112 protein-coding genes, 1 pseudogene and 1 riboswitch (1 of these 114 cut by a window edge) are annotated in these 112,875 nt (G+C 60.6%); of the genes and pseudogenes, 71 read left to right on the top strand and 42 right to left on the bottom strand.

Annotated elements, in window-relative coordinates; genetic code table 11:
* Positions 1–77 precede the first annotated feature (77 nt).
* From AC2GXZ_RS20570 to rnd, 4 genes are all read left to right on the top strand, one after another.
* A complete protein-coding gene (locus AC2GXZ_RS20570) occupies positions 78–449 on the top strand; it encodes a hypothetical protein (protein WP_483761070.1) in 372 nt (123 codons plus the stop codon).
* Positions 450–496: 47 nt separating this feature from the next.
* Positions 497–952: a DUF411 domain-containing protein gene (locus AC2GXZ_RS20575; protein ID WP_483761071.1), complete on the top strand. Its 456-nt coding sequence runs from the start codon at positions 497–499 to the stop codon at positions 950–952.
* A gap of 174 nt (positions 953–1,126) precedes the next feature.
* Positions 1,127–2,365 carry an MFS transporter gene (locus AC2GXZ_RS20580; RefSeq protein WP_483761072.1) on the top strand — a complete coding sequence of 413 codons (1,239 nt, stop codon included), beginning with the start codon at positions 1,127–1,129 and terminating at the stop codon, positions 2,363–2,365.
* Positions 2,366–2,445: 80 nt separating this feature from the next.
* Complete coding sequence (gene rnd / locus AC2GXZ_RS20585; protein ID WP_483761073.1) at positions 2,446–3,591, top strand: ribonuclease D; 1,146 nt, start codon at positions 2,446–2,448, stop codon at positions 3,589–3,591.
* Positions 3,592–3,619: 28 nt separating this feature from the next.
* Here rnd and AC2GXZ_RS20590 read toward each other — a convergent pair whose 3' ends face one another.
* Both AC2GXZ_RS20590 and AC2GXZ_RS20595 read right to left on the bottom strand, forming a co-directional pair.
* Entirely contained in the window at positions 3,620–3,778 is a 159-nt protein-coding gene (locus AC2GXZ_RS20590) for a PIN domain-containing protein (protein WP_483761074.1), read from the bottom strand.
* A 132-nt stretch (positions 3,779–3,910) separates the two neighbouring features.
* The gene (locus tag AC2GXZ_RS20595) at positions 3,911–4,189 is read right to left on the bottom strand and encodes a FitA-like ribbon-helix-helix domain-containing protein (protein ID WP_483761075.1); all 279 of its coding nucleotides are present in this window, start codon (positions 4,187–4,189) and stop codon (positions 3,911–3,913) included.
* A 72-nt stretch (positions 4,190–4,261) separates the two neighbouring features.
* Between AC2GXZ_RS20595 and AC2GXZ_RS20600 the strand changes: the two genes are divergently transcribed.
* The gene (locus tag AC2GXZ_RS20600; RefSeq protein WP_483761076.1) at positions 4,262–5,266 is read left to right on the top strand and encodes a DUF2891 domain-containing protein; all 1,005 of its coding nucleotides are present in this window, start codon (positions 4,262–4,264) and stop codon (positions 5,264–5,266) included.
* Between the two features lie 16 nt (positions 5,267–5,282).
* Here the strand turns inward: AC2GXZ_RS20600 and AC2GXZ_RS20605 are convergent, their stop codons facing one another.
* Positions 5,283–5,690, bottom strand: coding sequence for a DUF2000 family protein (locus AC2GXZ_RS20605; protein ID WP_483761077.1), 408 nt, complete (start codon positions 5,688–5,690; stop codon positions 5,283–5,285).
* Between AC2GXZ_RS20605 and AC2GXZ_RS20610 the strand changes: the two genes are divergently transcribed.
* The 4 genes from AC2GXZ_RS20610 to AC2GXZ_RS20625 all read left to right on the top strand — a co-directional run bounded on the left by AC2GXZ_RS20610 (position 5,689) and on the right by AC2GXZ_RS20625 (position 9,637).
* Positions 5,689–6,585: an AraC family transcriptional regulator gene (locus AC2GXZ_RS20610; protein WP_483761078.1), complete on the top strand. Its 897-nt coding sequence runs from the start codon at positions 5,689–5,691 to the stop codon at positions 6,583–6,585. The genes AC2GXZ_RS20605 and AC2GXZ_RS20610 overlap by 2 nt on opposite strands.
* Positions 6,586–6,722: 137 nt before the next feature.
* Positions 6,723–8,081: an esterase-like activity of phytase family protein gene (locus AC2GXZ_RS20615; RefSeq protein ID WP_483761079.1), complete on the top strand. Its 1,359-nt coding sequence runs from the start codon at positions 6,723–6,725 to the stop codon at positions 8,079–8,081.
* A 192-nt stretch (positions 8,082–8,273) separates the two neighbouring features.
* Positions 8,274–9,053, top strand: coding sequence for an HpcH/HpaI aldolase family protein (locus AC2GXZ_RS20620; RefSeq protein ID WP_483761080.1), 780 nt, complete (start codon positions 8,274–8,276; stop codon positions 9,051–9,053).
* 140 nt (positions 9,054–9,193) lie between these two features.
* Positions 9,194–9,637 carry an SRPBCC family protein gene (locus AC2GXZ_RS20625; protein ID WP_483761081.1) on the top strand — a complete coding sequence of 148 codons (444 nt, stop codon included), beginning with the start codon at positions 9,194–9,196 and terminating at the stop codon, positions 9,635–9,637.
* A gap of 144 nt (positions 9,638–9,781) precedes the next feature.
* Here the strand turns inward: AC2GXZ_RS20625 and ppx are convergent, their stop codons facing one another.
* From ppx to AC2GXZ_RS20645, 4 genes and pseudogenes are all read right to left on the bottom strand, one after another.
* Complete coding sequence (gene ppx / locus AC2GXZ_RS20630) at positions 9,782–11,302, bottom strand: exopolyphosphatase (protein WP_483761082.1); 1,521 nt, start codon at positions 11,300–11,302, stop codon at positions 9,782–9,784.
* A 5-nt stretch (positions 11,303–11,307) separates the two neighbouring features.
* The gene (locus AC2GXZ_RS20635; protein WP_483761083.1) at positions 11,308–13,500 is read right to left on the bottom strand and encodes an RNA degradosome polyphosphate kinase; all 2,193 of its coding nucleotides are present in this window, start codon (positions 13,498–13,500) and stop codon (positions 11,308–11,310) included.
* A 148-nt stretch (positions 13,501–13,648) separates the two neighbouring features.
* A pseudogene (hdaA, locus tag AC2GXZ_RS20640) lies at positions 13,649–14,344 on the bottom strand (DnaA regulatory inactivator HdaA); the annotation flags it as partial.
* 6 nt (positions 14,345–14,350) lie between these two features.
* Positions 14,351–15,532 (bottom strand): AI-2E family transporter, encoded by a 1,182-nt coding sequence (locus AC2GXZ_RS20645; RefSeq protein ID WP_483761084.1) that lies wholly within the window; start codon positions 15,530–15,532, stop codon positions 14,351–14,353.
* Positions 15,533–15,733: 201 nt separating this feature from the next.
* Between AC2GXZ_RS20645 and purM the strand changes: the two genes are divergently transcribed.
* The 4 genes from purM to AC2GXZ_RS20665 all read left to right on the top strand — a co-directional run bounded on the left by purM (position 15,734) and on the right by AC2GXZ_RS20665 (position 18,505).
* Positions 15,734–16,807, top strand: a complete 1,074-nt coding sequence (gene purM / locus AC2GXZ_RS20650) for a phosphoribosylformylglycinamidine cyclo-ligase (protein WP_483761085.1) — start codon at positions 15,734–15,736, stop codon at positions 16,805–16,807.
* Between the two features lie 74 nt (positions 16,808–16,881).
* Complete coding sequence (purN, locus tag AC2GXZ_RS20655; protein WP_483761086.1) at positions 16,882–17,541, top strand: phosphoribosylglycinamide formyltransferase; 660 nt, start codon at positions 16,882–16,884, stop codon at positions 17,539–17,541.
* A 77-nt stretch (positions 17,542–17,618) separates the two neighbouring features.
* Entirely contained in the window at positions 17,619–17,981 is a 363-nt protein-coding gene (locus AC2GXZ_RS20660) for an MbcA/ParS/Xre antitoxin family protein (protein ID WP_483761087.1), read from the top strand.
* Positions 17,978–18,505: an RES family NAD+ phosphorylase gene (locus AC2GXZ_RS20665; protein ID WP_483761088.1), complete on the top strand. Its 528-nt coding sequence runs from the start codon at positions 17,978–17,980 to the stop codon at positions 18,503–18,505. Before AC2GXZ_RS20660 ends, AC2GXZ_RS20665 begins: the two co-directional genes overlap by 4 nt.
* Here AC2GXZ_RS20665 and AC2GXZ_RS20670 read toward each other — a convergent pair.
* The 3 genes from AC2GXZ_RS20670 to AC2GXZ_RS20680 all read right to left on the bottom strand — a co-directional run bounded on the left by AC2GXZ_RS20670 (position 18,502) and on the right by AC2GXZ_RS20680 (position 22,568).
* Positions 18,502–19,671: an alpha-D-ribose 1-methylphosphonate 5-triphosphate diphosphatase gene (locus AC2GXZ_RS20670; RefSeq protein WP_483761089.1), complete on the bottom strand. Its 1,170-nt coding sequence runs from the start codon at positions 19,669–19,671 to the stop codon at positions 18,502–18,504. The genes AC2GXZ_RS20665 and AC2GXZ_RS20670 overlap by 4 nt on opposite strands.
* 110 nt (positions 19,672–19,781) lie before the next feature.
* Positions 19,782–20,396 carry an NUDIX domain-containing protein gene (locus AC2GXZ_RS20675; RefSeq protein WP_483761090.1) on the bottom strand — a complete coding sequence of 205 codons (615 nt, stop codon included), beginning with the start codon at positions 20,394–20,396 and terminating at the stop codon, positions 19,782–19,784.
* A gap of 39 nt (positions 20,397–20,435) precedes the next feature.
* On the bottom strand, positions 20,436–22,568 hold the full coding sequence (locus tag AC2GXZ_RS20680) for a molybdopterin-containing oxidoreductase family protein (protein ID WP_483761091.1): 2,133 nt from the start codon (positions 22,566–22,568) through the stop codon (positions 20,436–20,438).
* 83 nt (positions 22,569–22,651) lie between these two features.
* Between AC2GXZ_RS20680 and AC2GXZ_RS20685 the strand changes: the two genes are divergently transcribed.
* Positions 22,652–23,515, top strand: a complete 864-nt coding sequence (locus AC2GXZ_RS20685; protein ID WP_483761092.1) for a 23S rRNA (adenine(2030)-N(6))-methyltransferase RlmJ — start codon at positions 22,652–22,654, stop codon at positions 23,513–23,515.
* 6 nt (positions 23,516–23,521) lie between these two features.
* Here the strand turns inward: AC2GXZ_RS20685 and AC2GXZ_RS20690 are convergent, their stop codons facing one another.
* Positions 23,522–24,505 carry a lysylphosphatidylglycerol synthase transmembrane domain-containing protein gene (locus tag AC2GXZ_RS20690; RefSeq protein WP_483761093.1) on the bottom strand — a complete coding sequence of 328 codons (984 nt, stop codon included), beginning with the start codon at positions 24,503–24,505 and terminating at the stop codon, positions 23,522–23,524.
* 134 nt (positions 24,506–24,639) lie between these two features.
* On the opposite strand from AC2GXZ_RS20690, the gene AC2GXZ_RS20695 reads away from it, so the two are divergent.
* From AC2GXZ_RS20695 to AC2GXZ_RS20705, 3 genes are all read left to right on the top strand, one after another.
* Positions 24,640–25,326: a ribonuclease T2 family protein gene (locus tag AC2GXZ_RS20695; protein WP_483761094.1), complete on the top strand. Its 687-nt coding sequence runs from the start codon at positions 24,640–24,642 to the stop codon at positions 25,324–25,326.
* A 24-nt stretch (positions 25,327–25,350) separates the two neighbouring features.
* Positions 25,351–25,947 (top strand): glutathione S-transferase, encoded by a 597-nt coding sequence (locus AC2GXZ_RS20700; RefSeq protein WP_483761095.1) that lies wholly within the window; start codon positions 25,351–25,353, stop codon positions 25,945–25,947.
* 307 nt (positions 25,948–26,254) lie between these two features.
* Entirely contained in the window at positions 26,255–27,259 is a 1,005-nt protein-coding gene (locus AC2GXZ_RS20705; protein ID WP_483761096.1) for a Bug family tripartite tricarboxylate transporter substrate binding protein, read from the top strand.
* 101 nt (positions 27,260–27,360) lie between these two features.
* Here the strand turns inward: AC2GXZ_RS20705 and AC2GXZ_RS20710 are convergent, their stop codons facing one another.
* Positions 27,361–28,002 (bottom strand): outer membrane protein, encoded by a 642-nt coding sequence (locus AC2GXZ_RS20710; protein WP_483761097.1) that lies wholly within the window; start codon positions 28,000–28,002, stop codon positions 27,361–27,363.
* 554 nt (positions 28,003–28,556) lie between these two features.
* Between AC2GXZ_RS20710 and uvrC the strand changes: the two genes are divergently transcribed.
* The 4 genes from uvrC (at position 28,557) to AC2GXZ_RS20730 (ending at position 32,197) form a co-directional block, all read left to right on the top strand.
* On the top strand, positions 28,557–30,617 hold the full coding sequence (uvrC, locus tag AC2GXZ_RS20715) for an excinuclease ABC subunit UvrC (protein WP_483761098.1): 2,061 nt from the start codon (positions 28,557–28,559) through the stop codon (positions 30,615–30,617).
* Between the two features lie 118 nt (positions 30,618–30,735).
* Positions 30,736–31,323, top strand: coding sequence for a CDP-diacylglycerol--glycerol-3-phosphate 3-phosphatidyltransferase (gene pgsA / locus AC2GXZ_RS20720; protein ID WP_483761099.1), 588 nt, complete (start codon positions 30,736–30,738; stop codon positions 31,321–31,323).
* Positions 31,324–31,348: 25 nt separating this feature from the next.
* Positions 31,349–31,606, top strand: a complete 258-nt coding sequence (gene moaD / locus AC2GXZ_RS20725) for a molybdopterin converting factor subunit 1 (protein WP_483761100.1) — start codon at positions 31,349–31,351, stop codon at positions 31,604–31,606.
* A gap of 126 nt (positions 31,607–31,732) precedes the next feature.
* A complete protein-coding gene (locus AC2GXZ_RS20730; RefSeq protein ID WP_483761101.1) occupies positions 31,733–32,197 on the top strand; it encodes a molybdenum cofactor biosynthesis protein MoaE in 465 nt (154 codons plus the stop codon).
* Here the strand turns inward: AC2GXZ_RS20730 and AC2GXZ_RS20735 are convergent, their stop codons facing one another.
* A complete protein-coding gene (locus tag AC2GXZ_RS20735) occupies positions 32,198–33,094 on the bottom strand; it encodes a branched-chain amino acid ABC transporter permease (protein WP_483761102.1) in 897 nt (298 codons plus the stop codon).
* A gap of 66 nt (positions 33,095–33,160) precedes the next feature.
* Here AC2GXZ_RS20735 and AC2GXZ_RS20740 point away from each other — a divergent pair, with 66 nt between their 5' ends.
* Together AC2GXZ_RS20740 and AC2GXZ_RS20745 are read left to right on the top strand one after the other, a co-directional pair.
* Positions 33,161–33,706: a CGNR zinc finger domain-containing protein gene (locus tag AC2GXZ_RS20740; protein WP_483761103.1), complete on the top strand. Its 546-nt coding sequence runs from the start codon at positions 33,161–33,163 to the stop codon at positions 33,704–33,706.
* Positions 33,703–34,206: a hypothetical protein gene (locus AC2GXZ_RS20745; RefSeq protein WP_483761104.1), complete on the top strand. Its 504-nt coding sequence runs from the start codon at positions 33,703–33,705 to the stop codon at positions 34,204–34,206. The genes AC2GXZ_RS20740 and AC2GXZ_RS20745 overlap by 4 nt, the downstream gene beginning before the upstream one ends.
* 55 nt (positions 34,207–34,261) lie before the next feature.
* Here AC2GXZ_RS20745 and ndk read toward each other — a convergent pair whose 3' ends face one another.
* Together ndk and AC2GXZ_RS20755 are read right to left on the bottom strand one after the other, a co-directional pair.
* Positions 34,262–34,684 (bottom strand): nucleoside-diphosphate kinase, encoded by a 423-nt coding sequence (gene ndk, locus AC2GXZ_RS20750; protein ID WP_112457152.1) that lies wholly within the window; start codon positions 34,682–34,684, stop codon positions 34,262–34,264.
* Positions 34,685–34,787: 103 nt separating this feature from the next.
* Entirely contained in the window at positions 34,788–35,480 is a 693-nt protein-coding gene (locus AC2GXZ_RS20755; protein WP_483761105.1) for a glutathione S-transferase family protein, read from the bottom strand.
* Between the two features lie 155 nt (positions 35,481–35,635).
* On the opposite strand from AC2GXZ_RS20755, the gene AC2GXZ_RS20760 reads away from it, so the two are divergent.
* Both AC2GXZ_RS20760 and AC2GXZ_RS20765 read left to right on the top strand, forming a co-directional pair.
* The gene (locus tag AC2GXZ_RS20760) at positions 35,636–36,148 is read left to right on the top strand and encodes a DinB family protein (RefSeq protein ID WP_483761106.1); all 513 of its coding nucleotides are present in this window, start codon (positions 35,636–35,638) and stop codon (positions 36,146–36,148) included.
* A 125-nt stretch (positions 36,149–36,273) separates the two neighbouring features.
* The gene (locus AC2GXZ_RS20765) at positions 36,274–37,308 is read left to right on the top strand and encodes a GGDEF domain-containing protein (protein ID WP_483761107.1); all 1,035 of its coding nucleotides are present in this window, start codon (positions 36,274–36,276) and stop codon (positions 37,306–37,308) included.
* Positions 37,309–37,429: 121 nt separating this feature from the next.
* On the opposite strand, the gene AC2GXZ_RS20770 is transcribed toward AC2GXZ_RS20765, so the two are convergent.
* Entirely contained in the window at positions 37,430–39,043 is a 1,614-nt protein-coding gene (locus AC2GXZ_RS20770) for a methyl-accepting chemotaxis protein (RefSeq protein WP_483761108.1), read from the bottom strand.
* Entirely contained in the window at positions 39,040–39,345 is a 306-nt protein-coding gene (locus AC2GXZ_RS20775) for a hypothetical protein (RefSeq protein ID WP_483761109.1), read from the bottom strand. Before AC2GXZ_RS20775 ends, AC2GXZ_RS20770 begins: the two co-directional genes overlap by 4 nt.
* A gap of 223 nt (positions 39,346–39,568) precedes the next feature.
* On the opposite strand from AC2GXZ_RS20775, the gene AC2GXZ_RS20780 reads away from it, so the two are divergent.
* From AC2GXZ_RS20780 to AC2GXZ_RS20795, 4 genes are all read left to right on the top strand, one after another.
* A complete protein-coding gene (locus AC2GXZ_RS20780) occupies positions 39,569–41,452 on the top strand; it encodes an ABC-F family ATP-binding cassette domain-containing protein (RefSeq protein WP_483761110.1) in 1,884 nt (627 codons plus the stop codon).
* Positions 41,453–41,569: 117 nt separating this feature from the next.
* A complete protein-coding gene (locus AC2GXZ_RS20785) occupies positions 41,570–42,553 on the top strand; it encodes a hypothetical protein (protein ID WP_483761111.1) in 984 nt (327 codons plus the stop codon).
* 71 nt (positions 42,554–42,624) lie between these two features.
* Complete coding sequence (locus tag AC2GXZ_RS20790; RefSeq protein ID WP_483761112.1) at positions 42,625–44,667, top strand: prolyl oligopeptidase family serine peptidase; 2,043 nt, start codon at positions 42,625–42,627, stop codon at positions 44,665–44,667.
* Positions 44,668–45,033: 366 nt separating this feature from the next.
* The gene (locus AC2GXZ_RS20795) at positions 45,034–45,906 is read left to right on the top strand and encodes a polysaccharide deacetylase family protein (protein WP_483761113.1); all 873 of its coding nucleotides are present in this window, start codon (positions 45,034–45,036) and stop codon (positions 45,904–45,906) included.
* A 28-nt stretch (positions 45,907–45,934) separates the two neighbouring features.
* Here AC2GXZ_RS20795 and AC2GXZ_RS20800 read toward each other — a convergent pair whose 3' ends face one another.
* Together AC2GXZ_RS20800 and AC2GXZ_RS20805 are read right to left on the bottom strand one after the other, a co-directional pair.
* Positions 45,935–46,384, bottom strand: coding sequence for a DNA polymerase III subunit chi (locus tag AC2GXZ_RS20800; protein ID WP_483761114.1), 450 nt, complete (start codon positions 46,382–46,384; stop codon positions 45,935–45,937).
* Entirely contained in the window at positions 46,384–47,871 is a 1,488-nt protein-coding gene (locus AC2GXZ_RS20805; RefSeq protein ID WP_483761115.1) for a leucyl aminopeptidase, read from the bottom strand. Before AC2GXZ_RS20805 ends, AC2GXZ_RS20800 begins: the two co-directional genes overlap by 1 nt.
* Positions 47,872–48,120: 249 nt before the next feature.
* On the opposite strand from AC2GXZ_RS20805, the gene AC2GXZ_RS20810 reads away from it, so the two are divergent.
* The 6 genes from AC2GXZ_RS20810 (at position 48,121) to rsmA (ending at position 55,717) form a co-directional block, all read left to right on the top strand.
* Positions 48,121–49,296, top strand: a complete 1,176-nt coding sequence (locus AC2GXZ_RS20810; protein WP_483761116.1) for an LptF/LptG family permease — start codon at positions 48,121–48,123, stop codon at positions 49,294–49,296.
* Positions 49,293–50,381: an LPS export ABC transporter permease LptG gene (gene lptG / locus AC2GXZ_RS20815; RefSeq protein WP_483761117.1), complete on the top strand. Its 1,089-nt coding sequence runs from the start codon at positions 49,293–49,295 to the stop codon at positions 50,379–50,381. The genes AC2GXZ_RS20810 and lptG overlap by 4 nt, the downstream gene beginning before the upstream one ends.
* The gene (locus AC2GXZ_RS20820; protein WP_483761118.1) at positions 50,381–52,711 is read left to right on the top strand and encodes an LPS-assembly protein LptD; all 2,331 of its coding nucleotides are present in this window, start codon (positions 50,381–50,383) and stop codon (positions 52,709–52,711) included. Before lptG ends, AC2GXZ_RS20820 begins: the two co-directional genes overlap by 1 nt.
* 163 nt (positions 52,712–52,874) lie before the next feature.
* Positions 52,875–53,816, top strand: a complete 942-nt coding sequence (locus AC2GXZ_RS20825; protein WP_483761119.1) for a SurA N-terminal domain-containing protein — start codon at positions 52,875–52,877, stop codon at positions 53,814–53,816.
* A 27-nt stretch (positions 53,817–53,843) separates the two neighbouring features.
* Positions 53,844–54,872, top strand: a complete 1,029-nt coding sequence (gene pdxA / locus AC2GXZ_RS20830; RefSeq protein ID WP_483761120.1) for a 4-hydroxythreonine-4-phosphate dehydrogenase PdxA — start codon at positions 53,844–53,846, stop codon at positions 54,870–54,872.
* Positions 54,872–55,717 (top strand): 16S rRNA (adenine(1518)-N(6)/adenine(1519)-N(6))-dimethyltransferase RsmA, encoded by an 846-nt coding sequence (gene rsmA, locus AC2GXZ_RS20835; RefSeq protein ID WP_483761121.1) that lies wholly within the window; start codon positions 54,872–54,874, stop codon positions 55,715–55,717. Before pdxA ends, rsmA begins: the two co-directional genes overlap by 1 nt.
* 29 nt (positions 55,718–55,746) lie before the next feature.
* Here the strand turns inward: rsmA and zigA are convergent, their stop codons facing one another.
* Positions 55,747–56,952: a zinc metallochaperone GTPase ZigA gene (zigA, locus tag AC2GXZ_RS20840; protein WP_483761122.1), complete on the bottom strand. Its 1,206-nt coding sequence runs from the start codon at positions 56,950–56,952 to the stop codon at positions 55,747–55,749.
* A gap of 140 nt (positions 56,953–57,092) precedes the next feature.
* A riboswitch (cobalamin riboswitch) is annotated at positions 57,093–57,287 on the top strand.
* A gap of 140 nt (positions 57,288–57,427) precedes the next feature.
* Between zigA and AC2GXZ_RS20845 the strand changes: the two genes are divergently transcribed.
* From AC2GXZ_RS20845 to AC2GXZ_RS20860, 4 genes are all read left to right on the top strand, one after another.
* Entirely contained in the window at positions 57,428–58,447 is a 1,020-nt protein-coding gene (locus tag AC2GXZ_RS20845; protein WP_483761123.1) for an ABC transporter substrate-binding protein, read from the top strand.
* A complete protein-coding gene (locus tag AC2GXZ_RS20850) occupies positions 58,444–59,475 on the top strand; it encodes a FecCD family ABC transporter permease (RefSeq protein WP_483761124.1) in 1,032 nt (343 codons plus the stop codon). Before AC2GXZ_RS20845 ends, AC2GXZ_RS20850 begins: the two co-directional genes overlap by 4 nt.
* Complete coding sequence (locus tag AC2GXZ_RS20855) at positions 59,472–60,275, top strand: ABC transporter ATP-binding protein (RefSeq protein WP_483761125.1); 804 nt, start codon at positions 59,472–59,474, stop codon at positions 60,273–60,275. The genes AC2GXZ_RS20850 and AC2GXZ_RS20855 overlap by 4 nt, the downstream gene beginning before the upstream one ends.
* A 210-nt stretch (positions 60,276–60,485) precedes the next feature.
* A complete protein-coding gene (locus AC2GXZ_RS20860; protein WP_483761126.1) occupies positions 60,486–61,616 on the top strand; it encodes an acyltransferase family protein in 1,131 nt (376 codons plus the stop codon).
* Here AC2GXZ_RS20860 and gmk read toward each other — a convergent pair.
* The 7 genes from gmk to fabD form a co-directional block, all read right to left on the bottom strand.
* Entirely contained in the window at positions 61,613–62,290 is a 678-nt protein-coding gene (gmk, locus tag AC2GXZ_RS20865; protein WP_483761127.1) for a guanylate kinase, read from the bottom strand. The genes AC2GXZ_RS20860 and gmk overlap by 4 nt on opposite strands.
* A 3-nt stretch (positions 62,291–62,293) precedes the next feature.
* Entirely contained in the window at positions 62,294–63,181 is an 888-nt protein-coding gene (locus tag AC2GXZ_RS20870) for a YicC/YloC family endoribonuclease (protein ID WP_483761128.1), read from the bottom strand.
* A gap of 69 nt (positions 63,182–63,250) precedes the next feature.
* Positions 63,251–64,432 (bottom strand): endolytic transglycosylase MltG, encoded by a 1,182-nt coding sequence (mltG, locus tag AC2GXZ_RS20875; RefSeq protein WP_483761243.1) that lies wholly within the window; start codon positions 64,430–64,432, stop codon positions 63,251–63,253.
* A 234-nt stretch (positions 64,433–64,666) separates the two neighbouring features.
* Positions 64,667–65,929 (bottom strand): beta-ketoacyl-ACP synthase II, encoded by a 1,263-nt coding sequence (fabF, locus tag AC2GXZ_RS20880; RefSeq protein ID WP_483761129.1) that lies wholly within the window; start codon positions 65,927–65,929, stop codon positions 64,667–64,669.
* Between the two features lie 116 nt (positions 65,930–66,045).
* Positions 66,046–66,282 (bottom strand): acyl carrier protein, encoded by a 237-nt coding sequence (locus AC2GXZ_RS20885; RefSeq protein WP_003502080.1) that lies wholly within the window; start codon positions 66,280–66,282, stop codon positions 66,046–66,048.
* A gap of 283 nt (positions 66,283–66,565) precedes the next feature.
* The gene (gene fabG / locus AC2GXZ_RS20890) at positions 66,566–67,303 is read right to left on the bottom strand and encodes a 3-oxoacyl-[acyl-carrier-protein] reductase (protein ID WP_483761130.1); all 738 of its coding nucleotides are present in this window, start codon (positions 67,301–67,303) and stop codon (positions 66,566–66,568) included.
* A gap of 18 nt (positions 67,304–67,321) precedes the next feature.
* Positions 67,322–68,266 carry an ACP S-malonyltransferase gene (gene fabD / locus AC2GXZ_RS20895; protein ID WP_483761131.1) on the bottom strand — a complete coding sequence of 315 codons (945 nt, stop codon included), beginning with the start codon at positions 68,264–68,266 and terminating at the stop codon, positions 67,322–67,324.
* A gap of 227 nt (positions 68,267–68,493) precedes the next feature.
* Between fabD and AC2GXZ_RS20900 the strand changes: the two genes are divergently transcribed.
* Positions 68,494–69,537 carry an aldo/keto reductase gene (locus AC2GXZ_RS20900; protein WP_483761132.1) on the top strand — a complete coding sequence of 348 codons (1,044 nt, stop codon included), beginning with the start codon at positions 68,494–68,496 and terminating at the stop codon, positions 69,535–69,537.
* 81 nt (positions 69,538–69,618) lie between these two features.
* On the opposite strand, the gene AC2GXZ_RS20905 is transcribed toward AC2GXZ_RS20900, so the two are convergent.
* Positions 69,619–71,130, bottom strand: coding sequence for a Dyp-type peroxidase (locus tag AC2GXZ_RS20905; protein WP_483761133.1), 1,512 nt, complete (start codon positions 71,128–71,130; stop codon positions 69,619–69,621).
* 362 nt (positions 71,131–71,492) lie between these two features.
* Here AC2GXZ_RS20905 and rpsF point away from each other — a divergent pair, with 362 nt between their 5' ends.
* From rpsF to AC2GXZ_RS20935, 6 genes are all read left to right on the top strand, one after another.
* Entirely contained in the window at positions 71,493–71,951 is a 459-nt protein-coding gene (gene rpsF, locus AC2GXZ_RS20910) for a 30S ribosomal protein S6 (RefSeq protein ID WP_483761134.1), read from the top strand.
* Positions 71,952–71,974: 23 nt separating this feature from the next.
* Positions 71,975–72,223 carry a 30S ribosomal protein S18 gene (rpsR, locus tag AC2GXZ_RS20915; protein WP_483761135.1) on the top strand — a complete coding sequence of 83 codons (249 nt, stop codon included), beginning with the start codon at positions 71,975–71,977 and terminating at the stop codon, positions 72,221–72,223.
* A 213-nt stretch (positions 72,224–72,436) separates the two neighbouring features.
* Positions 72,437–73,420 carry a DUF2232 domain-containing protein gene (locus AC2GXZ_RS20920; RefSeq protein WP_483761136.1) on the top strand — a complete coding sequence of 328 codons (984 nt, stop codon included), beginning with the start codon at positions 72,437–72,439 and terminating at the stop codon, positions 73,418–73,420.
* Positions 73,421–73,441: 21 nt separating this feature from the next.
* A complete protein-coding gene (gene rplI / locus AC2GXZ_RS20925; protein ID WP_483761137.1) occupies positions 73,442–74,020 on the top strand; it encodes a 50S ribosomal protein L9 in 579 nt (192 codons plus the stop codon).
* A gap of 294 nt (positions 74,021–74,314) precedes the next feature.
* Complete coding sequence (locus tag AC2GXZ_RS20930; protein ID WP_483761138.1) at positions 74,315–75,814, top strand: replicative DNA helicase; 1,500 nt, start codon at positions 74,315–74,317, stop codon at positions 75,812–75,814.
* Positions 75,811–76,110, top strand: a complete 300-nt coding sequence (locus AC2GXZ_RS20935) for a hypothetical protein (RefSeq protein WP_483761139.1) — start codon at positions 75,811–75,813, stop codon at positions 76,108–76,110. The genes AC2GXZ_RS20930 and AC2GXZ_RS20935 overlap by 4 nt, the downstream gene beginning before the upstream one ends.
* Positions 76,111–76,125: 15 nt before the next feature.
* On the opposite strand, the gene AC2GXZ_RS20940 is transcribed toward AC2GXZ_RS20935, so the two are convergent.
* Positions 76,126–76,572: a MarR family winged helix-turn-helix transcriptional regulator gene (locus AC2GXZ_RS20940; protein ID WP_483761140.1), complete on the bottom strand. Its 447-nt coding sequence runs from the start codon at positions 76,570–76,572 to the stop codon at positions 76,126–76,128.
* 309 nt (positions 76,573–76,881) lie between these two features.
* Here AC2GXZ_RS20940 and AC2GXZ_RS20945 point away from each other — a divergent pair, with 309 nt between their 5' ends.
* The 9 genes from AC2GXZ_RS20945 (at position 76,882) to purF (ending at position 86,351) form a co-directional block, all read left to right on the top strand.
* Positions 76,882–77,430, top strand: coding sequence for a sugar dehydrogenase complex small subunit (locus AC2GXZ_RS20945; RefSeq protein WP_483761141.1), 549 nt, complete (start codon positions 76,882–76,884; stop codon positions 77,428–77,430).
* Between the two features lie 29 nt (positions 77,431–77,459).
* Complete coding sequence (locus AC2GXZ_RS20950; protein ID WP_483761142.1) at positions 77,460–79,091, top strand: GMC family oxidoreductase; 1,632 nt, start codon at positions 77,460–77,462, stop codon at positions 79,089–79,091.
* A 2-nt stretch (positions 79,092–79,093) separates the two neighbouring features.
* Positions 79,094–80,533: a c-type cytochrome gene (locus tag AC2GXZ_RS20955; protein WP_483761143.1), complete on the top strand. Its 1,440-nt coding sequence runs from the start codon at positions 79,094–79,096 to the stop codon at positions 80,531–80,533.
* A gap of 213 nt (positions 80,534–80,746) precedes the next feature.
* Positions 80,747–81,919 carry an alanine racemase gene (gene alr / locus AC2GXZ_RS20960; protein ID WP_483761144.1) on the top strand — a complete coding sequence of 391 codons (1,173 nt, stop codon included), beginning with the start codon at positions 80,747–80,749 and terminating at the stop codon, positions 81,917–81,919.
* 88 nt (positions 81,920–82,007) lie between these two features.
* On the top strand, positions 82,008–82,322 hold the full coding sequence (locus tag AC2GXZ_RS20965; RefSeq protein WP_483761145.1) for a type II toxin-antitoxin system ParD family antitoxin: 315 nt from the start codon (positions 82,008–82,010) through the stop codon (positions 82,320–82,322).
* On the top strand, positions 82,261–82,584 hold the full coding sequence (locus AC2GXZ_RS20970) for a type II toxin-antitoxin system RelE/ParE family toxin (protein ID WP_483761146.1): 324 nt from the start codon (positions 82,261–82,263) through the stop codon (positions 82,582–82,584). Before AC2GXZ_RS20965 ends, AC2GXZ_RS20970 begins: the two co-directional genes overlap by 62 nt.
* Before the next feature lie 9 nt (positions 82,585–82,593).
* The gene (gene radA / locus AC2GXZ_RS20975; RefSeq protein WP_483761147.1) at positions 82,594–84,009 is read left to right on the top strand and encodes a DNA repair protein RadA; all 1,416 of its coding nucleotides are present in this window, start codon (positions 82,594–82,596) and stop codon (positions 84,007–84,009) included.
* A gap of 115 nt (positions 84,010–84,124) precedes the next feature.
* Positions 84,125–84,712 (top strand): CvpA family protein, encoded by a 588-nt coding sequence (locus AC2GXZ_RS20980; RefSeq protein ID WP_483761148.1) that lies wholly within the window; start codon positions 84,125–84,127, stop codon positions 84,710–84,712.
* 136 nt (positions 84,713–84,848) lie between these two features.
* Positions 84,849–86,351 (top strand): amidophosphoribosyltransferase, encoded by a 1,503-nt coding sequence (gene purF / locus AC2GXZ_RS20985; protein ID WP_483761149.1) that lies wholly within the window; start codon positions 84,849–84,851, stop codon positions 86,349–86,351.
* Positions 86,352–86,411: 60 nt separating this feature from the next.
* On the opposite strand, the gene AC2GXZ_RS20990 is transcribed toward purF, so the two are convergent.
* The 7 genes from AC2GXZ_RS20990 to AC2GXZ_RS21020 form a co-directional block, all read right to left on the bottom strand.
* The gene (locus AC2GXZ_RS20990; RefSeq protein ID WP_483761150.1) at positions 86,412–87,599 is read right to left on the bottom strand and encodes an arabinose transporter; all 1,188 of its coding nucleotides are present in this window, start codon (positions 87,597–87,599) and stop codon (positions 86,412–86,414) included.
* A gap of 353 nt (positions 87,600–87,952) precedes the next feature.
* Positions 87,953–89,332 (bottom strand): transposase, encoded by a 1,380-nt coding sequence (locus AC2GXZ_RS20995; RefSeq protein ID WP_483761151.1) that lies wholly within the window; start codon positions 89,330–89,332, stop codon positions 87,953–87,955.
* Between the two features lie 73 nt (positions 89,333–89,405).
* Complete coding sequence (locus AC2GXZ_RS21000) at positions 89,406–89,843, bottom strand: DUF6678 family protein (RefSeq protein WP_483761152.1); 438 nt, start codon at positions 89,841–89,843, stop codon at positions 89,406–89,408.
* Positions 89,844–89,984: 141 nt separating this feature from the next.
* A complete protein-coding gene (locus tag AC2GXZ_RS21005) occupies positions 89,985–90,404 on the bottom strand; it encodes a hypothetical protein (RefSeq protein WP_483761153.1) in 420 nt (139 codons plus the stop codon).
* 213 nt (positions 90,405–90,617) lie between these two features.
* A complete protein-coding gene (locus tag AC2GXZ_RS21010) occupies positions 90,618–91,046 on the bottom strand; it encodes a hypothetical protein (RefSeq protein ID WP_483761154.1) in 429 nt (142 codons plus the stop codon).
* An 84-nt stretch (positions 91,047–91,130) separates the two neighbouring features.
* Positions 91,131–91,481 carry an HNH endonuclease gene (locus AC2GXZ_RS21015; protein WP_483761155.1) on the bottom strand — a complete coding sequence of 117 codons (351 nt, stop codon included), beginning with the start codon at positions 91,479–91,481 and terminating at the stop codon, positions 91,131–91,133.
* Between the two features lie 364 nt (positions 91,482–91,845).
* A complete protein-coding gene (locus tag AC2GXZ_RS21020; protein ID WP_483761156.1) occupies positions 91,846–92,742 on the bottom strand; it encodes a DMT family transporter in 897 nt (298 codons plus the stop codon).
* Between the two features lie 161 nt (positions 92,743–92,903).
* On the opposite strand from AC2GXZ_RS21020, the gene AC2GXZ_RS21025 reads away from it, so the two are divergent.
* Positions 92,904–93,791 carry a LysR family transcriptional regulator gene (locus AC2GXZ_RS21025; RefSeq protein WP_483761157.1) on the top strand — a complete coding sequence of 296 codons (888 nt, stop codon included), beginning with the start codon at positions 92,904–92,906 and terminating at the stop codon, positions 93,789–93,791.
* Positions 93,792–93,877: 86 nt separating this feature from the next.
* Here the strand turns inward: AC2GXZ_RS21025 and AC2GXZ_RS21030 are convergent, their stop codons facing one another.
* A complete protein-coding gene (locus AC2GXZ_RS21030) occupies positions 93,878–94,726 on the bottom strand; it encodes an oxidoreductase (protein WP_483761158.1) in 849 nt (282 codons plus the stop codon).
* 174 nt (positions 94,727–94,900) lie between these two features.
* On the opposite strand from AC2GXZ_RS21030, the gene AC2GXZ_RS21035 reads away from it, so the two are divergent.
* The 3 genes from AC2GXZ_RS21035 (at position 94,901) to AC2GXZ_RS21045 (ending at position 97,417) form a co-directional block, all read left to right on the top strand.
* Positions 94,901–95,890, top strand: a complete 990-nt coding sequence (locus AC2GXZ_RS21035) for an AraC family transcriptional regulator (protein WP_483761159.1) — start codon at positions 94,901–94,903, stop codon at positions 95,888–95,890.
* Positions 95,891–95,939: 49 nt separating this feature from the next.
* Positions 95,940–96,680 (top strand): SDR family NAD(P)-dependent oxidoreductase, encoded by a 741-nt coding sequence (locus AC2GXZ_RS21040; RefSeq protein WP_483761244.1) that lies wholly within the window; start codon positions 95,940–95,942, stop codon positions 96,678–96,680.
* Positions 96,681–96,841: 161 nt separating this feature from the next.
* Positions 96,842–97,417, top strand: a complete 576-nt coding sequence (locus AC2GXZ_RS21045) for a DedA family protein (RefSeq protein WP_483761245.1) — start codon at positions 96,842–96,844, stop codon at positions 97,415–97,417.
* Positions 97,418–97,493: 76 nt separating this feature from the next.
* On the opposite strand, the gene AC2GXZ_RS21050 is transcribed toward AC2GXZ_RS21045, so the two are convergent.
* A complete protein-coding gene (locus AC2GXZ_RS21050; RefSeq protein ID WP_483761160.1) occupies positions 97,494–98,108 on the bottom strand; it encodes a TetR/AcrR family transcriptional regulator in 615 nt (204 codons plus the stop codon).
* Positions 98,109–98,267: 159 nt separating this feature from the next.
* Here AC2GXZ_RS21050 and AC2GXZ_RS21055 point away from each other — a divergent pair, with 159 nt between their 5' ends.
* The 8 genes from AC2GXZ_RS21055 to cimA all read left to right on the top strand — a co-directional run bounded on the left by AC2GXZ_RS21055 (position 98,268) and on the right by cimA (position 105,673).
* Positions 98,268–98,825, top strand: a complete 558-nt coding sequence (locus AC2GXZ_RS21055) for a hydrolase (RefSeq protein WP_483761161.1) — start codon at positions 98,268–98,270, stop codon at positions 98,823–98,825.
* A complete protein-coding gene (locus tag AC2GXZ_RS21060; RefSeq protein ID WP_483761162.1) occupies positions 98,818–99,942 on the top strand; it encodes an AbrB family transcriptional regulator in 1,125 nt (374 codons plus the stop codon). Before AC2GXZ_RS21055 ends, AC2GXZ_RS21060 begins: the two co-directional genes overlap by 8 nt.
* 182 nt (positions 99,943–100,124) lie before the next feature.
* Positions 100,125–101,510, top strand: coding sequence for a cysteine--tRNA ligase (gene cysS, locus AC2GXZ_RS21065; RefSeq protein ID WP_483761163.1), 1,386 nt, complete (start codon positions 100,125–100,127; stop codon positions 101,508–101,510).
* 73 nt (positions 101,511–101,583) lie between these two features.
* On the top strand, positions 101,584–102,099 hold the full coding sequence (locus tag AC2GXZ_RS21070) for a GFA family protein (protein WP_483761164.1): 516 nt from the start codon (positions 101,584–101,586) through the stop codon (positions 102,097–102,099).
* A complete protein-coding gene (locus tag AC2GXZ_RS21075; protein ID WP_483761165.1) occupies positions 102,096–102,587 on the top strand; it encodes a GFA family protein in 492 nt (163 codons plus the stop codon). The genes AC2GXZ_RS21070 and AC2GXZ_RS21075 overlap by 4 nt, the downstream gene beginning before the upstream one ends.
* A complete protein-coding gene (gene pip, locus AC2GXZ_RS21080; RefSeq protein WP_483761166.1) occupies positions 102,584–103,543 on the top strand; it encodes a prolyl aminopeptidase in 960 nt (319 codons plus the stop codon). Before AC2GXZ_RS21075 ends, pip begins: the two co-directional genes overlap by 4 nt.
* A gap of 34 nt (positions 103,544–103,577) precedes the next feature.
* Positions 103,578–104,045 (top strand): GFA family protein, encoded by a 468-nt coding sequence (locus AC2GXZ_RS21085; protein WP_483761167.1) that lies wholly within the window; start codon positions 103,578–103,580, stop codon positions 104,043–104,045.
* An 11-nt stretch (positions 104,046–104,056) separates the two neighbouring features.
* On the top strand, positions 104,057–105,673 hold the full coding sequence (gene cimA / locus AC2GXZ_RS21090; RefSeq protein ID WP_483761246.1) for a citramalate synthase: 1,617 nt from the start codon (positions 104,057–104,059) through the stop codon (positions 105,671–105,673).
* A gap of 82 nt (positions 105,674–105,755) precedes the next feature.
* Here cimA and AC2GXZ_RS21095 read toward each other — a convergent pair whose 3' ends face one another.
* The gene (locus AC2GXZ_RS21095; RefSeq protein ID WP_483761168.1) at positions 105,756–106,325 is read right to left on the bottom strand and encodes a hypothetical protein; all 570 of its coding nucleotides are present in this window, start codon (positions 106,323–106,325) and stop codon (positions 105,756–105,758) included.
* A 206-nt stretch (positions 106,326–106,531) separates the two neighbouring features.
* Positions 106,532–107,506: an alpha/beta fold hydrolase gene (locus tag AC2GXZ_RS21100; protein ID WP_483761169.1), complete on the bottom strand. Its 975-nt coding sequence runs from the start codon at positions 107,504–107,506 to the stop codon at positions 106,532–106,534.
* A gap of 107 nt (positions 107,507–107,613) precedes the next feature.
* Between AC2GXZ_RS21100 and AC2GXZ_RS21105 the strand changes: the two genes are divergently transcribed.
* Positions 107,614–108,522 carry a LysR family transcriptional regulator gene (locus tag AC2GXZ_RS21105; protein ID WP_483761170.1) on the top strand — a complete coding sequence of 303 codons (909 nt, stop codon included), beginning with the start codon at positions 107,614–107,616 and terminating at the stop codon, positions 108,520–108,522.
* Here the strand turns inward: AC2GXZ_RS21105 and AC2GXZ_RS21110 are convergent.
* Positions 108,519–109,139, bottom strand: coding sequence for a pyridoxamine 5'-phosphate oxidase family protein (locus tag AC2GXZ_RS21110; RefSeq protein ID WP_483761171.1), 621 nt, complete (start codon positions 109,137–109,139; stop codon positions 108,519–108,521). The two genes, AC2GXZ_RS21105 and AC2GXZ_RS21110, sit on opposite strands and share 4 nt — an antisense overlap.
* Before the next feature lie 350 nt (positions 109,140–109,489).
* On the opposite strand from AC2GXZ_RS21110, the gene rarD reads away from it, so the two are divergent.
* Complete coding sequence (gene rarD, locus AC2GXZ_RS21115) at positions 109,490–110,401, top strand: EamA family transporter RarD (RefSeq protein ID WP_483761172.1); 912 nt, start codon at positions 109,490–109,492, stop codon at positions 110,399–110,401.
* Between the two features lie 31 nt (positions 110,402–110,432).
* Entirely contained in the window at positions 110,433–110,762 is a 330-nt protein-coding gene (locus tag AC2GXZ_RS21120; protein ID WP_483761173.1) for a DHCW motif cupin fold protein, read from the top strand.
* A gap of 111 nt (positions 110,763–110,873) precedes the next feature.
* On the opposite strand, the gene AC2GXZ_RS21125 is transcribed toward AC2GXZ_RS21120, so the two are convergent.
* Positions 110,874–111,494, bottom strand: coding sequence for an LOG family protein (locus tag AC2GXZ_RS21125; protein WP_483761247.1), 621 nt, complete (start codon positions 111,492–111,494; stop codon positions 110,874–110,876).
* Between the two features lie 156 nt (positions 111,495–111,650).
* On the opposite strand from AC2GXZ_RS21125, the gene AC2GXZ_RS21130 reads away from it, so the two are divergent.
* On the top strand, positions 111,651–112,875 hold the 5' portion of the coding sequence (locus AC2GXZ_RS21130; RefSeq protein ID WP_483761174.1) for a LysM peptidoglycan-binding domain-containing protein. 518 nt of this gene lie beyond the right edge of the window; only the first 1,225 of its 1,743 coding nucleotides appear in the window; the start codon lies at positions 111,651–111,653; the stop codon falls past the right edge of the window.

Genomic DNA, 112,875 nt, shown 5'->3' on the forward strand with positions numbered 1-112,875 from the left:
CCGGCTTTCGGTACTGCGTACTTATGTCTCTCGTAGGGCCTCTTCATTGTCGCTGCGGAGAATGCGATCATCCACCCATGGTCAAGATGATGCGGATCACGCTGATGCTTCTGGCCGCGTTGTTTCTTGCGCGCGGGCCGGTCGCCTATGGCAGCCAGCCGGCGCAGAACCACATTCACGCCAACCATGCCGAGATTGTGCTGCACCGGGACCATGCGCCGGTCGCTGTCCATCAAAGCGACAAGCAATGTTCGAAGGTCGGCTGCGCGCTTGCATCGTGCCAGATGCAGATTTCATCACTTGCCATTCTGCCCGCCTGCCAACCAGCCGGCCCGGCCAGATCCTGTCCGGCCTACGACATGCCGGTCGACGTTTCGTTTTCGTCCCTGCAGAGCGGGCCTCCCTCACCTCCTCCGAAATCTCCGATCGAGCATTTGCGGGCGGCTTGACCGACCGGAACCTCAACATCTGTTCGCCGATCCAAAGGAGATTATCCGTGAACACACGCAGATTCATGGCGAGATTGCTCGCCTTCACACTGCTCAGCGCCGCATCCGTCATCGCCACCGGTGCTGCCGCCGCCGAGATGGTGATTTATAAAAGCCCTTATTGCCAATGCTGCGAGGCCTGGGCCGAAGCATTGAAGGCATCCGGCATCGCGCTTCGTGTCGAGAATACCGAGGACATGGACGCACTGAAGGCGAGCTATCATGTGCCTGAAGACGCGCAGAGCTGCCACACGGCCGTCGCCGACGGTTACGTTTTCGAAGGCCATGTGCCGCTCGGGGCCGTGCAGAAAGTTCTGAGCGACCATCCCGATATCGCGGGGGTTGCCGTCCCCGGCATGCCGGCCGGAGCGCTGGGCATGGACGAAGATGCCGCGGCATCCTATGATGTCATCGCTCTCAACAGGGATGGCAGCCAGTCGGTCTATATGAACATCAGGCCGTAACTGCAGCCGGCGCTGAAACCCGCCACCGAATATCTCCGCGCGCCTCCAAGCCGGCGGAGATATTCGTGTTTTCGTACCACAGCGTCATCTTTCGTCGCGCAGGCCCTGTCGCCACCGCGCCATGCAGGCTAGACCTTCAAGGAATTCAAATCAGCGAACCTCTTCCATCAGCCGATGAGCCATATCAGACCACTCGTCCCGCTCCTGGCAACCGCCGGCATCCTGATCGGCGGTAACGGATTGCAGGGGACATACATTGCGCTTCGCGGCACAGCCGAGGGGTTTGCGCCATCGGTCATCGGGATGATCGGTGCGGGCTACAGCATCGGCTTTGCGGTCGGCTGCATCTATGTGACACGGCTGCTGCGCTCTATCGGGCATATACGGACGTTCGCGGCGATGGCGGCAATCGGCGCGTCCTGCTCCGTCGTCATGTCGCAGTTCATTGATCCGGCCGCCTGGGCGTTCATGCGCTTCCTGATCGGCATATCGGTCGCCAGCCTGTTCGCGACGGTCGAAAGCTGGATCAATGCCAAGGTGACCAACGAAAACCGGGCACGCACGCTGTCGATCTACCGCTTCGTCGATCTCGGCTCGGTCACTTTCGCGCAATATCTCATTCCGACGGTCGGCATAGAAGGGCAGGCAATCTTCTCGATCATCGTCATCGCCATGACGCTGTCGCTGGTACCCATTTCCATTGCCGACAAATCCAGCCCCGCACCGCCCGAGGCAATCGCATTCGACCTCACGGCCGTGTGGCGGATCTCGCCGCTTGCCGTCGTCGGCGTCATCGCGGTCGGTCTGTCGATGGCCGCGTTCCGCAATATCGGGCCGATCTACGCCCATGAACTGGGCATGGACATCACCTCTATCGCCACATTCATGAGCGCCGGCATTATCGGCGGCGTCGTGCTGCAATATCCGCTCGGCGTTTATTCCGACAGGCTCGACCGCCGGCGGGTGATCGTCTGGGCGACGATCGGATCGATCCTCACCGGGGCCTATCTGTCCTTCGGCGCCGGGACGAGCCAGACGGCGAACATCATTGCCGTCTTCCTGTTCGGCGCCTTTTCGATGCCGCTTTATTCGCTGTGTTCCGCCCATGGCAACGACCATGCCAAGCCCGGCGAATATGCGCTGGTCGCGGCCGGCCTGTTGTTCTTCTGGTCGGTCGGGGCGATCGTCGGGCCGTTGCTTGCCGCAACACTGCTGCAATATTACGGTCCGCGCGCCTTTTTCGCCTATACCTCGTTCGTTTTCCTCGGGTTCCTGATCTTCACCATCCGGCGCATGGGGGTCCGTCCTCCGGTGCCGCCGGCAGAACGACGTTCCCGCTTCCGGGCCCTGTTGCGCACATCGGCCTATTTCTCCCGCCTCGCCACACCGCCGGAAAAAGATCGCAGGGACTAACTCCCCCAGCTTGCCCCGGCGGTATTGACATGCGCCTCCTAAAGCGAAAGGTAGATTGATTATCGCACGCGAACGGACCGATGATCGAAACAACCGCAGCCCTCCAGGAAGCCTGCGCCAAGCTGGCGCAATCGGATTTCATCACAATCGACACGGAGTTTCTCCGGGAAACGACCTTCTGGCCGGAACTCTGCCTGATCCAGATGGCGAGCCCCGATGTCGAGGTCCTCGTCGATCCGCTGGCAAAAGGGCTGGACTTGACGCCCTTCTTCGAGTTGATGGCGAACCCGGCGGTTGTGAAGGTCTTTCATGCCGCACGGCAGGATATCGAAATCGTCCATCATCTCGGCAAGCTCGTGCCGCATCCGATCTTCGACACGCAGGTCGCGGCGATGGTCTGCGGTTTCGGCGACAGCGTCTCCTATGACCAGCTGGTCAGCCGCATCAAGAATATCCAAATCGACAAGTCATCGCGCTTCACCGACTGGAGCCGTCGTCCGCTTTCCGAAAAGCAGCTCGATTACGCACTGGCCGACGTCACCCATCTGCGCGACGTCTATCTGGCGCTGAAAGAGCAGCTGGAGCGCGAAGGCCGTGCCCTATGGCTGACCGAAGAGATGGCGGTGCTGGAAAGCCCCTCCACCTATGACCTGCATCCGGACGATGCCTGGCAGCGTCTCAAGGCGCGTCTGAGAAAGCCGAGCGAGCTTGCGATCCTCAAATTCGTCGCCGCCTGGCGCGAACGCGAAGCGCGAAGCCGCAACGTGCCGCGCTCGCGCGTACTGAAGGACGACGCGATCTACGAGATCGCCCAGCAGCAGCCGAAGGATACCGAAGCATTGGGCCGGCTGCGAACTATTCCCAAGGGATGGGAACGTTCCTCCTCGGGTGCCGCTATCGTCGAGGCCGTCAACGCGGCGCTTGAACTTCCGAAGGCAGACATGCCGCATCCGCCGAAACACAGCCATGTGCCGGAAGGTACAGCGGCAGCCGTCGAGCTGTTGAAAGTGCTGCTCAAGCTGATCTCCGACCAGCAGGGTGTCGCCGCCAAGGTGATCGCCAATACCGACGATCTGGAGAAGATCGCATCGGAAGGCGAGAAAGCAGAGGTTGCGGCTCTTTCCGGCTGGCGGCGCGAGCTTTTCGGCGACACGGCGCTGAAACTGATCGACGGGGGCGTGGCGCTGCGCTTCGTCAACAAGAAGGTCGAGGCAGTCGAGCTTTAAGCGAGCTCGGCCCCCAAAAGCAATTCCATTAGAGTTTCCACGGATCGATGACGGGAATGCCGGCGGCCTCGAACGGTGCGGTATCGCGAGTTGCGATGGTGAATCCGTGGACTTTGGCGATCGCCGCAATCTGGCCGTCGGCGATGAGGATAGACTTTCCGTTCGAACGGGCTGCCGCGAGGATCACGCCATAGGCTCGCGCTGCATATTCATCAAAAGGAAGGAAGCGCGAAGGGCACCTGACGGCCAAGCCATGCCCCCACACGCGCGTCGACTTGCTTTCGCCTGATCTCAGAAATGACGTTCGTATCGAGTACGATCATTCAGAAGAAGCACCTCTTACCGGGGTCTGATCGCGCGTAAACTCAACATCATCCAGCTCGGGATAGTCTTCCCGCAACTTCTGGAAGGCGGCAATCAGAACATCCCCTGAAGCCCCCTCCGCACTGTCGCCGGGTTCGACAGCGACGCCTTTCAACGCTTCCTGCGGTATCCTTACAGCCTCCACTTCCGCCGTCGTGCCATTTTCCGCCGCTCTTGCTTGCAGCGCTCGGGTCGCCTCATCGGACAGGTTTCTTATGGTGATGGCATTCATCATCGCACCTCCGATCTGATAGTGTCGGTTCGGCCAGCCTATTCGCTCACCTGAACCTCTTCAACGAGACCTTCCATGCACCCTGCCCTCAACGCCGACATCGCCCAGAAATTTGCAACTATCGCACTCGGACATGTCGGCCGGGAATATCCCAACAAGCCGGGAAACGTGCTTGAAAGCGATGCGGATGCAAAGACGCCGCGCGCGCTTTACCCGGTCTTCCATGGCAGTTTCGACTGGCATTCCTGCGTCCATGGGTACTGGATGCTCGCCCATATGCTGAAGCGCTATCCGGATCTGCCCGCAGCGACCGACATCCGGGGACTGTTCGATACGATGCTGACAGCCGATAAGGTCGCGGGCGAATGCGACACAATGAATGCGCCGATGATGCGTGGCTTCGAACGCCCCTATGGCTGGGGCTGGCTGCTGAAGCTTGCCGCCGAACTTGAGGGCATCGAGGGCGGCCGCTGGGCAGAAACCCTGCGGCCCCTAACCAATATCTTTGTCCAGCGTTTCACCGATTTCCTGCCGATTGCGACCTATCCGGTGCGTGTCGGCACCCATTTCAATACCGCGTTTGCGGTTCGACTGGCGGCAGACTATGCGCAAACACTTGGTGACGACGCGCTGATGGCATTGTTGCGGGAGACGGCACTTCGCTGGTACGGCCGGGATGAAGCCTGCCCGGCCTGGGGCGAACCTTCCGGCGACGACTTTCTGTCTTCGACCCTGATCGAGGCCGAGTGCATGCGCCGGTTGATGCCGAAGGCCGATTTCCAACCATGGTTCGACCGCTTCCTGCCTCAGATTACGTCACGGGCGCCGGCGACCCTGTTTACGCCGGCCACCGTTTCCGATCGTTCCGATGGCAAGATCGCCCATCTCGACGGCCTTAACCTGTCACGCGCCTGGTGCTGGCGGTCGCTTTCCGGCATCCTGCCACAGGGTGATGCGCGGCGTGCGATCATGGAAAAGACTGCCGAGGAACACCTTGCCAGCGCCCTCGCCCATGTTGCCGGCGATTACATGGGCGAACACTGGCTGGCCAGTTTTGCGACGCTGGCGCTGGAAGCCTGACCGCCGACCATCATCGTCAGGGATGCATCCGGGCACCCTTGGTGATCTTGTCGACCAGTTTCTTGTCCGCTCTCAGGGCGATGCCGACCAGTTTGGCGTCGTCCGGCCCGGATTGCAAAAAGACCTCGCGGTTGGCATCATCGTGGCCGGTGGCAAACATCTCCTCGATATAGGCCGAAGTCCTGACGTCCCGCTCGATCGATCGGCGATGGATTGCCCGCAGCGTCTGCTGATCGGCGGTCAGCACCACGATCGGCTGGACACTCAGGGCATTGTAGACATGGCCCGCCGCATCCAGATATGGTTGACCGATGATCGTCGGCGACTGGGCGACGAGGCCGCTTGTCAGAAATGCGGTGACGTTGAGCTTTTGCCAGGTGGCGAGGTCATCGCGAACGACGATCGCGATCTTGGTGTCGAACATGCGGAAAAACTCCATTCGGGGTATCGAAAGAGCCGATCACTTAGCGTTGACGGATGCCGCCGGTCTTGAACGTTCGTGCAAGACAGCTTCGTTTGCGGACGGCATGCGGGTCGCTGCGCCAAACGGCGGCATCGAACGGATCGAGGCTCGGTTCCGCGGCAATGGTTTTTCGCCGCATCGGCACGATACCTACGCGTTGGGGCTGACGCTCCATGGCGTCCAGACATTTCGCTATCGCGGCATTGAGCGGTTCAGCAAGCCGGGCAATATCATCGTCCTGCATCCCGATGAAGTGCATGACGGTGCCGCCGGCACCGAAGACGGGCTGATCTACAGGATGATCTATCTCCCGCCGGAGCTTATCGGAGCAGCGGAAGATCATTGTCGGACATTGCCCTTCGTTGCCGATCCGATCGTGACGGATGCGCCGCTTTCCCAGGCGCTGGCGGAGATTCTCGGCGATCTCGACCACGAGCCCGGCGAACTCATCATGGATGACGTGGTGATGCGGGTGGCCGCCGGTCTTTTCCGACAGGCAGGCGACGAACGCAAACCGACCACACCAGCGGCACAGACTGCCGTCTTGCGGGCGCGCGATTTCCTTGAAAGCCATTGCGACGGGATGGTGCGCTCCGGCGCCCTGGAAGCGGTCACCGGCCTCGACCGTTATGAACTGGCGCGACAGTTTCGCCGGCTGCTCGGCACCAGCCCGCATCGTTATCTCGTCATGCGCCGGCTTGATCGGGCGAAACGTCTGCTCGCCACAGGCAGCACATTGGCGGATGCCGCCTTCGATGCGGGTTTTGCCGATCAGGCGCATTTCACACGGCATTTCCGCGGCGCCTTCGGAATGACACCCGGACGATGGGTGACGCTGAGGAACGGCACACGATAAGCATCACCGCCGCTCTACCGGAAGTGTAAAATTTCGGTCATCAAACCTTCATCCGGGCTTTAACCTATCATCATCTTCCCGTCATGCGGGCAGCCTATCGGAGTTGCATGTTTTATGCCAACCGAACAGGTGATTTGATGACCAGAACCTTTATCACGTCCGTTGCAATGGCCGCCCTGCTTGCCGGTTCGGCATTTGCCGACGACAAGGAATTTCCGGCCAAGCTCGCCGGACAGGCGATCCTGCCGGCCAACACGATGACTGCCGCGCCGGCAGATGCACCCGATTTCCTCAAGACCTCCGGCAAGTTCACCACACCGGACCGCAAGCGTAGCGAAAAACTCGGCACCGTCGATGGCAAGGACGGTGCCCGCGTGACCGATCTGAAGCTGCCTTTCGATGGCCAGCCAATCCAGGGATTTTCCGGCATCAAGGCGATGGCTGACGGCACGTTCTGGACGCTGTCGGACAACGGTTTCGGCTCGAAGGCCAATTCCCCGGATGCGATGCTGTTCCTGCACCAGGTCAAGTTCGACTGGGCGGCCAACAAGGTCGAGGTCGTCAAGAACATCTTCCTGTCCGACCCGAACAAGATCGCGCCTTTCCCGATCGTCATGGAAGGCACTGAAAAGCGATACCTGACGGGTGCCGATTTCGATATCGAATCGATCCAGCCGGTCGGCGACGGTTTCTGGCTCGGCGAGGAATTCGGTCCCTATCTGATGAAGGTCGACGCGCTTGGCCAGTTGACCGATGTGGTTGCGACGGTCGTCGACGGCAAGCCGGTGAAGTCTCCCGACAATCCGACGCTCTCGATGCCGGCCAACCCGACGGCCAAGATGCCGGTCTTCAACCTCAAGCGTTCCGGCGGATATGAGGGGATGGCAATGTCGAAGGACGGAAGCAAACTCTATGGCCTGCTGGAAGGCCCGCTGTTCCTCGACGACGGCAAGGTAGAGCAGGTCGACGGCCATACCGCGCTGCGCGTCATCGAATTCGACATCGCCTCGAAAAACTGGACCGGCCGTTCCTGGCTTTATCCGCTCGCCGAGAAGGGTGTCGCAATCGGCGACTTCAACATGATCGACGCAACGACTGCCCTCGTCATCGAGCGCGACAATGGCGCCGGCTCCAAGGACAAGGCCTGCGCCGACCCGAAACAGCCGAAGCCGGACTGCTTCGACGCCCCGGCAGAATTGAAGCGCGTCTACAAGATCGAGTTCAGTGATGCCAATGTCGGCAAGGCGGTCCGCAAGATCGGTTACATCGACCTGCTCAACATCAAGGATCCGGATGGCAAGGCGAAAGCCGGCTCGAAGGAAGGCATCTACGACATGCCTTTCGTGACGATCGAGAATGTCGACCAGATCGATGCCACCCATATCATCATCGGCAATGACAACAACCTGCCCTTCTCGGCCGGCCGCGCTGTCGACCGCGCCGACGACAACGAGTTCAGCCTGCTGGAAGTCGGCGAGTTCCTGTCCGCAAAATAAGGTTATCCGAGACCACGACGCAGAGGCGCCCGACAGAGATCGGGCGCTTTCCTCGTTTGTGATCAGGCACCCGATCTCAAGCGTACCGCTATCCGGCCATTGGCCTTGCGCCCGAACTGCGAGTGGCTAGGCTTTCACCTGTCGACCGACCGGTTCAAATGGCGACACGGATTGCGCAGTAGGGAGGCAGGCATGGATCCTATCGAGAATGTTTTAAAGACGAAGATCGCAAACGGCGACAAATGCTTCGGCATGTGGCTGCATACGGCGTCGCCCGCCGTCGCGGAAATTGTCGCCCATAGCGGCCTCGACTTCGTCATCATCGACCAGGAACACGGGATCGGCGATCTCGAAAACGCCATAGCGATGATGCGCGCCATGCTAGGGACACGGACGACGCCGGTCATCCGTGTTGCTTCCAGCGATCCGATCTACCTGAAACGTATCGTCGATGCCGGTGCGCAATCCATTCTGGTGCCGATGGTCGATACCGCGCAGGAAGCGCAGTCGGTGGTGGATGCCTGCCTTTATGCGCCACGCGGCAAACGCGGCAATGCGGCCGGCGTGGTGCGCGCATCGCGTTACGGCATGGTTGGCGATTACGTGGCGCGTGCCCATGAACAGATGCTGATCATTCCGCAGATCGAAACGGCGGATGCGGTGAAAAATGCCAGCGCGATCTCGGCGGTGCCGGGCGTCGACATCGTCTTCATCGGACCATCCGATCTGTCCGGCAGCATCGGCCTTCCCGATCAGACGGGTGCGCCGGAGGTGGAGGCTTTGATTGCGCAAGCCCATGCCGCCATACGGGCTGCAAACAAGCCGGCCGCCACCGTGCCGCGCGACGGCCGCTCATGGCAGGCGCTGTTCCAAGACGGTTTCCAGATTGTCGCGACCGGCAGCGACCTTGCCTATATCAGGCAGGCGGCAATCGCTCAGGCGCAGGAATGGAGTGGCTGGTCGGGACGATAGCAGCGGACCACCTATACCGTCCCGCGCTCAGGCGCCCTGGACGCGGGATTATTTCATTTGCAGTTCGATTTGCTGTCGGATCGATGATGGCTCATGCGTCCTTTGCGCATGAAGTCGGGCAGATGAGGAGGATCAGGATCATGCCAAGTACAATCAGACTGCATCGTGTTTTCACGACCAGCCCCGAAAAACTCTATCGCGCCTTCACCGAAGCGGATGCGCTAGCCAAATGGTTGCCGCCCAATGGTTTCACCTGCAGCGTGGATCATCTGGAAGCCCGTGTGGGCGGAACGTTCCGGATGTCGTTCAGGAACTTCACCACCGGCAACAGCCATTCCTTCGGGGGAGAGTATCGTGAGCTTATTGCGGGCGAGCGGGTCCGTTACACCGACAAGTTCGACGACCCGAACCTACCCGGCGAGATGGAAGTGACCGTGATCCTCAAGAAGGTCTCGGTCGGAACCGAAATCGAGATCACGCAAGCCGGCGTGCCCGACCTCATTCCGGCCGAGGCCTGTTTTCTCGGCTGGCAGGAATCGCTCAGAAACCTCGCGAGGCTTGTCGAGCCGAATATCGAGGAGTAGACACAGCACTTCGGCCTTTCTGCGAAATGCGAAACGGCTCTATTTCTCAGTTTATGCGCAGTTCCGGACGCAAAACCGCTTCGCATTTTTGCTGGGACTGCTTTGGAAGATCGGGAAAAGAGGCCGGCGGCGGCCGGCCATGTCCTATTCGAACTTGAAGGCGATCCGCTTGCCGGTGAGTTTCGCAAGCTGCTGGAGACGACCGTCAAGCCGTTCGCCGGCAAAATTGCGATAGGGTTGCGGCACAACAAATTCGAGATCGAGATCCGGCGTCATCGACTGCCGGAATGTCAGGTGGTTCACCAGACCCGGCATCGAGGCCGAGAACAGGTAGACAACCCTCAACAGGCCGCCGAGCAGCTTGGCAAGCTCCAGCAGGCGCGGCGTGGCAATGGTCGACAGCGCGCCGGTATCGCCATTATCGGCCACACCCTCGAAACGATAATAATTGGCGAGCGCCAGGTAGGCGCGGCCGGGATGGGTGATGCCGACGAAGGACGAGTGGGCAATCACGTTCATCGCCTGCGCGCCACGATAATCCGGGTGGGCACGCCAGCTGATATCGGCGACGAGACAGGCAGCCTGCCGGTAACGGCTTTCCTCTTCCGTCTCGGCAATGCCGAAAAATGGGACCATGCGACCGGTCCAGTCGGCCAGTTCGCGGGCATGTTCGGGCGAGCGGGCACGCAGGATCGCAAGCTGGTCGGCCGCGACGAGAAGCGGGTCCGCGTCGCGCTCTTCGTCCGGCAGCAGCGAATAAAGGTAACCCTCACGCACGCCCTGGGCGGAGAAGGTGATCTTTGCCGGCTTCATCACGCCGAGCACTTCCTGCATGGCGATTGCGCCATAGGGAAGAAGCGCACGACGGTTCTTGGAAACCGCCTGCCATGCGCCGTCCTTCGAATCCTTGGCGGCGATCACCTCTTCCAGAAAACGCTGCATCTCGGCCAGAGGCAGCTCGTATCCCTGCATCATGTGCAGCGGATAATCGGTGATTTCCATGTGCAGCTTGGCGATGTTGCGCCAGGTGCCGCCGACCGCATAAAAGGTCCGGCCCTCTCCCTTTTCCAGAAAACGGGCGGTATTGACCTGCTTGCGGGCAAAATTGCGTGCCTTGGTGAGCGAGTTTCCGGATGATTCCGACAGCCTCAGCCCACCGAGCGGAAGGGTGATGCCGCGGCCGAACTCGTGTCCCTTGATGTCGATCAGTTCCAGCGATCCGCCGCCGAGATCACCGGCAATGCCGTCGACCTCATGGAAACCGCTGATCACGCCGAGCGCGGAGTAACGGGCCTCTTCCTCGCCGGAAAGCACCTCGATCGGCTGTCCGAGAATTTCCTCGGCATTGCGGATGAAATCCGGGCCGTTGCTCGCCTCGCGGGCGGCGGCCGTCGCCAGAACGTAGATATCCGTCGCCTGGGCCTGATCGGAGAGCGCCTTGAAGCGTCTCAGCGCGACCAGCGCGCGGGTGACGCCTTCGTCATCCATACGGCCATTGGCACCAAGCCCCTTGCCGAGACCGCACAGCACCTTCTCATTGAAGAGAACCGTCGGGGCTCTTGTCAGACCTTCATAGATGACGACACGAACCGAATTCGAGCCGATATCGATAACGGAAACAGGGGCGATCCCCTGGAGCCGCCCCTGAGCTTCAGAACGTACCATACTGCCTATTTCTTACGGCCGGACATAACCCCGGCGATCAGTTTCGGTGCACTCGACTTCAAGGCTTCGCCACGGCCAGAAAGGCTGGGGTTGGTCATGAAGTAGTGCTGGGCGTTGAAAGGCTCCTCACCCTGCCGCACCTCCATGCGTCTTGACGTCCCGTCGGCCAGTATCTCGTAGCTCTGTTGGTTGTCAATCAGATTGCCCAGCATAATCTGTGATAGAACCTGTTCATGCACCGTTGGGTTGAGCAGCGGCACCAGCGTCTCGACGCGGCGGTCGAGATTGCGCGGCATCATGTCGGCCGAACCGATATAGACAAGCGCCTTGTCCGACGGCAGGCCCTGGCCATTGCCGAAGCAGAAGATGCGGCTATGCTCGAGGAACCGGCCGACGATGGACTTGACGCGGATCTTGTCGGAAAGGCCCGGAACCTGCGGGCGCAGGCAGCATATGCCGCGAATGACCAGATCGACATCGACGCCCGCGTGGCTGGCGCGGTAGAGCGCGTCGATGATTTCCGGATCGACCAGCGAATTCATCTTCATCCAGATCGCGGCAGGACGACCGGCCTTGGCATGGACGATCTCCTCCTCGATATGGCGGAGAATGCGCGGACGCAGGGTGTAGGGCGAAACGGCAAGCTTCATGCTTTCCTTCGGCTCGCCGTAACCGGTGATGAAATTGAAGATGTTCGCCATGTCGTGGGCGATCTTCGGATTGCAGGTGAAGAACGAAAGGTCGGTATAGATCTTCGCCGTGATCGGATGATAGTTGCCGGTGCCGAGGTGGCAATAGGTCCTGAGCTTGCCGTCTTCGCGGCGCACGACCATCGACATCTTCGCGTGGGTCTTCAATTCGATGAAGCCGAACACGACCTGGACGCCGGCGCGTTCAAGGTCGCGTGCCCAGCGGATGTTTGCCTCTTCGTCGAAACGGGCCTTGAGCTCAACCAGCGCCGTCACCGACTTGCCGGCTTCGGCAGCGTCGATCAGGGCTCTGACGATGGGGCTGTCGTTGGAGGTTCTGTAGAGGGTCTGCTTGATGGCGAGGACGTCGGGGTCGCGCGCCGCCTGCAGAAGAAACTGCACAACGACGTCGAAGCTTTCGTAAGGATGGTGGACCACCATGTCCTTTTCGCGGATGGCTGCAAGGCAATCGCCAGCGTGCTCGCGAACTCGCTCGGGAAATCGGGCATTGTAGCTTTCGAAACGCAGGTCGTCGCGCGGCGCCTTGGTGATTTCCGACAGCGTGTTGAGCGCCAGAAGACCGGGCAGAACCGCGACGCGGTTATCCGGGACGCCAAGCTCCTGAACCACGAACTGGCGCAGCGAGGCCGGCATTTCCGAATCCGTCTCGATGCGGATGACCTTGCCGCGACGGCGGCGCTTCAGTGCCGTCTCGAAGAAGCGGACCAGATCTTCGGCTTCTTCCTCGACTTCCAGATCGCTGTCGCGGATGATGCGGAAGGTGCCGGCACCCTTGACTTCGTAGCCCGGGAACAACCGGTCGGTGAACATGCCGACCACATCCTCAAGAGTGATGTAGCGGATCGTCGTGCCCTCGTCCGGCAGGCGGACGAAACGATCGAGCGTCGTCGGCAGGCGCAGCAGACCCGTCATCGGCTCCTTGCCGTGAAGGCTGTGCAACTGCAGCCCCATCGAGAATCCGAGATTGGGGATGAACGGGAAGGGATGCGCCGGATCGATCGCCAGCGGCGTCAGCACGGGAAAAAGATCATCCTCGAAATCGGTGGCGAGCCAGGTCCGATCTTCAGCAGACAACGCGCCGGGGCGGACGATCAGGATGTCTTCCTGCGCCAGATATTGCTGCAGCACTGCAAGCGAAGCCTGCTGCTCCATCTGCAGCTTGTCGATTTCCTGGAGAATGGAATCGAGCTGCTCGGCGGGCGTCTTGCCATCGGGGCTGCGCACGACGATGTTCTGGCGGACCTGGCCTTCGAGGCCGGCGACACGCACCATGAAAAATTCGTCGAGGTTGGCGGCTGAGATCGACAGGAACCGCACCCGCTCCAGAAGCGGATGCGCGGTGTTGAGCGTTTCCTCAAGGACGCGGCGATTGAACTGCAGCCAGGAAAATTCGCGATTGATGAAGCGGTCGGAGCTTGCAAGCTGCTCTTCGAAGCTCGGGATCGTCTCGACTTCGTTGTTTTCGTGCGTTTCGGCGATCTGATCCATGGCTCCGTCCTCTTACCTTCAAGCCTTTCGGCCGTATAATGTTTTGACGACGGAACTGTGACAGTCAATCGCCGCTATCGCCGCTTCCATCGCCCCCTTCGTCAGCCCCCTTGAAGCCGCCGACGTCGAAAGTCGAAACTCCACCCTCATCCGACCGCGAGAAGCTTTCCAGCACCTCGGCTGCAAGTGAACGGGTGATGCGCGCTCCACGGGCAAGCGCCAACCGATCCAACTGATCGACGACGCGTTGCGCCGCCTCGAGCGACCGCTCCATCCGTGCAACGATATAGCCCACGAGTTTGTCATCAATATTAAGCTGGCGGTCGGCAAACAGCTTTATGATCACCTGAGCCAGCAAATCTTCGTCCGGTTCGCCGATTTCCACCACCGTTGCCGCCTTGAGGCGCGATTTCAGGTCAGGCAATTCCACCGGCCAGGAAATCGGCCACAGGCGCGAGGTCAAGAGAAGCGTGTGGCCATGCTGGCGTACCGCGTTTATGACGTGGAAAAGTTCGGTATCGTCGAAACCACGGCGATCGGCATCCTCGAAAAACACCGGACCGGCCGCCGCGACCTGCGATGCATTCGAGCCGGCGAGCGGATGGATTTCCACCGCCCCCGAATGTTCGCGCCAGATATGCGCGAGATGGGATTTTCCCGAGCCGACCGGACCGGCCAGCACGACGACGGGCGACGGCCAGTTTGGCCACTCGTCGACCAGGGAGACGGCAGCGGCAAGCCGTTCCGAGACGAGCAGGTCGTCCCGGCCACGGGCGGCATCGTGAGAAAATTGCAGGGGCAGTTGTTCGCCCTTGCGCTCCGGGCGGTCTTTCGTCTCAGTCATCCACGTTCAGCTATTCTTCGGGCCTTCGATCTCGCGGGTACCGGCCGTCTGGTCGGCATTTTTGTGCTCGACGACATGCGGCGAGCTTTCTTCCCAGGGAAGATCTGCGGATCGTCCATAATAGATATCACTGTCAAGATACCGCGCCAGTACGAAGCGGACAAGTACGCCGACAACAGCGGCAGCCGGAACGGCGATCAAAAGTCCGACGAAACCGAACAACGCACCGAAGGCAAACAGCGCAAACATAAGCCATACGGGATGCAGGCCGACGCTTTGACCAACCAGTTTCGGCTGCAGGACATTGCCTTCAAGGAACTGACCGGAGAAAAAGACGCAGGCGACGGCGATGATCCACGGGTAATCGGGCCAGAACTGCACAATCGCCACGCCGATCGCCATCACCAGGCCGAGCAGCGAACCGATATAGGGGATGAACGAGATCATGCCGGCGACGAAGCCGATCAGCAGGCCGAAATTCAGGCCGACCAGCGACAGGCCGACCGCATAATAGATGCCGAGAATGAGGCAGAGCGACCCCTGCCCACGGATGAAGCCCGCGACCGACTGATCCATTTCGCGGGCGATCTGGCGAACGACCTGCGCCTGGTCGCGCGGCACCCAGCTATCGACCTTGGCGACCATGCGGTCCCAGTCCAGCAAGATATAGAAGGCGACGACCGGGGTGACGACCAGAAGCGACATGACATCGACGATCGCCTTGCCGGAATTCCAGATCTGCGCCAGCAGCGAACCGACAAAGCCGGCGCCCTGGCTCAGCACCTGGGAGAAATTCTCTTTCACGGTCTCGATCTGGCTCGACACCCAGGGCGGCAGGAAGGAGTTCTGCGGGCTGGAAATGATCTGCTGCAGCTCGGTGATATAACCGGGAAGCGCTGCGGCGAACTGGGTGAACTGACTGATGATGATCGGGATGACCAGCATCAATGCTAGCGCGAATATGGTGACGAAGCAGACGAGGATGACGACCGTCGCCATGGTGCGGCTGAGGCCGCGACGCTCCAGCCAGTCGGCCACCGGATCGAGGAAATAGGCGAGCGCCATGCCGGCCACGAAGGGTAGAAGGATGGACGAGAAGAACCACAGGAACAGGATGAAGCCGATCAGGACGCCGATCCAGAACAGGATGTGGCGCTTCAGGCTTGCGCCACTGACGTGGTATGGCATGTCTGCTCCTCGGTTATTGGCGGATCGCGCTTTGTCATGGCATATGAGGGGCTTGCGGGACGAGGTCAAGTTCGCATGCCAGATAACGACCATGCCTGTGAAATGCCTTCAAAACATGGCCGAAACGCTTGCATATCCGGGCGGGGCATGCAATTGGCGGCAGCTTATAGTTCCCTTTGGGATCCGGACTGGAGATGGATTATGAGCGAGGCAGGCAAGAACGGTCTCACCTATAGCGATGCGGGCGTCGATATCGATGCGGGCAACCTGATGGTCGAGAAGATCAAGCCGGCGGTGCGCTCCACCCGTCGCCCCGGCGCTGACGGCGAAATCGGCGGCTTCGGCGGCCTGTTCGACCTCAAGGCTGCCGGGTTCAACGATCCGATCCTGGTGGCAGCAAACGACGGCGTCGGCACCAAGCTGAAGATCGCCATCGACGCCGATTTCCACGATACGGTCGGCATCGACCTCGTCGCCATGTGCGTCAACGACCTCGTCGTGCAGGGCGCCGAACCGCTTCTGTTCCTCGATTATTATGCCACCGGCAAGCTCGATCCCGACCAGGGTGCGGCGATCGTCAAGGGCATTGCGGCGGGCTGCGTCGAATCCGGCTGTGCGCTGATCGGCGGCGAAACGGCGGAAATGCCGGGCATGTATTCCGATGGCGACTATGACCTTGCAGGCTTTGCCGTCGGTGCTGCCGAACGAGGCCAGCTTCTGCCAGCGGGCGACATCGCCTCTGGCGACATCATTCTCGGCCTCACCTCTTCCGGCGTGCATTCCAACGGCTTTTCGCTGGTGCGCAAGATCGTCTCGATCTCCGGCCTCGGCTGGGACGCTCCTGCTCCCTTTGCCGAAGACAAGAAGCTTGGCGAGGCGCTTCTCACGCCGACCCGCATCTATGTCAAGCCGCTGTTGAAGGCGATCCGTGACACGAAAGCGCTCAAGGCGCTCGCCCATATTACCGGTGGCGGTTTCCCGGAAAACATTCCGCGCGTGCTGCCGAAGACGCTGTCTGCCGAGATCGATCTTTCTGCCATTCCGGTTCCGGCGGTGTTTTCCTGGCTGGCGAAAACCGGCGGCGTCGAGCCCAAGGAAATGCTGCGTACCTTCAATTGCGGCGTCGGCATGATCGTCGTGGTCTCGGCTGAAAACGCCAAGGCGGTCACTGACGCGCTTGTGGCCGAAGGCGAAACCGTCGTGCCGCTCGGCCGGATGGTTGATCGTCCGGAAGGCGGCGCCGGCGTCATCTACAAGGGCACGCTCGGCCTCTGATCGACGGCCGACAATGGGCCAGCCTCTTAACGTTTTGCGGCTTTGAAGGCCGGCGGTTTTGAAGGATTGAGACAATGAACTCGGTCAGGAAACGCGTCGTCGTGTTTGTCTCCGGCGGCGGATCCAACATGGTGTCGCTGGCTGACGCCTGTGCGGCTGCGGATTTTCCAGCCGAGATCATTGCCGTCATCTCCGACAAGCCGACAGCCGGCGGACTTGCCAAAGCGGAAGCCCGTGGCATCAAGACTTATGTCTTCGAGCGCAAGGCCTATGCGGACAAGGCCGCCCATGAGGCGGCAATCCTCTTGGCGCTCGCCGAACTCAAGCCGGACATCATCTGCCTTGCGGGTTACATGCGGCTGATCTCGGGCGATTTCATCCGTCCCTACGAAGGCCGTATCCTCAACATCCACCCTTCCCTGCTGCCGCTTTTTGCCGGTCTTCATACGCATCAGCGTGCGATCGATGCCGGCATGAAGATTGCCGGCTGCAGCGTGCATTTCGTCACCGAGGGCATGGATGAAGGCCCGATCGTGGCACAGGCAGCCGTTCCGATAATGGCCGGCGACACGGCCGATACGCTTGCCGGTCGTGTGCTGACTGTCGAGCACACGCTCTATCCTCTCGCGCTGAGGCTGTTTGCCGAGGGTAAGGTGACGATGCAAGATGGCCGGGCAATATTGGAAGACGTTACGTCGAAAGACGATACCAAGCTTATTTCGCCCTCTATCTGATCGCACCGCGGCCGACTCGACAAGATCCCGCCCGGAGCGTATTTTGTACGTGGATGACGTACAAATGGGCCGATGTCATGAATAAGCATGCCATAGCGAGCGACTTCAAGGAAATGCCCTCGATCGATATCGAGGCTGTATCACTTCGCCTTGGTTTGTCGAAACGCGAACTGGCGGAAACCGCCGGTCTATCGGCGAATAGCCTGCAACGCAAAGAACGGGCGCAGGCACCTGCGGTCATCGCACGTATCGGCGAAATGGCCGAAATCATTCATCGCGTGACGGAATGGGCAGGTAGTGACCGACAGGCGCTTGCCTGGTACCGTGCGGAGCCTATTCCGGCTTTCGGCGGGCGTACGGCGGAAAGCCTTGTCAAAAGTGGCAAGGCCACTGCGGTTAGAGATTATCTCGATCATCTCGCACTAGGCGGCTTCGCTTGAGATTTCAGGGCGTCTGTTACCGCGCCCATGATCCACGCTGGGCGATCAGTCCGGCTTCCGGCGATGGCGCAGCAATCCGCGGCGCCCGCTTCAATCCGAAAGGTGTGGCTACACTCTATCTTTCCACCTCGATCGAGGCAGCGATCACCGAGGCCAGCCAAGGTTTCGGACACAAGATCCACCCGCTGACAATCTGCTCCTACGATGTCGATTGCGACGATATCGCCGATCTTGCAGACAGGGATATCAGACAAAAGCGTGGCATCAACCTCGACACGATGTCCTGCGCATGGGCAAGCGCCATCGCCGACGGCGAGCGTCCGCTGTCATGGACGATCTACGACAGCCTTTACAAGTCGTATGCCGGCATCCTCGTGCCCTCATTCGCGCACCGGGCAGACCCATCGATCCGCAATCTCGTACTCTGGCAATGGTCAGACGAATTACCGCACAAAGTCGAGGTTATCGACCCGACAGGACGATTGCCGAAAAACCAGAAGTCCTGGGAGGCCGGCAGCCTCTAGGCCGCCATCATTTGTAGCGGGTGCAGCGTCCCATCGCTGTAGACGAAGCGACCGTTGCGGAAGGTCGCGCGGATACGGTGGACATCACCCCGCTCGACGACAACGAGGTCGGCGCGCTGGCCGATGGCAATCTCGCCGCGGTCGGTCAATCCGGCAGCGCGGGCAGCGTTCGACGTTGCCATGGCAACCGCCTTCGGCAATCCGACGGTCACGATATCGGCAAGCTTGAACACCGCCGGAACAAAGGCTGCCGGGTGGTAATCGGCGGCAATGGTCGACAGCAATCCGGCGCTGGCGGCATCAAGTGCACTCAGGTTGCCCGACATGGACTGGCCACGCAGCGCATTGGGCGCCCCCATCAATGTATAGAGGCCGCGGCGGATGGCTTCCTCGGCAGCGGCCATCGTCACCGGAAACTCGCTGATCGTCACGCCGAGATCAAACATCTCGATGACCTTTTCGACACTGTCGTCATCATGCGAGGCGAGCGACAATCCATGCTTTTTCGCCAATGCGACGATTTCCGTCAGTCGCGTCTCGATGTCCGGGTTCTTCCGCATCTCGATACGCGTGTTGATCATTTCCTGCGCGGTCCCGAGCGAGATCGAGCGGCGCTCGGACATGCTCAGCACATAGGCCTCGATATTGTTGTACTGGCCCTGCCCCGGCGTGTGATCGGTCAGCGACACCATGTCGATCTCGCCGGCTTCGAGCAGGCGCTCCAGGGTCGCTGCGGCACCGACATTGGTGATCTCGTAACGGGCATGAACGCGGTGGTCGATCAGCAGATCGTCGCGCAGGCGGTTGACGCCCTCGATGACGGCGGACGTCGTTTCCAGTGAACGGACATTGCCGTAGACGCTTTCGGTGGCAAAGGAGACGGCCGCATAGGCGGTCGTCACGCCATGGGCGGCTAGCTTCTTGTCGAGTTCGTGAATACCGAAATCGATCGGCATCTCCGCCTTGGGGCGCGGGGAAATTTCGCGCTCGATCATGTCACCGTGCAGATCGATGAAACCCGGCATCAGATAACGTCCACCACCGTCTATGACGGCATTGGCGACCGGTTCGGAACGGATTTCGGCGATCGCGCCGTCCTCGATCCTGACCGAACCGCCATCAATGATCTGGTCGGGCAAAACGAGGGTGAAATTGCCGAGCCACATGATCATCTCCTAATGCTTTCGGTACCGTCGGCTGGAGCCGTTAGGCGCGTTTCGTGACAATCGTATGAAACGCGCCATGAGCATCCACATTAATATCGAGACCCGCTGACCTACAGGCCGGCGGCCAGTTCCGTTCGGTTCAGTATCGCCCATTGCAGCGCGACGATCGTCTTGGCATCCGTGATCGCGCCGGTGGAAATCATCGCATAAGCCTCGTCGAGGCCCAGGATGACGATCTCGATATCCTCGGCCTCGCCTGCAAGTCCGCCGCCAAGGCCTGTCTTGCTTTCGAGGTCGATGCTTGCTGCAAACAGCGACAGCTTCTCGGTCAAGGCGCCGGGGCTGACATACATCTGGCAGATATAACGGACCTTCTCGACCAGAAAGCCGGTTTCCTCCATCGCCTCGCGCAACACGGCGTCGGCTGCGACTTCCCCCTCGTCCACAAGCCCGGCCGGGATTTCCAGCATATAGGCGGGTTCGCCGTTGGCAAAGGCGCCGGGGCGGAACTGGCGCACCAGTACGACGTGGTCCTCCCGGGTGTCGTGCAGCAGGATGGCAGCGCCATTGCCGTGGTCATGGACCTCCCGCTCGATCGTCACGACGCGCCCGTCAGGCATGCGCTGCTCGAAGGTCAGCATGTCAAGCTGCACGAAGCCTTTCCACAAGGTTCGTCTGGAAAGCAGACGCACCCGTTCGGTTTCGGAAGTGTCGATGTCGATCATGTCCGCCCTTATTATTCCGTTCCGTCTGATGATGCGGGATCAGGCCTTTTGCAGCCAGACCTTGTTGTCGTGCACGGCCGCACCGCCGAAGGGCGCAACCGGGTCGGCACCGGTCAGGACATTGATGCCCTCCCCGTCCATATGCGCGTCGTTCGGCCAGAGCCCCTCGGCAATCAGGACACCCGGCTTTGCGCCGGCGACGAGTTTGGCGTGAAGGCGGATTTCTCCGCGCGCATTGCCCAGCCTGACGACATCGCCGTCGACGATATCGAGGCGTTCAGCATCGGAAGGCTCGATCATCACCTCAGGCCGGCCTTCCTTCTGGATCGAGCTTTTCGTCTCGGCAAAGCTCGAATTCAGGAAGCTGCGCGACGGCGACGTTGCAAGCCGGAACGGATGCTCGGCATCGGCCGTCTCGATGACATTCACCTGATCGGGGAACCGTGGCAGCTCCGTGTGCGGACCGAGCGGGCCGACGCTATCGGGCGTGCGATCCGGTGACGGACCATTCAGCCAATCCGGGCTGAAGCGAAACCTGCCATCCGGGTAACCAAAACCGTTGATGAAATGAGCGGTATCGAAGTCCGGCTGGGCATCGATCCATTTATTGGCCTTGAGGTCCTCATAGGAGCCCCAGCCGCTGTCATTGAGGATGCGGTGGATATGGCTGCGTTCGTCACGGCCGAAACCGGCAAAATGATCGACGCCGAGCCGCGTCGCCAGTTCCTCGATGACAAAAAGATTGGTGCGCACCGTGTCCGGCGCCTCGACCAGCTTCGGCCCGAGCAGGATGTGCTGCTGGCCGCCGGCGCGATAGAGATCGTCATGTTCGAGGAACATGGTGGCCGGCAGGACGATATCGGCGACTTTGGCCGTGTCGGTCATGAACTGTTCGTGGACGGCGGTGAACAGGTCGTCACGCAGAAAACCTTCGCGCACCAGACGCTGTTCCGGCGCGATGTTCATCGGGTTGGTGTTCTGGATCAGCATGGCGGTGACCGGGCCGCGATGGCGCAGCGCCTCTGCATCACCGGTCAGCACCCGGCCGATCTGCGACTGGTCGAGCTGGCGGACGCCCGGATCCATATAGGCCGTGCCCATCAGTTCGGCCTTGTTCAGCCGGAAGATTTCGCCATTGTTGTGGAAGGCGCCGCCGCCTTCGTATTGCCAGACGCCGAGCACGGTCGAGATCGAGAGCGCCGCATGCATCGCAGCCGTGCCGTTGCGCTGGCGGGAAAAGCCGTAACCGAGGCGGAAGAAGGTTTTTTTCGTCGTGCCGACCAGCCTGGCGAAATTCTCGATTTCCTCGACAGAGAGCCCGGTAATTGCCGAGGCCCATTCCGGCGTGCGGGTCTTCAGATGGGTTTCGAGACCGGCCGGGTCGTCGGCGTATTTTTCCATATAGGCGCGATCGGCATACCCGTCGCGAAAGGCAATATGCATGACGGCGCAGGCAAGGGCTGCATCTGTGCCTGGACGCAGGACCAGCTTGACGTCGGCCTGTTTCATCGTCGGGTTGTCATAGATGTCGATGACGACGATCTTTGCACCGCGTTCCTTGCGGGCCTTGACTGCATGGGTCATCACATTGACCTGGGTGGCGACCGCATTGGTGCCCCAGATGACGACGCAGTCGGATTTGGCCATCTCGCGTGGATCGGGGCCGCGCAATGCGCCGGTGCCCATTACATAACCGGTCCAGGCCATGTTGGTGCAGATAGTACCCATGAAGCCGGAATATTTCTTGGCGTGTCGCAGGCGCTCGATCGAATCGCGCTGCACCTGACCCATCGTGCCGGCGTAGAAATAGGGCCAGACGGCTTCGGACCCGTGCCTGGCCTCTGCTTTGACGAAAGCGTCAGCGATCTCGTCGAGAGCGGCTTCCCAGGACATTTCCTGCCAGCTGCCATCTCCCTTTGCGCCTTTGCGGCGCTGCGGCACCATCAGACGGCCGGGATGATAGATGCGCTCGGAATAACGGGCGACCTTGGCGCAGATGACGCCGGCCGTATAGGTATTGTCGGAGGCGCCACGCACACGGCCAATCTTGCCATCCTCGGTCAGATCGACATCCAGCGCGCAGGCGCTCGGACAGTCATGCGGACAGACGGTATGTCCGACCGAATTGTGGCCGGGCTTGATTTTGGCGGTGATAGGGCTCGCGATGTTCATGGGTTTTCTATATTGCAAGCCGAGGGCCGCCAAAAGCGTCATTTGGCAGGCATCAATTTAATTCACGCGAGACCAAAGCTGCGATGAACTATCGGCATATCTATCACGCGGGCAATTTCGCCGACGTCCTCAAACACGCCGTGCTGGCGCGGCTCGTTCGCTACCAACAGAACAAGGACAAGGCTTTCCGCGTGCTCGATACCCATGCCGGCATCGGGGTCTATGATCTGTCGTCGGAGGAAGCGCAGAAAACCGGCGAATGGGTCGACGGCATCGGACGCCTGATGGAGGCCGAACTTCCGGCCAATGTGGCCGACATTCTCGAACCCTATCTTGCTGCCGTGCGTGATCTTAACCCGAAGGGTGGCATCAAGCTCTATCCCGGCTCGCCGAAGCTTTCGCGCATGCTGTTTCGCCCGCAGGACCGCCTGTCGGCGATGGAGCTTCACCCGGATGACTTCAACCGGCTGCACAATCTGTTCGAGGGTGATTACCAGGTCCGCGTCACAGAACTCGATGGCTGGCTGGCGCTCGGCGCGCATCTGCCGCCGAAGGAAAAACGCGGCGTCGTGCTGGTCGACCCGCCTTTCGAGGAAGACGGCGAATACGAGCGGCTGGCAAGGGGACTGGCCACAGCCTATCGGCGCTTTTCCGGCGGCACCTTCTGCCTCTGGTATCCGATCAAAAAAGGCGCGCCGATCAAGGCCTTCCATGAGGCACTTCAGGCTCTGGAAATTCCGAAAATGCTGTGCGCCGAACTTTCGGTAAGAAGTGACCGCGAGACGACCGGTCTTTCGGGAACCGGGCTGATCATCGTCAACCCGCCCTTCACCCTGAAGGACGAGCTGCATGCGCTTCTGCCGGTCCTGAAGACCGTTCTTGCCCAGGACCGCTTCGCGTCGCAGCGCGCCTTCTGGCTGCGCGGCGAAGAGGAGCGTGGCGACTGACGCCCGTCAGACTTTTTCCTGCTGTTTTGCCCGCTGCATGTCCAGCGGGTTGTTGCGGCGGAACTGCGAGCGCTCGAAAACGAAGATGACCACCAGCGCCATGATCAGCGGGATGATCAGGTAAAAAAGCCTGAACACCAGAAGCGCTGCGATGACATCCGCCGGGTTCATGTCCGGCAGTCCCATGACGAAGACCAGCTCCAGCACGCCGAGCCCACCGGGCGCATGCGAAAGCAGCGCTGCGGAAAAGGACACCAGGAAGATCCCCAGCACGATCATGTAACCGGGATTGCCGGCTTCCGGCAGGGCGAAATAGATGATGCCGGCGGCACCGATCAACTCGATCGGAGCGATCAGCAATTGCGGTAGCACGATGCGGGGTGCGGGATAGACGATATTGACGGAGCCGAGCCTGGACAGGCGGAAGGTCAGCGGCTTGAGCTTCATGAAGCTTGCCAGCACATAGAGGCCGATCAGCAGCAACAGGAAATAGCCCGTGGCGGCGGTCGCCTCAACCGGGATCAGATCGCCGAACCGCTCGGTCACCTCGGGCTCGATCGCAAGGATGATGCCGATCAAAAGCAGCGTGCCGAGAATGAAGGTGAAGGAACACATGGCGATGAGAACGCCGATCTCGGCCGGCGTCATGCCCTTGGTCGAATAGGCTCGGTAGCGGACCACCGCCCCGGAGACGACAGATGCACCGACATTATGCGACAGCGCATAGGTGGTAAACGAGCAGACGGTGATGAAGAACCAGTCGATCTTGCGGCCGAGATGCGTCAGCGCGATCCTGTCATAGGCGGCGAGCGCCCAATAGGCGACAAGGCTGGAGGCCGCTGCCAGCATCCAGTGTCCGGCAGAAATCGCCGCAAGACTGACCCACAGATCATCGAAGGAAATACCCCGCAATTCCTTGTAGAGAAGCCACGCCGAAAGCGCTATCGTCAGGCCGCCGACCGCTGGCCATAGGTATTTCTTGAATGTCATTAAGCCGTTTCGCTCATTGCTCCCCACCTCGATCACTGCGCACAGTCATCCGCGAATTCGCAGTCTATGCGGCTGGACACTGAACATTCAACATTTACAACGCTTTCGTGTTCCAGAGGTGGGGAATCGTGATCATGATGAAGAAATCGGCAGGCTTCCGCGAGACATTTTTTGCCGCAGCACTGGCGCTTGCTGCCATTCAGCTGGGCCTGTTTCCGGCCAATGCCCAGGAACGCAGGCCTGACCGGGCCGGCAGCTTCGATTTTTACGTGCTCTCGTTGTCGTGGTCGCCGACGTTCTGCGCCAGCGACGACGGTGAACGCAATGGCCAGCAATGCGCCCTCGGCAAGCATTTTCGCTTCATCGTGCATGGACTCTGGCCGCAATATGAACGCGGCTATCCGGACTTCTGCCGGACCTCGGAGCCGGACCGGGTACCCCGCTCCGTCGGCGAACCGATGTTCGACCTCATGCCGTCAATGGGGCTTGTCGGTCATGAGTGGCGCAAGCATGGAAGCTGTTCCGGGCTTGGCCAAAAGGCCTATTTCGATACGGTACGGCGCGCCTTCGAGCGCGTTGCGCTTCCAGAAGACCTGTCTCGCGGCAACCGGCCGCTCAGCCTTTCCGCCGATGAGATCGAGCAGAAATTCCTCGCCGCCAATCCTGGCCTGACACGGCGTGGCATCGCGGCCAGCTGCGAGGGACCGCGGCTCGACGAAATCCGTATCTGCCTGACCAAGGATCTTCAGTTCCGCGATTGTGCGGAGATTGACCGCCGTGGCTGCACGATCGACGAGATCACCCTGCCGCCAGCCCGCTGACATTTTCTGAAAAAGGATGATCTGATGAAACTGCTCTATTCGCCAACCTCGCCGTATTCGGCCAAGTGCCGCATGGCGGCACGCCATCTCGGTATCGAGGTCACCGAAATTGCGACCGATACCAATGCAGCGCCGGCCGAACTCGTCGACAACAACCCGCTCGGCAAGATCCCGGTGCTGATCCGCGACGGCGAAGTGCCGATCTATGACAGCGTCGCGATCATGCATTTCCTCGATCGCATGTCAGGCGGCAAACTTTACCCGAAGAAGGACGACAAGCGCACCGAGGCGGAAGTCCTTGAGGCCTTGTGCGACGGTGTATTGGACTGCCTTCTCTCGATCGTCTACGAGCGCCGTTTCCGCGGCGAGGAGAATATCTACCAGCCGTGGATCGACAAGCAGTGGGCAAAGGTCGTCAAGTCGCTTGATTACCTGGAAAAGAACCTGCCGAAGACCGGCAAGAAATTGCATGGCGGCCATTTCGCGCTCGCCTCGCTGATCGGCTATCTCGACCTGCGCTTCAACGGCCAATGGGCGGAAGGTCGCCCGGAACTCGCCTCCTGGCCGGATACGTTTGCCAAGCGATTTTATCATTATGCGGAAATGAAGGCTGCCGCCTGAGACGACAATCATAAAGCTTATGCAGGCGGCCGCCCCTTATCCGGCCGCCGCAACCTTGTCCCCTTACGGCACGAAAGACGGGCGCCTCCCTGCCTCTGCCTCCATCAACCGTGAGCGGAGCGTCCCCTGGGTCCTTTACGGAGAGCTGCCTGCTGCACTGCGGGTGAGGAGCAGTCAGACCGAAGCACTCAACCTGCAATACACTTAGACTTTCCTCCTATGTGGCCAAGCGCCTGAATAGCTTGCCCCGCCTCCCTCCTCCGCTACTATGAGACGAGCGGCGGGAGGCCGTGATGGAGGAAATCAGATGACATTCACCCAACTGATAGGCACTCGACTGACGCGGCGTGCCGCGCTTGTTCTTGCCGGCAGCGCCCTGTCGGTCCTTTCGCTCGGCCAGCCGACCAAGGCGCAGACCTTTCCCGATCGCACCATCACGCTGGTCGTGCCGTTTGCCGCCGGCGGGTCGACGGATGTCGTCGGGCGGGTCGTGGCGCAGAAGATGGGCGACATACTCGGCCAGCAGGTGGTGGTCGAGAATGTTGCCGGCGCCGGCGGCAATCTGGGCGCAGACCGCGTCGCGCGCGCCGATCCGGACGGTTACACCATTCTCATGGGAACCGTTGCAACACATGCTCTCAACCCGTTGATCCTGAAACAGAAACCCTATGACCCCGAAAAGGATTTTGCCCCCGTCTCGCTGCTCGTCGTGGTGCCGAACGTGCTGGTGGTCAATCCCAAGCTCGGGGTCAACAGCGTTGCCGAACTGATCGCGCTGTTGAAAAAGGAGCCGGACAAATATTCCTACGCGTCGTCGGGTAACGGCACGCCGCTGCATCTTTCCGGTGAACTGTTCAACAGCATGGCGGGCGTGAAAATGCAGCACGTGCCCTACAAAGGTGCCGGGCCGGCGCTGAACGATCTTATCGGCAACCAGATCTCGATCATGTTCGACAACCTCCCCTCCTCGTCCGGCCATATCAAGGCCGGTACACTGAAGGCGCTGGGCGTGACGACGAAGGAACGCGCAACATCGTTCCCTGACGTTCCGACCGTGGCGGAAACCGTGCCGGGCTACGAGACCTATACGTGGAATGCGCTGTTTGCGCCGGCCGGCACGCCGCCGGACGCCGTGGCGAAACTCAACGAAGCGGCCAATGCGGCCCTGAAGGATCCGGCAGTCGCTGCCCGGATGAAGGATTTCTCCGCCACAATCGTCGGCTCCACGCCGGAAGAGCTCGGCAAACATGTCACCGCCGAACTGGCCAAATGGGCACCGGTGGTCAAGAACGCCAATATCCAGATGGATTGATCGAAGGGATCGCGAGGCGACGTCATCAATCCCTTATAACGCAAAAAGCCCGCGGCATTCACGCCGCGGGCTTCCCCAGCCTCGAAAGGCTATGTTCCGAATTAGAACTTCACGCCGATACCGAGCTTGACGCTGTGGTCGTCGTAACCCTTGGAGAAGTTGCCGGAGTCGAGATTGTACTTGTCTGCACCGAAATCGGTGTAGCGGTATTCGACGCGGGCCGTGATGTTGTTGGTGACCATGGCTTCAGCACCGGCACCGACCGTGTAGCCGACCGCCGTATTGCTATCGGAAGAGGTCGAGTCAGACAGCTTGTTGTCCTGCAGGGCAACACCGGCCGTACCGTAGATCAGGAAGGGGTTGAGGTCGTAACCAACGCGGCCGCGAACCGAACCGTTCCAACCGGCCTTGCCTTCGCGATCGCCACCGGCGCTGTCCTTTTCGCCGTTATAGGCGACATCAGCTTCGATACCGTAGACCATCTTGCCGCTCTGCCAGTTGTAACCGGTGTAGAGACCGCCGCCGGCGCGATCGCCGTCATGGTCGCCACCGCCGAAACGACCCCAGTCGTAGGCACCGGTCGCGCCGAGGTAATAACCCTGCCAGTTGCCGACAGCCGGAGCCGGCTCGTCAACGGCAACAGGTGCCTGCGGGATCTGATCGACGGCGTCAGCGGCGTTGGCCGAGGACATTGCGATGAAGCTGGCAGCCGAGGCCATCAAAGTTGCGACGAGGATACGCATATATAATTCTCCTTTTAGTGCTGCCGGGAAGGCCGTCACATCAACATCGTTGGCGACGAGTTTGTTCCCTGCTGGCTGAGGAGAAATTTGGAGTGCAAATGAGGATTTCAAAGAGCCGAATTGTGAATTGATTGCGGCATATCGGAGGCTAAATTTCGATGTTGCTTTGCCGCAACATGTATTTAATTAACCATAACAAAATACTAATTCGTCAATTAACTGATTTACGTTTCTTTCTTATTTCTTACCAAGATAGTTTTTCTCGGTCAATACAGATACTTTCTCCGGACATTCATTGCCGATAAGCCAAACTGAACTTCCTGTGCACGTTCAGAACAAGCACAAGCCGCCAAACACCCTGTTTTTTGACCATGGAAATACCTGTCCTCACCCGGTTTTCGGGCCTCACGACGGCGTGACCGTCCGATTGTCGCCTTATTCTCCGACTGCCTGTCGACAGACATCCCCCGGCGCGCCCTGCTTCCAAACCGTCGTGCCGGACACTATCTGTGGGAAGAACAGGCCGCTTTGATTCGAAGCGGCGGAGATACGGAATGAACGACAAGAAGCTGCCCGATGGCGGCGTTCTCTATGACGAGATCGACGATGACGAGGATGACGTAGCGGCGCCGGAGACGGCTGCCGGCATAATCACTGCGTCGATCGACTGGAACGAGGCGCTGAAAAACGACAGCGGCCTCAAGGGTGCGGATCTGATCGCCGAATTCGTCAAGCACCTGCCGAATGCGCCGGGCGTCTACCGGATGTTCAACGAGGCCGGCGACGTCATGTATGTCGGCAAGGCGCGCAGCCTGAAGAAACGTGTCGGCAATTATGCGCAGGGGCGACTGCATTCCAACCGCCTTACGCGTATGGTGCGCGAAACGACCCATATGGAATTCGTCACAACGCGGACGGAAACAGAAGCGCTGCTGCTGGAAGCCAACCTGATCAAGCGCCTGCGCCCGCGCTTCAACGTGCTTTTGCGCGACGACAAGTCGTTTCCGTATATTCTCATCAGCGGCGATCACCGCGCCCCTGCGCTTTTGAAACATCGCGGTGCGCGGGCACGAAAGGGACAATATTTCGGGCCTTTCGCATCGGCCAGCGCCGTTGGCCGCACGATCAATTCGCTGCAGCGCGCATTTCTCCTGCGCACCTGCACCGACAGCGTCTTCGAGACGCGCACCCGCCCCTGCCTCCTCTATCAAATCAAGCGCTGTTCCGGCCCCTGCACACACGAAGTAAGCGATGCAGGCTATGCCGATCTCGTCAAGGAAGCCTCAGATTTCCTTTCGGGCCGCAGCCAGAACGTGAAGAACACGATTGCCCGGCAAATGGCCGAGGCGTCCGAGGATCTCGATTTCGAGCGCGCCGCGATCTACCGCGATCGCCTGGCGGCGCTGAGCCATGTGCAGAGCCATCAGGGCATCAACCCGGCAGGCGTCGAGGAAGCGGATATCTTTGCCATCCATCACGAGGGCGGGCTGACCTGTATCCAGGTCTTCTTTTTCCGCACCGGCCAGAACTGGGGCAATCGCGCCTATTTCCCCAAGGCCGATCCACAGATGAGCGGTGCCGAAGTGCTCAACGCGTTTCTGGCGCAGTTTTACGACGACAAGCCGGTGCCGAAACAAATTCTTCTTTCGGAAACGGTCGAAGAACAGGAATTGCTGGCGCTCGCCTTTTCCGAAAAGGTCGGGCAGAAGGTGGCCATTCTGGTGCCCCAGCGCGGTGAAAAACGCGATCTCGTCGACCATGTCGCTGCCAATGCCCGCGAGGCACATGGACGCAAACTGGCGGAGACGTCTTCGCAGGCACGATTGCTGCAAGGTTTTGCCGAGACATTCAAGCTGCCCTATGTGCCGAGCCGCGTCGAGATCTACGACAACTCGCATATCATGGGCACCAATGCCGTTGGCGGCATGGTCGTCGCGGGGCCGGAGGGTTTTGTCAAAGGTCAGTACCGGAAGTTCAATATCAAATCGACCGACATCACACCCGGCGATGACTTCGGCATGATGAAGGAAGTGATGACGCGGCGGTTCTCGCGACTGATCAAGGAAGAAGGCATTCCCGACCGCAGCATTTCCGCTGGAACCAGTGCCGCGACCGAAACCGGCAGCGACGACATCAACGATGCCGCTTTCCCCGCCTGGCCGGACGTTATCCTGATCGACGGTGGCCAGGGGCAGATGAGCGCCGTGCGCGCCATTCTCGACGAGCTTGGCATCCGCGACGTGGTGACGGCGATCGGCGTCGCCAAAGGCGTCGACCGCGATGCCGGACGCGAACGGTTCTTTGCCGATGGGAGAAGCGACTTTTCGTTGCCGCCGCGCGATCCCGTCCTCTATTTCATCCAGCGGATGCGTGACGAGGCGCATAGATTCGCGATCGGATCGCACCGGGCACGCCGCAAGAAGGAAATGATCAAGAACCCGCTGGACGAGATTTCCGGTATCGGTCCGGGCCGAAAGCGCAAGCTTTTGCAGCATTTCGGTACCGCAAAGGCCGTATCCCGCGCCGGCCTGACCGACCTGATGGCCGTCGAGGGGATTTCGGAAGCGGTGGCCAAGCAGGTGTATAATCATTTCCACGAAACGCGGACGAACTGAGACATGCCGGCAAGGCGACAGCCTCCCTGTCACAATCGTCTGTAAAAAAGCCGCGAAACCGGTTGACGCTTCGGCTCAGAAACATCAACTAGGGGCAAACCGCTAGCACAGGTCCGATATGGCATCCCGCGCATACAATATCCCAAATCTCCTCACCTATGCGCGCATTCTGGCCGTGCCGGTGATCGTTCTGTGCTTCTTCGTCGAAGGCAAGCTGGAAAGTTCGGACACCGCGCGCTGGACGGCGCTGTGGCTGTTCGTTGCCGCTTCGTTGACCGATTATCTCGACGGTTATCTGGCCCGCATCTGGAACCAGACCTCCAATATCGGCCGGATGCTTGATCCGATCGCCGACAAGCTGCTGGTCGCCGCCGTACTTCTGCTGCTGGCTGCCGACCAGACGATCGCCGGCTGGTCGCTCTGGGCAGCGATCACCATCCTGTGCCGCGAGATCCTTGTCTCCGGCCTGCGCGAATATCTCGCCGCACTGAAGGTCTCCGTGCCGGTCACACGCATCGCCAAATGGAAGACGACGATCCAGATGGTATCGATCGCCTTCCTGCTCGCCGGTCCGGCGGGCGACAAGGTTATCCCCTATATCACCGAGATGGGGATCGGACTGCTGTGGATCGCCGCAATCCTGACCTTCTATACCGGCTACGACTATTTCAGGGCCGGTGTAAAACATCTGGTGGATGCCGACTGAGGGTCCGGGATATGGGGATTTCGGAATGAAAGCCAATCTCGTCTATTTCGCCTGGGTACGCGAGCGCATCGGCAGGCTGCAGGAAGAGATCGAACTTCCCGACAGCGTCGTGACGGTGCGCGATTTACTGAGTCACTTGAGTGGCTTGGGCGAGGAATACGAGAATGCGCTTCAATATCCCGAGGTGATCCGCGTTGCGATCAATCAGGAGCATGTGGAACACGACGAAAAGATCGCCGGCGCCCGGGAGATCGGCATCTTCCCACCGATGACGGGTGGGTGAGACGCGGTTCGGCATAACCGTTGAAATCATTCCGATGAATCGATTTCAGCGCCGAATGCCGCGAGCCACGGCGAAGGGCCGGGATGCGGAGGCAGAATACCCGACCAAAAGCTCCGGAGACGACAGATGACACCCTCCCCCCCCACCGTCCGCGTCCAATCCCACGACTTCGACCTCCAGGCCGAAATCGATACGCTGACCGCCGGCCGCACCGATATCGGTGCCGTTGTTTCCTTCGTCGGCCTATGCCGCGGGGAACAGGGCAAGCTTTCGGCGCTTGAGTTGGAACATTATCCGGGCATGGCCGAGAGCGAGATGTTGCGGATTGCCGACTTGGCGATCGAGCGGTTCTCCTTGATAGGAGCTACCGCCATCCACCGGTACGGCCGGATAGAGCCGGGCCAAAATATCGTTCTGGTGATCGCCACCGCGCCCCACCGTCAAGCGGCCTTCGACGGCGCCAATTTCATCATGGATTTCCTGAAAACCTCCGCCCCTTTCTGGAAGAAGGAACATGCCGCCGACGGCAAGGCGGGCGACTGGATCTCGGCCAAGGATGCCGACGACAGGGCGCAGGAGAAATGGACGTGATTATGGCGCGGTCTTCTGCCTGCGGGTGACAACGAGAAGAACCACAAGAGCGGAGATAACGACGAACTCCCGCCACAGGATCGGCCCGTAACCGGACCACAGGGTTTCGGTCAAACCGATGATTGCGGCACCGCCGGCCGATTTCAACGGGCTTGAATGGCCACCGACCGCGGCAATGAGGACGACTTTCACGCCGAAGAGCAGACCAGCGCCGAAATCCATCGTGCCGTAATAGGATGTCGCGAGCAGGCCACAGGCGGAGGCATAAACCGCGGCAAGTGCATAGGCTGCCACAAACAGGCCGGGCGCGTTGACGCCGCACAATCCAGCCGCAACCGGATCATCCGAGACCGCCCGCCAGCGACGGCCGAAACGGCTCTTTGCAAGCCCGACATACCCGAACGCGATCATGGCAAGCATCAGCAAGACGTTTACCACCTGCAGCACTGTCAAGGTGACGGCACGTCCCTGACTGACAACGAGTGACAGTGGCTGGCTGAGCAGGGGCGGCAGCCAGAGTTGACGCGTATCGGCGGCAAGCCTTGCGCCTTCCATCAACACCATAAGCACGCCGAGCGAGGCAACGATCACCGCATTTGGCGAAGCAGACGCAAGTGGCCGCATAACAAGCTGGCCGATCATCACGCCTGCGGCCGCGCCGCCGACCAATCCGGCAATTGCGCCAAGCGCCAGCGCGGCAGGCAGAACGAGCCACAACCGATCCCAGCCCAGATGGGCAAACAGCAGATAGAGATGGCCGGAAAAGGCGAAGATCGCGCCATAGGTGATGTCGGCTCGCTTTGTCACCGCAAAGGCTATCGCATAACCGAAGGCAAGCGCCGCATAGAGTGCGGCGATCGGCAAGGCATTGGCGATCTGCTGCAGAAAATAGGCCATCGGGCGCTCAGCTTCCGTCGCGATATTATAACTGTCAAAATGCGTTTTACCAGTTACAATGGAAGCATGACCTTTTCCTGGACACAACATCGCTTTGCCGGAGGTGCGTTGGCGCTGGATGTCGCCAACAGCATCATCCTGCGGTTCGACCCGGCGCGCAGCATCGATCGTTTTGCCGACAGGGATCAGATGGACGGTTTTGCGAAGGCCGCGACGACATTCTGCGCCGAGCGCGCACTGTTCGGAGCGCTCGATCCGGTGACATCGGAAAACCGTGCATCCTTCATCCTGCTGCGCGAAGCGATCGATCGCTGTTTCCGCGCTCGCGCGAAGGGGGCGGATACGCCAGCGGAACTCGCCGATGTGCTGGAGGCGATCGCCGTGATGTTGAGGCGGGGTGCTCGAGGATCGCTCGAGACGGCCACCGCGCGTTCGGCGCTCAGACTTGTTTCGGACGAGGTGACGGACCGGATGAGGATCTGCGGCCATTGCGGCTGGCTGTTCATCGATCGCAGCAAGAACCGCAGCCGCATCTGGTGCGACATGGCGGTTTGCGGCAACCGGGTAAAAGCTGCCCGGCACTACAGCATCAAAAAGGAACGCCCGGCATGATCGCCAGGGCGCTGACAGTGCTTGGCTGCCTGTTGTCGGTGGTCGCCTGCCAGCGCGAGGCGGACGGAAAACTGGTCGAGCTTTCGGGGCGGTTGTTTGTGTTCAACTACCGGGTGGCGATCGCGACCTATCTGGTGACGCTGCGCAAGCTTGGGCCGCTGCCCGAGGGAGCGATGGCCGAAGCCAGCTTCGAAAACCCGCAAGGCGGCGCGGCACTGATCACGCGCGAAAACATCTTTGCCGTCGACGACAAGATCACGCTGCAGAGCCCGCCGGTGCATTGCGTCATCAAGGACCGACCTTATACCGTGACCATCCGCATCGTGAATGTGTCCGGTACCGTGCTGCAGACGATCGGGACCAGCGTAACATCCGATGTGGACCAGACGGTTTTGCCGGCAAAACCACTGACGATAGGACCGGGTTACGCGCCGAACCCTGAGGTATTTCGCGCCGACGGGAAACTGGACATGGCGTCCGAGACCGATTGCCCAAAATAAGAAAAGCCGGAGCTTTCGCCCCGGCTTTTCTTCAATCCTAAAACCGTATCGGCAATCAGCCGACGATTTCGGTTTCTGCGAACCAGTAAGCGATTTCCTGGGCAGCGGTCTCCGGAGCGTCGGAACCGTGAACCGAGTTTTCGCCGATCGACAGGGCGAACTGCTTGCGGATCGTGCCTTCGTCGGCGTTGGCCGGGTTGGTCGCGCCCATGATTTCGCGGTTCTTCAGGATGGCGCCTTCGCCTTCCAGAACCTGCACGATGGTCGGGCCGGAGGTCATGCCTTCAACGAGTTCGCCGAAGAACGGACGTTCCTTGTGAACGGCGTAAAAGCCTTCAGCTTCGCGCTTCGACATCCAGACGCGCTTGGATGCGATGATCCGCAGGCCGTTGTCTTCGAATACCTTGGTGATGGCGCCGGTGAGGTTGCGCTTGGTGGCATCCGGCTTGATCATCGAGAACGTGCGTTCAATCGCCATATCGTCTGTTCCTTTAATTCCCGTGGAAAGTGGGCGCTATCTAGCCGCCCCTTTCGCCGGAAACAAGGGGGTGTCGGTTATTGTCACGTCGAGCGCCTGAATTTCACGCAGCCGTCACACTGCGTCCCACGCCATCATGGAGATCAAGGCAGCGCTCGAACCACTGGCCGACCGGATCGGCAGCATCGAACACCTGAGCCCCCGCCGTGATCCGCATCCATTGCAACGCACCGAACAGGATATAGTCGGCAAACAGCGGGCTGTCGCCGCCGAGGAAGGGCTGGAAGCCGAGTGTCTGGCGCACCGGCTCAAGCTTTGCGGCAAAACCGGCAACGGCTGCTTCGCGTCCGCCACGCAGTTCCTCGATCGTCCTGCCCAGCGCCTTTTCCCGCGTCGTGCGGAAATAGGTCTGGTCCGTCTCTCCCAGCATGTCGTGAATGTCGGCAACCGCGACCCCGACGATCGCCGGATGGACGATGGTCTGCGAAAAGCGTTCGACGAAACGCGACAGAGCCTTGCCGCCCTCGCCGCCGAAAAGGGTCGGCCGGTCCGGATAACGCTCCTCGAGATAGAGCGCGATATCGAAACTGTCACGGATCAGTTCGTTGCCGTCACGCAGTACCGGTACTGTCTTGGAAAAACCGTCCTCCAGCGCCGGGATCTGGGTAAAGGGCGTCGGCTTTTCGATGAAATCGAGCCCCTTATGCTTGAGCGCCAGCACCACCTTCCAGCAATGGGGAGAAAAAGGCCTGCTTTCGTCGGCGCCGCAGAGCGAGTAAAGAATGCGGGTGGTCATGCAAAAGCTCCAGATCCGGTTGTTGGCCAGCGATGATGACCGTGAATATTGCTGCGATCCAATCACAAGATTTCATCAATGGCATCAAGGCAGCGCGTCGACATTGATGCTCAAGTGCTGGAAAAAGGATTGCCACGGAGAATGGAGGGAGACCGATGCAACGCCATTTCCAGATGCTCGCAGACTATAACCGCTGGGCCAACCAGCGCATCTACGACGCCTGCGCCGCTCTTTCGGACGAGGACTACCGGATGGATCGCGGCGCCTTCTTCGGCTCGGCGCACCGCACGCTCAATCATCTTCTTGTCGCCGATCGTATCTGGCTGAGGCGCATCACCGGCATCGGCACGGCGCCGATGGAACTGGACGTCGTGCTCCATGAAGATCTTACCAATCTGCGCCATGCGCGTGAGGTGGAGGATCAAAGGTTCATCGCCCTTACCGGCTCTCTTGCTCCGGATGCTTTCACGCACATGATCAGCTACACGCCGGTCACTGTGCCTGTGGCGATGACCGAGCCGCTTGGCGGCATGTTGGCGCATGTCTTCAACCACCAGACCCATCACCGCGGCCAGATCCACACCATCCTGACCTCGCTCGGCCAGCCTTCGGTGGTGCTCGACATGATTGCCTTCCTGCGCAAGGACGGGAAACAATGGAACACGTGAACCGCGCCTTAACCGTGAATCTCACGAATCCGAGCCTTCATTACAATCTCGGCCTGTATTTCAGCGGATGTTAACGCAGCTTCGTGATCACTGGTCTTCACGCACGAACGATCGGGAGATGACGGATGCCCACCCAGGCCCGCAAACCAGCTCAGGACAGGACATTGCAGGCGGTAAGCCAACATATGGCTCGCGTCGAAGTGGCCGGCCTTCCCCGCAATTACGAACTGTTTCATGAAGCGCTGTCCGGTTCCGACATGGCCTTGTCCCGTGACGTGCTGGGACTGGCGATCGCGCCGCGCCAGGCGCTGCTGGACGAAATCGGCACACGTTACCAGTTGCCGGGTTTCGTCGCGAGCGGGCTACCGAAATCCCGCGATCCGGATATCAGGCTCCTCACCGACCTGCGCGACAAGATGACAAGCGGTGCCGAACAGAAACGCGGCTTTGCCCGCGCGCTGGAAGCCGTGGCGAAAAGCCTGCGCGAGGACAATGGCGCCGGTCCCGGCGATATCCTTGCCGAAATCGAATATCTCAGCGTCTCGCTGTCGGATGCGGTCGTGGCGGAGGCTGAACTTGAAGCGGCATTGCGCTCTGGCGCCAATCTTCTCATCGACGCAGAACAGCATGTAGCTGCCACGCGTACGGTGATGCTGCGCGACCGGATGACCGGCCTTCCCAACCACGCCGCCTTTACCGAGAAGCTGGAAGCTCTTTATGCCGATGACGCGGAAGGCCGCGATACGGCCTTGTTCCTCGTCGCCATCAGCGAAATTTCGGAACTCGCAGACACATATGGCGAGGCAGCCGCCACCAAGATCGTCAAGAAAGCCGCATCGGTGTTTCGCAAGACGATCAAGAAAGACGACTTTCTCGCCCGTATCGGCAAAGGCGAATTCGCCTTCCTGTTCCGCAATGTCAACCGCGACGCCATCAAGCCGATCGCTGGACGTCTTGCAGCATCGATCGCTGAAAATCTGGTCTTCGCCACCTCGGACAACCATACCGCCCTGCGGTTATCGATGGGGGCGGCACTCGCCGCCGACGCGTTTTCGCCGCAGCAGCTGCGCCAGCAGGCCGTCCTGGCTGCGGAGATTTCGCAGGCCAATCCACGCAGCAATGTCATCGTTCACGGCGACACGGCAAAACCCGGCCCGTGACAACGGCCTTCGGCGGATTAAATCGAAGCGAGCCGATCCCGCATCGTGATGAAAAGAATGGCCGCCGGTCGGATCGCCCCGCGGCCATTATTGATATTCGACGGACGAATGCAGCGGTCCGTCAGGCAACGCGCCGGAAACCGTCCCGGGTCAGATCGAGCGGGGCTGCAGCCTGTGCTGGAACCTGAAAACGGATCATCAGGCTTTCAAGCGTGTTCGCCTCGTTGGCGAGTTGCCTGATCGCAGCGGAGCTTTCCTCGACCATCGCCGCATTCTGCTGAGTGCCGCGATCGATCTCGGCAATCGCCGTATCGATCTCGGCAAGGCCGCTTGCCTGCTGCCGGGCTCCGGCGACGATCTTGTCGATCTCGCGGCTGATCTCCGTCACTTCACTGGCGATCACCCGCAGCGCCTCGCCCGCCTGGCCGACCAGTGACACGCCGCTTGCGACCTGCTGACCGGATGCGGTGATCAGTGCCTTGATATCCTTTGCCGCGCTCGCCGAACGCTGCGCAAGTTCCCGCACTTCCTGCGCGACAACCGCAAATCCCTTGCCCGCCTCGCCGGCGCGTGCAGCTTCTACGCCGGCATTCAGCGCCAGAAGGTTGGTCTGGAAGGCGATCTCGTCGATCACGCCGATGATCTGCCCGATCTCGCGCGAAGACCGTTCGATACGGCTCATCGCATCGACGGCATCGGTGACGATGACACCTGACTGCTCCGCGCCGGTGCGCGCCTGTTCCACCATGCGGCCAACCGCATCCGCCACCTGTGCCGTTTGCCTGACGGTGCCTGTCAGCCCGCCGAGAGCGCTTGCCGTCTGCGTCACCGATACGGCCTGCCGTTCGGTGCGGATCGAAAGATCGTGGGTGGCATTGTTGATCTCGGACGTGCCGCCGCGAATGGTCTGGACGACGGAGCCCGCTTGGGACAGCACGCCTTCAAGATTGTCGACGGACGCATTGAAAGAACCTCTGAGTGCATCGAGCGCACCGTCGAACGGCTGGTCGATGCGATAGGCGATATTGCCGGCCGACAATTCGTCCAGCGCCTCGCCCAGCCGGTCGATGGCATTGCCGATCGCCTCGGCCTCGCGAGCCTTCTCGTTTTCGTGCTGCTGCCGTTCGTCAGCCGCATGGCGATCTGCGGCGCGTGCCCGCTCGGACATGTCGACCGCGTTGCGCTCTGCGTTGTTGGCCGTCTCTACCGCCGCTTCCGACGCCTCGAACGAGCTGACGACGGCGCGGGTCAGCGCCACCAGAACGCAGCTTTGAACGATCAGGATCACGGCATGCAGCCCGACCCGCGAAAAATGCGTTTCATCGGGAAAGGCCGCCAACGGCATGACGAAAAACAGCATCAGATGGTGAACAGCGACGAGCGCGGAGTAACCGGCAATCGCCCGCCAGTCGATCCAGGCGGCACAGATGGCAAGTGACGCAAAGAAATACATGTGCATGTCGATCTGCAGCGGCGAACCGGAAAAATCGTAGACCAGGATTGCAACGGTTGCGGCCTGGGCCATCGAGGTAATCACCCTGGTCGTCGGACCAGTGCGATCCCGCCACCAAGATAAGGTCGCCGAGGCAACGATGATGAAGCCTGCGGCGACGGACAGGATATCGAACCCGTCCGGACCGAACAGGCCACGAGCCAGGATGAATGCGAGATTGGCCCAAAGCAGGCCGACAATACCCACCGCCGCATTGCTGCGAAGTTGCGCGAGCGAATTCATTCCCCAGTTCCTTTCAGGCAGCCGAGCGCCAGTTGTTGATTGAGCACGAGCATCGCGCCCGCTTTCATGAGTTTGGCCGGGAAATCGCGACCTTCGGAATAACCGACCGTCATCCATGTGTAACGGCCGGTTGCCACGAAGGACCCGCCTGCCCGGCCGATGACGGAGATCCCGTAACCGGCGTCTCTGGCCGGATCCGTCAGCACAAGGACGACATGCCCGGACGGGGCCGCCCACACGACGAGCGCAAGCAACAGATAGATGGTGAAATTCCACCCCACGGCGACACGGCTGATCTTCATACGGGTTCCCCGGCATCGGGCATCCGCATTACGCCCCGCACTGCCATCCGGCAGCCGCCGCGTAACGGCTAGGCCCTTAATCCCGCGCTCAACCTATGCGAACACAACTAAGACGCGATAAATTGCAATTGCCAGTTATTCTGCGCGCTTTCGGCGGGCAACCGGCTGTCTAAGCATCGCAACCGTCTTGCCTTGGCCGTGGGTTTCGGCCAAAACCGCCGCCATGATCACGATTACCGACCTTTCCGCCCGTATCGCAGGCCGCCTGCTTCTCGACCATGCCAGCGTTTCGCTTCCGGCAGGTGCGAAGGTAGGCCTTATCGGGCGCAACGGAGCCGGCAAATCCACACTGTTTCGCATCATCACCGGCGATCTGGTTTCCGAGAGCGGTTACGTCACCATTCCCAAGAATTCCCGCATCGGCCAGGTGGCGCAGGAAGCCCCCGGCACGGAAGATTCGCTAATCTCCATCGTCATGGCCGCCGACAAGGAGCGCGCCGCGCTGATGGCGGAAGCCGAGACGGCGACCGATCCGAACCGCATCGCCGACATCCAGATGCGGCTCGTCGATATCGATGCCCATTCGGCCGAAGCGCGTGCCGCCAGCATTCTCGCCGGCCTCGGGTTCAGTGCCGAAGCACAGCTGCGCCCGGCCTCGTCGTTTTCCGGCGGCTGGCGGATGCGCGTCGCACTTGCCGCGGTGCTGTTTGCCGAACCTGACCTTCTGCTGCTCGACGAGCCGACCAACTATCTCGACCTCGAAGGCACGATGTGGCTTGAGGACTATGTGCGGCGTTATCCGCATACCGTGATCGTCATTTCCCACGACCGCGACATGCTCAACAATGCGGTCAATTCGATCGTCCATCTCGACCAGAAGAAATTGACCTTCTACCGCGGCGGCTACGACCAGTTCGAGCGTCAGAAGGCAGAGAACGACGAATTGCAGATGAAGGCCAAGGCGAAAAACGACGCCGCGCGCAAACACCTGCAGAGTTTCATCGACCGCTTCAAGGCCAAGGCGACCAAGGCCAAGCAGGCACAGTCCCGAGTGAAAGCGCTGGAGCGCATGGGGACGGTTGCCGCGGTCGTCGAGGACCACGTCCAGCCGATCACCTTCCCTGCCCCGGAAAAGCTGCCGGCCTCGCCGATCGTTGCCATCAACAAGGGCGGCGTCGGTTATACGCCGGGCAAGCCGATCCTGAAAAACATCAGCCTCAGGATCGACAATGACGACCGCATCGCGCTGCTCGGCTCCAACGGCAACGGCAAGTCGACCTTTGCCAAGCTGATCTCCGGCCGGCTGCAGGCCGATGGCGGCGAGATGAAGCTTGCCTCCAGCCTGAAGATCGGCTTTTTCGCCCAGCATCAGCTGGACGACCTGATCCCGAATGAATCGCCCGTCGACCATGTGCGCCGGCTGATGCCCGACGCGCCGGAAGCCAAGGTGCGTGCCCGGGTGGCGCAGATGGGGCTGGCGACGGAAAAGATGGCGACCGCCGCCAAGGACCTTTCGGGCGGCGAGAAGGCACGTTTGCTGATGGGGCTTGCCGCCTTCCATGCACCAAACCTTCTGATCCTCGACGAGCCGACCAACCATCTCGACATCGACAGCCGCCGGGCGCTGATCGAGGCACTCAACGATTACGAAGGCGCCGTCATTCTGATTTCCCACGATCGCCACCTGATCGAGGCAACCGTCGACCGGCTGTGGCTGGTCAATGACGGCACGGTAACGCCCTTCGAGGGCGACCTCGAAGAATATCGCGACCTGATCATCGCGAGCGGCCGCAAGAAGGACGACAAACCGCAGACGGCAGACGACAATGCCTCCAAGGCCGACCAGCGCAAGGCCAATGCCGAAAAGCGCGCCTCACTTGCGCCTTTGAAGAAAAAGATCAACGAAATCGAATCCTTGACGGCCAAACTTGAGAAGCTGATTCAGGCACTCGACAAGGAGCTTGCGGACCCGGCGCTTTACGAAAAAGCACCGGCAAAGGCAGCCCAGAAGGCCAAGGAGCGCGGCGAGGCCGCAGCGAAACTTTCCGCCGCAGAAGAAGACTGGCTGATGCTTTCCTCAGAATATGAAGAGGCGATGGCGGGCTGAGAGCGGCTGGAGGCGACGCCGGCGGGCTGGACAATTCCAGCTGCCGAGGGTTAAAATCAGAAATGGACGAACACGTATAGCCTATTGAATAAATTGTAATTTTGAGCTTTTTCCGTTGTGAGCGAGTTAAATTACGTCGTTATTGAAGAGCGCAGGCTCGATGAGCGTTTCAGCAAGCTGCCACCGATGATGATCGGTGGCGCAGGGATTGCGTTCTTCAGCGACACGATCTCCCAGACCAGTTCGATACGGGCTTCGGCGGACCACGCGTATATTCAGGCCACCTTCTTCACTGGATCGCGTTCAGAGATCTGCCTTCTGGCAACGCTTTCCGATGAGGTGGTGAAAAGCCCCAAGGCTCTATCGCGAGGGATGTTCTTCAAGGGCCCGCTTGACGACGCCAGCGTGAATGATGTGTCGAAATTCCTGAGAAAATCGGGAACACTCACGCGGGATGACGCCCACAACACGTCGCAGGATGGCTCCCTGTTCATCGACAGCGGCAAGTTCGCCTATGTCGGACAGTCCCACCCGCAATTCGAACGGATCATCCTGATCGCGATGCTGTGCCGGGCTTATAATCTCGTGCTGGAAAGGCGCGTGGTCTCGCTGTCGGAAACGGCAAGACAGCCGCGCACACTTGCAGATCCCGTCCTCCTTTACGACGACATGATCCGCTTCAACGCCGGCTTTTATCAGCGTCTGCCGATCAGGCTCGAGAGGCATGAGGTCAGCAAAGCGTGGGACGCCTTTTCCAAAAGCTACCGGATCGACGTCCTTCGTGATGAACTCGACTCGCAGCTTACGGCACTGGCGCAATGGGTCCGGCAGGAGCAGGAACAGGACGCAAAGACCGCCCGTGCCGATGCCATCCGACGGGAAGCAGAGGCCAGGCAGGCACAACAGGACCGTGATGACGCGCGTGAAAAACGCTTCAACAAACGCATCGCCATCATGACGATCATCCTGGCGATATTTTCGCTGGCCATCGCCGTCATTGCCACGCCGAAAGATACGCTGCTGGAAAAAATCGACTGGTCCAGAAATACGCTTGATCTCATTCAGCATATGCTGGCCGAACACAGAAACGCAATTCGCTGAACGCCGGCACTGTTGCCCATATGCTTTCTGATGCCTAGGTAGGTGCTTCCGCCAAACACGAGGAGGCCGCGATGAACCTGTTTCTCGAAACAGACAACGATCCCAACACGATCGCCTTCGTCACCGAACAGAATGACAGGTCCGACCGACAGTTCAGGACGCCGGAATTCAACACGGATCGCGATACGCTGAAGGCGATGATCGAGCGTGAGGATCGGCTGATCGTGCCGGTGCGGCGCGGCCGCTGGCTGTTCGATTTCCACCGCTCGAAGGACAATCCGCTGGGCATATGGCGCCGTCTGCCGGCCGATCAGGAGCCACGCCACGACGCGGCCTGGGAGACGGTTTTCGATTTCGACGCCTTCTGTCTGAAGGAAGGCAAGCGCTGGATCTATTCCGGCGCGATCACCAGCCCTTACGAACCAACCCGTGTGTTGCTGATCCTTTCCGATGGCGGTTCCGACCAGCTCCGCCTGCTCGAATTCAACACCGAGACGAAAACGATCGTCGAAGGCGGGTTCGACACACCGTCGGCACGGGCACATGCGGCATGGATTAGCCCCGACGAAATCGCCTATTTCGGCTCTATCGATGAATTTTCGGCAACGCGTTCGGGCTGGCCGCGCGTCGGGCGTATCCTCAAACGCGGCATCGACCCGAAAGATGCGCCGATCCTGTTCGAGGCCGGCATGGACGATGTCTATGGCGCGGCAAGCGTCATCGACCCGCTGTTCTGGGGCGGCAAGGCGGACGAGCGGAAGATCGAGTTTTTCACCGTCGGCCACGAGATCGGCAAAGCGAGCGTTCATATCCGCAATGGCAGCGGCGAGATCCAGCGCCTTGACCTTCCGGTCGAAAGCGATAGTGACCTCAACCATACGCATGCCCTTTGGCGGGCGAAGACCGACGAACGATATCCGACGGGTACCCTCGTCCTGCAGGATTTCCATCCCTTCGACGCCGAACCGCTGACCAATGCACGCGTGCTGTTTTCACCGAAGGACGGCCAGTCGGTGTCGCAGTTCACACTGCTGAAGACCTGGGCGGTGTTCATCGTCGTCGACCGGATGGTGCCGAAGCTTTTTCTCGTCGACCTTACCAAGCCCGATCCGAAGCCGCAGGAACTGCCGCTACCGTCCGAACTGCAGACGATCAGCTTCCGGCTGCTCGATGCCGACCTGACACTCGGCGACGAGGTCCTGACCGTTGTCGGCCAGGGATTTCTGCTTCCCTCGACCGCCTACAGGCTCGACCTTACCCGCCATGACACGACGCTGGCGCTGGTGCCGGTCGGGACGTCACCAGCCTATTTCGATGCGGACGGCATGACGTCGGAACTGCTTGAAGCGATATCCGAAGACGGTACGAAAGTGCCCTATCATATCGCCCTGCCGAAAAGCTGGACAAAGGGCGAGCTGCCGGTGCTGATGTATGGTTACGGCGGTTTCGGCGTGTCGCTTTCGCCGGTCTATTCGGGTGCCTTCGGCCTGTGGCTCAATCAGGGCGGCGCCTTCGTACAGGCCTATATTCGCGGCGGCGGCGAACTTGGCCCCGACTGGCACACAGTCGCCAAGGGCCGTGGTCGCCACAAGGCCTTCGAGGATTTCGCAGCCGTTGCCCGCGATCTCGTCAAACGCGGTTATAGCAAGCCTTCGCGCATCGCCTGCAATGGCGGCAGCAATGGCGGGCTTCTGACGGCGGTGATGGCAACCCGTTATCCCGCCGAGTTCGGCGCCGTCTGGACGTCCGTGCCGGTCATCGACATGTCGCGCTTCCACATATTTCCCGCCGGCCGGGCGTGGATGGACGAATACGGCAACCCGGACCTTCCCGACGACCTCAATTCCATGCTGACCTATTCGCCGCTGCATCAGGTGAAGCCGAAAAGCGAGATGACCTATCCGCCGATCTATATCGAAAGCTCGACCAATGACGACCGGGTGCATCCATCGCATGCACGGCGTTTTGCGAAGCGGCTGATCGATGCCGGGCACGCGCCGTTTTTCCGCGAATACGGGTCGGGCGGCCATGGCGGCGCCGGCGACACGACCGAAATGGCCGAACGGCGCGCCATGGGGTACAGCTTCCTGCGCCAGACTATCATGCGGGATTAAGGCGGGCGCGGCTTAAGCGGGAGCCCGAGGAAACCAGGCTTCTGGTCGAGCGGTTTCGATCGCTTCGGAATCGAAATCCTGCCGGCAACGCGTGAAACCGCGTTTATCGCCCCCGATGCCGTTTCCCGCTGCGGCAAGGGCCGGCATCCGGCGAGGCTCAATTTCGGCGACTATTTTTCCTATGCCGGCGCCCGCGCGGTCAATGTGCCGCTTCTTTATATCGGGTCTGGCTTCGCCCGGACCGATCTGGCCTGGGCGGCCGTTCATAGGTTGCCTGATATTACGGCGATAACCAGCCATTAACCATGTTCGACGAAAGATCGCGCAATACCGATTCCCGCGTCATCCTTTATCGAGAACCATTTCATGCCGGTCCGTGCCGTCTGCGCTGCTGCTGCCCTCGTCTGCCTCCTGTCGTCCTGTGCAGGCAAGCCTGCGTCCGAATCCGGTTCATTGAAAACCGCCTTTGCCGCCGGCGATGCCGCCGGAGCGCTGAAACCGAAGGACGATGCCGGATCGCCGGTGGCGCTGACCCCTGCCGCCTGGGGCCGCCTCAACAAGATGGGTGGCCTTGCCGGCCGTGAAATGACGGTAAGCTCCGTCTCCGACATCAAGCTGCGCGACAAGGAAGTCGTCCTGACCTTCGACGATGGCCCGATGCCGAAAAAGACCGAGCGGATCCTTGCGACGCTTGATCAGTACGGCGTGAAGGCCTCGTTCATGATGGTCGGCGAGATGGCCAAGGCGCATCCGGACATCGCCCGCGAAGTGGTGGCCGACGGACACACGATCGGCAGCCATACCTATCACCATCCGGACCTTGCCCACATGTCGTTCGACGATGCCGTCGCTGAGGTCGAAAAGGGCAGAAAGGCCGTCGAAATCGCAACCGGCGTGGAGCCGGAGTTCTTCCGCTTTCCTTATCTCGCCGATTCACGGAAGCTGCGGCAATGGGTGGGAAGCCACAAGATGGTTGTGATGGATGTCCAAGTCGATTCGAAGGACTATTTCAACGTGTCACCGGCAGCCGTCGCGACGCGGACGATGGAGGCGTTGCGCGTCCATCGCAAGGGCATCATCCTGATGCACGACATCCACCCGCGCACCGCTGCCATGCTGCCGGCGCTGCTGACCCAGCTCAAGGCCGAGGGTTACAAGGTGGTGCAGATCAAATACGGCAAACCATCGTCCGACATGCTGGTCGCGTCCGTTACCAAACCGATGTTTGCAACCAATTGAGCCGGAACGGTGAGAAGCGCCTGACGGATCAGGCCTTCTTCACCCACCGGCCTTCCGGCGATTGCTGCCAATAGGTGAGCGCGTGGCCCTCGCCCTTCAACCGTTTCCATTCGGCACGGGCTCCGTCGAGCTGGTTCTGATCGTAACCATCGAACATGAAGACGACCCGCTCATAGGAATCGAGCGGCGGCGGTTCGGCACCGTCGACCATGAAGCGAACGGTGGCACCGTTGGCATTTTCGCCGACCGTCGTCAGCAGGACCGGCTGGTCTTCGGCCATCGGCGCCACATCCGTGCCGTGCGGCAGGAAACTTTCGTCGCGAAAGGTCCACAAATGCGCGTCGAGCATGTCCCGACGCGCCTCGTCATTGGTCTGGACGACCACCTTCCAGCCGCGCTCGACGCTTTTTTCGAGGAGCGCCGGCAGCGCATCCTCGAGCTTCGATTCGGTCAGGTGGTAGAAAAGAACCTCGGTCATCAGCCCTCGTAGTTCGCCCGGACGAGTTCGTCCAGCAGGCGCACGCCGTAACCGGATGCCCAGGACTGATTGATCTCGTTCTGCGGCGAATTCAGCGCGGTCGCGGCAATATCGAGATGCGCCCAGGGCGTATCGCCGACAAAACGCTTGAGGAATTGCGCCGCGGTGATCGAACCCGCCTGGCGGCCGCCGCTGTTCTTCATGTCGGCAAAACGCGAATCGATGATCTTGTCGTATTCCTTGCCGAGCGGCATGCGCCACAGTTTTTCCTGGGTCGCCTCGCCGGCTGCCGTCAGTTGCCCGGCCAGCGCATCATCGTTGGAGAACAGGCCAGCATGAGCGTTGCCCAGCGCCACGACGATCGCGCCGGTCAGCGTCGCCAGATTGACCATGAATTTCGGCTTGAAACGCTCCTTGGTGTAAAAAAGCGCATCACCGAGCACGAGGCGTCCCTCGGCATCGGTGTTGATGATCTCGATCGTCTGGCCGGACATCGAGGTGACGATATCACCGGGGCGCTGGGCGTTGCCGTCCGGCATGTTTTCCACAAGGCCGAGGATACCGATGGCGTTGACCTTGGCCTTGCGGGCGGCGAGCGTGTGAATGAGGCCGATGACGGCAGCGGCGCCGCCCATGTCACCCTTCATGTCCTCCATGCCGGCACCCGGCTTGATCGAAATGCCGCCGGTATCGAAAACGACGCCCTTGCCGACGAAGGCAACCGGCTGTTCCTTCGCCTTGCCGCCGTTCCAGTGCATGACGGCTAGGCGCGGCGGACGGACCGACCCTTGCGCGACGCCCAGCAGCGCGCCCATGCCGAGCTTCTTCATTTCCTTTTCGGTGAGGATTTCCACGGTCACGCCGAGCTTTTCCAGCTCCTTCGCCTTGTCGGCGAATTCGACCGGGCCAAGCACGTTCGGCGGCAGATTGACCAGGTCGCGTGCCAGGATCACGCCGTCGGCAACCGCCTCCGCCTTGGCGAAGGCTTTTTTCGCGGCAGCATGGCCGGCTGTCACGATCGTTACGGCGACCGTGTTCGGCTTGTCGTCGTCATCCTTCTTTTTCGTCTTGTAGGTATCGAAGGCATAGGCGCGCAGGAGCATGCCGAGAGCGAAATCGGCGATCTGCTCGGGCGTCACCTCAAGACCCGGCACATCGAAAAAGACCACGGTCTTCTTCGAAGCCTTGAGATTAGCAGTGGCAAGACCGCCGGCGCGCAGCCAGTCATAGGCGCTCAGCGCATCCGGCTTGCCGAGACCGATGACGGTCAACCGATCGGCGGCCGAACCATGTGGCGCAATCACGTCGAGCACCGTCATCGCCTTTGCCGAAAACTTCGCGATCTCGGCCGCACGGGTTCCGACGCTCTCAGGATCCGCTTCCGCCGCGCCGGATGCCGGCTCGCTTCCAGAAAGCTTGAGCTGAATTGCCAGCGCATTGGTGAGGGAGGAGGATTTCGCAAAAGAGATATTCAGTTGAACAGACATTGACACTCCACGCATTTTTCATTCGCAACAGGGTGTTGATCTTCACCCTTTCGGGCATCAACGCAAGCCCGGGACGATGCTGACGCCGGATAGCCGCGCTCTTGCGGCGTTTTGAAAGTCACAACAAAAAATAAAAGTCGGCTAGCCAACATTTTTGTGACGTGGCATCTGTCGCAAAGGCCTCATCGATCACTTAGATAGGCTCGGCGTCATCACGGGATGGCGAGGCAGCAAGAATGTCGGACGGGAATGAAGCTTCTCGAAACTTACATATTGCGCCGGATATTCCAGATGTTCCTGGTGGCGCTCGTTCCGGTGCTGACCATCATCTGGACGATTCAGGTGCTCGGGCGCATCAATCTGGTCACGGACAGTGGCCAGTCGATGGGCTCGTTCATGCTGCTTGCAAGTTACATCCTGCCGACGATCCTGCCGGTGGTCATGCCCTTTGCCTTCGTCATCGGCATTACCCAGACGCTGACGCAGATGAACAACGATTCGGAACTGCCGGTCATTGACGCGGCCGGTGCCAGCCGCAGCATCATCTATCGCCCCATCATCCTGTTGTCCGTCCTGCTCGGGCTGTTTTCCTTCGCGGTGACCAATTTCCTCGAGCCCGAATCGCGGCTCGGCGCCCGCCAGATGGTTGCCGCCGCCTATGCCGACCTGCTGTCGTCGGTGATCGAGGAAAAGACCTTCCGCAGCATCGAGCCCGGCCTTTACGTGCAAATCTCCGAACGCCATTCGGGCCGACTGCTGAAAGGCCTGTTTGTCGTCGATTACCGCGATCCGGCCTTCGATCTGATCTATTACGCCAAGGAGGGGCTGGTTGATCCGGGCGGAACGTCGCTGACCATGCGTGACGGCGAAGTCGACCGTAAATCTCCCGATGGCCGTATCTCGGTGGTCAAGTTCGACAGCTATGCCTTCGATCTTTCGGCCATGACGAAATCCGAAGGCGGGCTGCCTCTTTATGCCGCGGACCGCAAGTTGAGCTTCCTGCTCGATCCCGACGAGGACGATCCGATCTACAAGCGCTCGCCGGCAAGCTTCCGGTCGGAACTGCATCGCCGACTGACCGACTGGCTGTATCCGATCGCGTTTGCCTTTGTATCGCTGGTGGTTGCCGGCAGCAGCCGGTCGCACCGGCAGGCCCGCGTCCATCCGATGATCTATGCGCTGGTCCTGGCTTTCGCATTGCGCTGGCTCGGTTTCTCAGTCACCAACCTGACGGAGCGCAGCGCCGCCTATGTCCCGGCCGTCTATGCCGTGCCGCTGGTCACCACCGCCATCGCGATCTATCTGCTGGCAACCAATCGGCAGCTTCACATGCCGCGCTTCTTCACCAATGGAATGAGCCGGCTTGGCAGCCTGATGAGACGCCGTTTGACGCGCTCGCAGGGGACCGGGGGGAATGCCGCATGATCTTCTCGACACTCGGCCGCTATTTCTTCCGCCGCTACATGATTACTGCCGTCTGGTTCATGCTCGGGGTCAGCGGGATCATCTTCCTTGCCGACTTCAGCGAGACCACCCGTCGCCTTTCCGGGCTGACGGAATATAGCGTGATCGGCGCGCTGGGCATGACGGCACTGCGTCTCCCCTCGATCCTGCAACAGACGATCCCGACGCTCAGCCTGTTCATTGGCATGACCGTGCTGATCGCTCTCAACCGCCGCTACGAACTGGTCGTCACCCGCGCTGCCGGCATTTCGGTCTGGCAGTTCATCTTCCCGTTCATCGTCGGATCTTTCCTGATCGGATTGATAACGATCTTCGTCATCAATCCGATGGGTGCCTGGGGACAGCGCGAATCGGTTTCGATGGAAACCTCCTGGCGCCAGTCCAGCAACCGGGTGAAATCGAGTAAATTCGTGCCCTGGATCCGCCAGATCAGCGGTGACGAGGACGTCGTTATCGGCGGCAAGAGCTATCAGGACAATGGAACAGAACTTCTCGATGTCGTGGTTTTCCACTTCGACAAGGGCGGTTCGGTGATCATGCGGCAGGACGCACACACAGCAAAGCTGGAAAATGGTTACTGGCTTCTTAACGACGTTCTGGAGAATCGGCCGGGCGAAATTCCGGTCCGCAAGCCGACGGCGCAGGTCCGTACCAATCTGAAACAGGAATATATCCAGGAAAGCCTCGAGCAGCCGGAAAGTGTTGCGTTCCTTGATCTTTCCCGAAAAATCAAGATCAGCCGGTCCTACGGTATCTCAACCAAAGCGCTGGAAACGCAGTTCCACTCGCTTCTGTCGCTGCCCATCCTGCTTGTGGCCATGACTCTCATTGCTGCAACAGTGTCGTTAAAATTCAGTCGCTTCGCCCAGTCCAGGTCGATGATTCTGGGTGGAATAGTTTCGGGCTTCGTGCTTTATGTCGTCAGCGTACTTGTAAAGGCGTTCGGAAGCAGCGGAGCGATTCCTCCGTTAGTGGCGGTCTGGATCCCGGTCATCGTCGCGACGGCAGTAGGGGCAACGATCTTGCTTCATCAGGAGGACGGCTAGTGGCGGTCAGTAACCGCGGAAATATCAGACGGCTTGCCGCCGCCCTGCTGACAGGTGTGTCTGTATTCGTGTCTGGCGTGACGACGGATGTCGTCCATGCGCAAGGTCTCGTGCCCGTCCAGTCGGACGACGCCAAGATGCTGCTGCGCGCCAATGAGCTCATCTATAATCAGGACAGCCAGCAGGTGACGGCCCGCGGCGGTGTGCAGATTTATTACAATCGCTACCGCATGGTCGCCCAGCGGGTCGAATACAATCAGAAAACCGGACGCGTCATGGCGACCGGCAATATCGAGCTGATTGAACCGGCAGGCACACGTGTCTATGCCGACCAGCTGGACGTGACCGACGATTTCGGCCAGGGCTTCCTCAATTCCCTGCGTGTCGAAACCACCGACAATACGCGTCTGGTCGCCGAAAGCGCCGAGCAGCAGAGCAAGGACGTGATGGTGTTGAACAACACCGTCTATACGGCCTGTCTGCCCTGCGCGCAGACGCCCGGCAAGGCGCCGCTCTGGCAGGTGAAGGCGCAGCGCGTCATCCGCAATGGCCAGACACACACGATCCGGTTGGAGAATGCGCAGTTTGAACTGTTCGGGCTTTCGCTCGGCAAGCTGCCCTTCCCGATCACCGTTCCCGACGAAACAGTCGAGCGCAAGTCAGGCCTGCTGTTCCCGCGGTTCAGCGCCGACGACAATCTCGGTTTCGGGATCAGCGTTCCCTATTACCATGTCTTTTCGCCGAGCATGGATGCCACGATCACGCCGACCTACTATTCGAACCAGGGGCTGCTCGTCGAAGGCGAAGTGCGCAACCGGTTTGAAACCGGCGAGCACACGTTCCGGTTCGCCGGAATCAACCAGCAGAATTCGGGTTCGTTCGACGCCAATACCGCCGACAGCGAATCCGACACCCGTGTGATGGCCGCCTCGAAGGGCGAATTCCACATCAATCCGCGCTGGACATTCGGCTGGAATGCCATGCTCCAGAGCGACAACAATTTCTCGCGCACCTACGATCTTCAGGGCGTCAACGAGGAAACGTTCAAGAACGAAGCCTATCTGACGGGCCTCGGCACACGGAACTATTTCGACCTGCATGGCTATTATTTCGACGTCCAGGACGATTCGGAAACCAGCCTGCTCGAACGCCAGCAGGCGGTTGTCTATCCGGTCCTCGATTACAGCTGGTATGCACCAGAGCCGGTCGCCGGCGGCCAGCTGTCGATCACCGCGAACCTGACCAATCTGTCGCGTCGCTCGGATGACAATTATTTCGAAGGTACCGACTACCGCATCCCCGGCCTTGAAGGCAGTTACAGCCGCTTCACCACCGAAGCCGAATGGAAACGCACCTTCACCACCGAGCAGGGCCTGCAGCTGACGCCGCTTCTGGCACTTCGCGGCGACGGATTGCGCAGCACGTCTTCCGGCGCCGGCGCTCCCTATTCGGAATCGCTGCGGGATGGCGAAAGCGCGCGCTACATGGCGACAGCCGGGCTTGAGGCCCGTTATCCGATCCTGATCACGGCCGGCAGCAGCAGCCACATCATCGAGCCGATCGCACAGCTCTATGTCCGCCCGGACGAACAGCTTGCCGGTCAGCTGCCGAACGAGGATGCGCAGAGCTTCGTATTCGACGCCACCAGCCTGTTCGACCGTGACAAGTTCTCCGGTTATGACCGGATCGAAGGCGGCACGCGCGCCAATGTCGGCATTCGTTACACCGGCTCGTTCGACAACGGTGTCGGCCTGCGTGGCATTTTCGGCCAGTCCTATCAGCTTGCCGGCGAGAACTCGTTCGCAAGCGCCGATCTGGTCAATGCAGGCGCCAATTCCGGCCTTGAGGAAGACGTTTCCGACTTCGTCGCCATGGCCGCGATCGACCTGCCGCAGGGCTTCAGCCTTTCGACCAACAGCCGGTTCGACAAGGACAATTTTGACGTCCGCCGCACCGACATCGCCTTCGACTACAAAACGGAACGGGTTTCCGGCAAGCTCGTCTACACCAAGGTCGCTGCCCAGCCGGAATATGGCGATGACGAGTCGACGAATATCCTCGAGAAGCAGATGAGTTTCCGCGTCAACGAGAACTGGTCGATCGGCGGCAAGGTGACCTGGGACCTCGACGACAACAAGTTCACCCGTCGCGGCATCGGGTTCAGCTATGCGGACGAGTGCACGATCTTCTCGATCGGCTATACGCAGAAAACCGATTCGACCGATGCGAATGACTGGAGCGTCGGCGCTCGCCTGAGCTTCCGCACGCTTGGCGACGTCAATATCGGCTCGACCGAAGGCTACGACAAGGACCAGACCTTCCGCTATTGACGGGGCCGCTATTAACGGCCGACTGGAATTGATCGCGCGGAAGTGACGGTGCGGATATTGCATCGTCATGGTTTTGCCGCAACGATTGCGCATGCGGGCTGGCATATAGTAAGAGGCGGCCCACAAGTCGCATAAAACGCCCAGGCGCTAGAGGAGTTGACTGATGTTTGGAGTGACCGGAACGCGCAGGCTGGCGATCGCCGCGACTGCACTGGCGGCTTCGTTCGTCGTCAACCCGATCGTCGCGACCGCGCAGACGACAAGCGGCGTGGCGGCAGTGATCAATCGTACCCCGATCACGACCTCCGACGTGGCCCACCGCGTCGCCTTCCTTCGCCTGCAGAGGCAGAAGGCCGACCCCAAGGTCGCCCGCGAGCAGCTGATTGACGAAACGCTGAAGCGTCAGGAAATCGCCCGGGTGAAGATGTCGGTCAGCACCGATGACGTCGATGCTTCGTTTGCCCGCTTTGCCGCGAGCAACAAGATGACGCCGGCGCAGATGACCCAGATCCTCGACAAGTCCGGCGTCACCGCCGAGCATTTCAAAAACTTCATTGCCGTGCAGATGAGCTGGCCGCGCCTGCTCAATGCCCGTTATGGCAGCGGCAACACCCGCATGTCGAACCAGGAACTCGTCACGCGGATGATGGAAAGCAAGGAAAAGCCGGTCACGACCGAATATTTCCTCAAGCAGATCATCTTCGTCGTGCCGGCGGCCAAGCGCAATGCGATCCTCAACAAGCGCAAGTCCGAAGCCGACGCGTCGCGTTCGAAGTTCCCGGGCTGCGATCAGGCCAAGGATTTTGCCGCGACCATGCTCGATGTGTCGGTGCGTGACCTCGGCCGGGTGATGACGCCAAACCTGCCGGAAGACTGGAAGCCGCTGATCGAGGGCGCCAAGGGCGGCACGACCGCGACAAAGGTTACCGAGCGCGGTGTCGAATTCCTTGCCATTTGCGACCAGCGCCAGGTCTCCGACGACCTTGCTGCGGAAGCCGTGTTCCGTGCCGAAGACCTCACCAAGGCCGGCAAGAGCGGCGAGGATCCCAACAGCAAGAAATATCTCGATGAACTGCGCGGCAAAGCGCAGATTGACCTGAGATGATTCGCTGATTTTCCTGCCGGAGTATTCATGGCGTCTGTTCGCCCGCTTGCCTTGACCCAGGGCGATCCCGCAGGGATCGGCCCGGACATAACCCTTTCCGCCTGGGCGGCACGGCGGGAAACCGGCCTGCCGCCTTTCCTGTTGATCGGCGATCCCGGGGTATTTTCCGCCCGCGCCGCCCTGCTCGGGCTCGACGTTCCCATCCGTCCGGCAACACCGGAAAATGCCGCATCTATATTCGATGATGCCCTGCCCGTGTTTTCCGTGCCGGCCGGCATCGAAGTCGCGGCCGGCGAACCGCATGTGGCAACCGCGCCCGGCACGATCGCCTCGATCGCGACCGCCGTGGATTTCTGCCTTTCGGGACGCGCATCGGCCGTTGTCACCAATCCGATCGCCAAGTCGGTCCTCTACCAATCCGGATTCCAGTTTCCCGGCCATACCGAATTCCTTGCCGATCTGGCGATGAAGGCGAAGGGTGGAAACCTGCTGCCGGTGATGATGCTGGCCGGACCGAAGCTGCGCGCCATCCCGGTGACGATCCACATTCCGCTCAAGGATGTGCCGCAGGCGCTGACGGAAGATCTGATCGTCGAGACCTGCCGGGTGACCAATCATGACCTGAAGACGCGGTTCGGTATCGGAAAGCCCCGCATTGCAGTCGCCGGCCTCAACCCACATGCGGGCGAAGACGGCGCGATCGGCCTTGAGGATCAGGAGATCATCCATCCGGCCATTGCGCGCCTGCGCGAGGAGGGCCTGCATGTCTTCGGACCGCTGCCCGCCGATACGATGTTCCATGACGAGGCGCGGGCACGCTACGACGTGGCGATCTGCATGTATCATGACCAGGCATTGATCCCGGCCAAGGCGCTCGGCTTCGACAGTTCGGTCAATGTCACGCTCGGACTGCCGTTCATCCGGACCTCGCCCGACCATGGCACCGCGTTCGGCATTGCCGGCCAGGGCGTCGCGCGTGATGCGAGCCTGGTGGAAGCGCTGATGCTTGCTGCACGGCTTGCGGCAAATGCCCAACCTGTCGGCGAGTTCGTCTGATGGCAACACTCGACGGTCTCCCGCCGCTCCGCGACGTCATCCAGCGCCATGGGCTGGATGCGAAGAAGTCGCTTGGGCAGAACTTTCTGTTCGACCTCAACCTGACGCAGAAGATCGCCCGCTCCGCCGGCAGTCTCGAAGGCGTCACGGTGTTCGAAGTCGGCCCCGGCCCTGGTGGCCTGACCCGCTCGATCTTGGCGCTCGGAGCCAAAAAGGTGATCGCCGTCGAGCGGGATGCGCGAGCTCTTCCGGTGCTTGCCGAAGTCGCCGACTATTATCCCGGCCGCCTCGAGGTTATCGAGGGCGATGCTCTGAAGACCGATTTCAAGGCGCTCGCCGCGGAAAAGGCGGAAGGCGGGCCGGTGAAGATCATCGCCAACCTGCCCTACAATATCGGCACGCAATTGCTGATCAACTGGCTGCTTCCCGAAGACGGCATCTGGCCGCCGTTCTGGGATAGCCTGACGCTGATGTTCCAGAAGGAAGTCGGCCTTAGAATCGTCGCCGACGAGCAGGACGACCATTACGGCCGGCTCGGTGTTCTGGCCGGTTGGCGGACGGACGCCCATATGGTTTTCGACGTCCCGCCGCAGGCCTTTTCGCCGCCGCCGAAGGTAAATTCGACCGTCGTTCACCTGACGCCCCGTGCCAATCCGCTGCCCTGCGATGTCTCAAGGCTGGAGCGCATCACCCACGCGGCCTTTGGCCAGCGCCGCAAGATGCTGCGCCAGAGCCTGAAGCCGGTGGGTGGCGAGGCGCTGCTCGACAAGGTGGGCATTGATCCGCAGCGCCGCGCCGAAACGCTGTCGGTTGCGGAATTCGTGATGCTGGCCAACGCGCTCTGAGGCGCGTCGGACAGCATCGGATCTGCGGATTACGATGCCTGCCGCTCCCAGTTCACGAACGGATCGGGCAGGCTCTTCCAGAGATGTGGCACGAAGGCCGGTGCATCGACCAGGCAGGCATCCAGCTCGGCCGTTATCTTCTGCTCGTCCATCGGATCGGTACCGATAAAGACGATCTCCTGCCGACGGTCACCCCAGACCGGATCGAGATAGGGGCGCATCATCGTCGCGAATTCCTCACTGTCTGGCCAGCGTTCCTTCGGCACTGCCGACCACCACAGCCCCATTTTGGCCGTGCGCACCAAAGCCCCCGCCTGGCTGATCTCGCCGACGAGATGCGGTCTCGTGGCCAGCCAGAAAAAACCCTTGGCGCGCACCACGCCCGGCCATGACCGATCGATGAAACGCTGGAAGAGTTCGGGCTCGAACGGCTGCCGTGCCCGATAGACGAAGGAGCGGATGCCATATTCCTCTGTCTCCGGAATATGATCCTTGAAGCCGTTCAACTCCTTGAACCAGAGCGGATGTTCCTGCGCCTTGTCGAAATCGAAACGACTTGTGCCGAGCACGTCCTTCAGATCGACGCGGCCGAAATCCGTTTCGATCAGCCTGGCATCCGGATTGAGCGCCACGACGATCTTCCGCGCGGTGTCGCGTTCGACCTCGGTCGCCGTGCCGACCTTGTTGAGGATCACCACATCGGCGAATTCGATCTGCTCCACCAGCAGATCGACGATGGTACGATTGTCGCCCTCGCCCGCCGTCTCGCCGCGATCGGCAAGGAAATCGCCGGAGCCGTAGTCCTTCAGGAGATTGGCGGCATCGACCACCGTCACCATCGTATCAAGCCTCGCCACGTCCGACAGGCTGAGGCCATTCTCATCGCGGAAATCGAACGTGGCGGCGACCGGCAAGGGCTCGGCAATACCGGTCGATTCGATCAGCAGGTAATCGAACCTGCCCTGCTCGGCGAGTGCCCTCACCTCCTTCAGGAGATCGTCCCTCAGTGTGCAACAGATGCAGCCATTGGTCATTTCCACCAGCTGTTCCTGCGTACGCGACAGATTGGCGCCGCCATCGCGCACCAGGGCCGCATCGATGTTCACCTCGCTCATGTCGTTGACGATCAGCGCCACCCGCATTCCCTCGCGATTTGAAAGAATGTGGTTGAGCAGCGTCGTCTTGCCGGCGCCGAGAAAGCCGGAAAGCACGGTGACGGGAAGTTTGTCGTTCATTGCGAATGTCCGTTGCATCAATTGTTATGTTATACTATTACGTCAACACATGCATGGCGGGTCGTCAAGTCTCCTTCTGGAGTTTTGAGTTCCCCCGCCCGTCATGCAGCAAGTTCGCTGGACAAGCTTCGGCCTGTCTCCTATCAAAGACGCGCTACGGTTCTGCATTCGCAGATGAAAAGGGAATGTGGTGAGGCTTAAGGCCAATTCCGCGACTGCCCTCGCAACTGTAAGCGGCAAGTCTTTCGTCACAGCCACTGGCTCTCAAGGCCGGGAAGGAGACGGGAGATGTTCGAGCCGCAAGTCAGGAGACCTGCCGCAGCAAGGCCAGCCAAACCCGGACGAGGTGTTCCGGCAGGGAGATGTTATGACGCAAGCGACCCCGTCGCCCGCCATGTTGTGCGGACCGCAATTGCGGCCTCGTACAGTCCTGCCTTTCATCCCGGCAAAGCCATTTTTTCTGAAAGGACAGGACATGAAACTCGGCTTGATCGCCGCATTGCTTGCGTTTTGCGCAAGCACCATTCCCGCAACCGCGTTTGCCGCATCGACCAGCTATCCGCTGACGGTTGAAAACTGCGGCCAGAAGGTGACCTTCGACAAGGCGCCAAACAAGATCGTCTCGATCGGCCAGGGCATGACGGAAGTGCTCTATTCGCTTGGGCTTTCCGACAAGGTCGCCGGCACCGCCGTCTGGGTCGGGCCGGTCCTGCCGCAATATGCGGAGGCAAACGCCAGGATCAAGCGGCTTGCCGACAACGACCCGAGCTTCGAATCGATCGTTGGGCTGGAGCCGGATCTGGTTGCTGCCGAATTCGAATGGCATGTCGGACCGATGGGCTCGGTCGCCAAGCGCGAGCAGTTTTCCGACCTTGGCATCAACACCTATATCTCGCCGGCCGATTGCGTCGCCAAGACCAATACCGACGGCGGCGACGGAGTGCGCAAGGAACTGTTCTCGATGGATCTGGTCTATCGGGAAATTTCCGAACTGGCGCAGATTTTCGACGTCACCGATCGCGGTGATGCGCTGATCGCCGATCTCAAGGCCCGCGAGGCATCCGCCGTCGCCTCGATCAAGGGCGCCTCGGCCAAAAACCTGCCGATCGTCTTCTGGTTCTCCAGCAAGGAAACCAAGGGCGATGCTTTCATTGCCGGCAAGAACAGTGCCCCCGCCTATATCCTCAAGACGATCGGGGCGAAGAATGTCGTCTCGACCGAAGAGGAATGGCCGCTGGTCGGATGGGAAACGATCGCACAGGCAGATCCCGCCGTAATCGTCATTGCGACGATGGACCGCCGCCGTTATGCCGCCGACGATCCGGCGGTGAAGACCGCCTTCCTCGAGAACGATCCGGTCGTCAGCCAGCTCGATGCGGTCAAGAACAGACGCTTCGTGATGATGGACGCGCAGTCGATGAACCCGACGATCCGCACGATCGACGGGATCGAGACGCTCGCCAAGGGTATCAAGTCCTTCGGGCTGTCGCAGTGACGCGAGCGCGCTTCAAGATCTGGGCGGCCGGCACTGCCGGCGCCCTTTTTGTCTTCGCCGCTCTCTTCGTTGCGATCACTGCCGGTGTGGCGATCGGCGAGATGACGATCCCGATGAAAACGACCATCGCTGCTGTCAGCAACCGGCTCGGGCTGACCGAAATTCCCCTGCCCCGCATCCAGGAGGCGGTGATCTGGGATTACCGGCTGTCGCGCTCGCTGGTCGCAGCCTTTTGCGGCGCCGGGCTTGCACTCTCGGGAGCGATCCTCCAGTCGCTGCTGCGCAATCCACTGGCAGAACCCTATGTGCTCGGCATCTCGGCCGGTGCCTCAACCGGCGCCGTTTCGGTCATGCTGCTCGGCCTGGGTGGCGGGGCTGTCTCGCTGTCGGCCGGTGCCTTCGGTGGTGCTGTCGTCGCCTTCGCCTTCGTCATCATGCTGACCACCGGCCGGCAGACGGCGGATCGCACCATCCTTGCCGGCGTCGCCGCATCGCAACTATTCAACGCGCTCACCTCCTATATCGTCTCGACCTCCGCCAATGCCGAACAGGCCCGTAGCGTGATGTTCTGGCTGCTTGGCAGCTTTGCCGGCGTCCGCTGGCCCGACGTGGCGCTGTCCGCTTCCGTCGTCGCCATCGGCCTTGTCGTCTGCATCTGGCATTCACGCGCACTCGACGCCTTCACCTTCGGCGAGGATGCCGCCCGTTCACTCGGCATCAGCGTCAACCGGGTGCGCGTCGTGCTGCTTCTCGTCACGGCCTTGATGACAGCCACCATGGTCAGCATGGTTGGCGCCATCGGCTTTGTCGGCCTCGTCATTCCGCATGCCGCCCGCTTCGTCGTCGGCCCTGGCCATCTGCGGCTTTTGCCCGCCTGCGCGCTCACCGGCGCATTGTTCATGGTTGTTGCCGATATCGTCTCACGCACGATCATTGCGCCGCAGGTGCTGCCGATCGGCGTCGTCACGGCCCTGGTCGGCGTGCCGTTCTTCTCCATCATTCTCTATCGCGCGCGCAGGCCCGCATGAGCGCAGATCCCATGTCGATACCCCTCGCCCAAGCCAGCCCCGTACTGGCTGCCAATGCCGTCCGCTTCCTTGCCGGCCGCAAGGTGATCGTCGACGGCATCTCGGTTGCCGTCGCGCCCGGCCAGACGCTCGGCTTGATCGGGCCAAACGGCTCGGGGAAATCCTCGCTGATACGGCTGCTTGCCGGCCTGCGGGCACCGGTCGACGGCAGCGTGACACTGGAGGGCCGGGAAATCGCAGGTTTCGGCCGGCGCGCGCTTGCCCGCCGCGTTGCCGTCGTCGAACAACATTCTACGACGGAGGCCAATGTCACCGTACTCGGCGTCGTGAAGCTCGGCCGCACGCCGCATCGCTCCGCCCTCTCTCCCTGGACGAAGGAGGACGACCGGCTGGTCGACGAGGCGCTGATCCAGGTCGGACTTCAGGACCGACGCGAACAGCTGTGGCACACGCTTTCCGGCGGTGAACGCCAGCGCGTTCAGCTCGCCCGGGCATTGGCGCAGTCACCTGCCGTGCTGATCCTCGACGAGCCGACCAACCATCTCGACATCCAGCACCAGATCGACATCCTGCGACTGGTCGCCGATCTGCCGCTGACCACGGTGGTGGCGATCCACGACCTCAACCTTGCGGCGCGCTTCTGCGACCGGATCGCGGTTCTCTCGGAGGGAAAGCTCGTCGCCTGCGGCGCGCCTGCCGACATATTCACCGAGACACTGATCGCCGATGTCTTCGGGGTCGAGGCGCATGTCTCGACGTCTGCGCATCACGGCCGGCTGCATATTCAGTATCTGATGTAGGCAACGGACCGCCATGCATCCGCATGAGGCGTCATCTGCGCATGGTGAGATGACGCCTATGCCGCCCAGCCTCGGCAATCGGCACGCATCTAATATCTCTACAATATTAAATACAACCAAAAGATTCATTTCCAATACAGATTCATGATTGCGCAACCTGAAGTGTTTATCTTTCGATGAAATCGAATAATACTCACAACAGGAGCCGGCATGGAGCGCCGAGGAGACCTGGACATTGTACGGATAAGCGTATTTCTGCTTCTGATAATATATCACACAAGCCTAATGTACGGTTCAAAGGATTTTTTTATTAAATCTCCGAACAGCAACGCCTATTTCGACATCCTGCATATTCTCAGCCATCCATGGCGCATGAGCCTGCTGTTCCTGATCTCGGGCGTCGCGACGGCCTTCGCGCTTGAGCGATTGTCGCCTGCAGAACTGAGGAGCAGGAGATCGAAACAGCTGCTGCCGCCGCTCATTTTAGGGGTCGCTTTCCTTGTCCCTCCGCAGATCTATGTCTATTTCAACGCCACGGCCGGGATGCCGATCGACATGCTGGGCGTGTTCGCCCGTTATCTCACGTTATCGCCGTTCGACCTGCCGGATGGAGGTCAGGGAGTGCTCTTCCGAATGGAGCACCTGTGGTATCTCGCCTATCTATGGGCCTACACGGCGATCATCGTGTTTCTCGCAACCGCTGCCAGAGAGAAACTTGCAGCATGCGGTATCTGGCTGGCAACACGGCTGAACGGCGTCGGGCTGCTGTTTTGGCCGGCAGCACTGTTCATAGTGCTGCGCGTCGTTTTGCGACCGGTCTTCCCGCCGACAGGCAACATGGCCGAAGACTGGTATAGCCATGCGCTCTACCTGTCCTGCTTCCTCGGCGGCGCGATGCTCGGAAGGCGGGAAGAATTCTGGCAACAGCTCGCAAGGCTGCGCCGGCCGGCGCTGATCCTGTCGCTTCTGTGTGTCCCTGCGCTGCTTTATCGGTTGAGCATTGCACCGCTTGGCGATCATCAGGCGTGGAATTCGCTCACAAGCAACCTGATCCTCGGGCCGTTCAGATGGTGCACCATCGTCGCGATCCTCGGTTACGCCCAGATGCTGAGATCATGGCGGTCAGCGGCGCTGAAATACCTGAACAAGGCGATCCTCAGCTACTACGTGCTGCATCAGACACTGATGCTGCTGATCGCCTATGGACTGGACAGGATGGGCGTCTTCAACACAGCGGCCTTCCTGCCGATCGTCGCGATGACGCTGGCCGCATGCGCAATGATCTACGAAGGATGGCGGCGGCTGAACGGGCTCTTTGCCCGCCCGCAGCAACTCGCCTAAAGCTTCGGCTCTTCGGTCAAAAGCGTGCCGACGAAATCGAACAGGCCGTGGCGGCGGTCGCGACGGACCCGCTCTGCATTTACGATGCAGTTCACGTGGCCAAAGGCCTCATCGAGATCGTCGTTGACGATGACATAGTCATATTCGCGCCAGTGTTCGATCTCGGAGCGGGAATTCAGCAGCCGCGTGCGGATAACATCTTCACTGTCTTCGGCACGGCGATGGAGGCGCGACTGGAGCTCGGTCATGGTGGGCGGCAGCACGAAGATCGAAACGATATCGGCCTTCATCTTTTCCTGCAGCTGCAGGGCGCCCTGCCAGTCGATGTCGAACAGCATGTCGCGGCCTTCGGCCATCGCCTGCTCCACCGGCTCGCGCGGTGTGCCGTAGAAATTGCCATGGACTTCGGCCCATTCCAAAAGCTCGCCGTTGTCGCGCATGCGCTCGAACTGCGGGATGGAGATGAAGTGATAATGTTTGCCGGCGATCTCGCTCGGGCGCTTGGAGCGGGTGGTGACGCTGATCGAAATTTCCAGACTGCGGTCGTCTCTCAGCAGATTTCCGGCAATCGTCGACTTTCCGGCGCCCGACGGCGAGGACAGCACGAGCATCAGTCCCCGCCGGGCAATCTTCGTGTCTGCCTTGTCGGATGGGGTCGATGGTGCCGGGCTCATCTTCTACTCCAGATTCTGGACCTGTTCGCGGAACTGGTCGATGACGACTTTCAGTTCGATCCCTGCAGCCGTTACAGCAGCGGAGTTTGATTTGGAACAGATGGTATTCGATTCGCGGTTAAATTCCTGTGCAAGGAAATCGAGCTTGCGGCCGATAGGCCCGCCCTTCTGCAGCAGTTCGCCGACAGCTTCCACATGCGCCTTCAGCCGGTCGATCTCCTCGCGCAGATCGGCCTTGGTGGCGAGCAGCGCGACTTCTGCATGCAGCCTGTCGCGGTCGAGCCCGGCCTTGTCCTGCAGGATCTGATCGACCTGCTGCGTCAGTCGCCTTGCGATCTCCTCCGGCGTGCGGGACGGATCGGCATCGACGACGTGGGTCAGCTCGGCGATGCGGGCAACATGCGCGGCCAGTACGGAACGGAGCGCTGCCCCTTCCCTCTCGCGCATCTGCCGCAAACTGGCGAGCGCCGTATTCAGGGCCGAGAGAATTGCCGCGTCACGGGCGAGGATTGCCTCTTCGCCATCCTCCTGCTCGCGGATATCGACAAGGCCGCGGATCGAGATCAGCGTATCGAGGCGAAGCGGTGCCGGATCGATGACATCGCCGAGCTCCTCGCGCAACGCCAGCACGGCCGCCAGCGCATCGCGATTGACCACCGCTTCCATGCGCGTGTCGTCGACGGCGATCGACAGCGATGCCTGAATATTTCCGCGTGCGAGATTGTCGCCGATCAGCTTGCGGACATCCTGCTCCAGCCGCTCAAGACCGGGAGGCAGGCGAAGGCGGACATCGAGCCCCTTGCCGTTGACCGATCTCAGCTCCCAGACGATACGGCTGCGGCCGCTTGCCGCTTCCGCGCGGGCAAATCCGGTCATCGACTGCAATGTCATTCATTTCACTCCAGATTCGCCGCCTGATAAAGGAGCGGGCGGCCCGCCGGAAACCGTTTTGCAAAACGCTCAATTGCCCTTTGGCGGCTTCTCGGCGTCTTCGCCATCCGGTTGCCCGTCGACGATCGCGTTGGCATCGCTACCGGCCGCCGAAGAACCGGCGGAGCGCTCGGTCTCCAGCCTGCGCCAGCGCTTCACATTGGCATTGTGCTCTTCGAGCGTCGCGGCAAAGACGTGGCCGCCTGTGCCGTCTGCGACGAAATAGAGATCCTTGGTCCGCCAGGGATTGGCAACAGCCTCAAGCGCCGCGCGGCCGGGATTGGAAATCGGCGTCGGCGGCAGGCCCTTGATCTGGTAGGTGTTGTAGGGCGTCTGTTTCTGCAGGTCGGAGCGATAGATCGGACGGTCGGACGGTTTGCCGTCGCCGCCGAAAATACCGTAGACGATGGTCGGATCGGACTGCAGGCGCATGCCCTTCTGCAGCCGGTTGAAGAAGACGGAGGCGACATGGGCGCGCTCGTCATCCTTGCCCGTCTCACGCTCGACGATGGAGGCGAGCGTGACGAATTCCTCCTTCGTCTTGACCGGCAGGTCCGGATCGCGGCGCTCCCAGATCTGCTCGACGAGCTTCTGCTGGGCCGCATGCATCTGCGACAGGATTTCGGCACGCTTGGTGCCGCGGGAGAACTTGTAGGTATCGGGGCGCAGGCTGCCCTCGGCCGGCAGGTCTGCCGGCATATCGCCTTCGAGAACCGGATCCTCCTGCAGCCGCAACGTCATCTGGCGAACGGTCAGGCCTTCCGGCATCGAGATCGAATAGAGGATCGACTTGCCCGATTCCAGAATTTCGGCGACTTCCTTCATCGAGGCATGCGCCTTGATCTCGTATTCGCCGGCCTTCAGGCTGCGACGGCTGTCGGAAGAGCCGACGTAACCGAGATTGACCGCGGTGACGTAACGGAAGATGCGGGCATCCTCGATGATCTCGTTGCGCTCGAGATTGGTGGCGATCTCGGCGATACCGGCGCCTTCGCGGACGACGAAATTGGTGTTGGCGGCAAGCGGACCGGGACCGTGATAGGTCGACATCGCCCAATAGAAGATCGCTGCGCCGAAAAGGCAGACCAGCACGAGCATGGTCATCAGGAAATTAAAGAAGATGATGACCTGGCTGCGCGCCTTGCGCGAGCGCTTGGGCGGTTCGGGAACACGCTCGGGCTTCAATGCTTCGTTAGGCGACTTCGGAATGATCGGGCCGCGGCTTGCACCATTGCCCGCATAATTGCCGTTGCCGTTCCCACCGGCGTTACCACCACCTGGGGGAATCTCGCCTACGTCATTGGAATTGCTCAACCGCACCCCCCATTACATCACTTGGAATCCAACCCGCTATCTGCCCAATCAATGCGGCAAAAGCAGGTTCAGAAAATGGTACCGGCCGGACGGGAAGTCCAGCCGGCGATGGAGGCTCCACAGCCTTTTGACTTATGCGTCGTAGCGCTTGAGCACGAGCGACGCATTGGTCCCGCCGAAACCGAAGGAATTCGACAGGGCAACATTGACATCACGCTTGCGCGCGGTGTGCGGCACGAGATCGATCGCTGTCTCGACGTCGGGGGTGTCGAGGTTGAGCGTCGGCGGCACGATATTGTCGCGGATCGACAGTGCCGCAAAAATCGCCTCGACCGAACCGGCGGCTCCGAGAAGATGGCCGATCGCCGATTTGGTCGACGACATGGAGATTTTCGACGCGGCATTGCCGACCAGGCGCTCGACCGCGCCGAGCTCGATCGTGTCGGCCATGGTGGAGGTGCCGTGGGCGTTGATGTAATCAAGATCGGACGGCGCCAGGCCGGCGCGTTTCATCGCCATGGTCATGCATCGGAACGCGCCGTCGCCATCTTCCGATGGTGCGGTGATGTGATAGGCATCCCCCGACAGTCCGTAACCGACGACTTCGGCGTAAATCTTGGCGCCGCGCGCCTTGGCGTGTTCGAGTTCCTCGAGCACGACGATGCCGGCACCTTCGCCCATGACGAAACCGTCGCGGTCGCGGTCATAGGGGCGCGAGGCCTTCTGCGGATCGTCATTATGCTGGGTCGACAGCGCCTTGCAGGCGGCAAAGCCTGCGAGCGCAATACGGCAGATCGGCGATTCGGCACCGCCGGCCACCATTACGTCGGCGTCGCCAAATATGATCAGCCGAGCTGCATCGCCGATCGCGTGCGCGCCGGTGGAACAAGCGGTGACGACCGAATGATTTGGCCCGCGAAGCTTGTGTCGGATCGAAACCTGTCCGGAGACGAGGTTGATCAGGCGACCGGGAATGAAGAAAGGCGATACGCGGCGCGGTCCTTTGTCGCGGAGCGTATAACCAGCCTCGACGATGCCTTCCAGCCCGCCAATGCCGGAACCGATCAGCACGCCTGTGGCGATCTGATCCTCGTCCGTCTGAGGATGCCAGCCGGCATCTTCGAGCGCCATTTCGGCGGCGGCCATGCCGTAGAGAATGAAGGGATCGACCTTGCGCTGTTCCTTGGGCTCCATCCACTGATCGGCATTAAACGTGCCGTCTGTGCCGTCGCCTACGGGAATGCGGCAGGCAATCTTTGCAGGAAGATCCTCGACCTCGAATTCGGTCACCAGTCTTGCAGCATTCTGGCCGTTAAGCAGACGCTGCCAGCTAATTTCAGTTCCGCATCCGAGCGGTGATACCATGCCGGTACCGGTGATAACGACACGCCTCATCGCCAGCGGCCCACCCCGTATTTCATGATCCAGTTGTTGAAACGGCCCGAACTAGCGGGCCGTCGTGAGAGATCGCTGCCCACACGAAGCAGGCAGCGTCCCCAATATGTCGTCGATCAGGCCTGGGCCTTTTCGATGAACTTGACCGCGTCGCCGACGGTCAGGATCGAGTCAGCGGCATCGTCCGGGATTTCAACGCCGAACTCTTCTTCGAAAGCCATGACCAGTTCGACGGTGTCGAGCGAATCTGCACCCAGATCGTCGATGAAGCTTGCGCCTTCGACAACCTTGTCGGCATCAACGCCGAGATGATCAATGACAATTTTCTTAACGCGTTCTGCGATATCGCTCATGTCGGTTTCCTCGACCTTTATCTTTTCAGGATGCCGGTGTGGCATCCAAATCCTGTTAAACCTGCAACTGCACCTTTTCGGGCGCCGATGCCGGCAAACCCCACCACCCCTGATCCGGTTCCGCACACCATGCTCACGCTATGTGACGACCTGAATTTCAGGGTGACATTTTCACAGTCATGGCCCGATTAACACGGTTTGACTGTTCCGAAAAGCCAGAATTTGTTCCCTCCCACAGCCGAGAAGCCCTGTTCTCAGCCCGTTTAGGAACAAAGCCCGACTATCAGATCATTGCCATGCCGCCGTTGACGTGTAGCGTCTGTCCGGTGACGTAGCCTGCCTCATCGGAGGCGAGATAGAGAACGGCGGCTGCGATGTCCGAGCCGGCGCCCATGCGCTTCATCGGGATCGCCCCCATGATCGCTTCCTTCTGCTTGTCATTCAGCTTGCCGGTCATTGCGCTGTCGATGAAGCCTGGAGCAACGCAGTTGACCGTGACGTTGCGGGTGGCGATTTCCTGGGCAAGCGACTTGGAGAAGCCGATCATGCCGGCCTTGGAGGCGCAATAATTGGTCTGGCCCGGATTGCCGGTAACGCCGACGATCGAGGTGATGTTGATGATGCGGCCGTGACGGCGACGCATCATCGGATGGGTCAGTTCACGCGTCAGGCGGAAGACGGCGGTCAGGTTGACTTCGAGAACCGCATCCCAGTCATCGTCGCTCATGCGGACGAACAGGCCGTCCTTGGTGATACCGGCATTGTTGACGAGAATGTCGATGCCGCCGAGTTCGGCCTCGGCCTTTTCGCCAAGCGCCTTGACCTCGGCACGATCGGACAGGTTGGCCGGGAAGATATGGACGCGTTCGCCAAGCTCGGCGGCCAGCGCCTCGAGCTTTTCGACGCGGGTGCCATGCAGGCCGACAATGGCACCCTGCTTGTGGAGAAGGCGGGCGATATCTTCGCCGAGACCACCGGTCGCGCCGGTAACGAGAGCCTTGCGGCCGGTCAGATCAAACATCACAGTGTTCCTTTATCTTCAGCCGAGAATGGCGGCGATGGCCGCGTCGATATCGGCCGGGGTGTTTACGGCAACGCCGGAGATATTCTTGTCGATGCGGCGGGCAAGACCCGTCAGCACCTTGCCGGAGCCAATTTCATACAGTGTGGTCACGCCATTGGCGCCGAACCATTCGACCGTCTCGCGCCAGCGAACCTGGCCGGTCACCTGGGTGACGAGCAGCCTGGCGATCTCTTCGGCATCGGTGACGGGCGTCGCACGGACATTGGCGACGACCGGCACGACCGGGTTGTTCTTCTCCACCTTATCGAGCGCGTGGCGCATGGCGTCGGCGGCCGGCGCCATCAGGTCGGAATGGAAGGGAGCGGAAACAGCGAGCAGGATAGCGCGCTTGGCGCCTTTTTCGGTTGCCAGGCCAGCTGCCTTCTCGACCGCCGCCTTGGAACCGGAAATCACCAACTGGCCGCCGCCATTGTCGTTGGCGATCTGGCAGACGCCCTCCGCCCTGGCTTCAGCACAGATGGCGTCGACATCACCATGCTCCAGTCCGATGATTGCTGCCATGGCGCCCTGACCGACCGGAACGGCCGACTGCATGGCATCACCACGGATGCGCAAAAGCTTTGCCGTGTTAGAGAGCGAGAAGGTGCCGGCAGCACAGAGGGCGGAATATTCGCCGAGCGAATGGCCGGCGACATAGGAAACCTTGTCGGCAAGAACGAGCCCGCGGGCCTGGAGAACCCGCATCGTGGCGATCGATACCGCCATCAGCGCCGGCTGGGCGTTGGCTGTCAGCGTCAGTGTCTCTTCCGGGCCATTCCACATGACGTCGGAAAGTTTCTGGCCGAGCGCCTCGTCGACTTCTTCGAAAACCGCGCGGGCTTCGGGAAAGGCGTCGGCCAGTTCCTTGCCCATGCCGACGGCCTGGCTGCCCTGACCGGGAAATGTGAATGCGATGCTCATGGGGATTTTCCTTCCCTTAAGGCCCTGTGCTTTGCCTCTCCATTCACATTTGGTTCCGGAGAGTCAAGGGCGGGAACATGCCAGCACCCAGTCCTTCCACGCTAATCGGCCGGCATATCGCCCATTGCCGGCGTTGAAACCAAGGCCATCCATTGCAACTCTCCCTCCCTTGCACTGCAGCAATTCCTGCTTAAAGTCCGGCCGAACTTTGCAGACAGGACAGCCCGATGAAATTCAACAAACTTGGCCGCACCGACATGTCGGTTTCGGAAATCTGCCTCGGCACCATGACCTGGGGCACGCAGAATTCGGAGGACGAGGCCCACGGCCAGATGGACTATGCCGTCGAACACGGCGTCAATTTTTTCGATACTGCCGAACTCTATCCAACCACGCCGGTCAGCGGCGAAACCTATGGCCGCACCGAAGAGTATATCGGCACCTGGCTGAAAAAGACCGGCAAGCGTGGTGACATCGTCCTCGCCACCAAGATCGCCGGTGGCGGACGGCCGCATATCCGCGATGGACGCCCGATCACGCCCGAGACGATCCGTGAGGCTGTCGATGCCAGCCTGAAGCGGCTGCAGACCGACTATATCGACCTTTACCAGATCCACTGGCCGAACCGGAACCATTACCATTTCCGCGGCGTGTGGGATTTCGACGTCTCGAAGCAGGATCGCGATCTGTCTGTTTCCGCCATCGAACAGAAACTCGACACACTTTCCGAACTGGTCAAGGCCGGCAAGATCCGCGCCATCGGCCTGTCCAACGAGACGGCCTGGGGCACGATGCAATATCTGCGCATGGCCGAGGAAAAGGGCCTGCCGCGCGTCGCCTCGATCCAGAACGAATACAATCTTCTCTATCGAACCTTCGATCTCGACCTCGCCGAAGTCGCCCATCACGACGATGTCGGGCTGCTGGCCTATTCGCCGCTCGCCGCGGGCCTGCTGTCGGGCAAATATCTGGGCGGTGCCCGCCCGGAAGGTTCGCGTGCGACGATCAACAGCGATCTCGGCGGACGCATGCAGCCGAGGCAGGAACCGGCCGTGAAGGCCTATCTCGATATCGCCGCCAAACACGGGCTCGACCCCAACCAGATGGCGCTCGCCTTCTGTCTGACACGACCGTTCATGACCTCCGTCATCATCGGCGCAACCTCGATGGAACAGCTGAAGGTCGATATCGGCGCTGCCGACGTCACGCTGTCGAACGAAGCGATGAAGGATATCGCCGAAATCCACCGGCTCTACCCGATGCCGATCTGACCTGATCCATCACTTTTACGAAACGCCCCGGCCTCGGTGAACGAGTGCCGGGGCGTTTTGCTTTCCTGTATTGCCGCTTCCTCAGGCGATCAGGGCCGGCGCCACGAACCGGCCCGCCGACTGGAGAAAACTGATCGACGGCGCAAAGAAATATTCGCCGCCTTTCAGGGTAACACTCTGCTGGAAGTCGAAAGTGGCAACATTCGGCGGCACCTGCCATTCGTCCGGCCATCTGTTCTGATCGACGGTGGCAGCCCGTTGCGGCTGGCCGATGACGACATCGATGCCGGTATCGGTTACCGGAAAGTCCGGATTATTCGCCCAGGCGCTCTGGGTGAATTCGAACTGCTCGTTGATATCCGCCATATAGGCCATGAAGATGAGGCCGACGCCAGTTTCGGGCAGATCGTCCTTGTTAAAATCCGCTCCGGGTGGCCGCGGCGCTCTCTCGCCATAGGTTATGCCGCGCCGGGCCATGATGCGCGAACGGACGAAATTGCTACCCGGCGTCCGCGGATTGGTCTTGCGGATATGCGCACGGAAGGGACACTTCATCCCCTCCGGCCCTTGATAGTCGAAATCGTTGGTCGGTCGCCCGGCAATGGCTACAGGCGACAGGACGACGGGTGTGCCATCTTCGAAACGACCAACCACCAGCGCTCCGGCGCGCTCCTCTTCTGCCGGAGCAAGTGTCAATTCCGTTGCAAGTTCCTCCTCCTGCTCCTTGAACCTCTTCACGTTCTGCTCGAGTTTGCGATAGACGAAATAGCTGCCGCAGGAAAATGCCGTCGGATTGCCGGGGTCGGGCACGATGAACTGCGATGGCTTGAATTCCTCGATCCACGCGCCGACCGGCTTCGGATTACCGTCCTCGTCGAGCAAATCGTCTTCGAGAAACAGCGGCTGGCTGCGACCATCGACGTAACCGAAATGCTCGATCCCCTCGCCCTTTTCATCGCCGCCTGGTTGAAGACGCCGCTGCGCCAGACCGATATCCGCGCCAAGAACAGTCGCGTTATGCTTGGCAAACACACGCTCGAGAGCGACTGCGGCTCTTTCGACCAGCGCCACCTCGTCATCGGCGACCAGCACCATCGCGTCCGGGGTGTTCTTGACGGGGTCCCAGGCGCCGCCGGTTTCCCATTCCGACCGGACAGGATCATTTATCGACGGGAACGGGTCTGCGATCGTACTGAACGTCATGGGGTCGAGGCGGCCGCGCTTGACCATCCCCTCGCGAAAAGCATGATCACCAGGGATGTTGGTGCCGGCGATCCCGAGCGCCCTGTAGCCGCCGCTGCTCAACATGACGCACACGACCGTGCCGCCACTCACCCCTGCCGCCTTGAACGCGGCCGCCTCGCGCAACTGTTCCAGTGCCGAGGTCGTGACGAAAGACAGGTCGCGCAGGAGAGCTGCGACCTCACCGGATGTCATTCCGTCAAAGCTCAAGAAAATATTCTGCGTATGATCGCGCCCATGCCCCTTCAGGATATTTGCCTGCAAGTCGGTCAGAAGCGACAGCAAGTCGCCATCCGTGGTCCAGTCCCTCCATCTGATCGGCTCGTCCAAGAGTGTCTGCAAATTCGCCATGCCCCCAACTCCCTTTGCTTCCAGGTCCAAAAAAGTTGACCAAAAGCATAAATACAACCTTGAGTATACAGTTGTCCATAGAGCTATTTTTGCGCGATTTGCAGCGGCCCTTGCCTTCCTTCCAAAAATCCGTATAAGGCGCCTTGTTCGAACACCCGGTCTTCTGGCTGGTGGCTGTACGGAGGGCAGGTCTGCGAAAGCGGATCGCAGGAACCACAAGCGTTCCGGTCTCCCGTGTCTCCGCTCTCGACCGTCTCGATACAACACTTTTCTTGCCGGGGCCTTGGCCTCCAGGAGCAGTCGTTGAGGCTTAGCCGCCGAAACCGGGTGACAAAACAACCGCAAGAAAAGGCAAAGCTTACATGGCTCTTTACGAACACGTATTCCTTGCCCGGCAGGATATGTCCGCACAGCAGGTTGATGCCCTCGTCGAACAGTACAAGGGTGTCATCGAAGCTAACGGCGGCAAGGTCGGGCGCATTGAAAATTGGGGCCTCAAGTCCCTGACGTACCGCATCAAGAAGAACCGCAAGGCTCACTACGCCCTGATGGACATCGATGCTCCGGCTGCTGCCGTGCATGAGATGGAACGCCAGATGCGCATCAACGAAGACGTTCTTCGTTACATGACGCTTTCGGTCGAGAAGCACGAAGAAGGTGCATCCGCAATGATGCAGAAGCGCGACCGTGACGACCGTCCGCGTGACGATCGTGGCCCGCGCCGCGAATTCGGTGACCGTCCGCCGCGCCGTGACTTCGGCGATCGTCCCCCGCGTGAGGGTGGCTTCGAGCGGGCACCTCGCCCGGCTCGTGACGCTTAATCGGATAGAAGGAGAAAAGACCAATGGCTGACGTATCCTCCTCCCCGGCACGCCGTCCGTTCCATCGTCGTCGCAAGACCTGCCCGTTCTCGGGTGCCAATGCGCCGAAGATCGACTACAAGGACGTTCGTCTCCTGCAGCGCTACATTTCCGAGCGCGGCAAGATCGTACCGTCCCGTATCACGGCCGTTTCCCAGAAGAAGCAGCGCGAACTGGCCCAGGCCATCAAGCGCGCCCGTTTCCTCGGCCTGCTGCCCTACGTTCTTTCCTAATCTGAATATCGGACCCGCCGATCGAAAGTCGGCGGGTTCATTCTCCCTTCCGCGTTGGGCGCGGATCGGAAACTCCAATGCCGCAGACGCGTTTCGCCCGAGCCTGGCTTGAACGAAACTGTCGCGGACCAAACCCCATGTTGGGGATGAAGTGCCTGTCATCCTGACTAAGGCCCGTCCCCTAACTGCTTGATCTGGCAGGACAGCGAGACCGTGACGAACAAGATTTCAACAGTGCTGCCCACCGGCATTCTTGCCGGCGTCGTTGCCACCCTCCTTGCGATGGGTGCGAGCACGCAGTCTTCGCTCGGCGCGATGCTTTATGCCGCCTCCGCTCTTCCCATTCTGGTTGCCGGCCTTGGCTGGGGCAACCGCGCCGCGATCATCGGCATCGTCACCGCAGCCCTTCTCGGCGCCGTGATGATGCAATCGGCCTATTTCGCCGTCACCATGGCCGTCGCAACTCTCATTCCGGCCGGCTGGCTGTCGCATCTTGCCAATCTTGCGCGCCCCGCTTCGGAACTCGGCGGGCCGGACAATCTCGTTGCCTGGTACCCAATTTCCGACATCCTTCTGCATCTGTGCGGCCTGGTGACGCTTGCCATCATCGCGCTCGGCGTCGCCATCGGCTACGGACCGGAGCTTGTCGGCCAGGTGGTCGATGCAATGACGGCAGCACTGCAGGCGCAGGAACCGGCTCTTGCCCTCGACCCCGCCGGTGCTGCGCAATGGAAGTCGACCATGCTTCTGATGCTGCCGATGGTTCAGGGCGGCATCTGGGTGCTTTTCCTGTTTGCGGCCTTCTACTTCGCCATCCGCATCGTGTCGCGCAGCGGCCGGGCAGTGCGTCCGCGCGAGGACATGCCGTCGGCCTTGAGGATGAACCGCTACGCGATCTTCATCTTTCTCGCCGGCATCGTGCTTACCTTTGTCGGCGGCATTCCGGCGATGGTCGGCGCAACGATCTGCGGCACGTTCGGCGCAGGCTTCCTGATGTCCGGCTTCGCCGTCATCCATTTCCATTCGAAGGGCAAGGACTGGCGATTGCCGGCCCTTATTCTCGCATACCTCTCTTCCGTGCTCGTCATTCCGACGTTGGCGATCCTCGTGCTCGGTCTCATCGACACGCGCCGGACGATCGCGCTGACGCCGGCAAAGGACGACGCGGACCAGAATAAAACCAATTCAGAAACTTGAAGATCAGAAAGGAACTAAATCATGCAAGTTATCCTGCTTGAACGCGTACCGAAGCTCGGCCAGATGGGCGAAGTCGTAAAGGTTCGCGACGGTTACGCTCGTAACTTCCTGCTGCCGCAGGGCAAGGCGCTGCGCTCCAACGAAGCCAACAAGAAGCGCTTCGAAAACGAGCGCGCAACGCTCGAAGCCCGTAACCTCGAGCGCAAGGGCGAAGCCCAGACGGTTGCCGACGCACTCGCCGGCAAGACCTTCGTCATCGTCCGTTCGGCTGGCGAAACCGGCCAGCTCTACGGTTCGGTCGCTGCCCGCGACGTCATGGACGTGCTGGCTGCCGAAGGCTTCAACCTCGGCCGCAACCAGGTAGACCTCAACCACCCGATCAAGTCGATCGGCCTGCACGAAGTCACCCTGCACCTGCATTCGGAAGTCGAGATCAAGATCTCGGTCAACGTTGCCCGCACCACCGAAGAAGCTGAACGCCAGGCCCATGGCGAAAGCCTCACCTCGGCCGACGCCATCTACGGCGTCGACGAAGATGCCCTTCGTCCGGAAGACTTCTTCGATCCGGATGCAGACGGCAACGCCGAAGACGACGAATAAGATTTGCCTTGCAGGCCTACCTGCTTGAGACGCCCGGCTCGAAAGGCCGGGCGTTTTTTTGTCTCTTTTTCCAGCTATGATCAGCTTTGTCCGGCGAGTCGCGACGTGTTGCCGACGATTGCCCGAGCGGGCACAGTCAACCGGATTTGTCGCTTCATTGCGTTTTTTGTTACGGGTCGATGGCATGCGCTGTGGATAGCTGTGGGTAACATCCCAAGGCAAAATGCGCGGTTTCGGGACGGGCCGGTTGTGTCTAGAACCGGCATCTTGAATGGACAGGACGGGTAGAAGATCATGAACGAAGTCGCGCGCAATGTAGCATCGCTCAGCAACAAGGATGCAGCGCCGCACTATCGCGAGGCGCCGAACAATATCGAGGCGGAGATGGCGCTGCTCGGCGCGATCCTGGTCAATAACGACGCCTATTACCGCGTTTCGGACTTCCTTAAGCCGCCGCATCTCTACGAACCGCTGCATCGCAAGATCTACGAAGTCGCCGGCGATATCATCCGGATGGGCAAGACTGCCAACCCGATCACGCTGAAGACCTTCCTGCCGGCCGACGACAAGGTCGGCGACCTGACGGTTGCGCAGTACCTGGCGCGCCTTGCCGCAAGTGCGGTGTCGATCATCAACGCCGACGATTATGGCCGGGCGATCTACGACCTGGCGCTGCGCCGGGCGCTGATCACCATCGGTGAAGATGTCGTCAACATCGCCTATGACGCGCCACTCGACATGCCGCCGCAGAGCCAGATCGAGGATACCGAAAGACGCCTGTTCGAACTTGCCGAAACCGGCCGTTACGACGGCGGCTTCCAGTCGTTCAACGATGCGGTGGCGCTGGCGATCGACATGGCGGGCGCTGCCTTCGAGCGCGACGGCCAGCTGTCGGGCATCTCGACCGGCATCGTGTCGCTCGATGCCAAGATGGGCGGATTGCAGCGCTCCGACTTGATCGTGCTTGCAGGTCGCCCGGGTATGGGCAAGACCTCGCTTGCCACCAACATCGCCTACAACATCGCCGCCTCCTACGAGCAGGACGTCAACCCGGACGGCTCGTACAAGGCCAAGAACGGCGGCGTCGTCGGCTTCTATTCGCTCGAAATGTCGTCCGAACAGCTTGCCACCCGTATCATTTCCGAGCAGACCGAAGTGTCGTCGTCGAAGATCCGCCGCGGTGACATTACCGAGGCCGATTTTGAAAAACTCGTCGCCTGCTCCCAGATGATGCAGAAGGTGCCGCTGTTCATCGACCAGACCGGTGGTATCTCGATCGCCCAGCTTTCGGCGCGTGCGCGCCGCCTGAAGCGCCAGCGCGGCCTCGATTGCCTGGTCGTCGACTATATCCAGCTGATGACCGGCGCCGGCAAGGGCGACAACCGCGTGCAGGAAATTACCCAGATCACCACCGGCCTGAAAGCGCTCGGCAAGGAACTGAACGTACCGATCATCGCACTATCGCAGCTGTCGCGTCAGGTGGAAAGCCGCGAAGACAAACGCCCGCAGCTCTCCGATCTTCGCGAATCGGGCTCGATCGAACAGGACGCCGACGTCGTGCTGTTCGTGTTCCGCGAGGAATATTACGTGAAGAACATGGAGCCACGCGATATTTCCGATCCGAAATACCCGGAATGGGAAGTGCTGATGGACAAGGTCAAAGGCACGGCAGACGTGATCATCGCCAAGCAGCGTCACGGACCGACCGGCACCGTCAAACTCGCCTTCCAGTCGGAATTCACCCGCTTCACCGACCTGGCAGAACCGAGCTTCATTCAATACGAAGAGACGTGATCGGTCTCGCATCAGGACACAGTTTTGACAGTGCGCCTTCATGTTGTCATTATGGCCAACATGAAGGCGCACTTGCTTTACCGATCGAAAACCGTCCGGTCGAATGGCGCGATGGCCAATATGAATCTCTGGTAACGGCGACCACACACATCTCAACGGCCGCGAAGATTGTTGCGCGTACACGAGGATGCTGCCCGCTCATCGAACAGGGCTTCATCGAGATCAACGACCGCGCACGCATTCACCTGCCCTATGAGGCCATGCCCGCGAATTTCGATTTCGCAGCGTGCCCGTAGCAAATTTTTTCCAGATTATTCGGCCGGCTTATCGAGAATGGTGCTGAAGGCTTTCATGCTTTTCAGGAAAGCGGAAAATTCCTCGACACCCATCGCATCCTCGATGCGCTTGCGCGCGCGGGCCGCAGCGGCACTGACTTCTCCAAGCATCGCCTGCCCTTCCGGTGTGATGTAAAGAAGCCGCGCCCGCTTGTCCTTGCGATCCACTTCGCGGCGGATCAGGCCGCGCTCCTCCAGAATTTCGACACATTTCGTCACCGACGAGCGATCGAGCGCAACGTGGTCACTCAGCGTATTCTGATGAACGCCCGGTTCGATATCGATAAAGGCCAATGCGCTGAACTGGGTAGGTGAAAACCCCAGATTGACCGCCTCTTCCGTAAAGATCGAAAGCGCCACCTGCTGGCAACGCCGAAGCAGGATGCCATGCGTATTCAGCATGTAATCGGCTGTTAACTTCACGGCGCAAGGTACTCCTAAAATAAAATTGACAAGCATCAATTAGTGGCGTAGCCGATAATCAGCTATCCAACTAATTTGTCGCAGCGCGACATGTGGCCGCAGGAGAACTGCTCCTCGGCCAACAGTGTGTAATCGTAACATGACCGAGATCCGGCCACCTTTCTCTATGCCTCGCCCCTTCGGACGCCGAAGCGCCGAATTTGGCGTGGCGTGGGACCTTGCCCCACATCTTGCCCACATGCAACGCGCCGGCCTTGCCGGAATGCCCAATCCGGAGGCTATCGCCTCCTCTCTCCCATGGTGACGAAAATGACGAGCACGAAGTCGCAAGACCCCACCGGCATGCTGATCATGTCGCGACGTGGCATGTTGCTGGGCGGCGTTACGCTGTTTGCCGGCGGCATGGCCGCATCACTCTGTCCTGGCGCAGCGCTGGCTGCAGTCGATGCAGGCGCGCAAAGCCAGTTCATGAAACTGTCGAACCTGTTGATCAACCATGATCTGAACCCGGCCGTCGGCGCCCGCATCGCCGAGACGGCGGGAAGCCAGCATCAGAACCTGGCGCAGATGCTCGATGCGATCATCGCGATCGCCGAGAAGAGCCAAGGATCGCAGGTCGAGGACTTCTTCGCCGACATTCCCGATGGCGAGTTGAAGGACTTTGCCCACTGGGTGATCTTTGCCTGGTACAGCGGCTGCTCCTCCGAAAAGCGCGATGCCAAGGTGTTCACCTACGAAGAAGCACTCACGTTCAAGACGACGAGCGATGTCGTCACCATCCCGTCCTACGGGCTTTCCGGACCCAATCTCTGGACCCGCCCCAACGTGCCGCTATCCGCCCCGATGCCGCGCTTCTGACGAACCCCACGCAAGAGAAGTCTTTTCCCATGGTTAGCAAGAATAGTGCCGACGTCGTGATCGTCGGAACGGGCGTCGTCGGCGTCGTGATCGCGGAACAACTGGTCGATGCGGGCCACTCGGTGCTGATGATCGAAGCCGGGCCCCGCGTCACGCGCGCCGAAGTGGTCGAGAACTGGCGCAATGCGCCACTCGGCGTGAAGGGCGATACATCTGTGGCCTACCCGCCTCGGCCCTGGGCGCCACATCCGACCGGCGCCGAAAAGGGCGACGACGCCTATCTGCAGTTTACCGGGCCCGACCCGTACGACCAGACCTTCATCCGTTATGCCGGCGGCTCGACCTGGCACTGGGCCGGCACGTCCTGGCGCCTGACGCCGGAGGACATGCGCCTCAACTCGCTTTACGGCGTCGGCCGCGACTGGGCCTTCGATCACGACACGCTGGAACCGTATTACGTGCGCACCGAGCACAAGCTCGGCATCTGTGGCCCCTCCGACCCGGCCCTGCAATGGCCGCGCACGCCGCGCTCTGCCCCTTATCCGATGCCGGCCTTGCCGTTCTCGCCGGGCGAAGTGCGGTTTACCGAGGTCGTCAAGACACTGGGCTACACCAACATCCCGGTCGCGCAGGCCCGCAACAGCGGCATGCCCTATGATGGACGGCCTGCCTGCTGCGCCAACAACAATTGCGTGCCGGTCTGTCCCGTCGGCGCCAAATACGACGCGGAAACATCGCTTCATCGCCTGGAGAAAAAGGGCGTCACGCTGCTGGTCGATTCGGTCGTCTACAAGGTCGAGACCAACGCCCAGAACAAGATCGAGGCCGTCCACTATTACGACCAGCACAAGGAGACCCACCGGATCAGCGGCAAGCTGTTCGTGCTTGCCTGCAACGGCCTGGAAAATCCGAAGCTGCTGTTGATGTCGAAGGACGACCGCAACCCGAACGGTGTCGCCAACTCGTCCGATCAGGTCGGCCGCAACATGATGGACCATCCGGCGCGCACATTCACCGTCACCACCAAAGAACCGTTCTGGTCGGGCGCCGGCCCGGTCGTCAACTCGGGCATCATGGAAACCTCGCAAGGCGCATTCCGCTCGGAACATGCCGGCGCCTATTTCCGCTACAACAACTTTGCCCGTAACCGCTTCGTCACCTTCGCGGCCCTGAAGAAGGGCCTTGTCGGCAAGGCGCTGGACGAGGAAATCCGTCGGATGACGGCGTGCACGGCCGATATCGTTGCAGCGCACGAAATTCTGGCTGATCCGAACAACCGGTTGACGCTGTCCGACAAGAAGGACTGGCTCGGCCTGCCGAAGCCGTCGATCCACTACGATGTCGGTGATTACGTGCGCAAGTCCTGGGACGCTTATTCCCAGCCGATCGGCAAGCAGATCGCCGAGGCGATGGGGGCGACGGACGTCAAGATCAGCCCGAAATTTGCCAACAGCAAACACATCATGGGCGGCACGATCATGGGCCGCGATGCCGGCAACTCGGTCGTCGACGTCGATTGCCGCGCTCATGACCACGAGAACCTGTTCATTCCGGGTGGCGGCGCCATGGCCTCTACTGCCTGTGGCAACAGCACGATCACAATGACAGCGCTTGCCATCAAGGCCGCGGATGCAATCGTCGAACAGATGCGGGGCGCATGATCATGAACAGCATCAAGACATTTGTGCTTGCAGCACCGCTGGCGCTTGCAGCCCTTGCCCCGATCAATGCTTCCGCCGAGGAGTTTTCCAAGGAACTGATCGACAAGGGCCGTTATCTGGCGACAGCGTCGGACTGCGTCGCCTGTCATACCAATCACGAGGGCGGCAAGCCGATGGCCGGCGGTCTGCCGATGGCCTCACCAGTCGGCACGATCATGTCGACCAATATCACCCCGTCGAAGGAATTCGGCATCGGCAACTACAGCGAAGCGCAATTTGCCAATGCGGTGCGCAGGGGCGTCCGCGCCGATGGTGCCAACCTTTATCCGGCCATGCCCTATGTCTCCTATTCGGTGATGACCGACGAGGACGTTCATGCGCTTTACGCCTATTTCATGCAGGGCGTCGATCCGGTCGAGGAGAAGGCACCGGAGACGGAACTCCCCTTCCCGATGAATATCCGCGCCTCGATGATCGGCTGGAACCTGCTGTTCCGCCCGAACGCCGTGCATGTCGATGATCCGAAGCAGTCTGCCGAGTGGAACCGCGGCAGATATCTCGCCGAAGGGGCTGCCCATTGCAGCACCTGCCACACGCCGCGTGGCGCCTTGATGCAGGAAGAGAAGAGCCTCAATCTTTCGGGCGCACAGGTCGGACCGTGGTACGCACCCGATATCACCAATGACAAGGTTCATGGCATCGGCTCGTGGAGCCAGGAGGAACTCGTCGCCTACCTCAAGACCGGTCGCCTTGAAAACAAGGCGCAGGCGGCGGGCAGTATGGCGGAAGCGATCAGCTACTCGTTCCAGCACCTGACCGACAACGACCTAAACGCCATCGCCACCTATGTCCGCAGCGTGCCATCCGCCAATGCGGCGCAGGCATCCGGCACCAGCCGTTTCGACCAGGGCAAGGCGACAAACGATCTCAGCGGCTTCCGCGGGAGCGATTATGCCGATGGCCTGAAGGGCGATCATGCAGGCGCACAGATCTTCACGGCCAATTGTGCTTCCTGCCATGGCTACAATGCCCAGGGCACGAAGGACGGTTATTATCCGAGCCTGTTCCACAATGCGGCCACCGCCGGCGACAATCCGATCAATGTAATTGCCGCCATCCTGAACGGCGTCGACCGCCATACGGAGGCGGGCCATGTCTTCATGCCGCCTTTCGGCGACCAGACGAACGCGATGGTTTCCTTGAACAATGCCGAGGTCGCATCGCTCGCCAACTATCTGCTCAAGGATTACGGCAATGCCAAGCTGACGGTGACGCCTGACGACGTGCAGGTGATCCGCAATGGCGGGCCGAGCTCCAATCTGGTGATGCTCGCGCGCATCGGCATGGGCGCCGGCGCTGTCGGTGCGCTGATCGTTCTCGCGGTCATCGTCTGGATCCTGCGCCGCCGACGTTCCGGCCGGGCAATCCCGACGACCGCCTGACCTTCGTCGCTATTCCCCACGAACTGCGGGTAGCCTGGTTTTTCGATCAGGCTACCCTTTTTATTTGTCGTTCAGCTCGACCGGCCTCTCGGGGCGGTGGCGCTCAAAAGACTGTGCAGCGCGCCATAAAACGCCCCGTCGGCCTTTTTCCAGCCGGCAAAAGCGTTAGGATCACCGCATAGCCTCCCCGCCACATGCTCGATCGAGACCCTCATGACAGAACCCACCGATTTCGACAGCGACGACATTTTCCTCGACGAATTCGATATCGCCCCCGTACGGCTGACAATCGATCTCGGGGCGCTTGCCGATAACTGGCGGGACATGGCAAGGCGGTCCGGCCCGGCCGGGACGGCTGCGATCGTCAAGGCGGATGCCTATGGCCTGGGGCTGGAGGATTGCGGTACGGCACTCTACGAAGCCGGCGCCCGCGACTTTTTCGTGGCTGTCATGCAGGAAGGCATCACGCTGCGCACCTATGCGCCGGACGCCCGCATCTATGTACTTTCCGGCATCTGGCCCGGTCAGGAAAGACTGTTCTACGAGCACGGCCTGGTGCCGGTCATCGTGTCTGAAGAGCAACTCGCCTTCTGGATGGCGGTGACGGCAGAACATGGCGACCACCCTTGCGCACTTCACGTCGACACCGGCTTCAACCGCCTCGGCCTGCCGCTGGAAGAGGCGATCGCCTTTGCCAATGACGTGTCACGTCCGGCCAGTTTCTCGCCCGTCCTCGTCATGTCGCACCTGCATAGCGGCGACAATGCCGCCTCGCCGCTGAACCGCACCCAGCTCGAGTCGTTTCAACGGGTTGCGCAGGCTTTCGAAGGCATTCCGGCAAGCCTTGCCGCCTCCGGCGGCATCTTTCTCGGGCCGGAATATCATTTCGACCTCACCCGGCCAGGCATCGCCGTCTATGGCGGTGAAGCGGTCAACGGCATGCAGGCCTTGAAGCCGGTTGCCAAGGCCGAAGCCCGCATCCTGCAAATCCGCGACGCACCATCGGGCTCGACTGTCAGCTACGGCGCGACCCATCAGTTGTCGCGCAACAGCCGGCTGGCGATCGTGTCTGCCGGTTACGCCGACGGCTATCTCCGTTCCGTCTCCGGGTCCGGCGTGCCGATCCGCGCCGGCGGCACACCCGGCGCCTTCGGTTTCGTCGCCAATACCCGCGTGCCGGTGATCGGTCGGGTAACGATGGACCTGACGATATTCGACGTCACCGACGTGCCCGAAAGCGAAATCCGTGCCGGCGACTATATCGAGCTTTTCGGCCCCCATATCATGCTCGACGACGTGGCGCGGGCAGGCGGAACGATCGGCTACGAACTGCTGACCGGCCTCGGCCTGCGCTATGAGCGGCGTTATATCTATCCGGACGACTGAGCATTTCGCCGGACATTGTCTTCCTCGCATGCGCGCCCTCTTGGAAGCTTGAAATCTTCATGCTAAAAGAGAACAAAAGGAGATCGAAATGACCGAGATCCATCTCAGCGACGCGGATAAGGCTTTTATCGAGGAACAGGTAAAAGACGGGCGATACAAGAGCGCAAACGAGGTTGTCGCTGCAGGCCTGCGACTGCTCGGCAGCGAAGAGAGTGAGATTGAGGAGCTAAGACACCTCATCCAGCAGGGCATCGACGATGTCGATGCGGGACGGGTCATGACATTCAAAAACGCCGAAGAGCTGACAGCGCATATCTTGCAAATGGCAGAGGAACGGAAGAATGCGCCCGCTTCAGCTGAGAATGTCGTTCGAGGCTCTGAACGATCTTCTCGGCATATATGACTATATCGCAGGATTCGATCCGCTGGCCGCAAGAGGCTTTCTTGATGACATCAACGGCAAGATGGAATGGATGGCGGAGCTGGGAATTACAGGAAGTCCAAGGGATTTCATTCCGGGGCTGCGTGGCTTTCCCTATCGGAAAAGATGCATCTATTTCTTTGTCGGAGACGAAGAAATGACGGTTCTGCGTGTGCTGCACGGCCGGCAGAAAATTACCCCGGATGATTTTCTCGCTTTCTATCAAACACAAGAAAAAGACTGACCCATTCTCATGGCAAAACCAAAAACTCAATTCGTGTGCCAGAACTGCGGCACGGTGCATAATCGCTGGGCCGGCAAATGCGATGGCTGCAACGAATGGAATACGATCGTCGAGGAAGACCCGATGGGCGGCATCGGGTCGGGTCCCGGCAAGGTGCCGAAAAAGGGCCGTCCCGTGACGCTGACGACGCTGTCGGGCGAGATCGAGGAAGCGCCGCGCATCCATACCGGCATTTCGGAACTCGATCGGGCGACCGGTGGTGGCTTCGTGCGCGGCTCGGCGGTGCTGATCGGCGGCGATCCGGGGATCGGCAAGTCGACGCTGCTGATGCAGGCGGCGGCAGAGCTTTCGCGCCGCAAGCACCGCATCATCTACGTTTCGGGCGAAGAGGCGGTGGCGCAGGTGCGGCTGCGGGCGCAACGTCTCGGTGCCGCCGATACCGAGGTGCTTCTGGCCGCCGAAACCAATGTCGAAGACATTCTCGCCACCATTGCGGAAGGCAAGCGGCCGGACCTGGTGATCATCGATTCGATCCAGACCCTGTGGAGCGATACGGCCGATTCGGCCCCCGGCACCGTCACCCAGGTACGCACCGGCGTGCAGGCGATGATCCGCTTTGCCAAGCAGACGGGTGCGGCCATGGTTCTGGTCGGCCATGTCACCAAGGAAGGCCAGATTGCCGGCCCGCGGGTGGTCGAACACATGGTCGATGCCGTACTTTATTTCGAAGGTGACCGCGGGCACCGCTACCGCGTGCTGCGCACGGTGAAAAACCGTTTCGGACCGACCGACGAAATCGGCGTGTTCGAAATGTCGGACAAGGGTCTTCGCGAAGTCACCAATCCGTCGGAACTGTTCCTCGGCGAGCGCAATGCGAAATCTCCCGGTGCCGCCGTGTTTGCCGGCATGGAAGGCACGCGTCCGGTTCTGGTCGAGGTGCAAGCCCTTGTGGCACCGACCTCGCTCGGTACGCCGCGTCGGGCCGTCGTCGGTTGGGACTCATCACGTCTGGCGATGATCCTTGCGGTTCTGGAATCCCATTGCGGCGTGAGGCTCGGCCAGCACGACGTCTATCTCAACGTCGCCGGCGGCTACCGCATCTCAGAACCTGCAGCCGACCTTGCGATCGCATCGGCACTGGTCTCGTCACTGGCGGGTGCCGCCCTGCCTGCCGATTGCGTCTATTTCGGCGAGATCAGCCTGTCGGGTGCCGTGCGGCCGGTATCGCAGACGGCGCAACGGCTGAAGGAAGCGGAAAAACTCGGTTTTGCCGGCGCCATGCTGCCGGCGACGTCAGCGGAACTGCCCAAGGGCGGAAACGGGCGATGGACCAAGATCGAGGACCTGCCCGATCTCGTTTCGCGCATCGCGGGATCGACCAAGAAACTGGCGAAAGCTGGCGAAACACCGGCGCAAGATGATTGATCTTCCGTTAATCAACCGGCTGATGTAAGACACTGCGCCCAATGCTGATTGGCCGGGCGCAGGTGCCGGCTGCAAAAAGCCGGGCACGTAACGGCAGTCCTGGAGTAGAGTTTACATGCCCATCACGATTTTCGACGGCATCGTCCTCGGCGTCACCCTGTTTTCGGCGGTGCTCGCCATGGTTCGCGGTTTTTCCCGCGAAGTGCTGTCGATCGCAAGCTGGGCCGGCGCGGTTGCCGCCGCCTATTACCTCTACCCGCTCGCCGTGCCCTATGCGGAAAAATATACGTCCGACCACCGCATCGCGATTGCCGGTTCGGCAGGCGTGATCTTCCTGGTGGCGCTGATCGTCATCTCGTTCATCACCTCGCGGATCGCCGATTTCATCATCGACAGCCGCATCGGCGCGCTCGACCGCACGCTCGGTTTCCTGTTCGGCGCGGCACGCGGCATCCTGCTGCTGGTGATCGCGACAGCCTTCTGGAACTGGCTGGTGCCGGTCAAGTCGCAGCCGGTCTGGGTCACCACCGCCAAGTCCAAGCCGTTCATCGACACGCTGGTCGGCCGTCTGGAAGCCGTGCTGCCGGACGATATCGAACCGCAGATCCGCGCCCGTATCACCGGCAAGGAAGAAGCCCCGACCGACGTACAACCCGGACAGGAACTGCCGCCGGTGGGAGACGCACCTACTCCAAATAATTGACGCTGTGTTGCGCTTGATGCAGCGCTATTCGTTCCCATTTGTGGTAAGAGTTGAATTCAGATAGAGAACAGGCTGGCTCCGGGGGATCATTTCCCCGGCCGGCCTTTCCATTTTAGATCAAGGGCACAGGCTCACGATGGACCAGTCGGCTTCGCAAACTTTCAACGTCAACCTCTCCCATGAATGGGAGGACGACACCCTGCACGAAGAGTGCGGCGTGTTCGGCGTTCTCGGACATCCGGATGCGGCAACGCTGACGGCGCTTGGACTGCATGCGCTTCAGCATCGCGGCCAGGAAGCGGCCGGTATCGTCTCCTTCGACGGTCTGCGGTTCCATTCGGAACGCCGCATGGGACTGGTCGGTGACCACTATACCGACCCGGCAACGCTCGCCAAGCTGCCCGGCAATATCGCCATCGGCCACAACCGTTATTCGACGACCGGCGAAGTGGCATTGCGCAATGTCCAGCCGCTGTTTGCCGAACTCGAAGTCGGTGGCATCGCGATCGCCCATAACGGCAATTTCACCAACGGCCTGACGCTACGGCGCCAGCTGATCGCCGGTGGCGCCATCTGTCAGTCGACATCGGATACCGAAGTCGTCCTGCATCTCATCGCCCGCTCGCGTTATTCCTCCACGGCCGACCGCTTCATCGATGCAATCCGCCAGATGGAAGGCGGTTACTCGATGGTGGCGATCACCCGCACCAAGCTGATCGCCGCCCGCGACCCCACCGGCATCCGTCCTCTCGTCATGGGCGAGCTCGACGGCAAGCCGATCTTTGCGTCGGAAACCTGCGCACTCGATATTATCGGCGCCAAGTTCGTCCGTGACGTCGAGAATGGCGAGGTCATCATCTGCGAAATCCAGGCGGACGGCTCGATCTCGATCGACGCCCGCAAGGCCGGCAATGGCCAGGCGGAACGTCTGTGCCTGTTCGAATATGTCTATTTCGCCCGTCCCGACTCCGTCGTCGGCGGCCGCTCCGTTTACGTGGCGCGCAAGAACATGGGCATCAACCTTGCCAAGGAAGCCCCGGTCGAAGCCGATGTCGTCGTGCCGGTTCCCGATGGCGGCACGCCGGCAGCCCTCGGTTATGCGCAGGAAAGCGGCATCCCGTTCGAATACGGCATTATCCGCAACCATTATGTCGGCCGCACCTTCATCGAACCGACACAGCAGATCCGCGCTTTCGGCGTGAAGCTGAAACATTCCGCCAACCGGGCGATGATCGAGGGCAAGCGCGTCGTGCTGGTCGACGATTCGGTCGTGCGCGGCACCACGTCGTTGAAGATCGTGCAGATGATCCGCGATGCCGGCGCAAAGGAAGTGCACTTACGCGTCGCCAGCCCGATGATCTATTATCCCGACTTCTACGGCATCGACACGCCGGACCGGGAAAAGCTGCTGGCCAACCAGTATGACAGCCTCGAAGCGATGTGCAAATTCGTCGGTTGCGACACGCTGGAATTCCTGTCGATCAACGGCCTCTACCAGGCCGTCGGCGGCGAGGATCGCAACGATGCCCGGCCGCAGTTCACCGACCATTATTTCACCGGCGACTACCCGACCCGCCTGCTCGACAAGGATGGCGAGGCTGTCGGTCGCAAGGTATCGCTGCTGGCCAGCAACGGCTGAGGCGAACGCCCGATGCAATGAAAACGGCCGCGCGGCAAATGCCGGGCGGCCGTTTTTGTGTCAGCCTGCGGCGAGCGCCTGTCGGCGACGGAGCGCAATGGCGATCAGCAGACCGGCACCGGCGGCAAACCCGCCGGCGAGATAGATGCTTCCATACCCTGCCCTGTCGGCAAGAAGGCCGGCAAGCGGACCGGTCAGGCCATAGGAGAGATCCTGGAAGGCCGAGAACCCGCCGAGTGCAGTCCCACGCAAATGCGGGGGGACGCGGCTCACCACTTCGCGACCCATGGCGGGAAAGATCATCGAGCATCCGAGCCCGGTCATGAAGGCACCGGCCAGCGCCGGATAGGGGCCGGCCGCCCCCCAGACGAGAAACTGGCCAAGCGTCTCGACCACCAGTGAGACGATCGCCACCGGAATGCCGCCGAAACGGTCCGGCAGATGACCGAACAGAATGCGTACCAGCACGAAGCCGACACCGAAGGCCGTCAGCCCGAGGCCGGCGAAACTCCAGTTCTCTTGGCGGAAATGCAGGGCGAAGAAAGATCCGATCGCGGCAAAACCGATGCCCTGCAGGCAGACGACCAGACCATAAAGCCAGATCGTGCCGATCACGGTTACAAGCGGCGGACGCTCGCGTGGCGGGGGCGGCGCGACGGCCGGGATGGGCCGGATCGCCAGCAATCCGGCAAGCGGCAGCATGGCACTGACGGCCATCGTTCCGGCAAAACCGATATGGTCGAGCAGAAGCAGACCGATCGGGCCGCCAAAGGCAAGCGCGCCATAAAGAGACGCCCCGACCAGCGCCAGAACCCGACCGGATCGCTCCGGCCCGACAAGACCGATGCCCCAGGAAATCACGCCGACCGCCACAAGGCTTTCGCCGAGGCCGATCGACAGGCGCCCGAGGACAAGAATGGCGAAGGCGACGGCCGGGTGGCTGGACACAATGCCGGATGCCAGTGAAACAAGGGCGCCGAGGATATAGAAAACCAGCCCGCGCTCCACCGCGACCTTGGCACCCCGCAGGTCGCTCAGTCCGCCGGAGTAACTGCGGGTTAAAATGGTCGACAGAAACGCGACACCGACACCCAGCCCGGCCCAACCGTTGCCGAGGCCGAGCGTTGCGGTGACATGCACGGGAATGACCGGCAGCGCGATGGCGACGCAGAGATAGGAGATGAACAGAATGGCGGCCAGCAGGTAAAGACGCCCCTGCTGCGGATCACTTCTCAGTTGGAAAGCCATGGGTATCCTCCTGGCTGTCCTCAAACGGCGGGCACAAAAAAACGCACTCCGACCGGTGAGGATCGATAAGTGCGTTGCTTGACGTTAGACGCTTACGACCGGATCACCGGCATGCAGTCTCGCTAATAAAAACCGCCGCCGGTGTCAACACCTCGGGCATGACGGTCCGCCTGCCGCATGACGGCAGAGAGGATTTCAAGGATGATGAAATCAGAAGATATGGCCGATACCGGCCGATTTCGTTGAAAAACTCGCTGGATTTGTCGTGCCTCCGCCCTTTCAGGTCGTTCGGACGGCAGATGGCGCGTTCTCGATTCCTGCGCCTGGACGCAGAGGCATCATTGATGCCGCCGTCAGGCGGCAATAGCGCCTTGCAGCGGTCTCAGTGGCCTCAGTTTGGCAAGCCTCCGCAGATTTTGGGCGGTTGCTGCAAGCAGGAATTCATCGCGGGCGCCGTATGGACCTCGCAGTCTTAGACGCGCCATCCGGAGAATACGCTTGAGGTGAGCAAAGAGCATCTCGACCTTCTTACGGCGATGGCGCGACTGCGCGTATTCGGGCGTGGCGGCAATCGCTCTTGCGATGTCACGGGCATCCTCGTTGATATCACGTGGCACCTTTCGCATTGGCATGTTCGGGCAGCAGCGATGCTTGAGTTCACATGCGTCGCAGTCAGCTTTCTTGGCTCTGTAGAGCCGCGTGCCTTCTGCGGTAATTCCTGATCTCGGCGTGTCGTAAGTTCGATGGAATTGCTTCAGTTCCTTGCCTGCCGGGCAGATGTAGCGCTCGTTATCGGCCTCCCAGGTGAAGTCGGACCGTGAGAAAGTCCCATCGGTCCTCTGCGACTTGTCGAAGACAGGGATGTGCGGCGCGATCTGCTTTTCCTTGACGAGCCAGGCAAGATTGTCGGCGGAGCCATAGGCGCTGTCGGCGACAACATAATCCGGCTTCAGCCCGAACCGGTCCTCCGTTCTCTGGATCATCGTCCGGGACGCACCGACCTCGGCTTGACGAATGGCACGAGTGGCCTCCACATCAAGGATGACGCCGTGATCGGTGTCGATCAGGTAGTTTGTTGCATAGGCAAAAAAGGCGTGCCCTTTATGGGCTCCGGTCCACTGAGCAGCGGGATCGGAGCGCGAGATGAACTTCGGCGTCACGGGCGATGCCGCGCCAAACGCAGCATCGTCGAGAACCGACAAATATTCTCGGACCGACCGGCTGGCTTCGCCTTTGGCTTCCCACTCCGCGCTAGGCACCGAGCGTTGCCTGTTGGCGTCGGCGGCGATGAGACTGGCATCGACGGCGAACCCTTCAGCTCCGACAAGACCCTGAGCCAGGCAGCGCTCCACCACGGTTTCAAACATATGGCGAAGGATTTCACTTTGCCGAAAGCGGCCGTGACGGTTCTTCGAGAAACTCGAATGGTCCGGCACCTTCCCGTCCAAACCAAGCCGACAGAACCAGCGATAGGCAAGATTGAGATGGACCTCTTCGCACAGCCGCCGCTCGGAGCGAATGCCCATGCAGTAGCCGATAATCAGCATCCGCATCATCAATTCCGGATCGACCGACGGCCGACCAGTGATGCTGTAGAACGGCTTCAACTGCGCTCGCACCCTATCGAGGTCGAGGTGTTTATCAATCCCGCGCAGTAGATGGTCGGTAGGAACATGATCATCGAGACAGAAGTCGTAAAAGAGCTGCGCCGGAGCCGTCTGACATCCCATCATCGCTTAGTCCTCCGCATATCGATGAGAGGATTGAATCACGCGCGCTCAGCGCAAGCAATGGGCGGCGGTCTCTTTACCTCACATGCCCGACAATCCGAATTGCGTTCTCGGAAGCCTCAAGAGGAAAGCGTTTTCCGGTGCTCTCAATAACAGCCCGGATCGCATCTATGTCTTGCGGCACAAGCTTGGCCGGAAGGTTGTTATCCCTCCGATATCTTACATCACGCGTAAACTCGATCCATTCAATTTCGACTAGCGGATAGACGTTAAGCGGCCACAGATCGACATAGGCGTGAGGCGGATACAGCCCCGGATGAACCGCTATCTCGAATTCCTTGTCGTCGCCAATAAACTTCACCGAACACGCGGCATCGATACCCGCTTCTTCGACCGCGCTGAAAAGCGCGCGCCACTTGGTATTAGACATCAAGGACGCTGAGTAGTTCTCCGCCGCAAACTTCTTAGCCTTCAACCGAAGCGCCATCATATCGACAGGTTGGCTCTTCCGCATGCCGCATCTCCAAGCGCGTCCGAACAAGGTTTCCGCTTTCATCTATAGCACAGTGGACGAATGGCATGAAAACGATGAAGGTGCGTCGCAAGGGATCGCAACCGAGTTTTTCAACAGTATCGGCCCTAAGTGGACGTGAAATTAAAGAATCGTTTTGATACTTATCGACCAGTTGGGAGCGATGAATTCGAGCGTTTCATCGCGAAAGTAAAATAGAAAATGTCGGGCATTTACAGTGTCGGCTGAGATGACCTCCCAGTCGATGTCGCCACCCAGAATGTCTTCTCCCACTACCTCGTAGAATTCGCCCCACTTGGGAGCTTGCTTAGCGTAACGACCCTCCCCAGCAAACCACGCATGGTCGTTGGTCGCATCCCAGTTCCAGCGACTGCAATTGCTGAAGCGAACCGTTGCCTCCTCCTTACGGCCGGTCTTCCGCTGCGACGGATTTAGTAAGAAGCTCAAGTTTGCTGCGCCGCCTTCGAAAACTACTGCGACCAACGGTGCATTAGGCTCTGCGCTCCAGTTGTCATTGAGTTGAACGAACTCCAGTTTTTGCATGCCGTATATCCTGCCCCGACGAAAGCGGCTTTTAGGGTATCAGATCATCGGTCTGCAATACTGACGCTTTGACCGCATGCACGGACGGTAAACCCTGGACGCGATGGCCGCAATTGGCGCATCTGCGACATGACGTGTGTCGGCCCGAAGCCGCCATCCAATTTCAGGTAGATAAGCGGCAACAGCCACGCGTCAAGCGCGACTGAGTGCAGATTATCTTCTGCTGGTCAGATTCGGCGAGAACCAAGGCTGCATCAACAATCGAATAACAAAGCCGGAAAAGCCTCCCACAACCAAGCCGAGGCCGAGACTCATTCTCAATGTGTCGGCAATTGCACCGCTGCTCCAAAAAAACCAGCATAGAAAAGCAGTCGTTGAGAAAAATCCGCACAAGACAGCACAGAGGAGCCCCGAACCGAGATGTTTCCGCAGTACCGCGAAAAGTACCCCACCACCAAACGCAGGCACCAAGCCAAAGCCATAAGCTAATGCAAGAAATGTTGAGGGTGATCGGCCTGAACTAGGGCTGCCAAAGTTTCCGCCGTCCAAGATTACCGGAATACAAACAAACAGGACACCCGGAAGCGGACCAACGATTACAGCTAACACAATCAAAAGCCAGGCCGGAGGTTCTTGTGACATTAGGCGTTCTCAACCATCTAACTTGAAGCGGGACTAGCGAAAGCGGCTGATGACTGCAATTGGCGCGAAACTGCCATTCACCCGTTACTGTTTGCGGCCCCGTCCCGAGGACTGTCGTGATTCCTTTGCGGAATCCGAAAAACCTGGAGGTTTGCTTTTTACCCAGGCAACGAATGTTTGCATCGCGGGTTCTTCGAGGATGGCCTCGATCGTCGAGAACTTCTTGGCGAGTTGGGCATCTGTAAAAGTCGCATGTATTTGGTCGTGACAGATACGGTGCAGGCAAACGGTTTTCTTGCCACCCTTGCTCTTGGGGACGAGATGATGCTCGTCCTGCTGATCATCCGGGATCACACGCTCGCACAGCGGACACATCACGGGCTCTGGCGCCGCCACGTCCCATGAAGCCAGTTCATCTCTGTTCTTGCGGGCCATCGGTCCATCTTTCTGAGCGCTGCAAGCCTTGCGTCCATTTTGCTTGGATCGATACGGCTCATTGATCTGCGCAGATATCGCTTCCCATCAAGCGGAGCAATGCTGTTTCAGATCGACTTTGGCTCGTGGTGTGGTCGGATATGGTCTTCGACGTTGGATATAAGCGATCGCGTTTCTGCAACATGGCTGTTATCGGCGCCAAGCAGTCAGGCCTACCTGCCATGTCTCCCCCCAAGCCGGACCAGTTCAATCGCACAACACCGTCACGCCAGCCTGCACGGCCGAGCATGGTTTTGGATTGTGGCAACGCCGCACATTTGCCGATATCGCCTTGGCGCTGCGGCCTTCCACACCTTCGAATATTTCAGCGGCGCGAGGTCATCCAGACGCCGACCAGCGTCACGGCGAGGCCGATGAACATTGCCGATGTCAAGGGTTCGGAGAAAATCAGCCATGCCCACAGCATGGTGACGGGAGGGCTGAGATAGATCGCGGCACTGACCTTGGCGACGGGAAACAACCGCAGGCTGGTGTAATAAACGGCATAGGCGAGAAAGGTTGCGACAAAAACCAGCCAGACCATGCCGAAGGCGAATTCGCGGGTCATCGGCGGCTCTAGGCTGCCCTGCGTCAAAGCACAGAGACCGAAGAGGACAGACCCCGTCAACGTCTGGATACAGAGGCTCTGATGGACCGGCATATGTCGGGTCCGGCGCCGTTTATGCAGGACCGAGGCGACGGCGAAGATCAACATCGAGCCGACGGTGATCAGGTAGGCCCAGATCGGAGCCTGGCCGAAACCGATGCTGTCGAAGGAGACGATCAGCACGCCTGCCACGGCAATCGCTGTTCCCAGCCATTGCCGGCCGATCAACCGTTCGCCGAGGACCGGTTGCGACAGTGCGGCGATTGCCAATGGCAGGAGATCGGCAATCAGCGCAACGAGGCCGGTCGGCACTTTCTGCTCGATCGCCAGTGCAAAACCTCCCAGATAAAGGAAGACGGCCATCACCCCGAACAGGGCTTGGTCCCTCACCGCCCGCAGGGTGATTTTCGGCCCGATCAAAAGCGCGAAGGGCAGAAGGATCATCCCCGAAAGCAGCGTCCGCCAGAACAGGAGCAGCATGACGCTTGCCTCTTCGCTGGCATAACGGATGCCGATGAAACCCGAACTCCACCCGATGATCAGCAGCGTTGCAAGCAGCGGCCACAACAGCGGGTGGCGGTTCACGGAGACAGGGGAAAGAGACGTATCGGCCATCGGATTCTCGAAAGGGGACAATCGCCAGACGCAGTAAGCCGATCACGCCCGATAAGCACATGACAAATTTCGATGGCACCATGACTTTTGTCGAAAATCTGTCATGACGGCGCCAGCCTGTGATATGTCTGTCTCCAACGATGGCTGGAACGGAGATGGCCGTGAAGGAACTGAACAACCGCCGCCTGGAAATCGATGCCCTGCGGGCGCTTTGCGCGATCCGGCATCACGGCGGCATCACACGCGCGGCCGGCGCGCTGGGCCTGTCGCAATCGGCGGTCAGCCACAAGGTCAAACGGCTGGAAGTCAGCCTCGACTGCGAATTGCTTGGCCGCAAATCCGGCGGCCCGATGTTCACGGCTGCCGGAGAGGACCTGCTCGATTATGCCGGCCGGATCCTCGGCCTGCATGACGAGGCGCTGCTCAGTCTGTCGAAAACCACCGTCGCCGGCCGGCTGGCGCTTGGGCTTACCGAAGATACGGCATGCACCGATCTTGCCCGCATTCTGGGGCGGTTTCGGCGGCTGCATCCCAATGTCAGCGTCCGCACCAGGGTGCGCATGAGCCTTGTTCTGCGCGCCATGCTAGAACGCGGCGAACTCGATGCCGCGATCATCCAGGTGTTCGACCATGAGGTTCGCCCCACCGATGTCGTGCTTTACCGGGAAGACCTGCACTGGGTGAAACATCCGGAACTGCCCCTGCCGGCGGACGGCCCCATTCCGTTCCTGTCCTTCGACGACGATTGTTTCTTTCGCCAATGGGCATACGATATCGGCCAGGACGATGCCGTCCTGGAGACGGTGTTTGAGTGTTCGAGTGCCGCCGGCATCGTTGCGGCGGTCCATGCGGCCATGGGCGTGGCACTCTTGAGCGACCGGCATATCCGTGGCGAGATGCATGTCATCGGCGACCGGCTGCCGAAGCCGCCAGCGCTTGCTTACGTCATCCGTCGCGCCCGCAAATCGCGCAACCCGGCGCTGGACAGCCTGGTCGGCGAGATCGAGCGGGATATCGGCCGGCATGGAAGCCTGGCGCTTGCCGGCTGACGAGGGCGGGTCGGCCAGCGGCTGCCGGAAACAGGCCTGCGGATTTGCCTGCATTGCCGGCAGACGCAAACAGATCCGGGCTTTCCTCAATCTTTTGCCGGAAAATCCACAGCAACGGTGACATCCGCCCAGGCCTCGAAATTCGCCTTCAGGGCGTCGAGGCGGGCATAAGCGACCTTCAGCGCAGACGCGCCCAGAAGCAGGCGAAGCGGCGGATCACCTGCCTCAACGGCATTGATGATGGCGAGCGCTGCCCTTGCCGGATCGCCCGGCTGAATGCCGGAGGCGGCACGGGTCGCCTTGCGGCGCTTGCCGGCGGTCTCCTCGTAATCGGCAATCGTCGTCGGAGCCTCGACCATCGAACGGCCGGCCCAATCGGTGCGGAAGGCGCCGGGTTCGACGATCACCACCTTGATGCCGAGCGGCGCGACCTCGTGCGACAGTGATTCCGACAGGGCTTCGACGGCAAATTTCGTTGCGTGGTAATAACCAGTGGCGCCGAAGGCAACGAGGCCGCCGAGCGACGACAGATTAACGATCGTGCCGCTTCGGCGCGCCCGCATGCCCGGCAGAACCGCGCGGGTGACATCGAGAAGACCGAAAACATTGGTTTCGAACTGGGCTCGGATGCCCTTATCCTCGCCTTCCTCGATCGCCGCCAAATAACCATAACCGGCCGCGTTGACGACGACATCGATCCTGCCGAAACGCGCCTGCGCCTCGGCGATCACGGCACGGACACTGGCCGGATCGGTGACATCCATTTTTGCGGCAAGCAGCCTTTCGGCATCGAGGCCACCGAAATCCGGCAGGGCTTCGGGTCGCCTTGCTGTGGCGACGACCGTATAACCGCGCTCGAAGGCGGCTTGGGCTATCGCCCGCCCAAGGCCCGAGGATGTGCCGGTTATCAACCAGACGGGTTTATCGTTCGACATGGGTATTTCCTTTCCGCTGCATTGGCTTCGGGTTCGATCCCGATGCAGGGAAAGGTAAAGGCCACAAGGCTGGCGGCTTAGATCGAAGCTGCCAAGCCTTTGCACGATCCTACCAAAAAGATCACGGATGCCCTATCTGTCGGGTGACGCACCGGAGCAGACGTGGATGCCCGCATGACCGCTCAGATGAACACCCAAATGAACACCTTGGCCGATGATCCCGAGCGGCGGCTCAAGAGCCTCGTGCAGTTTCACTGCAACGGGGCCAAATGGCCCTCCCCGATTGCCGGTGTCACGCTGTTTCGCAGCGATCAGCCGTTCGGTCCGGTGCGAAGCCTTTATGATCCGCGCCTGTGCATCGTGCTACAGGGCACCAAGCGGATCCAGATCGAGGACCGGATGATCGACATTGCGCCCGGCGAATGCCTGGCGGTGGTGGTCGATCTGCCCGTTTCGGCAAGCGTCATCGAGGCCAGCCCCGCAAACCCTCACCTGTCGCTGACGATCGATCTCGATCAGGCGGCGATCGCCGAATTGATCCATGCAGCCGGGCGGCACCCGGCCAAGGCGGCAAACAGTACCGCTCCGATCGTCGGCACCTCGATCGTCGGCACCTCGATCGGCGTCGCCACCGCGCCAGTCACCGGCGACCTGATGGAACCGGTCGAACGGCTGCTGCGCCTGCTCGAGCGGCCAACAGACATTCCCACACTTGCGCCTTTGCTTCAGCGGGAAATCCTCTACCGGTTGCTGCAGGGGGCGTTCGCGCCAATGCTGCGGGATTTTGTCGCCAGCGGTTCGCGGCTCAGCCGTATCGCGGGGGCGACCGCCTTCATCCGGCAGAATTTCGACCAGCCGGTGGAGATCGCCGATCTCGCCGAGACGGCCGGCATGAGCGTCACCAGCTTTCACCGGGCGTTCAAATCCGTCACCCATATGAGCCCGCTGCAGTTTCGAACGCGGCTGCGGTTGCACGAGGCGCGGCGGCGGCTTTCTCTTGAGGACGGGCGTATCGGCACTATCGCCTTCGATGTCGGTTATCGCAGCCAGTCGCAGTTCAATCGCGAATATCGCAAACTTTTCGGCGAGGCGCCGGGCGGCCGGAAAAATCCGCAGCCCTTGCGCGACGAGGATGCAGGACTTGCGCCTCCCCCTTGCCTGTGACAAGCCTCGAAGGCAAGGCATGAGCATATCTGTAAGGGCGAAAGACAAGATGACGATCGATCTGAAGGGCAGGATTGCGCTGGTCACCGGCGCCTCGCGCGGCATCGGCTATTTCACCGCGCTGGAACTTTCAAAGGCCGGTGCGCATGTGATCGCCTGCGCCCGCACCGTCGGCGGGCTGGAGGAACTGGACGACGCAATCAAGGCGGCAGGCGGTTCGGCGACGCTCGTTCCCTTCGATCTTTCCGACATGGAGGCGATCGACCGGCTCGGCGCCTCGATCTTCGAACGCTGGGGCAAGCTCGACATTCTGGTGGCCAATGCCGGCATTCTCGGCGTCATCTCGCCGGTTGCCCATATCGAGGCAAAGGTGTTCGACAAGGTGATGACCACCAATGTTACGGCGATGTGGCGGCTTGTTCGTTCGCTCGAACCGCTGCTGGTCAAATCGGATGCCGGCCGGGCGATCCTTTTGTCCTCAGGGGTTGCCACCAATCCGCGCTCCTTCTGGGGCGTTTACGCGATGTCGAAGGCTGCGGTCGAAACCATGGGGCGGATCTGGGCCGAGGAAATGTCGCATACGCCGTTGAAGATCAATCTCGTCAATCCGGGCGCCACCCGCACGGCGATGCGGGCGCAGGCAATGCCCGGGGAAGATCCGGATATCTTGCCCCATCCTTCCGAAGTGGCGGCTAAAATCCTGCCACTCGCCTCTCCCGAACTGACCGAAAGCGGCAAGCTGTTCGTGGTCCGGGAAAACCGGTTCGTCGATTACCGCCTGCCGGAATAAGGCTGGAGAGGACATGGGGTTGGCGGTGCGTCCGCCTGCCATCGGTCTGCACTGATTGCGGGCGCGAAACCGCTGCGCACTTTGCTGAAACTGATCTAGTTTGTTACCAACCGGCAGTCACCGGTTCGCCGTTACGGAGACCTCTCTTGGCATTCGACCACTTGTCGCTCGAACACCTGATCTCCCAATACGGCGTGCTTGCCGTATTTCTCGGCGCCGCTTTCGAAGGCGAGACGGCGGTGTTTTTGGGCGGGGTTTTCGCTCATCGGCATTTTATCAGCTTCTGGGAGGCGGCGACGGCGGCCGTCTTCGGTTCGTTTGCGGCCGATCAGGCCTGGTTCTTTGCCGGGCGCTATGCCAACCGGTTGAAACTCGTGCAACGGGCGCTGAAAACCGAGGCGGCGCAAAAGGTCAATCACCTGCTGGAAACACATCCGACCGGCTTCATCCTCGCCTTCCGGTTCATCTACGGCATGCGCACGGTGAGCCCGATCGCAATCGGGCTGACCTCGGTCCCGGCGGCCCGTTTCGTTTTCCTCAATTTTATTGCTGCGGTGATCTGGGGCGTGTCGATCACCGCGATCGGGTATCTGTTCGGCAATGCCGTCGAAACCCTGTTCGGCCGCCTCAGACTGCATCTTCACCTGTTGATCACGCTTGCCGCAGCCGTGGTGATTGCCGTCGCGCTTGCGTATTTCGTCCGAAGACGGATGCGGCGACCGACAGTTGGCCGATAAAGCGCGATCAACCGACTTCTTCACTCCGGCTTGGCCAATCCGATCCACTCAACCGGATTTCGTCAGGCGGATTTCGTCAGGCCGATTTCGTCAGGCCGGCGGCGACCAGCGCGCCAACCAGCAGGCAGGCATCATCGACCAGGCGCTTCGACAGCGCCGGATGTTCCTGGTCGAACTGGCGGATCGATTTCAGGGCATAAAGCAACATCCAGGCCCTCTGATCGATCTCCGCCGGCACCGATTTGCCGTCGATCAGCGCCAGGACCGCCGTCAGCTTTTCCAGCATCTGCCGGCGCAGGCCGGCGCGGCGCAGCGAACCGTCCTCGCGGGCATCGGCCAAAACCAGTGCTGCCGCCCTCTCCGTCTGCAATCCGCGCATCATCGCCACCAGCGCACGGGCAACATCCTGCGCCGAAGCAGAGGCTGCAATGGTCACCACCTTTTCAAGCTCGTCGGTCAGATGTGCACCGTAGCGATCCATGATCGCCTGGGCGAGCGCGTCCTTGGTCGGGAAAAACCGGTAGAGCGAACCGATGGCAGTGCCGGACCGGGCGGCGACATCCGACATGGTCACGGCGCGGTAACCGTCGGCTGCAAACAGGCCGATTGCCGTTTCGACGATGGCCGCCACCCGTTCGTGGCCGCGTTTGCGCTTCGGTTCCACCGCCTTTGGCGGCGTGGCTGTTGACATTTGCGAGGCAATCCTCAAATAGGAGTTATGCGAGTAGCCCCTCGCATAACATGATGCAGACCATTCGTCATCCTGTCGCGGCCTCCTGGCTCGCCATCATGCCGGTTGCGCCTGCAACTTGCCTTTGATACCCCCGCATATTCTATCCGAAAGACACCCATGCTCGCACTTGACCCCAAGACCACCGCGCTCGTTCTGATCGATCTGCAGATGGGCATATTGGCGATGAATACCGCCCCTTACGCCAGCGCCGATGTGCTCACCAAGGGCCGGCAACTGGCGGATACCTTCCGCAAGGCAAATGCACCGGTGGTTCTCGTCAATGTCGATTTTGGCCCGGATTTCGGCGATGCGCCGCGCGGCCTCACCGATGCCGCCGCCGGTCGCAACTATCCCGAAGGCTGGACGAAACTCGCCGATGGGCTGCAACAGCCCGGCGACCTGACAGTGACGAAACGCCAATGGGGCGCGTTCCACGGCACCGATCTCGACGTCAAGCTTCGCCGGCGGGGCATTACCACGATTGTCGTCGGCGGCATCGCCACCAATTTCGGCGTCGAGTCCACCGTTCGCGCCGGCTGGGAACATGGCTATAACATGGTGGTGGTCGAGGATGCCTCGACCGGCATCTCGAAGGATCTGCACGAAATGTCGTTCACATTCGTCTTTCCGCGCATTTCGCGCGTCACCACAACAGCGGATCTGACCCTTGGCTGATCGTTTCGCGGCAGATGGGCCGAAAGGCGGATGGCGGCAGCGGCTGACATCCTGGCCACCGGTGCGCTGGGCGATCCTGGCCGCCGGCTCGCTACTGATCTGCTGGCTCCTCGAACTCATCCATCTGCCCGCAGCCCTGCTGCTCGGACCGATGGCGATGGCGATCGTGATGGCCTTGTCGGGGATGAATTTCCGTCTGCCGAAACTGGCGTTCAGCGGCGCTCAGAGCGTCATCGGGGTGATGATCGCATCCAACATGCCGCCGTCGATCTTCGCCGAACTCGCCGACCAGTGGTATGTCTTCGCCATCGGTATTCTGTCGACTGCCGTTGCCGCCACCGCGCTCGGCGTGCTGATGGTCAAGGCCCGGATCTTTCCCGGCACGACAGCCATCTGGGGCTCCTCGCCGGGTGCTGCCTCGGTCATGGTGCTGATGTCGGAAGCCTATGGCGGCGACATGCGGCTCGTCGCCTTCATGCAGTATGTCCGGGTCGTCTGCGTCGCGCTTGCCGCGACGCTCGTTGCCCGGCTGTTCGGCGTGACGCCGGGTGAAGCAAAGGCGGTGGACTGGTTTCCGGTCCTGCCGCTTATCCCAGTGCTGGCGACACTGGCAATCGCCTTCGTCTCGGCCTGGATCTGCACCCTTCTGCGTTTGCCGGGTGCTCCGCTGCTTGGCCCGCTTGCGGCCTGCCTCATTGCCAAATTCGGCTTCGACATGCCGCTTGTCCTGCCGCCGTGGATGCTGGCGATCGCCTATGCCGTCGTCGGCTGGGCGATCGGCGGGCGGTTCACCCGCCAGGTCGTCGCCTATGCCGCGCGCAATTTTCTGCGCGTGCTCGCCTCGGTCGCCTGCCTTATGGGTGTATGCGGCGTGTTTGCCGCGATCCTGGTCCTGCTGACCGGCGTCGATCCGCTGACCGCCTATCTGGCCACCAGCCCGGGCGGTGCCGATTCGGTCGCCATCATCGCCGCATCGACCAATGTCGACGTTCCCTTCGTCATGGCGATGCAGATCGGGCGTTTCCTGTTCGTCGTGCTGACCGGGCCGGCGATCGCCCGCGCGGTTGCCAACCGGCTGCTCGGCGAACCGTCCCGGCCGATCGACCAAGCCTCTTGACCAAACAACCGGCCCACGCCATAAACCATGCCATGAACACGGCGATTTCCATTTGTGGGAAGATTATCCGCTAGCGCTTGGCGCTGGTCCGGCCGTTTTCGTCTCTCGAAAAGCCTTGAAGACAAACGCCCCGGTCCGGTACCGGTGGCTTTATGCCTTGAAGACCCTGGGAGAATTTTTCAATGAGCGTCACGCTCAAGCTCTACAATACCTTGACCCGCGACAAGACGGCGTTTTCGCCGATCGATGCCGACAACGTGCGCCTCTACGTCTGCGGCCCAACGGTCTATGATTTCGCCCATATCGGCAACGCGCGCCCGGTTATCGTGTTCGATGTCCTGTTCCGGCTGCTTGGTCATGTCTATGGCGACGGCCACGTCACCTATGCCCGCAACATTACCGACGTCGACGACAAGATCAACGCCAGAGCGCTGCGGGATTTTCCGCATCTGGCCCTCAATGACGCCATCCATGCGGTGACCGAAAAGACGGCGAAACAGTTCCATGCGGATGTTGCCGCTCTCGGCTGCCTTGAGCCGACCGTCGAGCCGCGCGCCACCGATAATATCGCCGAGATGATCGAGATCATCGAAAAGCTGATCGCCCGCGGCCATGCCTATGTGGCGGAAGGCGAAGTGCTGTTCGACACCAAGTCGATGAGCGATTACGGCCAGCTTTCCAAACGGCCGCTCGACGAACAGCAGGCCGGCGCCCGCATCGCCGTCGACGCGCACAAAAAGAACCCGGGCGATTTCGTCCTGTGGAAACTTTCCTCCAACAACGAACCCGGCTGGGACAGCCCCTGGGGCCGCGGTCGTCCGGGCTGGCATATCGAATGCTCGGCGATGAGCGGGCGTTATCTTGGCGAGGTGTTCGACATCCATGGCGGCGGGCTGGACCTGATTTTCCCGCATCATGAAAACGAGATCGCACAATCCCGCTGCGCCCATGGCACGCAGGTGATGGCAAATGTCTGGATGCATAACGGTTTCGTCCAGGTCGAAGGCCGCAAGATGTCGAAATCTGACGGCAATTTCATCACCATCAACCAGCTCCTGGAAACCGAGACGTTCGGTGGCCGCAAATGGCCGGGCGAGGTTCTGAGGCTTGCGATGCTGATGACCCATTACCGCGAGCCGATCGATTTTTCGGTGAAGCGGCTGGAAGAGGCCGAACGCCTGCTGGCGAAGTGGCCGGCGGTCGATCCGTCGGATGCGCAGCCATGCCCGATCGTGCTCGACGCGCTGTCGGACGATCTCAACACGGTGGCAGTGGTGCAGCGCATCCATGCTTTGGCGCAGGAAGCCAATGCCGACCGGACGCTGCTGCCGATGTTTGCGGCAAGTGCCGCGCTGATCGGCGTGTTGCCGAAAAAGACGGAAGTCGACGAGGCGCTTGCCGGGGCGGTCGATGCGCTCGTCGCCATGCGGCTCGAGATGCTCAAGGCAAAGAACTTTGCCGAGGCCGACCGCATCCGCGACGAACTGTCGGCCAAGGGCATCCAGCTGAAGGACGGCAAGGATGCGGCAAGTGGCGAAAGGGTGACGACCTGGGAGCTCAGGCGGTAGGCTTGGCGCGGTAGCCTTGCCGCTTGCGGGCAACCGGACCTATGATCACAACCGAGGCGTGAAGGAGAAGGACATGAGTGCAGAGCATCACGTCCATACCGGCGGGTGCCAGTGCGGCGCGGTTCGGTTTCGGGTCGACGGCAAGCCGGGCCAGTCGTCGATCTGTCATTGCCGCATGTGCCAGAAGGCGTTCGGCGGCTATTATGCGCCACTGATCTCGACGCGCGGCGCGGCATTCACATGGACACGCGGGGCACCGAAATATTTCCACTCGTCCAACCATGTGCGCCGGGGCTTTTGCGACAATTGCGGCACGCCGCTCACCTATGAGGCGATGGACGGAATTTCGCTTGCCGCCGGGGCCCTCGATGATCCGTCGAGCCTGCCGCCGACATTGCAATACGGGATCGAAGCCAAGCTGCCTTTCGTCGATCACCTGCATGCCCTGCCGGGACATCTGACGGAAGACGATCTCGAGGAGGCGCCATTCCTCGCCGATATCGCCTCCAACCAGCATCCGGACCACGATACCGACACCTGGCAGGCGGTTGCCGCCACCGGTGGATCCATAAAGGAGAATGACGCATGAGCGAGACGACAAATTCGGACGCCTTGAGGTCCGGCGGTTGCCAGTGCGGTGCCGTGCGCTTCAGGATCCATGGCGAACTCGGGCGCGCCTCAATCTGCCATTGCCGGATGTGCCAGAAGGCATTCGGCGGGTTCTTCGGCCCCCTCGTCAGCGCTCCGGAGGGAGGCGTCGAATGGACCCGTGGTGAGCCCAAATATTTCCACTCCTCAATCAATATAGACCGCGGGTTCTGCGAAAACTGCGGCACGCCGCTGACCTATCGTTATCCCGGCGGGCTGGAACTGGCGATCGGCGCGTTTGACGAGCGCGACGATCTTTCGCCGAAAATCCAGGTGAACTACTCCACCCATATTTCCTGGGTCACGACGATTTTCGACCAGCCGGTGCGCGATGCCGGCGAGGATGCGGTCAAGCAGGAGCAGATCATCTCCTTCCAGCATCCCGACCACGATACGGAAATCTGGCCTGAGAAAGGGCTGCACCTGTGACCGAAGTGCTGCGTGTGCTTTATCCCGCAACCGTCGCTTACGAGACCGGCACGCTCGATGTCGGCGACGGCCATGTGATCTATTTCGAAAGGCATGGCACGAAGGGGGCAAAACCGGTTGTCTTCCTGCATGGCGGACCAGGCGGCGGAATAACCTCGATCCAGTCGCGCCTGTTCGACCCCGCGCTTTACGACATTCTTCTGTTCGACCAGCGTGGCTGCGGACGTTCGACGCCACATGCCGGCCTGGACAACAACACGACCTGGCATCTGGTCGCCGATATCGAACGGCTGCGGGAGATGACCGGGGTCGATAAATGGCAGGTGTTCGGCGGCTCCTGGGGATCGACGCTGGCGCTCGCCTATGCCCAGACGCATCCGCAGAGGGTGACCGAGCTTCTGCTGCGCGGCGTCTATACGCTGACCAGGGCTGAACTCGACTGGTATTACCAGTTCGGCGTGTCTGAAATGTTCCCCGACAAGTGGGAGGCGTTTGTCGCGCCCATCCCAGTCGATGAACGCCACGAGATGATGGCGGCCTATCACCGCCGCCTGACCGGCAGCGACCGGGCCGAACAGATCCGCTGCGCCAAGGCCTGGAGCGTGTGGGAAGGATCGACGATCACGCTTCTTCCCGACCCGCAGCTCGCCTCCAACCATGACGAGGACCATTTCGCGCTCGCCTTTGCCCGCATCGAAAACCACTTCTTCGTCAATGACGGCTGGCTCGAAGATGGCCAGCTGCTGCGCGACGCGGCGAAACTCAACGGCATTCCCGGCGTCATCGTGCATGGCCGCTACGACATGCCCTGCCCGCTGAAATATGCCTTCCAGCTGTCGAAAGTGTGGACCGACGCGGATTTTCACATCGTCGAGGGCGCCGGGCACTCGGTTTCCGAGCCGGGCATTACCGACAAGCTGATCCGCGCGACGGACAGATTTGCGGGGAAAACGTAGCACCGGCCAAGGCAAGAGAGGAAGGGAGGAGCAGATGAGTGGACATATGACTGGCGGATGCCAGTGCGGCGCCGTGCGTTATGCGGTTGGTGGCCCGGTCGCCGACCGGGCGATCTGCCACTGCCGCATGTGCCAGAAGGCCGTAGGCTCGGTGGTCTGGCCGTTCTTTACCGTCGCGGCGACAGATGTCGAATGGACACGCGGGCGCCCCTCGCTTTATCGCAGCTCGGAAGCGGCAGAACGCGGTTTTTGCGCTGCCTGCGGTACACCGCTCAGTTTCCAGCCGATCGGCGAGGGCATGATCGACCTGTCGATCGGCAGCCTCGACGAACCGACGGCAATCGTGCCGGACAAACAGTATTTCACTGACAGCCGAATGCCGTGGTTCAACGCCATGGCCGGCCTGCCGGAACAGCCAAGCACGGCGACAGCCGAACAGATCGCGCGCCGCCGCCCTCACCAGCATCCCGATCACGACACGACAGAATGGCCGAGACCATGACCCGCGCCCCGATGACACGCGAACGCCTCTATCTCTTCGACACAACATTACGCGACGGGCAGCAGACGCCCGGCGTCGATTTTTCCGTCGAGGACAAGATCGCGATCTCGGCGATGCTCGATGAATTCGGCTTCGATTATATCGAGGGCGGTTATCCCGGAGCCAATCCGACCGACACCGCCTTCTTTTCGCAAAAGCGCACGTCACGGGCGTCCTTCGTCGCCTTCGGCATGACCAAGCGGGCCGGCATTTCCGCCTCCAACGATCCGGGGCTGGCAACCTTGCTGCAGGCGAAAAGCGACGCCATCTGTTTCGTCGCCAAGAGTTGGGATTACCACGTCAGGGTGGCGCTCGGCTGCTCAGACGAGGAGAACCTGCAATCGATCCGCGACAGCGTCGAGGCGGCCCGTTTTGCCGGCCGCGAGCCGCTGGTCGATTGCGAACATTTCTTCGACGGTTACAAGGCCAACCCGGATTATGCACTTGCCTGCGCCCGCGCAGCGTACGAAACGGGTGCCCGCTGGATCGTGCTTTGCGACACCAATGGCGGTACGCAGCCGGACGAGGTGCGGGCGATCGTGTCTGCCGTCATTGCCGCCGGTATTCCCGGCTCGTCGCTCGGCATCCACGCGCATGACGATACCGGCCAGGCGGTCGCCAATTCGCTCGCAGCGATCGAGGCCGGCTGTCGGCAGGTGCAGGGTACGCTGAACGGCATAGGCGAACGCTGCGGCAATGCCAATCTCATCACTCTGATTGCCACGCTCTGTCTGAAGGAGGCCTATGCCTCCCGCTTCGAGACGGCGATCGACCCGGAGCGGCTGGCCGGCCTGACGCGCCTGAGTCACGCTTTTGACGAACTGTTGAACCGCTCGCCGAACCATCAGGCGCCCTATGTCGGCGCATCTGCCTTTGCCACAAAGGCTGGCATCCATGCCTCGGCACTGCTGAAGGATCCGCGCACCTACGAACATGTGACGCCGGACAGCGTGGGCAATTTCCGCAAGGTGATGGTCTCGGACCAGGGCGGCAAGTCGAACTTCATCAATGCCCTCAAGCGGCGCGGCATCGAGGTCGCCAAGGATGATCCGAAGCTCGACCAGCTGATCTCGATCGTCAAGGAGCGAGAGGCCTCCGGTTATGCCTATGAGGGGGCGGATGCGAGTTTCGAACTGCTCGCCCGCCGGACGCTCGGCGTCATTCCCGATTTCTTCGATGTCGACGGTTTCCGGGTGATGGTGGAGCGCCGCTTCGACAGTTTCGGACGGGTGAAAACCGTGTCGGAGGCCGTAGTGAAGATCGTTATCGATGGCGAGCCGCATATGTCGGTTGCCGAAGGCGAAGGTCCGGTCAACGCGCTCGATCTGGCACTTCGCAAGGATTTCGGCAAATACCAGAACGAGATCGACGACCTTCTGCTTGCCGATTTCAAGGTGCGTATCCTGAACGGCGGCACCGAGGCAATCACCCGCGTGCTGATCGAATCCACCGATGGAAGCGGCGTGCGCTGGTGGACGGTGGGCGTGTCGGAAAACATCATCGACGCCTCGTTCCAGGCATTGATGGATTCGGTGATCTACAAGCTGATGAAGAACCGCCAGCTGGCGGGCAAGATCGCGGCGGAATAACAGTCCAACAAACCGCTGACTGCAACACCCGGTCAGCATAGCCGCGGCGGTCAGACTTTCGATCCGCGACCGGTCTTCACGCTTATTTCCGCAACACATCCGCAAGCGAGGCGACGGCGATCGCGACCGTCGTATAGGTGCCGTTCCAGGCTGCCGAGCGCTTGCCGATGTCGAGCAGTCGGGACTGGGTGGCGTCGAGCGCCTTGAACGCCTCGGCCTTGGTGGCGTCGTAACCGGCGGCCGTCGTCGGTGTGTAATAACGCCGGGACTTGAAACGGGGATTGGTGCCGGGGCTGACTTCCAACCTGTCCCTTGCATCATCGCGCTTGCCGGCGATGATCGGTGCGACCGCTGCCGCCCCTGCCCTCAAGGCTTCGCGCATCGGGCCGTAATCGCCGTGATAGGGCGCGCGCCGCGAGGTCAGTTCCAGGCCCTGGCGGACACAGTCGAGCCGGTAGACGGGGTCTGCCGCCAGGCATTCGCTGCGCACCGAGGCAATATCGCGCACGATGCTCTGTGTCAGAAGATCGTTCAACGTCTCATCATAGGCAGACGCGCCTTGCGCATCCTGCATGCGCGCATTCTGCCCGAAGGCCTGTGGTGCAAGACCTGAGACTGCAGCCAGAACAAGAACGACTTTTCGAACGGCCATAGCCCCCACCTTTGCCGGTTATCACGACGGGATGCTATCGCATCGATCCGCAAATCGGAATCGATTTCGGATCGATGCGACAGGAATGGACAAAGGTTTCGGCCGAAGCGCGACGCGATCCTTCGGATCGGCTCGCCGCGCTCCAGCCCATTGTTTCTGCTCATGCCGCCGTCCCGCAACCGGGGACGGCCTCCGGCATATTGCCCTCAGTGCCCGGACAGCGTCCGGTCGAGGAAATCTCCGATCAGCGGCGCCATCTCGTCGAGCTTGTCCTCGAGTGCAAAATGGCCGGTATCGAGGATATGGAATTCGGCATCCGGGAGATCGCGGAGATAGGGATGCGCACCTTCTTCGGGAAAGATCTTGTCGTTCTTGCCCCATACGATCAGCGTCGGCGGCTTGCGATCGCGGAAGAAAGCCTGGAACTGCGGATAAAGCGGTACATTGGTGCGGTAGTCGTAGAACAGGTCGAGCTGGATATCCTTGTTGCCCGGGCGGTCGAGCAGTGCCTGATCCTGCAGCCAGTTGTCGGGGCTGATGCGCGACACGTCCTTGACGCCATCGGTATACTGGAACTTGGTGATATCGAGCGTCACAAGACTGGACAAAGCCTCGCGATCCCTGGCCGCACCGCTCTTCCAGTAGGTCTTGACCGGATCCCAGAATTCCCTGAGGCCCTCGTCATAGGCATTGCCGTTCTGGACGATCAGGGCGGAGACGCGATCGGGATGTTTGAGCGCCAGCCGGTAACCGACGGGTGCGCCGTAATCCATCACATACATGGCATATTTCGTGGCGCCGATCTGGCCGAGGAGATTGTCCACCATGTCGGCGTAATGGCCGAAACTATAGGTGAATTTCGTGTGATCCGGCGCGTCGCTATGGCCGAAACCGGGATAATCGGGGGCTATGACCCGGTAGCGGTCGGCAAGCAGCGGGATCAGGTTGCGGAACATATGCGAAGACGTGGGGAAGCCATGCAGGAGCAGGACGACGGGACCGTCGGCAGGGCCTGCCTCCCGATAGAACATGTTCACGCCGTCAACGGTGGCGGAGCGATAATGCACCACGGCGGGAGCCGGACGCGCCGCCTGGATGATGTCGGCTGCGAGCGCCGGTGCGGCGACGAGCGGTGCGAGAGCAGAAAAGGACAGAGCAAAAGCAATCATCAATCGTTTCATTTGGGTTCTCCAACTGGTTGACAATAAATTCAAAAATTTCGACCCTGATGTCGGTCTTTCTCGGCCACCGACGTGAATGCCCGGCACAGCCGGCAAACAGGAAGACGATGGACCGCATAGAAGCGATGTCGATGCTGATCGCGGTTGCCGAAAAGGAGAGCTTTTCGGCGGCCGCACGTTTTCTCGATGTTCCGGTCACGACGCTGACCCGGAAGATTTCCGATCTCGAAGCTGCACTCGGCGCGAAGCTTCTTCTGCGCAGCACCCGCAATATCCGGCTGACCGACACCGGCACCACCTACCTTGCCGCCGCCCGGCGCATCATCGAACAGGTCGAGGAAGCGGAGCGGGAAGCCGCCGGCGAGTTCACCGCGCCGAAGGGCCGGCTGGTGATCACCGCGCCCGTCCAGTTCGGCCAGCTGCACGTTCTGCCGGTCGTCACAGACTTCCTCGCCCAGTTTCCGCAGATCGACATTTCTCTCATGCTGCGGGACCGGAACCTCCAGCTCTTCGAAGAGCAGGTCGACATGGCCGTTCGCATCGGCAGGCTGCCTGACAGTTCGATGGTCGCCACCACGATCGGCCCGATGCGGATGGTCATCTGTGCCGGCCCGCAACTGCTTGCCCAGTACGGTATCCCGCAAACACCAGAGGAACTTTCGTGCCTGCCGGCGGTCACCGTCGAAGGTCCGATCTCGCCCGCCAGCTGGCCATTTTACGACCGGCAGACAAACGCGCCCCTCCTCGTATCGATGACATCGCGGCTGTCGGTGACGACGGTCGATGCGGCGGTGCGCGCCGCCTGCCGCAATACCGGCGTCATCCGGCTGTTCCACTATCAGGTCGCCGATGCGGTGAAGGCCGGCGACCTGGAAATCATCCTTGAGGACTACGAAGCCGATCCCGTTCCCGTCAGCCTCGTCCATGCATCGCGGGGCCAGATGCCGCTGAAGATGCGCAGTTTCCTCGACTTCGCACTGCCCAGGCTGCGATCCATCTTCCCGATCGGCGGTTAGGCCGCGCCTGCCCTTTCCCGCAGGGTGGCATTTTCCGCTTCAAGCTCTCGCAGCCGCTCCTGCAGCGGACGGACGGCGTCACCGACCTCGCTCTCGGTGAAGCGCGGAGTGATGTGCTGCGGGCAGTTCCAGTCGAAGGCATCGAGCCGCAGCCGGAAGATCCGCTCGGCCCGCCCTCGATAATCAGCATCGGTCACCAACGCCGTCAGCGCCGGATCGGCGTCGAGCGAAAGCTTTTCGACATGGGCGTAGATCTTCAGCCGGGCACGGCGCGGATAATCCATCAGGAAAAGGCAGGCCTTGTCGCTGGCGGCCAGATTGCCGGTCGAAATATATTGCCGATTGCCGCTGTAATCGGCGAAGGCGAGCGTCTTTTCGTCCACCATCTTGAGAAAGCCTGGCGGGCCGCCGCGATGCTGGACATAAGGCCAGCCGGTTTCTGACACGGTCGCCATGTAGAAACTGTCACGCAGAGCGATGAAGGCCGCCTCGTTTTCGGTGAACCGGTCCATTTCGCGATGCCCGGAGAAATTCTCCCAGAACTTGTCGACACCCATTTGCGCCTGCGCGGCCCTGACGCTCGGCGTCGAGGCGATATCCATAAATCCGTAGGACATGATCGTTCTCCACGAAGAAGGAAGGTCGGAACAGGCCGATGTTTTTCGCTGGCCTGTCCGCTTCTGGAGACACTATGCCTTCTTTCCGCAACCACCATAATCGGGCGCTTTCGAACATCACCTCGCCGAAAAATGGGGAAGTGGTGGGCGGGACATCCGGCAATCACTTCCCTCGTAGCTGATCGCGTCGTCATGGGGCTTTTCGCGTTAATGCCCGCAATCGTGGCGGCATGGATGAGTTATCTCAATGCGAGCTTCACCGAAATGAATTGGCGGGCTGCGGGCCGATCCTGTATTGCGACCAGAACAATCAACAACAGAATGCCGGAAACACTGCAGGAAACGCGCTCATGGCTACCGAAAATGCCGCCCCCGTCATTCCCAACGAGGACACGCCGCGGGGTTTTGCCTTCGGGCTGACGGCCTATGTGTTGTGGGGCTTCCTGCCCTTTTATCTCAAGGCTGTCGGACATCTGCCTGCCCTCGAGGTTCTGGCCCACCGGGCGCTCTGGTCGGTTCCGTTCGCCGGCCTGGTGCTGATCATTCTTGGCCGCACGAAGGATGTTTCCGCGGCGCTGAAGAACCCGCGCATGCTGGGCATGGCCTGCGTCACCGCCACCTTCATCACCGCCAATTGGGGCATCTATGTCTGGGCGGTCGCCAACGACCATGCGCTCGATGCGGCACTCGGGTATTTCATCAATCCGCTGTTCAGCATCCTTCTCGCCGCGGTGGTCTTGAAGGAAAAGCTAGCGCGGCTGCAGAAGGCGGCGATCGCACTCGCGTTCGTCGCCGTCGCGATCCTCACCTGGGGCGCCGGCGGCCTGCCCTGGATTTCACTGGCACTCGCTTTCAGCTGGGGTATTTATGCGCTGTTGCGCAAAACCCTGCCGATCGGCCCCAACCAGGGGTTCTTTCTCGAAGTGCTTTTGATCAGCATCCCGATGCTTCCCTATGTGATCTGGCTCGAGGTGACCGGCCAAGGGCATTTCCTCCACGGTACCAATTACGATATGGGGATGCTGGCACTCTCCGGCGTTGTCACGGCCGGACCGTTGATGATCTATGCCAATGGCGCAAAACTGTTGAGACTGTCGACGATCGGTATCATGCAGTATATCGCGCCGACGCTGATTTTCCTCGTTGCCGTCTTCGCCTTCCACGAGCCGCTCAGCTCGATCAAGCTTGTCAGTTTCGTGCTGATCTGGGCAGCACTCGTGCTCTACACAATCGCCATGCTGCGGCAGTTGCGAGGCCGCTGATTGGCCCGCTGATTACAAGGACCGATATTCAATGCATATGGCAGACATACCCTTCGGCACCACCGACTGGTCGCAGATCGAACCGACGGAGCATAAGGGCGACACCGGCCATTCCACCTGGCGGACGCAGCATTTCGGATCGATCCGGGTACGGATGGTCGAGCATTCGCCGGGCTATCTTGCCGACCACTGGTGCGAAAAGGGTCATATCCTGCTCTGCCTGGAAGGTGAAATGACGACCGAGCTCGCCGATGGACGAGTATTCGTCTTGAAGCCCGGCATGAGCTACCAGGTGGCCGACAAGGCCGAGCCGCATCGCTCGTCGACCACGACCGGCGCAAAACTGTTCATCGTCGACTGAGAATTGCCTCCGACGTCATCCTCGGGCCTGTCCCGAGGATAACGAGAAAAACAGCACTGTCGTGAAATCAGGCTCAACTCGACGCAGCACCAGTGTGGCGCACGGATCGCCTCAGAGCTTGGAAATGACCGCCTCTTCGCCCTTGGACGAAGCGGTTTCTTCGTCACGCTCGATGATCGCCGGTACGATGTCGTCCACTTCGGAGATGACCAGCGGCTGGACGAGATGGGCGCGGTGGATGAAGCCTTCGGCGCGCATGTGGGTGACGAGCGACAGCATCGGATCCCAGAAACCGCCGATATTGGCAAATACCATTGGCTTTTCGTGACGGCCGAGCTGACCCCAGGTCATGATCTCGACGATCTCCTCCAGCGTGCCGATGCCGCCGGGCAGCGTCACGAACGCATCCGACCGCTCGAACATCTTGTGCTTGCGCTCATGCATGTCCTTGGTGACGATCAGTTCGTTGAGCTGGCCGAGCGAATGGCGCGTCGCCTCCATGTCGACCAGAAAATCGGGAATGATGCCGGTCACCTGGCCACCATTCGCCAGCACGCCGGCCGCAACTGCGCCCATGATGCCCTTGGTGCCGCCGCCATAAACGAGGCGGATGCCGTGTGCAGCAATCGATTTTCCGAGCGCGCGGCCGGCAGCGATATAGGCCGGATCACGGCCGGGCTGGGAACCGCAGTAAACACAGATGGATCGTATTGGCACAGTTTTCTCCGTCAGGCATTTCAACTTGCGCGGAGACAGGTCCGCGTCGCGCAAAATTGACGGGAAAAGCCCGCAAGAGCAAGGCTTTATGGTGTGAAAAGCTTGTTAATGCGGGTGGAACCGGCTAATCGGTAAAGTAGCGGAAACTCAGGCCCTGTGAGGCGACAGACGATGAACAACCGTGCCGGCTGGCTCGCATTGATTGTACTTGCCATAGCATCCTTGCTGATGATCTTCGTCGTAATGCCGAGGATCAACAAAGACGGCAAACCGATCGGCGAGGCGATAAACGCGGCTGGCAATGCGGTGAAAGACGCGGTGAAGGAAGGCCAGAAACCGGTCCAGGAAGAAACCGCCAAAGCTGCGCCACCAGCAACCGCACCGGCAGCCACTGCGCCAGCGACCAATGCACCGGCCAGCAGCGACGTATCCCAGACGGCCGCAACCGATATGCCGACCTTCGACGTGCTGCGCGTCGAGCCGGACGGTTCCGCCGTGATCGCCGGCCATGCCGCACCTCATTCGACACTCGAGGTCGCCAATGGCGATGCGGTGATCGCCAAGGTCGAAGTCGGACCGAGTGGCGATTTCGCCATCGTGCTCGACAAGCCGCTGCCGCCGGGCGACCACCAGCTGGTGCTGAAAGCGACGGCCAAGGATGGCAAGGTGACGACCTCGGAGGAAACCGCAACCGTTTCCGTCCCCGCCGACAAGAGCGGCAAGCTGCTCGCCATGGTGACCAAACCCGGCAAGGCGAGCCGGCTGATCGCGGTTCCGGAAGAAACCGGCAAAAGCGCTGCGACCGGCGGTACAGCATCAGCACCGACGACCACGGCCGCCGCACCGGCTGCGGCACCACCTTCCGTGCCTGCCGCTTCGGGTTTGAGCGACGTCGCATCCGCTTCCGCCACCGCCCCTTCTGCCGCGTCCACGGTTTCGGCACCGGCCCAGCCCGCCATGTCGGGCGAATTGCAGATTTCGGCGGTCGAGATCGAAGGCGCGAAAATCTTCATCGCCGGCATCTCCCGGCCCGGTCTCAAGGTTCGCGGCTCGACCGACGGATCGGTGATCGGTCAGGCACAGGCCGGCCAGGACGGGCATTTCGTCATCGACGGCAATGCCAACCTGACGGTCGGCGACCACCGGATCGCCGTCGAGACGCTCAGCGCCAACGGCCAGGTGATCGTCCGTGTCGAGGTTCCGTTCAACCGGCCGGCCGGCGACCAGGTGGCAGCCATTGCATCGCCCTCGCCGGCAAGCAGCGTTACAGCCATCGACGGCGGCGCTTTCGACAACCTGCGTAGCCAGGTGGCCAAGGCATTCTCGCTGCTCAAGGGCCTTTACGACGGCGGCAAGGTGCCGACGCTGGAAAACATGGCGGCCGCCCGCTCGGCAA

This window comes from Aliirhizobium sp. YIM B11859, from assembly GCF_057163345.1.

Excerpts from the sequence above, each read along its gene's own strand:
- AC2GXZ_RS20595 (WP_483761075.1), bottom strand. The coding sequence starts at position 4,189 with ATGATGAATGCCATCACCATAAGAAACCTGTCCGATGAGGCGACCCGA.
- cimA (WP_483761246.1), top strand. The coding sequence starts at position 104,057 with ATGACACGCGAACGCCTCTATCTCTTCGACACAACATTACGCGACGGG.
- AC2GXZ_RS20870 (WP_483761128.1), bottom strand. The coding sequence starts at position 63,181 with ATGACATTGCAGTCGATGACCGGATTTGCCCGCGCGGAAGCGGCAAGC.
- AC2GXZ_RS21095 (WP_483761168.1), bottom strand. The coding sequence starts at position 106,325 with ATGGCCGTTCGAAAAGTCGTTCTTGTTCTGGCTGCAGTCTCAGGTCTT.
- fabG (WP_483761130.1), bottom strand. The coding sequence starts at position 67,303 with ATGTTTGATCTGACCGGCCGCAAGGCTCTCGTTACCGGCGCGACCGGT.
- AC2GXZ_RS20610 (WP_483761078.1), top strand. The coding sequence starts at position 5,689 with ATGCGGAAAAACTCCATTCGGGGTATCGAAAGAGCCGATCACTTAGCG.
- AC2GXZ_RS20825 (WP_483761119.1), top strand. The coding sequence starts at position 52,875 with ATGTTTGGAGTGACCGGAACGCGCAGGCTGGCGATCGCCGCGACTGCA.
- AC2GXZ_RS20705 (WP_483761096.1), top strand. The coding sequence starts at position 26,255 with ATGACATTCACCCAACTGATAGGCACTCGACTGACGCGGCGTGCCGCG.
- rpsR (WP_483761135.1), top strand. The coding sequence starts at position 71,975 with ATGGCTGACGTATCCTCCTCCCCGGCACGCCGTCCGTTCCATCGTCGT.
- AC2GXZ_RS20795 (WP_483761113.1), top strand. The coding sequence starts at position 45,034 with ATGCCGGTCCGTGCCGTCTGCGCTGCTGCTGCCCTCGTCTGCCTCCTG.
- gmk (WP_483761127.1), bottom strand. The coding sequence starts at position 62,290 with ATGAGCCCGGCACCATCGACCCCATCCGACAAGGCAGACACGAAGATT.
- fabD (WP_483761131.1), bottom strand. The coding sequence starts at position 68,266 with ATGAGCATCGCATTCACATTTCCCGGTCAGGGCAGCCAGGCCGTCGGC.
- AC2GXZ_RS20730 (WP_483761101.1), top strand. The coding sequence starts at position 31,733 with ATGACACCCTCCCCCCCCACCGTCCGCGTCCAATCCCACGACTTCGAC.
- zigA (WP_483761122.1), bottom strand. The coding sequence starts at position 56,952 with ATGAACGACAAACTTCCCGTCACCGTGCTTTCCGGCTTTCTCGGCGCC.
- AC2GXZ_RS20805 (WP_483761115.1), bottom strand. The coding sequence starts at position 47,871 with ATGTCTGTTCAACTGAATATCTCTTTTGCGAAATCCTCCTCCCTCACC.
- AC2GXZ_RS20635 (WP_483761083.1), bottom strand. The coding sequence starts at position 13,500 with ATGGATCAGATCGCCGAAACGCACGAAAACAACGAAGTCGAGACGATC.
- AC2GXZ_RS20765 (WP_483761107.1), top strand. The coding sequence starts at position 36,274 with ATGCCCACCCAGGCCCGCAAACCAGCTCAGGACAGGACATTGCAGGCG.
- AC2GXZ_RS20745 (WP_483761104.1), top strand. The coding sequence starts at position 33,703 with ATGATCGCCAGGGCGCTGACAGTGCTTGGCTGCCTGTTGTCGGTGGTC.
- radA (WP_483761147.1), top strand. The coding sequence starts at position 82,594 with ATGGCAAAACCAAAAACTCAATTCGTGTGCCAGAACTGCGGCACGGTG.
- fabF (WP_483761129.1), bottom strand. The coding sequence starts at position 65,929 with ATGAGGCGTGTCGTTATCACCGGTACCGGCATGGTATCACCGCTCGGA.
- AC2GXZ_RS20855 (WP_483761125.1), top strand. The coding sequence starts at position 59,472 with ATGAGCGCAGATCCCATGTCGATACCCCTCGCCCAAGCCAGCCCCGTA.
- AC2GXZ_RS21000 (WP_483761152.1), bottom strand. The coding sequence starts at position 89,843 with ATGCGGAAGAGCCAACCTGTCGATATGATGGCGCTTCGGTTGAAGGCT.
- AC2GXZ_RS20980 (WP_483761148.1), top strand. The coding sequence starts at position 84,125 with ATGCCCATCACGATTTTCGACGGCATCGTCCTCGGCGTCACCCTGTTT.
- AC2GXZ_RS20770 (WP_483761108.1), bottom strand. The coding sequence starts at position 39,043 with ATGAATTCGCTCGCGCAACTTCGCAGCAATGCGGCGGTGGGTATTGTC.
- AC2GXZ_RS21035 (WP_483761159.1), top strand. The coding sequence starts at position 94,901 with ATGACCGCTCAGATGAACACCCAAATGAACACCTTGGCCGATGATCCC.
- AC2GXZ_RS20695 (WP_483761094.1), top strand. The coding sequence starts at position 24,640 with ATGATGAAGAAATCGGCAGGCTTCCGCGAGACATTTTTTGCCGCAGCA.
- AC2GXZ_RS21020 (WP_483761156.1), bottom strand. The coding sequence starts at position 92,742 with ATGGCCGATACGTCTCTTTCCCCTGTCTCCGTGAACCGCCACCCGCTG.
- rplI (WP_483761137.1), top strand. The coding sequence starts at position 73,442 with ATGCAAGTTATCCTGCTTGAACGCGTACCGAAGCTCGGCCAGATGGGC.
- AC2GXZ_RS21010 (WP_483761154.1), bottom strand. The coding sequence starts at position 91,046 with ATGTCACAAGAACCTCCGGCCTGGCTTTTGATTGTGTTAGCTGTAATC.
- AC2GXZ_RS20885 (WP_003502080.1), bottom strand. The coding sequence starts at position 66,282 with ATGAGCGATATCGCAGAACGCGTTAAGAAAATTGTCATTGATCATCTC.
- ndk (WP_112457152.1), bottom strand. The coding sequence starts at position 34,684 with ATGGCGATTGAACGCACGTTCTCGATGATCAAGCCGGATGCCACCAAG.
- AC2GXZ_RS20800 (WP_483761114.1), bottom strand. The coding sequence starts at position 46,384 with ATGACCGAGGTTCTTTTCTACCACCTGACCGAATCGAAGCTCGAGGAT.
- AC2GXZ_RS20810 (WP_483761116.1), top strand. The coding sequence starts at position 48,121 with ATGAAGCTTCTCGAAACTTACATATTGCGCCGGATATTCCAGATGTTC.
- uvrC (WP_483761098.1), top strand. The coding sequence starts at position 28,557 with ATGAACGACAAGAAGCTGCCCGATGGCGGCGTTCTCTATGACGAGATC.
- AC2GXZ_RS20605 (WP_483761077.1), bottom strand. The coding sequence starts at position 5,690 with ATGTTCGACACCAAGATCGCGATCGTCGTTCGCGATGACCTCGCCACC.
- AC2GXZ_RS21075 (WP_483761165.1), top strand. The coding sequence starts at position 102,096 with ATGAGCGAGACGACAAATTCGGACGCCTTGAGGTCCGGCGGTTGCCAG.
- alr (WP_483761144.1), top strand. The coding sequence starts at position 80,747 with ATGACAGAACCCACCGATTTCGACAGCGACGACATTTTCCTCGACGAA.
- AC2GXZ_RS21100 (WP_483761169.1), bottom strand. The coding sequence starts at position 107,506 with ATGAAACGATTGATGATTGCTTTTGCTCTGTCCTTTTCTGCTCTCGCA.
- AC2GXZ_RS20970 (WP_483761146.1), top strand. The coding sequence starts at position 82,261 with ATGCGCCCGCTTCAGCTGAGAATGTCGTTCGAGGCTCTGAACGATCTT.
- AC2GXZ_RS20790 (WP_483761112.1), top strand. The coding sequence starts at position 42,625 with ATGAACCTGTTTCTCGAAACAGACAACGATCCCAACACGATCGCCTTC.
- AC2GXZ_RS20660 (WP_483761087.1), top strand. The coding sequence starts at position 17,619 with ATGAATAAGCATGCCATAGCGAGCGACTTCAAGGAAATGCCCTCGATC.
- rnd (WP_483761073.1), top strand. The coding sequence starts at position 2,446 with ATGATCGAAACAACCGCAGCCCTCCAGGAAGCCTGCGCCAAGCTGGCG.
- AC2GXZ_RS20860 (WP_483761126.1), top strand. The coding sequence starts at position 60,486 with ATGGAGCGCCGAGGAGACCTGGACATTGTACGGATAAGCGTATTTCTG.
- AC2GXZ_RS21110 (WP_483761171.1), bottom strand. The coding sequence starts at position 109,139 with ATGTCCTACGGATTTATGGATATCGCCTCGACGCCGAGCGTCAGGGCC.
- AC2GXZ_RS20675 (WP_483761090.1), bottom strand. The coding sequence starts at position 20,396 with ATGATCGACATCGACACTTCCGAAACCGAACGGGTGCGTCTGCTTTCC.
- AC2GXZ_RS20755 (WP_483761105.1), bottom strand. The coding sequence starts at position 35,480 with ATGACCACCCGCATTCTTTACTCGCTCTGCGGCGCCGACGAAAGCAGG.
- AC2GXZ_RS20930 (WP_483761138.1), top strand. The coding sequence starts at position 74,315 with ATGAACGAAGTCGCGCGCAATGTAGCATCGCTCAGCAACAAGGATGCA.
- rpsF (WP_483761134.1), top strand. The coding sequence starts at position 71,493 with ATGGCTCTTTACGAACACGTATTCCTTGCCCGGCAGGATATGTCCGCA.
- AC2GXZ_RS20580 (WP_483761072.1), top strand. The coding sequence starts at position 1,127 with ATGAGCCATATCAGACCACTCGTCCCGCTCCTGGCAACCGCCGGCATC.
- AC2GXZ_RS20570 (WP_483761070.1), top strand. The coding sequence starts at position 78 with ATGGTCAAGATGATGCGGATCACGCTGATGCTTCTGGCCGCGTTGTTT.
- AC2GXZ_RS20995 (WP_483761151.1), bottom strand. The coding sequence starts at position 89,332 with ATGATGGGATGTCAGACGGCTCCGGCGCAGCTCTTTTACGACTTCTGT.
- purF (WP_483761149.1), top strand. The coding sequence starts at position 84,849 with ATGGACCAGTCGGCTTCGCAAACTTTCAACGTCAACCTCTCCCATGAA.
- AC2GXZ_RS21040 (WP_483761244.1), top strand. The coding sequence starts at position 95,940 with ATGACGATCGATCTGAAGGGCAGGATTGCGCTGGTCACCGGCGCCTCG.
- AC2GXZ_RS20760 (WP_483761106.1), top strand. The coding sequence starts at position 35,636 with ATGCAACGCCATTTCCAGATGCTCGCAGACTATAACCGCTGGGCCAAC.
- AC2GXZ_RS20710 (WP_483761097.1), bottom strand. The coding sequence starts at position 28,002 with ATGCGTATCCTCGTCGCAACTTTGATGGCCTCGGCTGCCAGCTTCATC.
- AC2GXZ_RS20780 (WP_483761110.1), top strand. The coding sequence starts at position 39,569 with ATGATCACGATTACCGACCTTTCCGCCCGTATCGCAGGCCGCCTGCTT.
- cysS (WP_483761163.1), top strand. The coding sequence starts at position 100,125 with ATGAGCGTCACGCTCAAGCTCTACAATACCTTGACCCGCGACAAGACG.
- rarD (WP_483761172.1), top strand. The coding sequence starts at position 109,490 with ATGGCTACCGAAAATGCCGCCCCCGTCATTCCCAACGAGGACACGCCG.
- AC2GXZ_RS21050 (WP_483761160.1), bottom strand. The coding sequence starts at position 98,108 with ATGTCAACAGCCACGCCGCCAAAGGCGGTGGAACCGAAGCGCAAACGC.
- AC2GXZ_RS20645 (WP_483761084.1), bottom strand. The coding sequence starts at position 15,532 with ATGCCATACCACGTCAGTGGCGCAAGCCTGAAGCGCCACATCCTGTTC.
- purM (WP_483761085.1), top strand. The coding sequence starts at position 15,734 with ATGAGCGAGGCAGGCAAGAACGGTCTCACCTATAGCGATGCGGGCGTC.
- AC2GXZ_RS20900 (WP_483761132.1), top strand. The coding sequence starts at position 68,494 with ATGAAATTCAACAAACTTGGCCGCACCGACATGTCGGTTTCGGAAATC.
- AC2GXZ_RS20945 (WP_483761141.1), top strand. The coding sequence starts at position 76,882 with ATGACGAGCACGAAGTCGCAAGACCCCACCGGCATGCTGATCATGTCG.
- AC2GXZ_RS21055 (WP_483761161.1), top strand. The coding sequence starts at position 98,268 with ATGCTCGCACTTGACCCCAAGACCACCGCGCTCGTTCTGATCGATCTG.
- AC2GXZ_RS20700 (WP_483761095.1), top strand. The coding sequence starts at position 25,351 with ATGAAACTGCTCTATTCGCCAACCTCGCCGTATTCGGCCAAGTGCCGC.
- AC2GXZ_RS21005 (WP_483761153.1), bottom strand. The coding sequence starts at position 90,404 with ATGCAAAAACTGGAGTTCGTTCAACTCAATGACAACTGGAGCGCAGAG.
- AC2GXZ_RS20775 (WP_483761109.1), bottom strand. The coding sequence starts at position 39,345 with ATGAAGATCAGCCGTGTCGCCGTGGGGTGGAATTTCACCATCTATCTG.
- AC2GXZ_RS20740 (WP_483761103.1), top strand. The coding sequence starts at position 33,161 with ATGACCTTTTCCTGGACACAACATCGCTTTGCCGGAGGTGCGTTGGCG.
- AC2GXZ_RS20735 (WP_483761102.1), bottom strand. The coding sequence starts at position 33,094 with ATGGCCTATTTTCTGCAGCAGATCGCCAATGCCTTGCCGATCGCCGCA.
- pdxA (WP_483761120.1), top strand. The coding sequence starts at position 53,844 with ATGGCGTCTGTTCGCCCGCTTGCCTTGACCCAGGGCGATCCCGCAGGG.
- AC2GXZ_RS20950 (WP_483761142.1), top strand. The coding sequence starts at position 77,460 with ATGGTTAGCAAGAATAGTGCCGACGTCGTGATCGTCGGAACGGGCGTC.
- AC2GXZ_RS21030 (WP_483761158.1), bottom strand. The coding sequence starts at position 94,726 with ATGTCGAACGATAAACCCGTCTGGTTGATAACCGGCACATCCTCGGGC.
- AC2GXZ_RS21015 (WP_483761155.1), bottom strand. The coding sequence starts at position 91,481 with ATGGCCCGCAAGAACAGAGATGAACTGGCTTCATGGGACGTGGCGGCG.
- ppx (WP_483761082.1), bottom strand. The coding sequence starts at position 11,302 with ATGGTACGTTCTGAAGCTCAGGGGCGGCTCCAGGGGATCGCCCCTGTT.
- AC2GXZ_RS20990 (WP_483761150.1), bottom strand. The coding sequence starts at position 87,599 with ATGGCTTTCCAACTGAGAAGTGATCCGCAGCAGGGGCGTCTTTACCTG.
- AC2GXZ_RS20600 (WP_483761076.1), top strand. The coding sequence starts at position 4,262 with ATGCACCCTGCCCTCAACGCCGACATCGCCCAGAAATTTGCAACTATC.
- purN (WP_483761086.1), top strand. The coding sequence starts at position 16,882 with ATGAACTCGGTCAGGAAACGCGTCGTCGTGTTTGTCTCCGGCGGCGGA.
- AC2GXZ_RS20955 (WP_483761143.1), top strand. The coding sequence starts at position 79,094 with ATGAACAGCATCAAGACATTTGTGCTTGCAGCACCGCTGGCGCTTGCA.
- AC2GXZ_RS20680 (WP_483761091.1), bottom strand. The coding sequence starts at position 22,568 with ATGAACATCGCGAGCCCTATCACCGCCAAAATCAAGCCCGGCCACAAT.
- AC2GXZ_RS20625 (WP_483761081.1), top strand. The coding sequence starts at position 9,194 with ATGCCAAGTACAATCAGACTGCATCGTGTTTTCACGACCAGCCCCGAA.
- AC2GXZ_RS20690 (WP_483761093.1), bottom strand. The coding sequence starts at position 24,505 with ATGACATTCAAGAAATACCTATGGCCAGCGGTCGGCGGCCTGACGATA.
- AC2GXZ_RS21070 (WP_483761164.1), top strand. The coding sequence starts at position 101,584 with ATGAGTGCAGAGCATCACGTCCATACCGGCGGGTGCCAGTGCGGCGCG.
- AC2GXZ_RS21120 (WP_483761173.1), top strand. The coding sequence starts at position 110,433 with ATGCATATGGCAGACATACCCTTCGGCACCACCGACTGGTCGCAGATC.
- rsmA (WP_483761121.1), top strand. The coding sequence starts at position 54,872 with ATGGCAACACTCGACGGTCTCCCGCCGCTCCGCGACGTCATCCAGCGC.
- AC2GXZ_RS20845 (WP_483761123.1), top strand. The coding sequence starts at position 57,428 with ATGAAACTCGGCTTGATCGCCGCATTGCTTGCGTTTTGCGCAAGCACC.
- AC2GXZ_RS21085 (WP_483761167.1), top strand. The coding sequence starts at position 103,578 with ATGAGTGGACATATGACTGGCGGATGCCAGTGCGGCGCCGTGCGTTAT.
- AC2GXZ_RS20620 (WP_483761080.1), top strand. The coding sequence starts at position 8,274 with ATGGATCCTATCGAGAATGTTTTAAAGACGAAGATCGCAAACGGCGAC.
- moaD (WP_483761100.1), top strand. The coding sequence starts at position 31,349 with ATGAAAGCCAATCTCGTCTATTTCGCCTGGGTACGCGAGCGCATCGGC.
- AC2GXZ_RS20905 (WP_483761133.1), bottom strand. The coding sequence starts at position 71,130 with ATGGCGAATTTGCAGACACTCTTGGACGAGCCGATCAGATGGAGGGAC.
- AC2GXZ_RS20965 (WP_483761145.1), top strand. The coding sequence starts at position 82,008 with ATGACCGAGATCCATCTCAGCGACGCGGATAAGGCTTTTATCGAGGAA.
- AC2GXZ_RS20670 (WP_483761089.1), bottom strand. The coding sequence starts at position 19,671 with ATGTGGCTCGGCAATTTCACCCTCGTTTTGCCCGACCAGATCATTGAT.
- AC2GXZ_RS21105 (WP_483761170.1), top strand. The coding sequence starts at position 107,614 with ATGGACCGCATAGAAGCGATGTCGATGCTGATCGCGGTTGCCGAAAAG.
- lptG (WP_483761117.1), top strand. The coding sequence starts at position 49,293 with ATGATCTTCTCGACACTCGGCCGCTATTTCTTCCGCCGCTACATGATT.
- pgsA (WP_483761099.1), top strand. The coding sequence starts at position 30,736 with ATGGCATCCCGCGCATACAATATCCCAAATCTCCTCACCTATGCGCGC.
- AC2GXZ_RS20615 (WP_483761079.1), top strand. The coding sequence starts at position 6,723 with ATGACCAGAACCTTTATCACGTCCGTTGCAATGGCCGCCCTGCTTGCC.
- AC2GXZ_RS20685 (WP_483761092.1), top strand. The coding sequence starts at position 22,652 with ATGAACTATCGGCATATCTATCACGCGGGCAATTTCGCCGACGTCCTC.